At 51.7% G+C, this 113784-nt stretch carries 122 protein-coding genes and 3 tRNA genes (2 of these 125 running past the window's edge); 62 read left to right on the top strand and 63 right to left on the bottom strand.

Annotated elements, in window-relative coordinates; genetic code table 11:
- The 13 genes in view from fliP to ACO6S1_RS15975 are tightly spaced (at most 31 nt apart) and all read right to left on the bottom strand, a layout consistent with a single transcriptional unit that may run on beyond the window.
- Positions 1–635, bottom strand: the 5' portion of a protein-coding gene (gene fliP / locus ACO6S1_RS16035; RefSeq protein WP_422343570.1) for a flagellar type III secretion system pore protein FliP. It extends 127 nt beyond the left edge of the window; only the first 635 of its 762 coding nucleotides appear in the window; it begins with the start codon at positions 633–635; its stop codon lies off the left edge, out of view.
- Positions 632–892 (bottom strand): FliO/MopB family protein, encoded by a 261-nt coding sequence (locus ACO6S1_RS16030; protein ID WP_422343569.1) that lies wholly within the window; start codon positions 890–892, stop codon positions 632–634. Before ACO6S1_RS16030 ends, fliP begins: the two co-directional genes overlap by 4 nt.
- Positions 889–1227: a flagellar motor switch protein FliN gene (gene fliN, locus ACO6S1_RS16025; protein ID WP_422346214.1), complete on the bottom strand. Its 339-nt coding sequence runs from the start codon at positions 1225–1227 to the stop codon at positions 889–891. The genes ACO6S1_RS16030 and fliN overlap by 4 nt, the downstream gene beginning before the upstream one ends.
- Complete coding sequence (locus tag ACO6S1_RS16020; protein WP_422343568.1) at positions 1227–2111, bottom strand: FliM/FliN family flagellar motor switch protein; 885 nt, start codon at positions 2109–2111, stop codon at positions 1227–1229. The genes fliN and ACO6S1_RS16020 overlap by 1 nt, the downstream gene beginning before the upstream one ends.
- Entirely contained in the window at positions 2111–2674 is a 564-nt protein-coding gene (locus ACO6S1_RS16015; RefSeq protein ID WP_422343567.1) for a flagellar basal body-associated FliL family protein, read from the bottom strand. Before ACO6S1_RS16015 ends, ACO6S1_RS16020 begins: the two co-directional genes overlap by 1 nt.
- Positions 2675–2705: 31 nt before the next feature.
- Positions 2706–3893 carry a flagellar hook-length control protein FliK gene (locus tag ACO6S1_RS16010; RefSeq protein ID WP_422343566.1) on the bottom strand — a complete coding sequence of 396 codons (1188 nt, stop codon included), beginning with the start codon at positions 3891–3893 and terminating at the stop codon, positions 2706–2708.
- Positions 3890–4333 carry a hypothetical protein gene (locus ACO6S1_RS16005; RefSeq protein ID WP_422343565.1) on the bottom strand — a complete coding sequence of 148 codons (444 nt, stop codon included), beginning with the start codon at positions 4331–4333 and terminating at the stop codon, positions 3890–3892. The genes ACO6S1_RS16010 and ACO6S1_RS16005 overlap by 4 nt, the downstream gene beginning before the upstream one ends.
- Positions 4330–5658, bottom strand: coding sequence for a FliI/YscN family ATPase (locus ACO6S1_RS16000; protein WP_422343564.1), 1329 nt, complete (start codon positions 5656–5658; stop codon positions 4330–4332). The genes ACO6S1_RS16005 and ACO6S1_RS16000 overlap by 4 nt, the downstream gene beginning before the upstream one ends.
- Positions 5652–6305 carry a hypothetical protein gene (locus tag ACO6S1_RS15995; RefSeq protein ID WP_422343563.1) on the bottom strand — a complete coding sequence of 218 codons (654 nt, stop codon included), beginning with the start codon at positions 6303–6305 and terminating at the stop codon, positions 5652–5654. The genes ACO6S1_RS16000 and ACO6S1_RS15995 overlap by 7 nt, the downstream gene beginning before the upstream one ends.
- Positions 6292–7365, bottom strand: a complete 1074-nt coding sequence (gene fliG / locus ACO6S1_RS15990) for a flagellar motor switch protein FliG (protein WP_422343562.1) — start codon at positions 7363–7365, stop codon at positions 6292–6294. The genes ACO6S1_RS15995 and fliG overlap by 14 nt, the downstream gene beginning before the upstream one ends.
- Positions 7358–9085, bottom strand: coding sequence for a flagellar basal-body MS-ring/collar protein FliF (gene fliF, locus ACO6S1_RS15985; protein ID WP_422343561.1), 1728 nt, complete (start codon positions 9083–9085; stop codon positions 7358–7360). The genes fliG and fliF overlap by 8 nt, the downstream gene beginning before the upstream one ends.
- Before the next feature lies 1 nt (position 9086).
- On the bottom strand, positions 9087–9422 hold the full coding sequence (gene fliE, locus ACO6S1_RS15980) for a flagellar hook-basal body complex protein FliE (RefSeq protein ID WP_422343560.1): 336 nt from the start codon (positions 9420–9422) through the stop codon (positions 9087–9089).
- Positions 9419–9667, bottom strand: coding sequence for a hypothetical protein (locus tag ACO6S1_RS15975; RefSeq protein WP_422343559.1), 249 nt, complete (start codon positions 9665–9667; stop codon positions 9419–9421). Before ACO6S1_RS15975 ends, fliE begins: the two co-directional genes overlap by 4 nt.
- A 295-nt stretch (positions 9668–9962) precedes the next feature.
- On the opposite strand from ACO6S1_RS15975, the gene ACO6S1_RS15970 reads away from it, so the two are divergent.
- A complete protein-coding gene (locus ACO6S1_RS15970; RefSeq protein ID WP_422343558.1) occupies positions 9963–10778 on the top strand; it encodes a flagellin in 816 nt (271 codons plus the stop codon).
- A 75-nt stretch (positions 10779–10853) separates the two neighbouring features.
- Here ACO6S1_RS15970 and ACO6S1_RS15965 read toward each other — a convergent pair whose 3' ends face one another.
- The 7 genes from ACO6S1_RS15965 to ACO6S1_RS15935 form a co-directional block, all read right to left on the bottom strand.
- Positions 10854–11534, bottom strand: a complete 681-nt coding sequence (locus tag ACO6S1_RS15965; protein ID WP_422346213.1) for a sigma-70 family RNA polymerase sigma factor — start codon at positions 11532–11534, stop codon at positions 10854–10856.
- A 65-nt stretch (positions 11535–11599) separates the two neighbouring features.
- Positions 11600–13738, bottom strand: a complete 2139-nt coding sequence (gene flhA, locus ACO6S1_RS15960; protein ID WP_422343557.1) for a flagellar biosynthesis protein FlhA — start codon at positions 13736–13738, stop codon at positions 11600–11602.
- Positions 13739–13881: 143 nt separating this feature from the next.
- Positions 13882–14142: a hypothetical protein gene (locus tag ACO6S1_RS15955; RefSeq protein ID WP_422343556.1), complete on the bottom strand. Its 261-nt coding sequence runs from the start codon at positions 14140–14142 to the stop codon at positions 13882–13884.
- A gap of 44 nt (positions 14143–14186) precedes the next feature.
- On the bottom strand, positions 14187–14474 hold the full coding sequence (flgM, locus tag ACO6S1_RS15950) for a flagellar biosynthesis anti-sigma factor FlgM (protein ID WP_422343555.1): 288 nt from the start codon (positions 14472–14474) through the stop codon (positions 14187–14189).
- A 54-nt stretch (positions 14475–14528) separates the two neighbouring features.
- The gene (locus ACO6S1_RS15945; RefSeq protein WP_422343554.1) at positions 14529–15047 is read right to left on the bottom strand and encodes a flagella basal body P-ring formation protein FlgA; all 519 of its coding nucleotides are present in this window, start codon (positions 15045–15047) and stop codon (positions 14529–14531) included.
- Positions 15048–15070: 23 nt separating this feature from the next.
- A complete protein-coding gene (locus ACO6S1_RS15940) occupies positions 15071–15562 on the bottom strand; it encodes a hypothetical protein (protein ID WP_422343553.1) in 492 nt (163 codons plus the stop codon).
- The gene (locus ACO6S1_RS15935; RefSeq protein WP_422343552.1) at positions 15559–16197 is read right to left on the bottom strand and encodes a MotA/TolQ/ExbB proton channel family protein; all 639 of its coding nucleotides are present in this window, start codon (positions 16195–16197) and stop codon (positions 15559–15561) included. Before ACO6S1_RS15935 ends, ACO6S1_RS15940 begins: the two co-directional genes overlap by 4 nt.
- Positions 16198–16434: 237 nt before the next feature.
- On the opposite strand from ACO6S1_RS15935, the gene flgB reads away from it, so the two are divergent.
- From flgB to ACO6S1_RS15870, 13 genes are all read left to right on the top strand, one after another.
- On the top strand, positions 16435–16779 hold the full coding sequence (gene flgB / locus ACO6S1_RS15930) for a flagellar basal body rod protein FlgB (protein WP_422343551.1): 345 nt from the start codon (positions 16435–16437) through the stop codon (positions 16777–16779).
- Positions 16780–17187, top strand: coding sequence for a flagellar basal body rod protein FlgC (gene flgC, locus ACO6S1_RS15925; protein WP_422343550.1), 408 nt, complete (start codon positions 16780–16782; stop codon positions 17185–17187).
- The gene (locus tag ACO6S1_RS15920) at positions 17184–17822 is read left to right on the top strand and encodes a flagellar hook assembly protein FlgD (RefSeq protein WP_422343549.1); all 639 of its coding nucleotides are present in this window, start codon (positions 17184–17186) and stop codon (positions 17820–17822) included. Before flgC ends, ACO6S1_RS15920 begins: the two co-directional genes overlap by 4 nt.
- A gap of 30 nt (positions 17823–17852) precedes the next feature.
- Entirely contained in the window at positions 17853–18683 is an 831-nt protein-coding gene (locus tag ACO6S1_RS15915; protein ID WP_422343548.1) for a flagellar hook-basal body complex protein, read from the top strand.
- A 22-nt stretch (positions 18684–18705) separates the two neighbouring features.
- The gene (locus tag ACO6S1_RS15910; RefSeq protein WP_422343547.1) at positions 18706–19452 is read left to right on the top strand and encodes a flagellar basal body rod protein FlgF; all 747 of its coding nucleotides are present in this window, start codon (positions 18706–18708) and stop codon (positions 19450–19452) included.
- Between the two features lie 13 nt (positions 19453–19465).
- The gene (flgG, locus tag ACO6S1_RS15905; RefSeq protein ID WP_422343546.1) at positions 19466–20254 is read left to right on the top strand and encodes a flagellar basal-body rod protein FlgG; all 789 of its coding nucleotides are present in this window, start codon (positions 19466–19468) and stop codon (positions 20252–20254) included.
- A gap of 11 nt (positions 20255–20265) precedes the next feature.
- Positions 20266–20925, top strand: a complete 660-nt coding sequence (locus ACO6S1_RS15900; RefSeq protein WP_422343545.1) for a flagellar basal body L-ring protein FlgH — start codon at positions 20266–20268, stop codon at positions 20923–20925.
- The gene (locus ACO6S1_RS15895; protein ID WP_422343544.1) at positions 20886–22064 is read left to right on the top strand and encodes a flagellar basal body P-ring protein FlgI; all 1179 of its coding nucleotides are present in this window, start codon (positions 20886–20888) and stop codon (positions 22062–22064) included. Before ACO6S1_RS15900 ends, ACO6S1_RS15895 begins: the two co-directional genes overlap by 40 nt.
- On the top strand, positions 22061–22339 hold the full coding sequence (locus ACO6S1_RS15890; protein ID WP_422343543.1) for a rod-binding protein: 279 nt from the start codon (positions 22061–22063) through the stop codon (positions 22337–22339). Before ACO6S1_RS15895 ends, ACO6S1_RS15890 begins: the two co-directional genes overlap by 4 nt.
- Positions 22336–23667, top strand: coding sequence for a flagellar hook-associated protein FlgK (gene flgK, locus ACO6S1_RS15885; protein ID WP_422343542.1), 1332 nt, complete (start codon positions 22336–22338; stop codon positions 23665–23667). The genes ACO6S1_RS15890 and flgK overlap by 4 nt, the downstream gene beginning before the upstream one ends.
- 18 nt (positions 23668–23685) lie before the next feature.
- Positions 23686–24501, top strand: coding sequence for a flagellin (locus ACO6S1_RS15880; protein WP_422343541.1), 816 nt, complete (start codon positions 23686–23688; stop codon positions 24499–24501).
- 88 nt (positions 24502–24589) lie between these two features.
- The gene (gene motA, locus ACO6S1_RS15875; RefSeq protein WP_422343540.1) at positions 24590–25453 is read left to right on the top strand and encodes a flagellar motor stator protein MotA; all 864 of its coding nucleotides are present in this window, start codon (positions 24590–24592) and stop codon (positions 25451–25453) included.
- Positions 25454–25455: 2 nt separating this feature from the next.
- Positions 25456–26328: a flagellar motor protein MotB gene (locus ACO6S1_RS15870; protein ID WP_422343539.1), complete on the top strand. Its 873-nt coding sequence runs from the start codon at positions 25456–25458 to the stop codon at positions 26326–26328.
- Here ACO6S1_RS15870 and ACO6S1_RS15865 read toward each other — a convergent pair.
- The 3 genes from ACO6S1_RS15865 to ACO6S1_RS15855 all read right to left on the bottom strand — a co-directional run bounded on the left by ACO6S1_RS15865 (position 26315) and on the right by ACO6S1_RS15855 (position 29148).
- Positions 26315–27715, bottom strand: a complete 1401-nt coding sequence (locus tag ACO6S1_RS15865; protein ID WP_422343538.1) for an ATP-binding protein — start codon at positions 27713–27715, stop codon at positions 26315–26317. The two genes, ACO6S1_RS15870 and ACO6S1_RS15865, sit on opposite strands and share 14 nt — an antisense overlap.
- Positions 27712–28428 (bottom strand): response regulator, encoded by a 717-nt coding sequence (locus ACO6S1_RS15860; protein ID WP_422343537.1) that lies wholly within the window; start codon positions 28426–28428, stop codon positions 27712–27714. The genes ACO6S1_RS15865 and ACO6S1_RS15860 overlap by 4 nt, the downstream gene beginning before the upstream one ends.
- Positions 28429–28530: 102 nt before the next feature.
- On the bottom strand, positions 28531–29148 hold the full coding sequence (locus ACO6S1_RS15855) for a hypothetical protein (protein WP_422343536.1): 618 nt from the start codon (positions 29146–29148) through the stop codon (positions 28531–28533).
- 1040 nt (positions 29149–30188) lie between these two features.
- On the opposite strand from ACO6S1_RS15855, the gene ACO6S1_RS15850 reads away from it, so the two are divergent.
- A complete protein-coding gene (locus tag ACO6S1_RS15850) occupies positions 30189–31436 on the top strand; it encodes a hypothetical protein (protein WP_422343535.1) in 1248 nt (415 codons plus the stop codon).
- A gap of 445 nt (positions 31437–31881) precedes the next feature.
- Positions 31882–32967, top strand: coding sequence for a hypothetical protein (locus tag ACO6S1_RS15845; protein ID WP_422343534.1), 1086 nt, complete (start codon positions 31882–31884; stop codon positions 32965–32967).
- A 183-nt stretch (positions 32968–33150) separates the two neighbouring features.
- On the opposite strand, the gene ACO6S1_RS15840 is transcribed toward ACO6S1_RS15845, so the two are convergent.
- Positions 33151–33224: transfer RNA gene (locus ACO6S1_RS15840), tRNA-Gly, on the bottom strand.
- Between the two features lie 45 nt (positions 33225–33269).
- The gene (gene glpD, locus ACO6S1_RS15835; protein WP_422343533.1) at positions 33270–34778 is read right to left on the bottom strand and encodes a glycerol-3-phosphate dehydrogenase; all 1509 of its coding nucleotides are present in this window, start codon (positions 34776–34778) and stop codon (positions 33270–33272) included.
- A gap of 258 nt (positions 34779–35036) precedes the next feature.
- Here glpD and ACO6S1_RS15830 point away from each other — a divergent pair, with 258 nt between their 5' ends.
- A complete protein-coding gene (locus tag ACO6S1_RS15830; RefSeq protein ID WP_422343532.1) occupies positions 35037–36509 on the top strand; it encodes a glycerol kinase in 1473 nt (490 codons plus the stop codon).
- Positions 36510–36520: 11 nt separating this feature from the next.
- On the opposite strand, the gene ACO6S1_RS15825 is transcribed toward ACO6S1_RS15830, so the two are convergent.
- From ACO6S1_RS15825 to petA, 4 genes are all read right to left on the bottom strand, one after another.
- A complete protein-coding gene (locus tag ACO6S1_RS15825) occupies positions 36521–36934 on the bottom strand; it encodes a PilZ domain-containing protein (RefSeq protein WP_422343531.1) in 414 nt (137 codons plus the stop codon).
- A 637-nt stretch (positions 36935–37571) separates the two neighbouring features.
- A complete protein-coding gene (locus ACO6S1_RS15820) occupies positions 37572–38426 on the bottom strand; it encodes a cytochrome c1 (RefSeq protein ID WP_422343530.1) in 855 nt (284 codons plus the stop codon).
- Positions 38427–38445: 19 nt separating this feature from the next.
- Positions 38446–39717: a cytochrome b gene (locus ACO6S1_RS15815; RefSeq protein WP_422343529.1), complete on the bottom strand. Its 1272-nt coding sequence runs from the start codon at positions 39715–39717 to the stop codon at positions 38446–38448.
- A gap of 11 nt (positions 39718–39728) precedes the next feature.
- A complete protein-coding gene (gene petA / locus ACO6S1_RS15810) occupies positions 39729–40310 on the bottom strand; it encodes a ubiquinol-cytochrome c reductase iron-sulfur subunit (protein WP_422343528.1) in 582 nt (193 codons plus the stop codon).
- Between the two features lie 172 nt (positions 40311–40482).
- Between petA and ACO6S1_RS15805 the strand changes: the two genes are divergently transcribed.
- The 3 genes from ACO6S1_RS15805 to ACO6S1_RS15795 are packed head-to-tail and all read left to right on the top strand — an operon-like array spanning position 40483 to position 42474.
- Complete coding sequence (locus tag ACO6S1_RS15805; protein WP_422343527.1) at positions 40483–40941, top strand: tRNA (cytidine(34)-2'-O)-methyltransferase; 459 nt, start codon at positions 40483–40485, stop codon at positions 40939–40941.
- Positions 40938–41822 (top strand): oxygen-dependent coproporphyrinogen oxidase, encoded by an 885-nt coding sequence (gene hemF / locus ACO6S1_RS15800; protein ID WP_422343526.1) that lies wholly within the window; start codon positions 40938–40940, stop codon positions 41820–41822. The genes ACO6S1_RS15805 and hemF overlap by 4 nt, the downstream gene beginning before the upstream one ends.
- Positions 41823–41829: 7 nt before the next feature.
- Positions 41830–42474 carry a GNAT family N-acetyltransferase gene (locus ACO6S1_RS15795; RefSeq protein ID WP_422343525.1) on the top strand — a complete coding sequence of 215 codons (645 nt, stop codon included), beginning with the start codon at positions 41830–41832 and terminating at the stop codon, positions 42472–42474.
- On the opposite strand, the gene ACO6S1_RS15790 is transcribed toward ACO6S1_RS15795, so the two are convergent.
- On the bottom strand, positions 42410–43162 hold the full coding sequence (locus ACO6S1_RS15790; protein ID WP_422343524.1) for a glycerophosphoryl diester phosphodiesterase membrane domain-containing protein: 753 nt from the start codon (positions 43160–43162) through the stop codon (positions 42410–42412). The genes ACO6S1_RS15795 and ACO6S1_RS15790 overlap by 65 nt on opposite strands.
- Positions 43163–43235: 73 nt before the next feature.
- Here ACO6S1_RS15790 and lipB point away from each other — a divergent pair, with 73 nt between their 5' ends.
- Together lipB and ACO6S1_RS15780 are read left to right on the top strand one after the other, a co-directional pair.
- Positions 43236–43883, top strand: coding sequence for a lipoyl(octanoyl) transferase LipB (gene lipB / locus ACO6S1_RS15785; RefSeq protein WP_422343523.1), 648 nt, complete (start codon positions 43236–43238; stop codon positions 43881–43883).
- 43 nt (positions 43884–43926) lie between these two features.
- Positions 43927–44178 carry a hypothetical protein gene (locus tag ACO6S1_RS15780; RefSeq protein ID WP_422343522.1) on the top strand — a complete coding sequence of 84 codons (252 nt, stop codon included), beginning with the start codon at positions 43927–43929 and terminating at the stop codon, positions 44176–44178.
- 2 nt (positions 44179–44180) lie between these two features.
- On the opposite strand, the gene queE is transcribed toward ACO6S1_RS15780, so the two are convergent.
- The 6 genes from queE to ACO6S1_RS15750 all read right to left on the bottom strand — a co-directional run bounded on the left by queE (position 44181) and on the right by ACO6S1_RS15750 (position 49304).
- Positions 44181–44825 (bottom strand): 7-carboxy-7-deazaguanine synthase, encoded by a 645-nt coding sequence (gene queE, locus ACO6S1_RS15775; protein ID WP_422343521.1) that lies wholly within the window; start codon positions 44823–44825, stop codon positions 44181–44183.
- Positions 44822–45511 (bottom strand): 7-cyano-7-deazaguanine synthase QueC, encoded by a 690-nt coding sequence (queC, locus tag ACO6S1_RS15770; protein ID WP_422343520.1) that lies wholly within the window; start codon positions 45509–45511, stop codon positions 44822–44824. The genes queE and queC overlap by 4 nt, the downstream gene beginning before the upstream one ends.
- Positions 45512–45723: 212 nt before the next feature.
- A complete protein-coding gene (locus ACO6S1_RS15765) occupies positions 45724–46131 on the bottom strand; it encodes a hypothetical protein (protein ID WP_422343519.1) in 408 nt (135 codons plus the stop codon).
- A gap of 151 nt (positions 46132–46282) precedes the next feature.
- The gene (locus ACO6S1_RS15760; RefSeq protein ID WP_422343518.1) at positions 46283–47170 is read right to left on the bottom strand and encodes an Hsp33 family molecular chaperone HslO; all 888 of its coding nucleotides are present in this window, start codon (positions 47168–47170) and stop codon (positions 46283–46285) included.
- Positions 47171–47196: 26 nt separating this feature from the next.
- Entirely contained in the window at positions 47197–48123 is a 927-nt protein-coding gene (gene argF / locus ACO6S1_RS15755; RefSeq protein WP_422343517.1) for an ornithine carbamoyltransferase, read from the bottom strand.
- Positions 48120–49304 (bottom strand): aspartate aminotransferase family protein, encoded by a 1185-nt coding sequence (locus tag ACO6S1_RS15750; protein WP_422346212.1) that lies wholly within the window; start codon positions 49302–49304, stop codon positions 48120–48122. Before ACO6S1_RS15750 ends, argF begins: the two co-directional genes overlap by 4 nt.
- 264 nt (positions 49305–49568) lie before the next feature.
- Here ACO6S1_RS15750 and katG point away from each other — a divergent pair, with 264 nt between their 5' ends.
- Positions 49569–51767 (top strand): catalase/peroxidase HPI, encoded by a 2199-nt coding sequence (katG, locus tag ACO6S1_RS15745; protein WP_422343516.1) that lies wholly within the window; start codon positions 49569–49571, stop codon positions 51765–51767.
- Between the two features lie 62 nt (positions 51768–51829).
- On the opposite strand, the gene ACO6S1_RS15740 is transcribed toward katG, so the two are convergent.
- From ACO6S1_RS15740 to glmU, 7 genes are read right to left on the bottom strand one after another with little or no spacing between them, the layout of a single operon-like run.
- Positions 51830–52198, bottom strand: coding sequence for a GFA family protein (locus ACO6S1_RS15740; RefSeq protein WP_422343515.1), 369 nt, complete (start codon positions 52196–52198; stop codon positions 51830–51832).
- Positions 52195–52632, bottom strand: coding sequence for an OsmC family protein (locus tag ACO6S1_RS15735; RefSeq protein ID WP_422343514.1), 438 nt, complete (start codon positions 52630–52632; stop codon positions 52195–52197). Before ACO6S1_RS15735 ends, ACO6S1_RS15740 begins: the two co-directional genes overlap by 4 nt.
- Before the next feature lie 3 nt (positions 52633–52635).
- Positions 52636–54459, bottom strand: a complete 1824-nt coding sequence (gene glmS / locus ACO6S1_RS15730; protein WP_422343513.1) for a glutamine--fructose-6-phosphate transaminase (isomerizing) — start codon at positions 54457–54459, stop codon at positions 52636–52638.
- 18 nt (positions 54460–54477) lie between these two features.
- Positions 54478–54846 carry a type II toxin-antitoxin system VapC family toxin gene (locus ACO6S1_RS15725; RefSeq protein ID WP_422343512.1) on the bottom strand — a complete coding sequence of 123 codons (369 nt, stop codon included), beginning with the start codon at positions 54844–54846 and terminating at the stop codon, positions 54478–54480.
- Positions 54843–55175 (bottom strand): CopG family transcriptional regulator, encoded by a 333-nt coding sequence (locus ACO6S1_RS15720; RefSeq protein ID WP_422343511.1) that lies wholly within the window; start codon positions 55173–55175, stop codon positions 54843–54845. The genes ACO6S1_RS15725 and ACO6S1_RS15720 overlap by 4 nt, the downstream gene beginning before the upstream one ends.
- A 41-nt stretch (positions 55176–55216) precedes the next feature.
- Complete coding sequence (locus ACO6S1_RS15715) at positions 55217–55459, bottom strand: hypothetical protein (RefSeq protein WP_422343510.1); 243 nt, start codon at positions 55457–55459, stop codon at positions 55217–55219.
- A gap of 6 nt (positions 55460–55465) precedes the next feature.
- Positions 55466–56815, bottom strand: coding sequence for a bifunctional UDP-N-acetylglucosamine diphosphorylase/glucosamine-1-phosphate N-acetyltransferase GlmU (glmU, locus tag ACO6S1_RS15710; RefSeq protein WP_422343509.1), 1350 nt, complete (start codon positions 56813–56815; stop codon positions 55466–55468).
- A gap of 97 nt (positions 56816–56912) precedes the next feature.
- Here glmU and ACO6S1_RS15705 point away from each other — a divergent pair, with 97 nt between their 5' ends.
- On the top strand, positions 56913–57599 hold the full coding sequence (locus ACO6S1_RS15705) for an HAD hydrolase-like protein (protein WP_422343508.1): 687 nt from the start codon (positions 56913–56915) through the stop codon (positions 57597–57599).
- A 1-nt stretch (position 57600) separates the two neighbouring features.
- Here the strand turns inward: ACO6S1_RS15705 and ACO6S1_RS15700 are convergent, their stop codons facing one another.
- From ACO6S1_RS15700 to ACO6S1_RS15685, 4 genes are all read right to left on the bottom strand, one after another.
- Entirely contained in the window at positions 57601–58617 is a 1017-nt protein-coding gene (locus ACO6S1_RS15700; RefSeq protein ID WP_422346211.1) for a nucleotidyltransferase domain-containing protein, read from the bottom strand.
- Complete coding sequence (locus ACO6S1_RS15695; protein WP_422343507.1) at positions 58617–59486, bottom strand: HprK-related kinase A; 870 nt, start codon at positions 59484–59486, stop codon at positions 58617–58619. Before ACO6S1_RS15695 ends, ACO6S1_RS15700 begins: the two co-directional genes overlap by 1 nt.
- A 5-nt stretch (positions 59487–59491) precedes the next feature.
- The gene (locus ACO6S1_RS15690) at positions 59492–59770 is read right to left on the bottom strand and encodes an HPr-rel-A system PqqD family peptide chaperone (RefSeq protein ID WP_422343506.1); all 279 of its coding nucleotides are present in this window, start codon (positions 59768–59770) and stop codon (positions 59492–59494) included.
- 107 nt (positions 59771–59877) lie between these two features.
- Positions 59878–60306, bottom strand: coding sequence for a hypothetical protein (locus tag ACO6S1_RS15685; RefSeq protein WP_422343505.1), 429 nt, complete (start codon positions 60304–60306; stop codon positions 59878–59880).
- Positions 60307–60544: 238 nt separating this feature from the next.
- On the opposite strand from ACO6S1_RS15685, the gene ACO6S1_RS15680 reads away from it, so the two are divergent.
- The 7 genes from ACO6S1_RS15680 (at position 60545) to phoB (ending at position 68010) form a co-directional block, all read left to right on the top strand.
- A complete protein-coding gene (locus tag ACO6S1_RS15680; RefSeq protein ID WP_422343504.1) occupies positions 60545–61780 on the top strand; it encodes a sensor histidine kinase in 1236 nt (411 codons plus the stop codon).
- Positions 61781–61934: 154 nt separating this feature from the next.
- Positions 61935–62978 carry a substrate-binding domain-containing protein gene (locus ACO6S1_RS15675; RefSeq protein WP_422343503.1) on the top strand — a complete coding sequence of 348 codons (1044 nt, stop codon included), beginning with the start codon at positions 61935–61937 and terminating at the stop codon, positions 62976–62978.
- Positions 62979–63060: 82 nt separating this feature from the next.
- Positions 63061–64443 carry a phosphate ABC transporter permease subunit PstC gene (gene pstC, locus ACO6S1_RS15670; RefSeq protein ID WP_422343502.1) on the top strand — a complete coding sequence of 461 codons (1383 nt, stop codon included), beginning with the start codon at positions 63061–63063 and terminating at the stop codon, positions 64441–64443.
- Complete coding sequence (gene pstA, locus ACO6S1_RS15665; protein ID WP_422343501.1) at positions 64436–65704, top strand: phosphate ABC transporter permease PstA; 1269 nt, start codon at positions 64436–64438, stop codon at positions 65702–65704. Before pstC ends, pstA begins: the two co-directional genes overlap by 8 nt.
- Before the next feature lie 53 nt (positions 65705–65757).
- On the top strand, positions 65758–66555 hold the full coding sequence (gene pstB / locus ACO6S1_RS15660) for a phosphate ABC transporter ATP-binding protein PstB (protein WP_422346210.1): 798 nt from the start codon (positions 65758–65760) through the stop codon (positions 66553–66555).
- Between the two features lie 29 nt (positions 66556–66584).
- Positions 66585–67295 (top strand): phosphate signaling complex protein PhoU, encoded by a 711-nt coding sequence (gene phoU, locus ACO6S1_RS15655; RefSeq protein WP_422343500.1) that lies wholly within the window; start codon positions 66585–66587, stop codon positions 67293–67295.
- Between the two features lie 19 nt (positions 67296–67314).
- On the top strand, positions 67315–68010 hold the full coding sequence (gene phoB, locus ACO6S1_RS15650; protein WP_422343499.1) for a phosphate regulon transcriptional regulator PhoB: 696 nt from the start codon (positions 67315–67317) through the stop codon (positions 68008–68010).
- Positions 68011–68086: 76 nt separating this feature from the next.
- Here phoB and ACO6S1_RS15645 read toward each other — a convergent pair whose 3' ends face one another.
- The 3 genes from ACO6S1_RS15645 to epsC form a co-directional block, all read right to left on the bottom strand.
- Complete coding sequence (locus ACO6S1_RS15645) at positions 68087–69442, bottom strand: porin (protein WP_422343498.1); 1356 nt, start codon at positions 69440–69442, stop codon at positions 68087–68089.
- A 132-nt stretch (positions 69443–69574) separates the two neighbouring features.
- Entirely contained in the window at positions 69575–69931 is a 357-nt protein-coding gene (locus ACO6S1_RS15640; RefSeq protein WP_422343497.1) for a DUF2794 domain-containing protein, read from the bottom strand.
- A complete protein-coding gene (gene epsC / locus ACO6S1_RS15635) occupies positions 69931–70635 on the bottom strand; it encodes a serine O-acetyltransferase EpsC (RefSeq protein ID WP_422343496.1) in 705 nt (234 codons plus the stop codon). Before epsC ends, ACO6S1_RS15640 begins: the two co-directional genes overlap by 1 nt.
- 152 nt (positions 70636–70787) lie before the next feature.
- Here epsC and ACO6S1_RS15630 point away from each other — a divergent pair, with 152 nt between their 5' ends.
- Complete coding sequence (locus ACO6S1_RS15630; protein ID WP_422346209.1) at positions 70788–71711, top strand: hydrogen peroxide-inducible genes activator; 924 nt, start codon at positions 70788–70790, stop codon at positions 71709–71711.
- Here the strand turns inward: ACO6S1_RS15630 and ACO6S1_RS15625 are convergent.
- Genes ACO6S1_RS15625 through pgsA form a run of 3 tightly spaced genes read right to left on the bottom strand, consistent with a single transcriptional unit; the run spans position 71708 to position 72975 of the window.
- Positions 71708–72151, bottom strand: coding sequence for a molybdenum cofactor biosynthesis protein MoaE (locus ACO6S1_RS15625; protein WP_422343495.1), 444 nt, complete (start codon positions 72149–72151; stop codon positions 71708–71710). The genes ACO6S1_RS15630 and ACO6S1_RS15625 overlap by 4 nt on opposite strands.
- Positions 72148–72411: a molybdopterin converting factor subunit 1 gene (gene moaD / locus ACO6S1_RS15620; RefSeq protein WP_422343494.1), complete on the bottom strand. Its 264-nt coding sequence runs from the start codon at positions 72409–72411 to the stop codon at positions 72148–72150. The genes ACO6S1_RS15625 and moaD overlap by 4 nt, the downstream gene beginning before the upstream one ends.
- A 12-nt stretch (positions 72412–72423) precedes the next feature.
- Positions 72424–72975: a CDP-diacylglycerol--glycerol-3-phosphate 3-phosphatidyltransferase gene (gene pgsA / locus ACO6S1_RS15615; protein WP_422343493.1), complete on the bottom strand. Its 552-nt coding sequence runs from the start codon at positions 72973–72975 to the stop codon at positions 72424–72426.
- A gap of 173 nt (positions 72976–73148) precedes the next feature.
- Here pgsA and ACO6S1_RS15610 point away from each other — a divergent pair, with 173 nt between their 5' ends.
- The 6 genes from ACO6S1_RS15610 (at position 73149) to ACO6S1_RS15585 (ending at position 78369) form a co-directional block, all read left to right on the top strand.
- Positions 73149–74435, top strand: a complete 1287-nt coding sequence (locus ACO6S1_RS15610; protein ID WP_422343492.1) for an MFS transporter — start codon at positions 73149–73151, stop codon at positions 74433–74435.
- A gap of 499 nt (positions 74436–74934) precedes the next feature.
- Positions 74935–75183, top strand: a complete 249-nt coding sequence (locus tag ACO6S1_RS15605; protein ID WP_422343491.1) for a hypothetical protein — start codon at positions 74935–74937, stop codon at positions 75181–75183.
- A 159-nt stretch (positions 75184–75342) separates the two neighbouring features.
- Positions 75343–75885, top strand: coding sequence for an ATP-dependent protease subunit HslV (gene hslV, locus ACO6S1_RS15600; protein WP_422343490.1), 543 nt, complete (start codon positions 75343–75345; stop codon positions 75883–75885).
- A 53-nt stretch (positions 75886–75938) separates the two neighbouring features.
- Positions 75939–77240: an ATP-dependent protease ATPase subunit HslU gene (gene hslU, locus ACO6S1_RS15595; RefSeq protein ID WP_422343489.1), complete on the top strand. Its 1302-nt coding sequence runs from the start codon at positions 75939–75941 to the stop codon at positions 77238–77240.
- Between the two features lie 31 nt (positions 77241–77271).
- Entirely contained in the window at positions 77272–77673 is a 402-nt protein-coding gene (locus tag ACO6S1_RS15590; protein WP_422343488.1) for a GFA family protein, read from the top strand.
- Between the two features lie 66 nt (positions 77674–77739).
- Positions 77740–78369 (top strand): peroxiredoxin family protein, encoded by a 630-nt coding sequence (locus ACO6S1_RS15585; protein ID WP_422343487.1) that lies wholly within the window; start codon positions 77740–77742, stop codon positions 78367–78369.
- A gap of 18 nt (positions 78370–78387) precedes the next feature.
- On the opposite strand, the gene ACO6S1_RS15580 is transcribed toward ACO6S1_RS15585, so the two are convergent.
- Entirely contained in the window at positions 78388–81306 is a 2919-nt protein-coding gene (locus tag ACO6S1_RS15580; protein ID WP_422343486.1) for a M16 family metallopeptidase, read from the bottom strand.
- 149 nt (positions 81307–81455) lie between these two features.
- Here ACO6S1_RS15580 and ACO6S1_RS15575 point away from each other — a divergent pair, with 149 nt between their 5' ends.
- The 11 genes from ACO6S1_RS15575 to ACO6S1_RS15525 all read left to right on the top strand — a co-directional run bounded on the left by ACO6S1_RS15575 (position 81456) and on the right by ACO6S1_RS15525 (position 89501).
- The gene (locus ACO6S1_RS15575) at positions 81456–82028 is read left to right on the top strand and encodes a NifU family protein (RefSeq protein WP_422343485.1); all 573 of its coding nucleotides are present in this window, start codon (positions 81456–81458) and stop codon (positions 82026–82028) included.
- Positions 82029–82062: 34 nt separating this feature from the next.
- Positions 82063–82656, top strand: a complete 594-nt coding sequence (locus ACO6S1_RS15570; RefSeq protein ID WP_422343484.1) for a malonic semialdehyde reductase — start codon at positions 82063–82065, stop codon at positions 82654–82656.
- A 17-nt stretch (positions 82657–82673) separates the two neighbouring features.
- A complete protein-coding gene (tsaB, locus tag ACO6S1_RS15565) occupies positions 82674–83303 on the top strand; it encodes a tRNA (adenosine(37)-N6)-threonylcarbamoyltransferase complex dimerization subunit type 1 TsaB (RefSeq protein ID WP_422343483.1) in 630 nt (209 codons plus the stop codon).
- Positions 83303–83815, top strand: a complete 513-nt coding sequence (gene rimI / locus ACO6S1_RS15560) for a ribosomal protein S18-alanine N-acetyltransferase (RefSeq protein WP_422343482.1) — start codon at positions 83303–83305, stop codon at positions 83813–83815. Before tsaB ends, rimI begins: the two co-directional genes overlap by 1 nt.
- 125 nt (positions 83816–83940) lie before the next feature.
- Positions 83941–84351 carry a MucR family transcriptional regulator gene (locus ACO6S1_RS15555; RefSeq protein WP_422343481.1) on the top strand — a complete coding sequence of 137 codons (411 nt, stop codon included), beginning with the start codon at positions 83941–83943 and terminating at the stop codon, positions 84349–84351.
- Between the two features lie 118 nt (positions 84352–84469).
- Positions 84470–84892, top strand: coding sequence for a Fur family transcriptional regulator (locus ACO6S1_RS15550; protein WP_109357225.1), 423 nt, complete (start codon positions 84470–84472; stop codon positions 84890–84892).
- Complete coding sequence (locus ACO6S1_RS15545) at positions 84864–85664, top strand: lysophospholipid acyltransferase family protein (protein ID WP_422343480.1); 801 nt, start codon at positions 84864–84866, stop codon at positions 85662–85664. Before ACO6S1_RS15550 ends, ACO6S1_RS15545 begins: the two co-directional genes overlap by 29 nt.
- A 9-nt stretch (positions 85665–85673) precedes the next feature.
- On the top strand, positions 85674–87011 hold the full coding sequence (gene miaB, locus ACO6S1_RS15540) for a tRNA (N6-isopentenyl adenosine(37)-C2)-methylthiotransferase MiaB (protein ID WP_422343479.1): 1338 nt from the start codon (positions 85674–85676) through the stop codon (positions 87009–87011).
- On the top strand, positions 87011–88039 hold the full coding sequence (locus tag ACO6S1_RS15535) for a PhoH family protein (protein WP_422343478.1): 1029 nt from the start codon (positions 87011–87013) through the stop codon (positions 88037–88039). The genes miaB and ACO6S1_RS15535 overlap by 1 nt, the downstream gene beginning before the upstream one ends.
- Positions 88026–88535, top strand: coding sequence for an rRNA maturation RNase YbeY (gene ybeY / locus ACO6S1_RS15530; protein WP_422343477.1), 510 nt, complete (start codon positions 88026–88028; stop codon positions 88533–88535). The genes ACO6S1_RS15535 and ybeY overlap by 14 nt, the downstream gene beginning before the upstream one ends.
- A gap of 21 nt (positions 88536–88556) precedes the next feature.
- Positions 88557–89501 (top strand): hemolysin family protein, encoded by a 945-nt coding sequence (locus ACO6S1_RS15525; protein ID WP_422343476.1) that lies wholly within the window; start codon positions 88557–88559, stop codon positions 89499–89501.
- 4 nt (positions 89502–89505) lie between these two features.
- Here the strand turns inward: ACO6S1_RS15525 and ACO6S1_RS15520 are convergent, their stop codons facing one another.
- Positions 89506–90159: an MOSC domain-containing protein gene (locus ACO6S1_RS15520; protein WP_422343475.1), complete on the bottom strand. Its 654-nt coding sequence runs from the start codon at positions 90157–90159 to the stop codon at positions 89506–89508.
- 64 nt (positions 90160–90223) lie between these two features.
- Here ACO6S1_RS15520 and ACO6S1_RS15515 point away from each other — a divergent pair, with 64 nt between their 5' ends.
- The gene (locus ACO6S1_RS15515; protein WP_422343474.1) at positions 90224–91405 is read left to right on the top strand and encodes a glycosyltransferase family 4 protein; all 1182 of its coding nucleotides are present in this window, start codon (positions 90224–90226) and stop codon (positions 91403–91405) included.
- A gap of 6 nt (positions 91406–91411) precedes the next feature.
- On the opposite strand, the gene ACO6S1_RS15510 is transcribed toward ACO6S1_RS15515, so the two are convergent.
- Positions 91412–91873 carry a hypothetical protein gene (locus ACO6S1_RS15510; RefSeq protein WP_422343473.1) on the bottom strand — a complete coding sequence of 154 codons (462 nt, stop codon included), beginning with the start codon at positions 91871–91873 and terminating at the stop codon, positions 91412–91414.
- Positions 91874–91990: 117 nt separating this feature from the next.
- Here ACO6S1_RS15510 and ACO6S1_RS15505 point away from each other — a divergent pair, with 117 nt between their 5' ends.
- The 6 genes from ACO6S1_RS15505 (at position 91991) to ACO6S1_RS15480 (ending at position 98070) form a co-directional block, all read left to right on the top strand.
- Complete coding sequence (locus ACO6S1_RS15505; RefSeq protein WP_422343472.1) at positions 91991–93310, top strand: replication-associated recombination protein A; 1320 nt, start codon at positions 91991–91993, stop codon at positions 93308–93310.
- Positions 93294–94658, top strand: coding sequence for a serine hydrolase domain-containing protein (locus ACO6S1_RS15500; protein ID WP_422343471.1), 1365 nt, complete (start codon positions 93294–93296; stop codon positions 94656–94658). Before ACO6S1_RS15505 ends, ACO6S1_RS15500 begins: the two co-directional genes overlap by 17 nt.
- Positions 94655–95647, top strand: coding sequence for an NADPH:quinone oxidoreductase family protein (locus ACO6S1_RS15495; protein WP_422343470.1), 993 nt, complete (start codon positions 94655–94657; stop codon positions 95645–95647). The genes ACO6S1_RS15500 and ACO6S1_RS15495 overlap by 4 nt, the downstream gene beginning before the upstream one ends.
- A gap of 122 nt (positions 95648–95769) precedes the next feature.
- Positions 95770–96996, top strand: coding sequence for a mechanosensitive ion channel (locus ACO6S1_RS15490; protein ID WP_422343469.1), 1227 nt, complete (start codon positions 95770–95772; stop codon positions 96994–96996).
- An 84-nt stretch (positions 96997–97080) separates the two neighbouring features.
- Entirely contained in the window at positions 97081–97953 is an 873-nt protein-coding gene (locus ACO6S1_RS15485) for a hypothetical protein (protein ID WP_422343468.1), read from the top strand.
- A gap of 41 nt (positions 97954–97994) precedes the next feature.
- Positions 97995–98070: transfer RNA gene (locus tag ACO6S1_RS15480), tRNA-Thr, on the top strand.
- A gap of 248 nt (positions 98071–98318) precedes the next feature.
- On the opposite strand, the gene ACO6S1_RS15475 is transcribed toward ACO6S1_RS15480, so the two are convergent.
- From ACO6S1_RS15475 to ACO6S1_RS15465, 3 genes are all read right to left on the bottom strand, one after another.
- Complete coding sequence (locus ACO6S1_RS15475; protein WP_422343467.1) at positions 98319–101180, bottom strand: TonB-dependent receptor; 2862 nt, start codon at positions 101178–101180, stop codon at positions 98319–98321.
- 226 nt (positions 101181–101406) lie between these two features.
- A complete protein-coding gene (locus ACO6S1_RS15470; RefSeq protein ID WP_422343466.1) occupies positions 101407–103950 on the bottom strand; it encodes a TonB-dependent receptor in 2544 nt (847 codons plus the stop codon).
- Between the two features lie 757 nt (positions 103951–104707).
- Positions 104708–105139: a hypothetical protein gene (locus ACO6S1_RS15465; protein WP_422343465.1), complete on the bottom strand. Its 432-nt coding sequence runs from the start codon at positions 105137–105139 to the stop codon at positions 104708–104710.
- A gap of 6 nt (positions 105140–105145) precedes the next feature.
- On the opposite strand from ACO6S1_RS15465, the gene ACO6S1_RS15460 reads away from it, so the two are divergent.
- From ACO6S1_RS15460 to ACO6S1_RS15450, 3 genes are read left to right on the top strand one after another with little or no spacing between them, the layout of a single operon-like run.
- Entirely contained in the window at positions 105146–106717 is a 1572-nt protein-coding gene (locus tag ACO6S1_RS15460) for a recombinase family protein (protein ID WP_422343464.1), read from the top strand.
- Complete coding sequence (locus ACO6S1_RS15455; protein WP_422343463.1) at positions 106717–107604, top strand: plasmid partitioning protein RepB C-terminal domain-containing protein; 888 nt, start codon at positions 106717–106719, stop codon at positions 107602–107604. The genes ACO6S1_RS15460 and ACO6S1_RS15455 overlap by 1 nt, the downstream gene beginning before the upstream one ends.
- Positions 107601–108497 (top strand): plasmid partitioning protein RepB C-terminal domain-containing protein, encoded by an 897-nt coding sequence (locus ACO6S1_RS15450; protein ID WP_422343462.1) that lies wholly within the window; start codon positions 107601–107603, stop codon positions 108495–108497. Before ACO6S1_RS15455 ends, ACO6S1_RS15450 begins: the two co-directional genes overlap by 4 nt.
- Before the next feature lie 7 nt (positions 108498–108504).
- On the opposite strand, the gene ACO6S1_RS15445 is transcribed toward ACO6S1_RS15450, so the two are convergent.
- From ACO6S1_RS15445 to ACO6S1_RS15435, 3 genes are all read right to left on the bottom strand, one after another.
- Positions 108505–109557: a Fic family protein gene (locus tag ACO6S1_RS15445; protein WP_422343461.1), complete on the bottom strand. Its 1053-nt coding sequence runs from the start codon at positions 109555–109557 to the stop codon at positions 108505–108507.
- A gap of 193 nt (positions 109558–109750) precedes the next feature.
- Positions 109751–109835: transfer RNA gene (locus tag ACO6S1_RS15440), tRNA-Leu, on the bottom strand.
- A 563-nt stretch (positions 109836–110398) separates the two neighbouring features.
- Complete coding sequence (locus ACO6S1_RS15435; protein ID WP_422343460.1) at positions 110399–110875, bottom strand: winged helix-turn-helix transcriptional regulator; 477 nt, start codon at positions 110873–110875, stop codon at positions 110399–110401.
- A gap of 88 nt (positions 110876–110963) precedes the next feature.
- On the opposite strand from ACO6S1_RS15435, the gene ACO6S1_RS15430 reads away from it, so the two are divergent.
- The 3 genes from ACO6S1_RS15430 to ACO6S1_RS15420 are packed head-to-tail and all read left to right on the top strand — an operon-like array spanning position 110964 to position 112767.
- Entirely contained in the window at positions 110964–111830 is an 867-nt protein-coding gene (locus ACO6S1_RS15430) for an enoyl-CoA hydratase/isomerase family protein (RefSeq protein ID WP_422343459.1), read from the top strand.
- Between the two features lie 56 nt (positions 111831–111886).
- Entirely contained in the window at positions 111887–112369 is a 483-nt protein-coding gene (locus ACO6S1_RS15425; protein WP_422343458.1) for a nuclear transport factor 2 family protein, read from the top strand.
- A complete protein-coding gene (locus ACO6S1_RS15420; RefSeq protein WP_422343457.1) occupies positions 112366–112767 on the top strand; it encodes a DoxX family protein in 402 nt (133 codons plus the stop codon). Before ACO6S1_RS15425 ends, ACO6S1_RS15420 begins: the two co-directional genes overlap by 4 nt.
- Before the next feature lie 352 nt (positions 112768–113119).
- Here the strand turns inward: ACO6S1_RS15420 and ACO6S1_RS15415 are convergent, their stop codons facing one another.
- Positions 113120–113784, bottom strand: partial view of a hypothetical protein gene (locus tag ACO6S1_RS15415; RefSeq protein ID WP_422343456.1) — the 3' portion only. It continues 127 nt past the right edge of the window; 665 of the gene's 792 nt are visible here — the last part of the coding sequence; its start codon lies off the right edge, out of view; the stop codon is at positions 113120–113122.

The raw sequence follows: 113784 nt of genomic DNA, 5'->3' as shown, positions 1-113784 counted from the left end.
AAAGTGGAGGCGACCAACAGGTCGATGATCAGAAACGGCAAGAATATGAGAAAGCCAATTTGAAATGCGGTCTTCAGCTCACTGGTGACAAAGGCCGGTAACAATATCGAAAACGGAATATCGTCAGGCTCCGCGACCGGCGGTGTGTCGGCCAGTTCCATAAAAAGTTTCAAATCAGACTGCCGCGTCTGTTTGATCATGAAACCGTGCAGCACATCACCCGATCGGCTTATCGCCTCTTCGATCGGGATTTCGCCCTCGCCATAAGGGGAATAGGCATCGACGTTAATCGTATCGATGACCGGGCGCATGACAAACAGGGACAAGAACAACGCCAATCCAACCAGGACCTGATTGGGCGGCGTTTGCTGCAATCCCAATGCCTGGCGCAGGATCGACAGGACAATGATGATCCGGGTAAAACTGCTCATCATCAACACAATCGACGGCAATACTGTGAGCAAACTCATCAGCAGCAAGATTTGCAGCGACAGTGTCAATGGCCTCCCATCGCCAGAAATATCGTCGAGTGCCCGCCCCAGGCCACCGGAGATATCCTCTTGCGCAATTGCAGGATCGGCAAAGGCGATTAGCGATGCCGCAACGAACAGCGCAAAGGACCATGGTCTTTTCATGTCTCGTCGGCACCCCATGCAAGCCGATCAATCCGGTTGCGCGTAACGGATATCAAAAGGGACTGTCCGTTAAATTCAATCACTGCCAGTTTTGCAAAACCGCCCAACGGAAGCGTCTCGACAATCTTGATCTGGCGGTCTTTCTGCGCCCGCATCAAGGCGGGTTGATATCTGCGATAGAGCCATAGAGCCGCAAATATCAGCCCGCCCATGACCGGCAACAGGACAAGCAACTTGATGATATAGGCAGTTATCATTTGCGTCGCTCGACCGCCGGAAAGCCCAGACCTTCGTTCGCCAGTTCGGCAATTCGAACGCCAAAGCGGCCGTCAATCGTCACTACTTCGCCTTTTGCCACCAAAGTCCCGTTGACCATGATGTCGAGCAGGTCATCCGATTGCCGATCCAGTTCCACAACCTCGCCGTCCCGAAAAGCGATAATCTCCGCGAGCCGTTTCGATATGGACCCGACTTCGACCGATAACCGAACTGGAATATCAGACAGTATCCGGAAATTCTCATTCTCGGCCCAAGCTGTTTTCTCCGGCTCCTTTTGCTTTTTTGCAGTGGACGCAGCTTTGGGATCATTCATCATGTGTCTCCTTGTTCCAGACGTTCGATCTTGAAGGCGGCACAGCCGTTTTTCTCGCCCAATGTGCCGGTTGCAAATTTATGATTGGCCACAAATAGTGGCGGCCTGACACGCGGTGCTATCGGGATAACATCGCCCGGCTTGATCTCGAAAAGCTCTGGCAGCCGCAGCTCCGGCTGCGCCAAAATCATGCGCAGTGGCAGGCGGATATTTTTCAGTCCATCCAACCATTGCCGTTGCCAGTCAGGGTCGGACTCTTCCGAACTATCGTTCTGGCTGTTCCGGACCAGCTCGATTGCACTTTCGGCCGCCTCTGCGGAATAGGCGATCGCAATCGTCCAAACGACATCTTGCGCGATCGCAACCTGAAATGTCTGACAGAGTATCTGTTCATCGGGCTTGCAGATGGTGACATGCAATGGGTTCGTTTCATGATTGATGAGCGCAGGTTTGATAATCCCATGGTCGGCAAAGCAATCGCCTAGCCGTTGGATAAGCGCTTCTTGCAGCCGCGCGATCAACTGCATTTCCGCATCCCGAAAACAATCCTTTTGACGCGCCACGGCCGGCCCCAGTGTGCCTCCAAAATAGAGCTCGACCAGATTGTTGATCATCATTTCCTCAAAAAATAGGATCAGCGACCCGCGCAGCGGCAGCAACCGGAACACCGAAAGGCTCGACAGGTTTTCAAGCCCGCTGGACCATTCGCCATAGGAAAGGAAACGGCCATCTTGTGCGGTGACTTCGGTCTTGATCCCGGCAATCTGTTCGATGGCCGTTGCCATTCCGGCCGCATATTTGTCAGAAACCCGTCGCAGCAAAGATGTGTCTGCAGAAACCTGATGCGATTTTTCAGCAAATTTATGACGGACGACCGCAGCCATTATTGCACCACAAAGCTGGTAAAATAGATGTTGTTGACACCGCCGAAACCAGTCTTCTCTTTCAGCACTTTGTTGATGACTTTCGTCAAAATACCTTGCAACTGTTTCTTGCCGTTCTGGGTATTGAGAGATTCAGTATCCTGTTCCGCAAGCGCCATCAAAATCGCTGACCGGATAGGTGTTTCATGCGCCTTGATATTTTCCAGCACCCGTTCGTCATAATAGGTCGCGATCGAAATAGACACTTGCACAAAATCATTGCTGTTTTTGAGATTGGAAGTGAACGGCCCATCAATCGGATAGTAGGTTATCTTGAACGCATTTTCCGCAAATTTGGGTGGTTGCTTGTTCCCTTTTACCAGGGTCATGCCTCCCGCATCTTTGGCTACCAATTCCGGTTGACCCGTGCCTGCTGACCTGCCGACTTTACCACCGGCCAGATAATATCCAGCCGTCATCGCGATACTCCCAGGCAACAGAACCAGCAGCAGACCTGTCATCATCTTTTTGAAACGCCCGCGCCTGTTTCGAACATCCAACCCCATTTCCATTGCATCCGCCATTATTATTCTCCGCTACAATCTGTTGAAGGGTTCAGGCGTATCGGGCGCCATCAAGGGAAGCGGGCACGTCGCCGACGCCACTGGCGCTCCTTCCTGATTCAGCATGCGGTTCAGCAAGCCAATGATATTCGCCATGCTTGGCGCCGGATTCATAGCCACGTGCGGGGGCATCTTGGTCACCCGATGTCAATCCGGAATGTTCATGTTCGGTCACATCTACGCGCAACAGTTTAGAACCAGCCAATCGGATGTCCTGTTCCAAGCGCCCCTGTGCGCCGAGGATCAACATTTTTGCGCTTTCGTTATCGGTATCAACGCGCACAATATTTCCCGCAGCGTCTGACATGATTTCCACATGCAACCTACCAAGATGTTGCGGCTTCAATTGAAAGCTGAGTTTGCTACGATCACCAGTCAGTTTCGCAATTTCCTGACCCAATCGACCAATCCAATGATCATCCATCAGGGTATCAAAAACAGGTAAGGACGATGGTGTAGTCGCCGCAGTGCCCGTTGCCATCGGTACGTTCGCAGCGACATCGGTCACCGGTAAAGATACGCTGGCACTCGCAGTCTGGTTTATTGGCACCGGCGTAGAAATCAAAAATTTAGCGGATCTGTCATTCGTGACAATTTTCGGCTCCGAATTCTCGGCAGACGAGGCTACCAGACGATTGTCCAACAACAGTGCCTGATCTTTTGGAACGCCCAGCACTTCAATCGGAAGATTTGATTGTGAGTTTACGTTGTCCGATCTCACCGCGCTATCAGGCAGCTTTTGCAAGAGCAGAATATCGGCACCCAGCCCAGCACGCATCGAATCAGGCGCGAATTGCGACCTGATCTCTTTTGTCGGATAACCGGCTTCTTGCAGCTCAAGCTCTGCAGAACGAGCGATTACATCAATTCTGTTCGCACCCGTAATTGACGATGGAGCAGAATCACCATTGTCATGCATCAATGGCATTGTTGTCGACTCATATGGAAGCACAACAGGCGATGACGGCGGCCAGCTCTCCATCCCATCGCCGGGACTATCTTGCTCGATTTCGGCCATTGTCGTCGGCGAAACATCCTGTCCTTCACCGTCTATTTCCGCGAAGGCATCAACAAACCGAAGGGCAAATTCTTCTCTGCCACCTGGGTCGTTCGTTTCCTGCAAGAGGGCTGGCGCTGAATTGAAATCGAAATTTGCTATCAGGCGAAATACACTATTCATGAGAACAAGCCTTTCTTCCACCCCGCCGAGGTGATGCCATTAGTTCTGATCGGATGCGGCAACGCGTCCTGCAACCTCTGGTCGATTGATTTTCTGGCACGGCGAAAATTCAGGTCGGCGCGTTCTTCACGGAGCATTGAAACATGGGCGGCCGACCGCTTCGCTGCCGCAATCGTTTCTGCCTCGGCTAATTTGCCTTGCTGAGCCCGGCTGAGCGCTATCAAGCGATGTCCGAATTCCAGTCGGTTTGCGAGCTGTGCCGCATGGTTGCCGTCTCTCGCGCGCAACATGTCATCCGCGATCGCCATCAGCTGTTCGCGCGACTTTTCCAAACGGTGGGCCTGATGCTCCGCTTGCGCCAGATCGCGCTGGGTCAACCTGGCTTGCAGCCGGCACATACCAAGCAAACGCCGCTTGAGATGCAAGTCGCATTTCATCATCCGAAACACTCCACCAATCGGCTGATCGCGTGGGTGAGATCAATGTTCACATCATGGGGCTGTTGAAGAAATGCAAGTTGATCAGACCGCCGAGCAATGGCTTCATCGAGCAAACTGTCGCTTCCAGCACGATATCCGCCCATCGTAATCAGATCACGATTTTCGGTATAACGACTCCACAAGGACCGAAATTTGTGAAGCGCCGCAGCATGATCGTCAGCGATAATATCCTGCGCCACTCTGCTAATTGATTTACCGATATCAATGGCCGGAAATATATTCTGCTCGGCAAGTTCACGGGACAGGATTACATGTCCGTCAGCGATGGCCCGTGCGGCATCGACGATCGGATCGTCGAGATCATCACCATCCGCCAAAACGGTATAAAAGGCCGTTACAAATCCACCGGTTTTGGCGTCACAACCCGCCCTTTCGAGGAGTTGCGGGATGAGAGCGATGGCACTCGGCGGATAGCCTTTCATGGTTGGCGGTTCGCCGGCTGCCAATCCGATTTCCCGTTGGGCATGGGCAATCCGCGTCAGGCTATCGATCACCAGTAAAACACTTTTGCCCTCTGCCCGAAAATATTCGGCAATAGCAGCTGCACGCTGGGCAGCTTTGATCCGGAGGATCGGGGAATGATCCGCCGGCACAGCAATCATGATTGTTTTATCGGCGATCCCGCTATCCTTGCTCGCCGCAACAAAATCACTCACCTCGCGGGCACGCTCGCCAATAAGCCCAACCACAATTACATTCGCTTGCGTGCCGGAAGTAAGCTGCCGCATCAGCATGGTTTTTCCCACGCCAGAACCGGCAATGAGGGCCAGTCGCTGCCCGCACCCGACAGGCAAAAGCGCATTGATTGCCTGCACCCCGACATCCAGTGGACGGATGACACTACCCCGGCTCAATATGTTGGAGGCCTTTCCCATCAAAGGCCATTGCGCCTCCATCGGGATCGGTCCCATCCCGTCGAGCGGGCGGCCCAGGGGATCGATGATACGACCCAAAAGCGCAGAGCCAACCGCTACTTGCGCGGCTTGTGGCGTCGGCCTCACATGCGCATCAACGTGGATATCGACATGCTGATCAAAGGGTGCCAGTGTCGTCGTGTCGCCGCCAAAGCCGACTATTTCAGCACCTATCTCCCGGCCATTTTCCGAGGCAATCCGGGCGCCAAATCCGATCGGATAATCAAAACCACTGGCTTGTACCAAGCCGCCGGAGCAGGCCTTTACCTTACCCCATTTTACCGGTGCAGGTGTGATAACACCCGCGTCCAAAAGCATCCTGGAAAGACGATCATAATCAAGATCTAACATATAGCACCGTCCGCAGCTTTGATGCGCGTTTCGATCTCCTGCTTGATCGCAATGCTGCCGGCAAAAACCTGTCCAGCGGCATGATCCAGTCTCACCGATCCCGGCAACAGGTCTGCGTCCACGGTGATCGGAATTTGGCAATCATATTCCCGCAATAGCTGGGCGTCACTTGGCGCAAGGTGGAGACTTGGTTCTCCCACGCTGCCGTTGATCAGCGCAATGGCCTCATCGCAACGACGTTGCATCAAAGCCGGATCGGTTTTTGCATGACCCACGGCTTGCTCAAACAACGATAACAGGACTTCCCAGAATTGTTTTGCCAGCACCTTTTCATCGCCGGCCTTCAGCCGATCAAGCGCCATCGCCAAAATGTCTTTTTGTTGCTCAAGCTGATCTTGAGCAACCAACGCGGCTTGCTGACCATTAAGATATCCTTGCTGATAAGCCTCTTCGATCTCCTGATTCAATAGGTCATGCGACGGTTCCGGCTGCTCTTCCGGTTCATCATCTGCCGGAATTTCTTTTGCAGCACAAAGTGTCCAGTCATATGTCGACTGAAAGTGGGTTTCCTGATTTGGCAGAGAAGTGGAAACGACAAAATCCTGCTCCCGCGATGCCGGTGAAAACTGGTTATCAGACAAATTCACGGCTTTGCCCCCCCAACAAAATCACTCCCTCGTCGGCCAAGGCGCGGGCCTGATCCACGACTTGCTTCTGTGCGGCAGCAACTTCATCCTTTGAAACTGGTCCCATTTCCGCGATGTCATCTTCTATCGATTGGGCAGCACGCTTTGACATACAGCCGAACATTCGTGCCGCCAGCGCCGCGTCTGCCCCTTTGATTGCCAAGACCAGGACAGCATTGTTGATCGATCGAAGCACGGTGCCCAATGCCTTGTCATCAAGCTCGATCAAGTCGGCGAAAACAAACATTTGCTCTTCAATTTTGCGGGCAAGCGTTTTGTCTCGTTTGAGTAACGCCTTGATGATCCTTAGCTCTGCTGGTTTCTCGACATTGTTCATAATCGCGGCGGCCTCATTGGTGCCGCCAGTTTTCTGGGCGATGCTTGCAGCCGGCTTTTGAGTGTGTCGAGAAATCAGCGCTTCAATATCGGCAATGGCCTGTGCTCCGATGTCACCCATAGTCGCGATGCGAAAAATTACATCCTCCTGCAAATCTTCGGGCAATTGTTGGAGGACATCACCTGCCGTTTCCGGTTCCAGAAAGGACAGAATGACAGCCATCATCTGGGGGTGTTCATCGGCAATCATGCGCGCGATTTCATCGGCGGACATCCAATCCAGCAGCCGGTGCAGATGATTGAGATCCGACCGGGATTGATGTGGGGCGATGCGAGTCAGCATATTGGCCGCGCGACCTGGGCCCAATGCCTTGTCCATAATAGCCGTTATCTGATGATGGGCGCGATAGCCGATCGGCGTCCGGCTGCGGGCTTGCTGGACAAAGCGATCGAAAACGAAATTTACGTCCTCTTCGCTGACATTGCTGATCGCAAGCATTGCTGCGCCCAGCGATTGCACCTCGCCGGGCCGCAGACGTGACAATATATCAGCCGCCTCGTCCTCGCCAAAGATCATCAGCAATATTGCGGCGATCTCGCTGCCCGACCATGACCGTTCAGCCTCTTCATCGATTGCGGACGAATTAGCCAATTCAATCGCATTGCCCTTTGCAAGTTCAGCCATTGACCGCCCCCTTACGAGCCGTCATGTCCGTTGCCGTTTCAGCCAACAGATCACGAACCGTCAGCGCTGCATGATCGGGGTTCTGCCGGACAAAATTCTGGATCAATGCAGCTCGCGCCGCATAGCCATCAGCAGAGCTGATCATATCCAGTGACACTGGATCAGCGACTGCTTCCGCAGCCTTTGCCTCCTGCGCCAGACCCTCGTCAATATCGGTTGCCAGTTGCAAACGCTGGGGTCCCGACAAGACCGAACGGTTCGCGCGAATTTTCCTCATCAAGGGCCAACCAATGCCGAAGATCAAAGCCAATGCCACCAACAGCGCGGAAACATTGCGGGCAAGCAGAGAAACCCAACTGGCTTCCCACCAGTTTTCCACATTTTTCTCCACAGGCAGAAAGGCCCGCGCCTCAATCGCCACCACATCGCCGCGCTCTTCTTGGAAACCGATAGCGCCTTTGACCAAGGCCTCTACAGCAGCCAGTTCTTGCTCGGAACGCTGGCTTCTGCCGGTTGGCGAGCGCAGCGCAACGGCGACAGACAAGCGCTTCACCGAACCGACGGCCTGTTTGGTCACAGACACCTCCCGGCCCAATTCAAACTGGCGCGCAAATTTTTCGGACGTGCGGCTTGTTTCTTCTTCCTCAGCAGTGCCTTCATCGCCCTGAAAGTCATCGGTCAGCTCAGGTTCCTCGGGCGGGCGATTGGCCAAGGCGCCGGGAATACCATAGCTTGCGCGTTCGCCCGGTTCATTCGACCAGCTCCCCTGCTCTGTCCGAACGCGGGCATCTTCTGCCGGAAAGCTCTCGCGTGTCGCCTGATTTTCGGAGAAATCCATTTCCGCCGTCACTTCAGCGGTAAAGTTTTCGGCACCAATGATCGGCGTAAGCAGCGAGGTAATCGTACGACGATATCGGTCTTCAACCTGCGCTTGCACCATCAGATGCTGCTCGGCCTCGTCCGATGCGCTGCTTGATCCATGGCCCGACACAAGGCGGCCATTTTGATCGACCACGCTCACGGCATCTGCTGACAGTCCTGGTACAGAACTTGCCACAAGATGGATGATCGACTGCACTTGTGCCTCGGTCAAGCGGTTGCCGCCAACGAGGGTCAGCATCACGGACGCAGATGGTTCGGAGCGATCGCGGATAAAAATGCTTGGCGCTTCCATCGCGAGCAGCACCCGCGCCGAGACGACGCTATCCATCGCCTCTATTGTTCGCGCCAGATCAAGCTCTCGGGCAGCCCGCAGCTTGTCATTCTCGACAGCGCGGCTTGCACCCATCGGCATGGAAGATACCAGACTGTCTCCATCGGGAGCAGATTTAGGCAGGTTTTGAGCAGCCAGCGCTAACCTGGCACGATGATAATCAACCTCTGACACGGTCAGTGTTCCGGTCGACTGATCAATACTATAGCCGATGTCGGATTGCTTTAGAGCTTCAACGACGGCAGCCTTGTCGGATTCTGGTAGACCCCGAAACAGGTCCCGCTGCGGCGGCTCCCGTAGCGCCAGCCATAAGGTGACCGCTATCAAAACCACCGCCAGCAATCCCAGCCAAGGCCATGCCCGCACGACGGCTGGCTGTTTGATCAATGCCTCCAATCGATCCCGCCAGCTGACATCATTTGCCGCGCCATTTGATGACCATATAGGTGCCAGATCCTGAGCCGGTTTTTCGACTTGTTGGTCGCTGGTAAGACTGAGTTCGTTCATATCACACCGGCATGCTCATGATGTCTTGATAGGCTTTCATCAATTTGTTGCGGACCTGAAGGGTAAGCTCGAAACCCAGCGACGACTTTTGTCGCGCCATCATCACGCCCGCGATGTCGGTTGTCTTGCCCATGGTGTAATCCTGGGTCAGATCACCAGCGGTGTGTTGCAGAACATTGATTTGATTAAAAGCTGCAGTCATTGCTTCGCCAAAAGCGGGTTGCGCCGGACCACTTCCCTGGGCAACCGCTGCAGAGGCTGCTTTTTTTAAGGCATCATTTTCAGCCAGAATATCTCTGCGCAGAGCCATGATGGCAGTGGTGTCAATTGTCTTCATGATCTCAAACCTTGCGCCCGTACCGCTGCGTAACGAGAGGGCTTCAGGAGAGATTTTAACGGTTGCCAATCGATACGCAGCGGTGGACCAAAGTTCACCCGGACCAGATCGGGTGAACACCAGTTAAGTAACGCGAAGCAGGCATTGCGAGTGTTTAAATGCAAACCACTGAACTTGCTTGAGATCGGCAAAGTGTCTGCAAAACCATCTTCATTTCCATTTTTCCCAATCATCGATTTTCCCATTATCTGGTCCTGAGGAACCGCCTTTGGATTCCAAAGATGCGATCGATGAGGACTTCGCAAACGCTATGCCAGTTTATCGCAGGGCAAATTTCCTCGGCTTTTCAAATGCTTTTGCTGCGTAGAAACTGGCGCAGCCAATTTTCTGACTCGACATCGTCAAACTACTGACAAACCGCCATTTTCGTGACGCCCTGTCAGACGATTAAACCTATTCCGGCGCTATCCGTTCTTTGTGCATGAGGCCGCCAATCATCCTTACCGTTGGCGGCTCTCACCCATCTGAAAGGAAAATATTATGACGATTATTGGAACCAATGTTGCGGCTCTTCGCACAAACTACGCCGCGAACAATGCGGAAATGAGCCTAGCAAAATCCATCGAACGCCTGTCCACCGGTCGCCGCATTAACAGCGCGAGCGACGATGCCGCTGGTCTAGCTGTTGCGACACGTATGACTTCTGAAATCCGTGGTCTGAACATGGCTGTGCGCAACGCCAATGACGGTATCTCGCTGACCCAGACCGCAGAGGGTGGCATGAACGAAATCAACACTATGCTGCAACGTATGCGTGAACTGTCGGTGCAGTCTGCCAACGGTACCTTGGCCAATACCGACCGGGTCAATTTGCAGGTTGAGGTTGCAGCTCTGATTGCACAAATTAATGATGTGGCCTCGCGCACGACGTTCAACAATGTCGAACTTCTCGACGGCACCAACGCCTCTATCGATATTCAAACCGGATCCAATGCCGGTGAGATAGTTACCGTCAACCTGGCTGACGTTACCGCAACGACTCTGGCGGTGGACGCACTTGATATTAGCACCATAGCCGGTGCGAATGCTGCACTGACCGCGATCACCGCAGCCATGGACACGGTGACGACTGCACAGGCGTCACTGGGTGCTTCGCAAAACCGTTTGCAGGCAACCGTTTCCAACTTGAATGATCGACTGGCCAACTTGACCGAGTCCCGGTCCCGGATCGAGGATGTCGACTTTTCCGGTGAAACCACTGCTCTCGCTAAGGCCCAGATTTTGAGCCAGGCTTCCACGGCCATGCTTGCCCAGGCCAATCAATCGCAACAGGGTGTGCTGAGTTTGATCCGTTAAGTCGCTGGTCCGCTTAACTGGTCTTACGGTCCCCGGCGTCGATTAAACCCCACTATTGGCGTCGGGGACTTTTTTTCAATCATTCACTTTCCCAAGAATTTTGTGCAGCTTTTCGAGTGCTGCTTTCTTAAGCTGGCAAACACGGGAAGCGCCGATATCCAGTGTGCGCCCAATCTCTTCCAAATTCATTTCTTCGATAAAATAGAGCTGCAGGATCAAGCCATCCCGTTCTGGCAGAGACGCAATTGCATCTGCGACTAATTGCTGTTTCTGATGACGCTCGACTCTGTCATCGGCACGCTCTGATGTATCGGAAAACCATATATTCTGATCAGAATAAATCTCGTCCATGGATTGCAGGTCGACAGCTTCGGCGTTGTCGACCGCAACGCGATAGCTTTCCTGATCCATACCCATAGCATCAGCCAATGCCTCTTCACTTGGCGCGTGACCCAATTGCTGCGCGAGCTGTTCTTCTGCAATCCGTAACTGCTTTTGGAACTGCATCGCCGATCTGCTCATATTGCTTTGCTTGCGCAGCTGATCAATCATCGCACCGCGCACACGCAGCTTCGCATAGTTGGTGAAGCCCAGGCCCCGGTCTTCATATCCTTGCGCAGCCTCCACCAAAGCAACCAATCCAATTTGCAACAGATCCTCGACATCGATGATGGTGGAGAGATGGGAATGCACGTGCCAGGCAAGTTTGCGCACCAATGGCAAATGGCTGCTGATAAGCTGCTCCTGACTTTGCATGGCAGGGCTTGATCCATAGGTCAGATCGGCAATCTGGGATTCTTGATATGTCACGCTATATCCTCTCAATGATCGCTATTTTCCGCATCAGTTTGATTTGCTACCGGCAATGGGCCCGCGCGGCCGCCAACGACTGCGACAACTTCGACAGCCTTGTCGTCAGGCAATTCGTCGAAGGACAAAACCGGCGTCGTCGGAAAATTCGGCTTGAGCAATCGCAACAGAGTTCTGCGTGCAATCGGCGATGTTACGATCGCAAAACGTTTTGCTTCTGCCATTATCGGGCTTGCCGCATTCTCAACCGATGCAATTATTCTCCGCGCCAATCCCGGTTCAATCGGATGCGATGCCATACCCCGCGTTTCTATCGCCTGCGCCAGAAGGCTCTCCAGTTCGGCATCGAGGGTTATGACCGGCAAGGGCATGTTGATCGGTACCAGCGATTGAATGATCAACGGCCCGATACGCTTGCGGACACCATCGACGATGTTATCAAGCGATGGCGTCTCGCTGACCGCATCATCAGCCGCGGCCGCAATCATGGCTTCGCTAATCCGCCGAAAATCTTTGATCGCAACACCCTCGCTCAGAAGGGCGCGACAAATAGCGGCAATCTGAAAGAGACTGAGCGGTTTGGGCGTCAATCCTTCGATCAACTGCGGATTGGTATCCTTTAGATTATCAAGCAAGCCCTGCGCTTCATCCATCCCGAATAGTTCGGCCGCATGGAGTCCGATCAGATGATTGAAATGGGTAGCGATAACCGTCGATGCGTCGACAACAGTATAGCCCGATACCACTGCTTCACTGCGTTTGTCTGGCGATATCCATAAGGATTCCAAACCAAAGGTTGGATCCGTGCAAGCAATACCTTCGACCTTGTCTTCAATATCTCCGCTATCGAGTGCGAGCAGATCATCGGGCCAAGCCTGATCCTCACCTAGTGTCACACCGCTGATCTGAATGCGGTAGGCATTGGGCGACAGCGCCATATTGTCTTTCACCCGGACCAGCGGCACCACGAAACCCAGCTCGCGGGATAATTGCCGCCTGATCCCCGTCAGCCGCTGCATCAGAGGCGCACCCTTGCGATCATCCACCAGCGGGACCAGCGCATAACCAATCTCTATGCTCAAAACCGCACCATCTGTGACATCGCTCCAGGCGATATGGTTGGTCTGTTCAGGCGACTGGAGCTGTGGCGGCGGCGCTTGTGTCGCTTTCGCCCTGACTGTCATCCGCAAGGCGCAAAATCCGGCGATCACAGCGATGGGCAAAATGATGTAATGTGGCATGCCAGGCAACAAACCGATCACCAACAAGATTGCAGTCACCGGTATCCACGCTTTGGGATTACCAAACTGGCTGCCGATCTGTCCCGGCAAATCCATCGGGGATGCTACTCTGGTGACAATTGCAGCTGCGGCTATCGACAAGAGTAGTGCCGGCACCTGAGCCACCAGCGCGTCGCCGACGGCCAGCAGCACGAATGTCTCCGCCGCATCACCAACAGCCATATCGTGGCTGAAAACGCCCAATATCATTCCGCCGATAATATTAATTATAAGGATCAACACGCCGGCAACTGCATCGCCCTTTACGAATTTTGATGCGCCATCCATAGATCCGTAAAAGTCGGATTCTGTCGCTACTTCCTGACGTCGCTCTTTGGCTTCCTCTGGAGACAACAGGCCAGCATTCAGATCCGCATCAATCGCCATTTGCTTGCCGGGCAAAGCGTCTAAGGTGAAGCGCGCGGTCACTTCCGACACGCGCCCTGCCCCTTTTGTGATCACCACCAAATTGATGATCATGAGAATGGTGAAAACAAAAATACCGACAATGTAATCGCCACCGATCAAAAAGTTTCCGAACGCCTCTATCACTTGGCCGGCGGCATGAGGCCCGGCATGCCCCTCGACCAGCACAACGCGGGTCGATGCAACATTCAAAGCGAGACGCAGCAATGTCGCGAACAAAAGCACCGTCGGAAAACTGGAAAAATCGAGTGGCTTGGCGACATTTAGCGCAACCATCAAAACAGCAAGCGCAATAGTGATATTCGCAATAAAGCCAATATCAAGAACCGTAACCGGAACCGGCAGAACCATGAAAATTACCAGCAAAAGCGTTGCGACAGGCAATATTCCCGCTTTCGCCATATCGCCTGCCCATTTCTGGCGGGATGACAAAAACGCTAGCATGCTATCGTTTCAACAGCGGGAAATAAGGATCGGAAGGACTGCATGAATTTTCCCAAATTTTGTACAATCTGGGTTCAGCAAGGCCTGTGCCAATCAGCGATTAAACAGGGTAGTTCTGATATTAAATGCTTTGAATCATATGGTTATGGATGCTTTTTGTAGATGTGAGAAATACCCATGCCCAAAGCGTATGACAAATTATTGGCGCGCTGTTTGTTCAAATTCGTCAATTTGTTGACCCGGAAGCGCGCCGCATCAATAAGATTCGACAGTGCGATCAGTTGCGCCTTCAGCGCATGATTATCGTGCCAGACACCGGTCTTTTCTATTTCGGAAACCAGCGGCCGGATTGCTTCGGCAGCGATGATAATCCGTTCGGGATCTTGACCGTCAAGAGCATTCACCAACTCCCTGAAACCCGCTTCGAGGTGATCAAGCAATTCCATTGCTATGACAAATCAGTGCCAGCATCATAAAAAGCTATCATCTTGCTCGCGATTGCCAAGGGATCAACAGGATATTGCCCCTCGGCAATTGCGGACTGAATATATTGAACCCGTGCCATATCGATTGGCATGCCTTGTTCTATCATCGGTTTTATAACACTGGCCAAAGAGCCTTCTGCATTGCTTGTGCTAACATTGCCGCTGGTTTGCAACCTCCCTGAATTAGCCACCTGATCAGCGCGTCCGGGATTTATCCCATAGGGCTGCAACGCTCCTATTTTATCGATCATGATATTCTCCTGTCTAGATGCTCGCCTACTAATACGGGCACGCAGCGATCAGCTTTAGCGGTTGCTTTGGGATGGGAGGCTCACGCGTCCTTCACCGGTTATTTCCGCCAATATGGGTGAAGATCTTCGTGCGGCACGCACCGGAATAATGTCGCCGACGCCGCCATTGCGATCAGCCTGCATCTGACGCGATATCAAGAACCCGTTTTTCTCGATAACCAGCAGCACCGGTTCTCCACGCTTTACGATCAACGGCTTTCGAGATGTATTTCGGCGATCCGTTTCTGACCGGATGAGTGGAACAGGAATGCGCCAGTTCTGGGATATGCAGCGGATAATCACTAGGTCCTTGCCGCGCCTGTCAAAAACCACTGGTTCCTGGCATTTCTTCAACCGCAGCCGTGGATCGATACCGCCACGGGGTCCTCCGACTTTTCCTTTTTCTTTCCCTAAAAATTGAGCCAACTGCTGTTCCAGAGTTGAAACAGATTCCAAAGCCTTGCCATAAACCGGTGTACCGATCAGCATGGCCAAAGCACTCCCCACTCCAATTACCGTTTTCAAAAACGCCATGATCGCTCCTCTATCTTGCGGAACTATGGAGAAGCAAAGCCCGTGCCATGACCGGTCTTTATATTGTCCGTCCACGGCCAGATGGAGATGATCAGTCGTTGCGGAGCATCATTTCCGCCTGCGTCCTGCCCCCCAAATCTAATTGCTGTATCTGCAACACCCTCGACTTTTAAACCCCGTGCGAAGGATGCCATTCGTGCCGAGGACAATTCCCATTGATCCAGTCTTGCCGATGCTGGTGCATGACCACTTATTGACAATTCAACCCGGGCAGATCGCTCGCGAATAACGAGGGCCACCGATCTCGCCCTTTGCCTTCCGCTCTCGGAAAGCATTGCCTCGTTTGATTCAAAAAGCGATGCCGTGGGCCATTCAAATATCTCCAACGGTATCGACGCCTCGGCCGCGTCCGTAAATGTTTCCGGACGAACAAAAGACAAAACCACAAAGCCCATCATCAACAGGCTAAGGTCGGCAAATGCCAGCGACCATCGATTGGTCCTCTTTACCGTCATGGTGACTTTTCATAACGGGATATCACCGCAACCAGCTTGTCGGTCAACGCTCTTTGCCACTTCAGCTCTTCGGCCGAAAGGCGCAGAAAACGTTGTGATATCGGCGCCGCCACGACATTGGAGAGAACCAATCCATATAAGGTCGTCAGCAATGCCAAAGCCATGGCCGAACCCATATTGTCCGAGCTTTCAAGGTCTGTGAAAAGGCGAACAAGACCAATGATCGTGCCGACCATACCTATGGCGGGTGCCACGTCCGCCATGGTCATCCAGAAGCGAATAACGCTGTTGTGACGCATTTCGCGATCCTCTAGATTGGCCTTTGCCCACGCGGAAAATCGTTCGGCATCGGGATCATTTGCGAGATAACCGACCGCATGTCCGACAAAGCCGGTTTGCGCTTTGATGCGGTCGATGCATTGCAGACCTTTCAAATCGATGACGGTCTCCACCCGGCGCACCGCCCTCTGTGCCACCTGAGCATCACGAGCTGGATTTGCAAGCAACAAAGTTTTGCATGCCACCAGACTGCTTACCAGTCCGCGCCGCCCCTCCTGTGCACCTACAACGGCAATCGCCCCCAACCAAACCAACGCAAAAGCCAACGGATCAAAAAGATCAAGAACCGATTGCATGTCGACCTCCTTGTTCTGCTGCGAGTGCCAAGGTGACAAAAAAATGTCGCAAACCGACAATTATCTGGCGCGTTATTTTGACGCTTCGAACCGAGCGAGGAGGGAAAAGAGCGGAATTGCAGGGCATTGGGACTTTGGCACACCATTTGCTGAGGGAAGGAGACTGGTTCTCTGCCTTTCAAAACGGATGGCAAAGACCGGCGTTTAACCTTCGATAAGGGAGCATCGGTTCCGGCTATGGACAGAATTTTCGGTATTTATGGAGATGCCCTTTCGCTGCGATCACAGCGGCTCAATATGCTAGCATCCAATATTGCCAACGCAGCGACGCCGCATTTCAAGGCGCGTGATCTGGACTATGAAAAAGCCATCGCTTCCATTGCTGACGGCACAACGCTTAGTGACAGTGCGGCAAGCCACAGCGGCTACCGCGTCCCTCTGCAACCCGCCATGGATGGCAACACCGTTGAACTGTCCACAGAGCAAACCCTCTTTGCCGAAAACGCTGTTCAGTATCGCACCACATTATCGTTTCTCGACGGGCGCATCGGCACATTGCGCCGCGCGATGAAGGGGGAATAGGTGACCAATCCCATCAACATATTTGATATCTCCGGACGGGCAATGGCGGCACAGCTGACCCGGCTGAATACCACTGCATCGAATATGGCCAATGCCCGTTCGGTGGCGAGCAGCGAAGCGGAAGCGTTTCGCGCACTGAAACCAGTTTTCCGCACATATGTTGACAGTCCGGAGTTTGCGACCGTCGATGTCGAGCGAATAGTCCAATCAGATACGCAACCGAAGAAACGCCATGACCCGACAAATCCCAAGGCAGATGCCGAAGGTTATGTTTGGGAAGCTGGCGTCGACGAAGCCACCGAAATGATCGAGATGATCGAAACCGCGCGCCAGTACCAGAATAACGTGCAGGTGTTGCAAACCGCGAAATCACTAATCTTGGAAACCATAAGGATGGGTAATTCATGACCACGATAACTGACATAGCATCCGCAACCGCCGACGCTTCCCGGACCAGATCTCTGTCCGGTGGCAATCTCGATCAGGCCGCCTTTCTTCGCCTGATGACTGCACAGTTGAAAATGCAGGACCCTTTCAAGCCGCTGGATAGCAACGGCATGGTAGCGCAGATGGCACAGTTCTCGACCGTCGCCGGTATCGAGGAAATGAACGATTCACTGAAGAAGCTTTACGAAAATAACCGCATCGGCGATGCCTCAAGCTGGCTGGGAAGAAATGTTCTGTTGCCTGGAAATGTCGCGATTCCGAACGAGGCCGGACAATATGCCGGAGAGTTCACCCTCACCGCACCCGCAAAAGACCTTTCCATCGATTTTCTGAATGATCGCGGCGAAATTGTTCAGTCCATAGAATTGGGCAAGCAAGAGGCCGGACCCATTATATTCGAATGGGATGCTCTGGATGAAAACGGCAAGCCACTGGACCTTGGTGCGCTTAAAGTCAGAGTGAATGGCGGCGTCATATCCGGACTTTCGTCCTGGTCTAAAGTGAATGCTGTTCAGTCGCCAACAGATGGCGCAAATGCCCGTCTGATCACCTCGCGCGGAGAGTTCTGGCTCTCAGACGCAATCCGCCTCCGTTAACAAACGCTGTCAAATCAAGGAGATTAACCTATGTCTTTTTACACGTCTCTATCCGGACTCAAAGCATCACAAACCGACCTGTCGACCATATCCAACAATGTCTCGAACGCCGGTTCGGTTGGCTTCAAACGCAGCCGTGCAGTATTTGGCGATCTCTTCGCAGCCTCGCCAACGCAATCAACAAAAACTGTTGCCGGCCAAGGTGTAAGGCTCAACGGCATTACCCAACAATTTGCACAAGGCACACTGGAATCAACCGGAAAAACATTGGATGTTGCGATTGCGGGTGAAGGATTTTTCGTCGTTCGCGGTCAACCGCCCCGCTCCGATGTCAGCTTCACTCGCAATGGTGTTTTCGGACTAAATTCCAACCGCGAAGTCATCGATACTTTGGGAAGCAAGGTGCAGCTATTGCCCGTTGATGCCAATGGCAATATCACCTCCACCGCCATCGGCAGCATGCTTGATTTTCAGGTCCCCGCGTTTGATCCAGCTAATCCGACAGCTGTTCTCGCCAATATCTCCATTGCCAATAGCGGTCTGGTGACGGCAACTTTTGCGAATGGCAACACGCTCAATCTCGGGTCGATGGCGATGGCGTCTTTCACCAATAACGAAGGACTGCGGCCGATTGGTGACGCGCATTGGCAAGCCACAGGCGATAGCGGTAACCCGCAAATTAATGGTGCTGGCCAGGGGCCAATGGGTGAAGTGCGTTCAGGCCTTCTGGAGCGCGCGAATGTGGATCTCACGGAAGAGCTTGTCTCTCTGATCGGTGCCCAGCGGAATTTTCAGGCCAACGCACAAGCCATTGAAACAGCCAATACACTGACTCAAACCATCATCAACCTTCAGGTCTGATAACGTCCGGAGTATATGAGCAATGGACAAAATGATCCACAGCAGCTTGAGCGCCATGCAAGGCATAATGGCACGCCAAACGGCTATCGCCAACAACATGGCCAACGCGTCAACAACCGGTTTTCGGGCAGAGGTGATCAACGCCAAGGCACGGCATCTCAGCAGTGCTGCGTTTGATAGCCGGGCGATTGCTTATGAAAGAGTGCTCACCGCTGATCTCACCGCAGCATCGGTGACCAAAACCGGTCGCGCGCTTGATGTCGCCCTTAACGGTGATGCGATGCTCACGGTTCAAGGCAGCGATGGTGAACCAGCCTATACCAGGCGTGGCGATCTGCAGCTTAGCGAAACCGGTTTGTTGACGACCGGTGCTGGCGATCCGGTCTGGGGTGAAGCCGGTCCGCTTATCATTCCGCCTGCTGACAGGATCAATATTGCACAAGACGGCGGTGTTTGGATTTTGCCACAGAATGATCCCGATGGCGAGATGCAGCAGATCGACCGGCTGGCTCTGGTTTCCTTTACCGGTAGCGACATTGTCAAAGGACATGACAACCTGTTCCGGGTTCGAGGTGGCGGCATATTGCCGAATGATCCCGATGCCGGAATTACCGAAGGATCTCTCGAAGGTTCCAATGTCAACATGACCACCGCATTGGTGGATATGATCGAAGCCAGTCGCGCATGGGAAATCCAGGTCAAGTTTCTCTCCACCGCGAAAGATATCGACAGCAGCGGCGCGAGCCTGATGCAATTGCCCAACGGTTAGGAAGGAATCGAATATGAGTAACGGAGCCTTGCAAGTCGCACGTACCGGACTGGATGCCCAGAATGTAAAGATGCGGGTCATTGCCAATAATCTGGCCAATGTGAATACCAACGGTTTCAAACGGCAGCGCGCCAGTTTTGAAACGCTGGTCTATCAGCATGATGTAACGCCAGGTGCTCCAGCTGACGAACAGAACCGATATGCTATTGGACTGTCTCTCGGCACCGGCGTTGCTGTCCAAGGCACCGCCCGGATAGAAACACAAGGCACCCTGCAGACAACAGGCAACGCTCTTGATATCGCCATTGAAGGGCCGGGCTATTTCCAGGTGGAAATGCGAGACGGACAAATTGGCTATACCAGAGCCGGTAATTTCAGCCGAACGTCAGAGGGCATTGTGGTAACCGCCAGCGGCCTTCCGCTTGTCCCTGAAATCCAGATACCGGAAGGAGCGACGGGCATTACCATCGGCAAAGACGGTATCGTCTCTGTCGCTTTGGCTGGCGAGACGGAAATAACAGAACTGGGTCAGATCGAAACGGCCTCTTTCGTAAACCCTGCAGGCCTTAAGCCGGTTGGCGACAATTTGCTGACCGAAAGTGAAGCCAGCGGCGAACCGCAGATAGGTCCAGCCAGCGAAGATGGCCGCGGTAGTTTGCGGGCCGGTTTTCTGGAGCAATCCAACGTCAATATTGTCGAGGAGCTGGTCGATATGATCGAGACGCAGCGCGCTTATGAAGTGAACAGCAAAATGATCTCCGCCACGGATGAAATGCTGCAATTTGTGAACCAGCAATTGTGACCGGAACGGATATGAAGAGCCTTTTGCTTCCCCTCTGCGTAATCGCTTTGTCCGGTTGCTTTGCTGGATCCAGCGATGGCCCCCGCCCCGGGTTTGCGCCGACAATCGCACCGGCAGCCGCCAGCTTATCGCAAGGCAATGGCGCGATATTTCAGGCAGCAAATGGCTATGCAGCCTTAACCAGCGGCGCACGGGCGTCCCGGATCGGCGATGTCCTTACTATCCAGCTGGTCGAGCGCACATCGGCGGTCAAAAGCAACAGCGCAGCCACAAACAGAAGCGGTGAATTCGGGCTTACGCCACCAACAACTGGCCCATTGGCTTTGTTCGACCCGAGCGATGTAAACATTGGTGGCGATCAGTCGTTTTCAGGTTCAGGACGGGCAGCGCAAGCGAACAGCCTGATCGGTGAAATCAGTGTCACCATTGCGGAAATCTATCCCAACGGCACGATGAAAGTGAAGGGCGAAAAGTTGTTAAACCTCAACCGCGGCGAAGAATATATCCAGATGACGGGCATTGTGCGCGCAGCGGATATCAGCACTGACAACCGGATTTTATCGTCGCGCGTTGCCGATGCGCGTATCGCTTATTCCGGTTCGGGAGAAATCGCGCGTGCAAGCAAACAGGGATGGTTGCAGAAATTCTTTTCCGCAATCTCGCCCTTTTAGGTTCATCCATGCCCGCTGCAACCCTTCTCCGATTATGCGATATCAAACATGTTTTTGGACTTGTGATTGGTGTTGCGCTGCTCTGGTGTGCGCCGGTTCACGCAACCCGCATCAAGGATATTGGCAGTTTTGAAGGCCTGCGAACCAACCAGCTGACCGGATATGGTATCGTAGTGGGATTGGCTGGCACAGGTGATGACAATCTGGAATATGCTACTCAAGGGATGAAGGGTACCGTCTCGCGCTTTGGCCTCAACTTGCCGCCGAACGTCAATCCGTCCTTGAGAAATGCCGCAGCGGTAATTGTCACCGCCGATCTGCCGCCGTTCGCCAAGCCGGGGCAACGACTGGATGTAACCGTATCGGCGATCGGCAGAGCCAAGTCACTGCGTGGCGGGACGTTGATCATGATGCCTTTGCTTGGTGCCGATGGTCAAATCTATGCGATGGCACAGGGTAGTCTGGCGGTGGGCGGGCTAGGCGTGGATGCCGATGATGGATCGCGAACCTTGGTGAATATACCCAGCGCGGGACGCATTCCCGGCGGTGCCACGGTCGAGCGCAGCGTTATGACCGGTTTCGCTGACGCGCCCTATCTGACATTCAATCTTGGCGAACCTGATCTAACCACGGCGCTTCGCGTTGCCGATGCCATCAACCGTAAAACGGGTAATCAGATGGCGAAGGCGATCGATGCCGTATCAATCCAAATACAAACCGAGCCAGGCGCAACCCAGCGCATCATGCAAATGGGTTTGATCGAGAATATCGAAGTCAATCCGGCAAAGTCAGCCGCGCGCGTGATTGTGAATGCACGGACAGGAACCGTGGTTATAAACGAGATGGTGCGCATCACTCCCGCAGCTGTCAGTCATGGCAAGTTGACGGTCAAAATTAAGGAGCGCCCGCTCGTCGTGCAACCAGCCCCGTTTAGTCGCGGCCAGACAGCCATCGAACCGGATAGCGAGATTGAGATCGAAGAGGAAGACGTTCCGATGTTTGCCTTTGATCGCGGTGCCTCGCTCGCGGAAATCGTCGAAACGATAAATGCAATCGGCGCGACACCGGGGGATCTTGTCGCCATTCTGGAAGCACTGAAACAGGCAGGCGCAATGAAGGCGGAGCTTTTGATCCAATGATCCCGACAATAACACCCTATCAAAACCCCGTGCGTTCCGAAACGCAATCGGATCAGCAAAAACTCCAACAGGCCGCTCAAGGATTTGAAGCGATTTTTGTGCGCAACATGATCGGTGCCATGCGTGCAGCAAGTCTGGGCGAAGACCTGCTGGCGAATAACGGCAGCGACCAATTTCGTACCCTGATGGATGACCGGATCGCTGATCAGATGGTGCAGCAAAATGGTCTGGGGATTGCGGACATGCTGGTTTCACAATGGAAGGATAAGATATGACGGATATGTATTCCATCGGTACGTCAGGCATCCGCGCCTATCAACGTGCCCTTTCGACAATTTCAATCAATATCAGCAATGCGGAAAACCCGAACTATGTGCGCCGAAATATGCGCCTTGGCGAATTGACCGCTACGGCCGGGTTCAATCCTTATTACCTCAATCAGTTCGGTCTTGGCGGCGTTGAAACCAATGGCTTAGTCAGATCATCCGACCCCTTTTTGGAAGCCAATGTGCGTTTGACGGGCGCGGCGCTCTATGGTGCAGAAACCCGGTCTCGCTGGATGGGCAATGCAGAAACAGCGCTTGGTGATAACGACCATGGTGTCGGTACAAAGCTGACCCAAGTCTTTGCGGTTGCGGAACAGCTTGCCAGCACGCCTTTCAGCACTGTCCTACGCAATCAATTCATCAGTGATATTGACGAGGCGGTTTCGGCAATCAATCGCGCTGCCAATGATCTTGCGACATTGTCGGGCCAGATCAGTGGCACCGCACAAAAGGAAGTCACCACCTTTAACCAGGCCGCCGAAAATCTCGCCAAAATAAATCTGTCGCTACGCACAGCGACAGATGGATCAGCAAAACAGGCGGCCTTGCTGGATCAACGCGATACAGCGCTTGCCGTGCTTAGCGAGCGCATGGATGTGACGATCAGTTTTGCCGACAAAGGTGTCGCCAACATCAGCTATGATGGCCAATCAATAGTCGATATTGGTCAGACAAACAGTCTGTCGGTCGCGACCCAGGCAAATGGCAGCCTTGATTTTAGCGTGAATGGCACGGCCGTGTCGGCGCCTGCACGCGGTTCACTGGCGGCCCTTGCCTCCAGCGCCAATACGACTGTTCAGAGACGAGCGGAACTGGACAGTCTGGCCAGTCAGTTCGCAGCGGACGTCAACGCCTGGCAAGCCGCAGGCGAAACAAATGCCGGAACCGCCGGTACGCCATTGCTCAATGCAACTGGCGGTGCTTCCAGTCTAGCAATGGTAACGCGCGATCCGGCAGACCTTGCATTGGCAACGCCCGGTGGTGCAGCCAATGGCAACATTGTCAATTTTTCTGCGTTGCGTGGGCCAAATGGCGTTGAACAGGTCTGGACCAATATTGTCGGCGCACAAGCAATTGTAACCGCCGCTGCGCAAAGCGAAAATGCCGCAGCAAAGGCGCAATATGAAGCGGCGCGGGAAGCGCGTGATAATCTTTCTTCTGTCGATCTTGATCGCGAGGCGGCTGATCTGCTGCGCTTTCAGGAAGCTTACAATGCGTCTTCCCGTGTCATTCAGGTCGCGCGAGAAAATATGCAGAGCATTCTTGCCTTATTCTAAATCCGAAAGGAGTTTCCGATGCAATCCGTCAACCGCAATCGTCCGTCCAACGCTGTAATATTACAAAATGATCTGGCCCAGAAAATCGCTGATCGTCAGGAACAAATTTCAACCCGTCGCCGGATAAATAGGGCTTCGGAAGACCCGGCGGCATGGTCACAAATTTCCAACATCGCCAAGGTGCAGGCCAATATGGGTGCGTGGCTCAAAAATATCGATCGCGGTGTTTCCATTGCCGGGCAGGCCGATGGTGCAATCACCGGGATAAATGACCAACTGATCCGTGCAAAAGAGCTTTTGGTGCAGGCCAGCAGCCAAACAATTTCGCAGGCAGATCTGGTAACCATTGCACAGGAGATTGAAAGCATTGGTGATACGATCTCGGATTTGTTGGCGCAGGAAAATGCCTTTGGCCAACCATTGTTCAGCATTGGCCCTCCACTTGAGATTCCGATTGACGACAACGCCGTGGTTATTGCTGCACCTTCCCGCACCGATTTCAATGCACTCGCACCCTTAATCACCACCATGGCCGCCACCATCCGCACGGGCAATGCCAGCCAGCGCAGTGCATTGCTGGCACCGCTTGATGCACAAATTTCCACTACGGCGAATATTCAAGGCAAGCATGGCATTGAAAGCGACAGGCTGGAACAAGGGGCAGCCCGCCTGAAAGACCGGCAGATAGATGTCAGCGAGTATCGCAAGACTTTAGAGGAAACCGACCTCACAGTGGCAATAACAGAAGTCCAGAAAATGCTGATCAGTCTGGAAGCCGCCCAGGCCGCCTATGCCCGGATTGAACAAACCAGTCTGTTTGATCAACTCCGCTAAAAGCGGCTGCTGCTTATCCGTTTTACGGACAGGGATGGCTGGCCGCATGTCGTAAATCTCCACCCATTCTAGATGGCAGGAAACGTTTATGTTCGCAGCGATTGGTATCGTCATATTATTGGTCATGGTCTTTGGTATATTCACGCTTTCCGGCGGGAATATCGGCGCCGTTGTACAGGCCCTGCCTATCGAGATGGGCATTATTGGCGGCGCCGCTATCGGCGGTCTGGTGCTCGGCAATAATGTGGCGGGTTTGAAGCAATTGGCTGGCGGTGTCGCCCGCGTCTTCAAGGGACCCAAATATGGCAAGAGCGACTTTCTCGATTGCATTTTTCTGGTCTCAAAGCTGATGAAAATAATGCGATCCGATAGCCCGCTGGTGCTGGAGAAGCATATCGAAGACCCTGCAAACTCGATTGTTTTTGCCGAATATCCCCGGCTGCTCGAAGACGAAAATCTGATTGCCCTGATCTGTGATACGCTGCGTCTGGTCGTTGTTTCTTCAGGTATTATCGATCCTTATGCCGTTGAGGAGGTTATGGATAACAGCCTCAAAACTGCACATGATGAAGCCATTGCGCCTGCCGACAAACTTCAGACTCTTGCTGATGCACTGCCTGCACTGGGGATTGTCGCAGCGGTGCTGGGCGTTGTCAAAACCATGGGTGCGATCGACCAACCACCAGAAATTCTAGGCGGGATGATCGGATCCGCGCTGGTCGGAACATTTTTGGGTGTATTGCTGTCCTACGGTTTTGTTGGCCCCATGGCTGGACGGGCGAGACAGGTGATCGAAAGTGACAATGCCATATATCATATCGTCAAGCAGATCATCGTTGCTTCCCTGCATGGCCACCCCCAACCCCTGGTGATCGAAGCTGCGCGATCGGGCCTGATAAGAACGAACCAGCCTGCCTTTACCGATGTGTTTGACGGTATCCGTGGAAATTGATCATGGCCCGTGGCAGAAATATCGAGAAACAGCGCCCGATAATTGTCAAAAAGGTCTTCGCACAAGCGAGCAATTCTCGTCCGGGTGGCACATGGAAAGTCGCCTATGCCGATTTCGTGACCGCGATGATGGCTTTCTTTCTGCTTCTATGGTTGCTTAGCGCAACCGAAGACACCGAGCGCGAAGCCTTGGCCGAATATTTCACCCCAACACTGATCCAGATGCGTGATCATAGCGCCGGTGCCGAGGGCATTTTTGGCGGCGATACCATCCTGTCCGATGAAGATTATCGCAATCTCGCAGGGCAAATCGGCCTGCGTTCGCTTAATATGCCACAGAACAATATCAATGCGGATGATTCCCGCAGCGGTGATCCAAAACAGCAAGATCGCGAGCAGTTTGACAATGTGAAACAGCGCATTGAAGAGCGTCTAAAAGGGGACGAAAATCTCAAGGAATTATATCATAATATTCGTTTTACCGAGACGCGTGAAGGGTTGCGCATAGAACTGATTGACGAAGCGGATTTTTCAATGTTCGCGCTGGCCACCGATACCCTATTACCGCGCGCGCGGGAGTTGCTGCGCGAGGTTGCGCGGGCAATCGAACCGGCACCAAACCCTCTGATGATCAGAGGCCATACTGACGCCCTGCCCTTTTCCTCTGGCAAGACTATGAACAACTGGATGCTCTCCACAGCACGGGCTGAGGCAACCCGCAAAGAGCTTCAGAAAAACGGGATAGCGCCCGATGCTTTTTTCCGAATAGAGGGTGTATCGGATCGCGAGCCCTATACGCCGGATGATATTTACGATCCCCGCAATCGCCGGATTTCGATCACGTTGGGCTGGCGAACACCGCCTAATTCAGATTGAGGATCACAGACGCGCGCAAGCCGCCCTGCTCGCGATTTTGCAATATGACATCCCCGCCATGATCACGGACAATCGCTCGGGCTAAAGTCAGGCCCAGTCCAGATCCGCCGGTTGCCCGGTTGCGTGACATTTCTTTGCGGACGAACGGTTCAAACATCGCGTCAATTTGATCTTCGGGAATGCCGGGGCCTTCATCATCAACATGAATCAACAACTTGTCATCGGTTTTATCCACAGTGATCATCGCCCGATTGCCATATTTCACCGCATTACCGATCAGGTTTCGCAATGCCCTTCGGATCAGCGTCGCCTGAATATTGGCGATCGCACGATCCCCGCGCGTGAACGAGACCTCTGCGCCCATATCGCTAAACTCGTCAGCCACGGTTTCTATCAGGGCGCTGATATCGGTCTGTTCGGCAGTTTCGTTAGACCGCCCCAGGCGTGCCAGAGACAGGATATCATCCAGCGTCCGGTCCATATCATCGATGCCGGCAATCATTCTCTCGCGTTCATCATCGTCATCCACGCTCTCAACCCGCACGCGCAGCGCGGCCAATGGCGTTCGCAAATCATGCCCGATGGCGCCCAGCATCAAATCCTTTTCATCCAGCATCGCACCGACACGCTTGTTCATATCGTTGAACGCTGCGATGAGCTGTTTCGTATCGGGTGGCCCACTCTCGTCAATCGGAGCGCTTACACCGGGCTTGAAATTTTCCGCACCCTTGGTCAGCGCCTTCAAGGGACGCGATATATATCGGCCCAACCAGATCAAGGGGATCAGCAGTATGAGGTAGATGACGGCTGTTTGGAACAGCAGCGTGCGGATCAGTCTGGGATTGCGATCCCGCACGACCGAAGCGACATTCAACCATCGCCCTTCCTCAATTTTTGCGGACATCAGGATGAAGCCTTCGATCCGGTGGTCCATGCGGCGAGAGCCTGCAACTCTCATCCTCTCACGATCCCGGCGCAAGCCTATGACGCTATTGGCCATGTTTGCGGGAAGGCTATCCACACGCGCGACTTTTATCGCCAATATGTTTATGCCCAAATTGTCGAACGCGCGGATTGCGCGATCTTCGACATCGTGCAACCGGTTTTGCGCATCTGTAACAGTACTTTCGCCAGTGACGCTGGGTCGGTTTCTACGATTGCGCAAGCTGCCATCGGACCGATAGCGATGTGGGCGAAAGCCACGCTCGTCGATACGCTCAATCTCGCCGGCGATGCGGGCCACAGCAGATGCCGAAGATTCCACTATTTTCTGATTTTGCACACCGCGATAGAGCAGGACACTATTTATGGCCTGCGCTATCAACAAGGTAATCGCGACCAATGCCAAAAGCTGCCCAATCAGACTTTTCGGGAGCAATCGCCTCATAATGTTTTGACGTCTCCGGCGAGCACATAGCCGCCGCCCCAGACGGTCTTGATGATTTCCGGATTTTTGGGATCGGATTCTATTTTCCGGCGCAGACGGCTGATCTGATTATCAACTGCGCGATCAAAAGCATGTGCTTCGCGCCCCTGGGTGATGTCGAGCAGCTGATCACGATTCAACACTTGCCCTGCGCGCGAAAGCAATGCGAGCAGCATCTGATATTCTCCGCTGGAAAGGGGCACGAGAACGCCTTCCACATCGACCAGGTTGCGCTGATCCGTTTTCAGTGTCCAACCGGAAAACTGATAGATGGATCCGCTGCCCGGATTGATACCATTGCCATTATTGGTCCGCCGCAACACGACCTTGATACGTGCAACCAGTTCCCGCGGGCTAAACGGTTTGGTGACATAATCATCGGCGCCCAGTTCCAGACCGACAATCCGCTCCAGCTCCTCGCCTTTGGCACTGATGAAGATCACCGGTGTTTCGGTTTTCTCGCGCACATGACGACAAAAGCTGAGGCCGTCTTCCCCAGGCATCATGATGTCGAGCAATATGATGTCGAAATTAAACGCATTCATCACCGAACGCGCCTGGCTGGCGTCGCTGGCCTGTTGAACGCGGAAGCCCTGCTTGGTTAGATATTCGGCCAGGGGCTCGCGCAACGAGGCTTCATCATCAACCAATAATATGTGCGTTTGTCCCGACATCTGCTTCACCTAACACAGGAATGGAAAAAAGGAACGGATCACCGGCGCTGTTACGGGAGGGAGATTGCCGGTGACCCGTTCACAAAAAGAGTGGTTCAGGGATTAACCGCCTCTTTTATTCCGTTCGCCGCGGCGTGTTTCGCGCGCTGCCTGCCGCTCTTCGGCGGTCACTATGCCATCACCATTGGCATCCGCCTTTTCAAAGCGAGCCATCGCGGCTGCTTCAAATTCGGCTTTGCTGATCATCTGATCACCATTGGTATCGGCACTTTTCATCATACCGCCGCGCTTGCCTTTGCCGCCGCGTATTCCCATGCCTTTGCCACCACGCTTGCCGCGCATGCTTTGCATTTCTTCCTGGCTTAGCGTGCCGTTGCCATCGGCATCAGCTTTGGCAAAGCGTTCGGCTTTGCGGGTTGCGCGATAGGCTTCCATTTCCTCTTGTGAAACACCGCCGTCACCATTGGTGTCCATTTCCGCGAAACGCTGTGCCTTGCGCGCATCGCGGTCAGCCTGCGAAATCTGACCGTCCTGATTGACGTCCATTTTCGCCCAGCGCTCTTCCAGTGCATTGGTCATTTCGGCGCGGGTGATCTGATTGTCATTATTGGCATCAGCCCGCATCCAGCCTTTTCCGCCACCACCACCGGGGGCTGCGATGGCAACACCGCTTGCAATCAAAAGAGCCGCAGCACTCGAAACCAAAATTGTCTTTTTCATATTGTTCATCCTTATCTACTCATTCAGGGAGGCGATCCTTGGTGGCCGCCATGAACATGTTTCTAAGGGTGATATGTCCCGCAAGTTTGTCAGAACAGGATAAAATTGTCGCAAATTGTATCAATTGCAGCAACTCATTCATTTTGCGGACAGTTTGCGGCAGTGTTGTGTCACAAAATAGATTGGCGCGAGGTACCGCAACATGCGGCTGCGTTTGTCTGAGCGATCCGATTGACCTGTTTCCGGGTGAAGCTTTGTAACCCTGTGCTCAGACTATTCCGGCTTTCCTACAACCCCAGATATGTGATAATTCCTAAACTCGCTGTTTCTCACCTTTGAATAGGAACAGACACCCTTCTTCACGAAGCTGCGCAAGTTTTTTTAGGTCGATTCTGTGTCGAAGCTGTATAATCTCATTCAGCTTTGACGCCCCTGAACTGAACATACACCGTGGGATCTTAAGCTTATCAATAAGATAGCGAAAATTTGATTCTGTTGCCAATAGGAACAGGAATCTGAATCGCTTCACACCAACGAGAAATGACAGCAAATTGCCGGTCCACTGACTCCGCTACGTCCCGAAACCGGAAATCAGAAAAATGATTCCAAAGACTGGAGCGGGTGGAAAGAGTGGTTATTATTGTCCTTTGCAGAACACATTCGTTCAATGAGATATCTGACATGTTTTTTATGCCCGCTTTGGGCGCGAAAGCGGACGTTGGGATTGAGCCCCAACCGGGCTTTTGGTGAACCGCTTCATGGTCTGCTTCGCGTCGTTAAGACGAGTTCCGGCGGCGTTAAGTTACTTTGGAGCTCTGCAGCACCGGATCAGAATAGCCAACTCTGTTAGCCTTGAACTCTCAAATCTGGTACACAGTTTCCCCTTGGAGTCGTACACAATTATGCGTTTCAGCCTTCCTAGAGCGCTAGGTTATTTAGTCGGTGGGCTCTGGACAAGCTGGGGCGGACGGAAGCGTATCGAGGCAAAGCAGCTCCACAATCTGCGGCGTCTCGTAGAAAAGGCGCGGCGCGACTCCCCCATGTTTTACAAACTCTACGCGGATCTGCCACCATCAAGCGAGATCGAACTGCACGACTTGCCGGTGACCCGCAAACCCGATCTCATGCGGGACTTCGACGACTGGCTCACAATTCGCTCTCTTCCCCTCGAAACTGCCCGCGAACATCTCCGCGATATCCGGAAGGTTGGTATGCCTATCAACGGTGTCGCCGTCTTCCAGACGTCGGGTACATCAGGCGAACCTGCGGTCATCGTCTTGTCCTCATCTTTCGTGGAATACGCCTATGGAATTATGATGGCGCGCTTCGAACGATACCATTGGAAGCTCATCCGGGAAGTCCGCAAGCTCGGTGTGAGGGTGTCGATCACCGGCGGGAATGGTCACTTCGCTGGAAATGGGTTCAACAAATTGGTGCAAAGACTGAATCCTGCACTGGCGAGGGGTTTTGGTTTGACCTTCATTGAGGCCGAGCAACCAATTGATCAGCTCGTTGACAGACTTAATGCGATCTCGAATGTCTCCTGGATCGTGACCTACCCAAGCATGCTGGCGATACTCGTAAAGGAAAAGGAGGCCGGTCGGCTACAGATCGCGCCTGCGCTCTTCACCACCGGGGGAGAAACGCTTACGGAGGATCTTAGAGCGCGGGTTGCGCGGGCCTTCCCCTCGCTGAAATACGATATTGCCGACCCCTATGGGTGCACCGAGTGTCTTGTGCTTTCGTTCGAATGCAGCCGCGGGCGGAAACATGTGAACGAAGACTGGGTCATCCTTGAAGCGGTCGACGAGTCGATGCAGCCCGTTCCCGATGGCACGTTGTCGGCGACAGTACTGCTGACGGTGCTGGCCAACGAGGTTCAGCCTTTCATCCGATACGATCTCGGTGACTGTGTTCGATTCCACGAGGACTCCTGCTCTTGCGGATCTCCGTTCCGCAGTTTTCAGGTGGAAGGACGTCAGGCGACGCTCGTTCGTGTGGGCGAGGTTAGCCTGTCGCCGCTCGTTTTCGATCTGGAGCACGAGCGCGCCCGGCGCATCCAGCTCGTCCAGAACAGCGAGAGAGATTTCGAGGTGCGCATAGAACCGACCGACGAGGCGGCGGTAGCAACTGTCTTTCAAGAGGTCATCCCGTCGGTGAAACGCGTGTTTCGCGATAACGGCCTGGAGGACGTGACGGTGCGAGAAAGCCAGTCACCACCCAAATTTACCGCGAGCGGTAAGTTCCACCAAGTATTGCCGATACGAAGCGCCGACCCGCGAGCATGACATGATTCCAGCACAGCCCGTGGAAAGATTAGAATTGTCATTTGCCCCGTCGGCTGAATGAGCGGCCTCTGGCGGAATCCAAGTAGCTCGAAGAGGGCAATGTCTTATCAAGTATCACGAATTGGATCAGGGCTTGGTGGCCAGCCAGCACTCTTTGGAGAATAGGATGACTCTTTGTGGCGACCCTGCAGTTTTGAATTGGTATTGATAGTATTTTCAATTTTGAGGTTAGCCAACGTTCGCTTTGGGAATAAAGCTACCATCACGCCGCACCCCCAATTAAGCACTAAGGAAATATTGGAGAACCCTTGCGGCGCAGCGCAAAAAACTCGTACATGATATGGGTAGCGCTGATCTTTACGGTTCGAAATCTGTCAGCAAGATATAAAATCCTGGGAGTTTGACTTTGCGAAACCTATCAAATTGTCTCGTCGCCGCAGTTTGTATGCTTGCCATTGCCCCAACCAGTTTCGCTCAGCAACCCGCTGATATCAACGCCCAGGCAAAGGCTGGCAATGTAACAGGATCATATCGTCTTACCGGCGTGATGGAAACGGCTTCGCGGCTCCAGCTTGAGGCAGACGGTACGTATAAGTGGATGATGGCGGTTGGTGGTCTTGATCTCTATAGCGAAGGCAAATGGACGCAAACCAATGGACAGGTGATACTGGGCCGACATCAATTTGACAGTGATACAGCGGTGTTTACCTTAGGTAGCAGCTACGTTTGGGGCCGAGAAGAATCTACTGCTGCTTATGAAATGGAGCATATCCGGCTTAAAAATCGTGCAAAGTGGAATTGTGCCTTTCTTGCGGCAGGTGGTTACTTTTCGTCGTCTGGTGAATCAATCTTTCCCAAAGACCTGCCACCTTTGGAAAAACATCAGGCTGCTGTAAAAATCGAGCGCGAAATGTATGATGCTTATGAAAAGGCGATTGGAGCTTATTTTGATCGTGACATGAGCAGTACAGACGACAACCCGGAACTTGCTGCGCGGACGGCGCGGCAGAATTGGGAACATGCAGTTGCATTTCTTGCCGAAAGTGGACGTGCGGTCGGCAAGACCGGATATTATCAACCTCCGCCCCTGCCCGCTGAGTGTCTCTTCCTGTCAGATTACACGCCGGATTACGCGGAGAATCAAAGCAGCGAAAACGTGAACTGGAACTGGGGTGTGGGAATATGGGTAAACCGGCGCGACCGGCCCAATGCACGTTTGGATATCGATGCCGAATTCTCCTTCACTGATGGCAGCGTAGAAACGGCGAACAGTTATGAACTTGGCTTTGCCTTTGCTCCTGCAAGCAATGGCCGGCAGTTGCAGTCGATCAAGCTGACATTGCGTCATGAGGAGAAAGAATATTCTTCTAGGTTCGATGTCCCGACCGATAGGAGGGCGCGCGTGTACGAGGTCAAACTAGACAATCGCGTTTTCGTAAAGCCGCCTTTTGAAGAGCTTAGACTTGCCATTTCTGGCGATAGGCTCAAATCGGTAGATGGAAGTCGCGGGTATTACATCAAAACCAACTAGTTTGGTGATCGGCAAGTTCGGTCAGCCGTTAGATTTTCATGAGCCTCTTATGTCCGCTATCGGGTTAACGCGGGTAGCGGTTGAGTGATTCAAGAGGCTTTTTCGGGAGATTGCAACGCCCTTTTGTCGTCTCGCTAACCTTAACAGGCGCAAATTGAACTACATAGTTTGTTTTCAATAAATTGGAGCGGGTGAAGGGAATCGAACCCTCGTCGTAAGCTTGGAAGGCTTCTGCTCTACCATTGAGCTACACCCGCCTGTTTCCAAGCGGGCCTATTGCCATCGTGATGGCGGCGCGTCAATCAGGAAACGGTGGTTGCTGTCTTTGTTTTTGCGGCACGGTCGGCAAACCATTCGGCTACCACTGCTTTCTCGGCTTCTGACATATGCAGCCCAAGCTTTGACCGGCGCCACAGGACATCTTCGGCGGTACTCGCAAATTCGTGCGTGATCAACCAATGCAGCTCAGTCTCATAAAGGCCAGCGCCGAAATAGCGTCCCAGTGCGGCCACGTTTTCGGCATCGCCCAGCATGGTTGTCACATCCGTGCCATAAGCACGGACCAACCGGACCATTGCATCTTTGTCGATAAACGCCCATCGCTGTGCGTATTCCGTTACAAGAGCATCGAAACCATCCGCCGGGAAATCACCACCGGGCAAAGCCGCAGCCCTGGTCCAGTCATCCGTTTCGACATCCAGAACCCTTTTCAAGGTTTTCATCGCTTGCCGCGCAAGCACGCGGTAGGTGGTTATTTTTCCGCCAAAGACCGACAATACCGGCGCACCACCGTCTTCATCATAATCAAACACATAATCGCGAGTTACGGTCGATGCCGATTGACTATGGTCGTCAAAAAGCGGCCGGACACCAGAATAGGTCCACTGAACGTCATCACGGGTAACGGGATCCGCAAAATATTCGCTTGCCGCTGAGCACAGATAGTCGATTTCGTTATCACTGATCTTCGCTGGGCCTTCGTCATAGCTCCATGGTTGATCAGTCGTACCTATCAGGGTGTGCTCGCCTTCATAAGGGATAGCGAAGATGATCCGTCCATCCTTGTTCTGGAAAATATAACTATGTTCGCCATCAAATTTGCGCGCAATGACAATATGGCTGCCTTTGACGAGCCGCAGTTTTGCAGCATTACTGCTTTGATCATAAAGTGCTGTAACGGGATCAACCCATGGGCCGGCAGCATTGATCAGAACTTTGGCCCGTTCTGTCGCGTCGCCATCTCGGCCGCTTAACTGCAATGTCCAGTGATCCGCTCCGCGCTCAATCCCGACACATTCGGTTTGCACCCGAATATCCGCCCCTCGTTCTTTTGCATCGCGGGCAGTCAGCGATACCAGTCGAGCATCCTCAACCCAGCAATCGGAATAGGCAAATCCCTTTTTCAATCGCTTGTGGAGGGGTTCCCCGCGCGGGTCTTTCAGCAGGTTCAGGCTTTTCGTCCCCGGCAGCAAAGACCGTGTTCCCAGATGATCGTACAAAAACAAACCCAGCCTCAGAAACCATGCCGGGCGCATACCTTCATCCACTGGCAAAACAAACCGCATTGGCCAGATGATATGGGGTGCATTGCGCAACAATATTTCGCGTTCCTGCAAAGCTTTACGCACCAAACTAAATTCGTAATGCTCCAGATAACGCAATCCGCCGTGGACCAGCTTGGTACTCGCCGAGGAAGTATGCGCGGCGAGATCATCCCGTTCAACCAATAGGACTTTCAACCCCCTGCCCACTGCATCGCGTGCAATGCCGACACCATTTATGCCGCCGCCAATAATTGCTAGATCATACATAAAGCGCCTCATAAAGCTTCTGGCCAGATGATCAATGTTGCAGTGCAATATATTTGTTTTGGATCTTTTGTAAAAACCATGACTTCGATGCGTTTCGTTCTGAAACAAGCCGGGTGGTGGCTCTATCGCTGGCCGAAGTTGCGCTCAAATAGCCGATCTAGCATTGATAAATCGTCCATATCTTGCTCCATCGCGCTTTTGCTTGCCTTTTGAAGGCGACAAATTAGCGTGCCATCCAGATAAAAGGAGCGGGGTTCGATGGCAGCACAGCAGATTTTGGTAATTGATGAAGGTACAACATCCACGCGTGCCATGCTCTTCGGTGCTGATGGAAAACTTCATGGATCCCAACAGGAGGAATTGCAGCAATATTATCCCGCCGCCGGACTGGTTGAACATGATGCCGCAGAAATCTGGGAAAAGACGCTACGTTGCTGCCAGAAAATGGTTGAGCAAGCCGGTGGTGCCGAAAAAATTGCTGCCATTGGTATTACCAACCAAAGAGAAACAATTGTAGCTTGGGACAAGCGTACCGGAGAACCCCTCAGCAAGGCGATTGTCTGGCAAGATCGGCGAACCGCAAGTATTTGTGATCAAATGAAAGCCCAAGGTTTGGAACCGATGATTCAGGCCAAAACAGGATTGCTGCTCGATCCCTATTTTTCCGGCAGCAAAATGAGCTGGATGTTAAAAAACTGGCCAGATGTTCCGGCAGCTGGTGACAATCTTGCATTTGGGACGATCGAATCCTATCTCATTTTTCGACTTACTGACGGGCTTCATATTACCGATGCCAGTAATGCCAGCCGAACCATGCTTATGGCGCTGGATGACGACGATTGGGATGATGAACTCCTGGGCCTTTTCGATGTGCCCCGTCACACATTACCTGACATAGTGGATTGCGCTGGTGAGTTGGGAAGAACATCGGTCAAATTATTTGGTGCCCCGATTGCGATATGCGGATCTGCCGGCGATCAACAGGCGGCAACGATCGGACAGGCCTGTCTGGAGGTCGGCCAAACCAAAGCTACATTTGGCACCGGCGCATTCATCCTAACAAATAGCGGCGAAAGCGCGCCCAAATCCGAAAACCGCCTGTTGTCGACGGTGCTTTACCAGTTGAACGGCAAGCGCATCTATGCGCTCGAGGGGTCTGTATTTGTTGCCGGTAGCCTGATGCAGTGGCTGCGCGATGACATCGGCCTGCTGAAATTTGCAGGGGAAAGCGAAGAATTGGCGAGATCCGTTCAGGATAACGGAGGAGTTTATCTGATACCGGCGCTTTCCGGTCTCGGTGCACCGCATTGGAAAGCCGGTGCCACAGCAACAATTTCAGGCCTGAGCTTTTCGGCAACCAAGGCCCATATTGTCCGAGCTGCGCTCGAAGCAATGGCTTATCAGTGTCACGATCTGAAAACCGCTTACTCGGCTGATGGCGCAGATTGGCAGAGATTGCGTATTGACGGCGGAATGGTAGCCAATGACTGGATGGTTCAGGACTTGGCCGATATTTTGGGGATCACAGTCGAGCGACCGGAATTTTTTGAAACCACAGCATTGGGCGCCGCCATGCTTGCGGCCGTTGGGTGCGGGATTTATGAATCTCTGGAGGATGCTTCAGCAATGATATCGGGTGTGGAAACGTATCAATCAGCTATTCAGCCATCGGAACGCAACGCGCGGCTATTGGGTTGGAAAAAAGCAATGGCAAGCGTTCTCGAAATGTGAACAGAGCACTCTCAGCTTTTACTAAACCCGGGTCTTTTGTTGGATGTTGCGGTATGAAAGCCGCGCCAAACATGCCCATTATCGATTTTCTTCACGAAATGCCCTTGATCATTGTCCGAGCTGAAATTGAACAGATCGACATCAATTGATTGGTCAAATTGCATGCCAAACTCCCCTTCACTGACCCAACGTACGGTTCCGGATACCTTGCCAAAACCGGTTTTTTTTATTTCTACCAATTGTCCGGGGTGCAAATCAATGGGTGACGTCGCCCGGACGCCAAAGGCCGAAAGATTACGGATGATGGAATTGTACGGCCCAGAATTTCCGGCAAATAATTCGATTTTGACAAGCTTCCGGACCCTCGGTTCGCGAGTGATCCCTTGCTTGTGGGTAGTTTCTTTATTTCCCAATCTCTTAACCATGTTAACGATCCGATAGTCTAGGCTCGCCAATATTTACGGTAATGTACACAGATCCTTAAGTTTCGCTCGCCCGACGGACCAAATCAAATTGTGTCCCGAACCGGTTAAGACTGTGGTCACGTCCACCAGGTTGCAAAAGAAATAAAGGCAACAACGAACCATATGAGGTTTACATTATCGTACATGATATCTTGCCTATCAGGCTATTTTGCGCCTCTTTTTCGCTAACCCTTATGGACTCTATCAGTATTTTGGGTAAAAAAGATCCAGGGTAGCGTTCACACGTTCGGGTAAATTAAAGTGGGCGAAATGATTAGGGGTGGCTTTAGCCAAGTTGGACAAATAATTCTAATAGTCGGCAGTGTAGCGGCTATTTGGACGCTTTTATGGTTTGCCGCGATCGACCAGATCGCAGGGCACCAGCAGCCTTTGGTCGTGCCCACTGCTGGAATGGAGGGTTCGGCTGATTCAGTTGAGCAGCCAACGGAAGATTAAACAGCATAACAATCATGCCCGGGCGGAGTTTGCACAGCGACAATTCATGCTTTGCAAAAGAGTGATCCTTGAAATAAAACACAAAAAAGGGCTCACCGATTGGTGAGCCCTTTTTGTTTTCAAAGACTGATGCTTAAAGCAGTTAAGCGTCCTTTTTCTTTTTCTCGGCTTTCACATCCGCCCAGATTGTCTTGTATGACAGGAAGGCCAGGATAGTTGCGATCAAAAGAAATGCGATAACGGCCCAACCCGTTTGCTTTTGCTTGATCAGCGAAGGCTCAGCCGTCCAGATCAGGAAAGCGGATACGTCCTCTGCCATCTGCGAAACAGTCGCGCTGGTCCCATCTGCGTAGGTCACCTGATCATCTCCGGTGATCGGCGGTGCCATCGCGATGTTCAGGTTCGCGAAATAGGCATTATAATGGAGACCTGCTCCAGGGCGATTAGCTTCCGGCAACGCCGCTGGCGGATCAGAATAGCCCGTAAGCAATGAGTATATATAAGGGGCGCCGCCATTCCGTGCTTTGGTGATCAGCGAAAGATCTGGCGGAATAGCATTGTTATTGGCCGCCGCAGCCGCGACATCATTGGCGAATGGCTTGGGGAAATTGTCCGCTGGAATGGACGGACGTGACGAAGCTTCACCCGTATCCGGATCAATAGCTGGCGTTTCAATTGGCCAATTTGCCGCGATAGCTTTCACTTCATCTTCATTATAACCAAGTTCAGCCAAATTACGGAAGGCTACCAAGCGAATGCCATGGCATGCTGCACAGACTTCCTTGTACACTTGAAAACCGCGTTGCAGCTGCTGCTTGTCGAATTTCCCAAAAGGGCCATCGCTTGCAAAGGAGATCTTTTTAGGATCTTCGTGAAACTGATATTCCACGGCTTTAACCGGCGGATTGGAGATGTATTCCACCGCTCCGCGCCCAAACGAATAGATCAGCATTCCAGCAAAGAACAAACCGATCAATATCCCGAAAAATCTTACCATTACTTCAGATCCCTGTTTCTTAGCTGGCTTGTTCTAGTGGCTTTCCGGTCACTGCCTCGGTAATCGAATTGGGCAGCGGTTCCGGTTTCTCGATGCGAGAAAGCAGCGGCAATATTATCAGGAAGTGCGCAAAATAGTAGGCACTCGCAAGCTGACTCAGCATCACATAAGGCTCTTCGGCTGGCGCACCGCCGCAGATGCCGAGTACGACAATGCAGGGGATAAGGCCGAACCAGAAGAACTTCTTGAACCGTGGACGATAGTCCCCAGACCTTACAGGCGACTTGTCCAGCCATGGCAGAAAGAACCAAACCAATATGGCAGAGAACATCGCCAGTACGCCGAGCAGCTTCGCTGGAACAAACAGGAAGTCGAAGGTAAAGGCGCGCAAAATTGCGTACCACGGCCAGAAATACCATTCCGGAACAATATGCGCCGGAGTAGATAGCGGGTTAGCCGGGATATAGTTATCAGCATGACCCAACGCGTTCGGCATGAAGAACATCATCCATGTGAAGAAAATCAGCGCGAGCCCAATGAACCAACCATCTTTCGCAGTATAGAAGGGATGGAAAGGCACCGTGTCCTGAGGCCCTTTGACATTGACTCCCGTTGGATTGCTCGAACCTGGAATATGAAGCGCCCAGATATGCATGATGATTACACCAGCAATCACAAATGGCAGGAGATAATGGAGTGAGAAAAACCGGTTTAAAGCCGCATTATCCGGGGCAAAACCGCCCAAAAGCAATTCCTGGATTGGTTTTCCTACCAACGGAATCGCCTCGAACAGTCCGGTAATGACTTTTGCTCCCCAGAAGCTCATCTGACCCCATGGCAAAACGTAACCCATGAAGGCTGTCGCCATCGCGAGCAGATAAATAACCACACCAAGCAGCCAAATCATCTCCCGTGGAGCCTTGTAGGATCCGTAATAGAGGCCGCGGCCAATATGCAGATAGATTGCGATGAAGAAGAAGCTCGCGCCATTGGCATGAGCATAACGGATCATCCAGCCACTGTTGACGTTGCGCATGATGTGCTCGACCGAGTCAAACGCAATGCTCGCATTAGCCGCATAGTGCATCGCCAAAATAATTCCGGTAACAATCTGCACGACCAGGAATAACCCGGCAAGCGATCCGAAATTCCACATATAATTAAGGTTGCGCGGCGTCGGATAGCCTGCACCGAGGCTGTTGTAGATCAACCTGCCAATTGGCAGTCTATCATCCATCCACTGACCAAATTCGGTAGCTGGTTTATATTGCTGTGCCCAAGGAAAACTCATTTTTCTTGCCCCTAGCCGATTTTCACGACGGTATCTGATAGGAAACTATATTCCGGTACTTCCAAATTGGTTGGCGCGGGCCCTTTGCGGGTCCGACCAGCTGTATCGTAATGCGAGCCATGACACGGACAGAAATAGCCGTTATACTCGCCTTTGACTTCACCTTGTGCCGCTCCTAACGGGACACAACCCAAATGGGTGCAAACGCCGAGAGTGATCAACCAGTTTTCTTTTCCTGGCTGTGTACGGTCGGCTAGCGATTCCGGATCGCGAAGGCCTGACAGATCAACATCATTTGCGGCTTCAATCTCTGCGGCGGTTAGGTTGCGAATAAAAATGGGCTGCTTGCGCCAGCTTGTCTTGATCGCTTGTCCCTCTTCAATCGCGGAGATATCCACTTCGATCGATGATAGTGCCAGAACGTCTGCGCTGGGATTCATCTGATTCACCAGCGGAAAAACGGTTGCGACAACGCCGACACCACCAAAACTCACCGCCGCAATATTGATGAAGTCACGACGACGAACGCCGCCAATTTCAGGTTCCGAAACAGCCGAATCATTGGGTTCAACCGCGGTATCAACACTAGCCATGCAAACATGCCCTTACGTTTGTTATAATCCCTGTCTGCCAGATCGAGGCCGAACCCTCAATAAGTTTCATGTGGCAGGTATTGGCGCGCCTGATAGCCGCGAAGACTATGGTTTGCCAACAGTCAATTTTTGATTGACCAAACATAATGAACAACCCCATGCTGGGTAGCTTATGAGAGTAGCTCTTTACCAGCCCGATATTGCGGGAAATTTAGGAACGATTTTAAGGACATGCGCTTGTTTGGATGTCCCCGTTGATATCATTGAACCTTGTGGGTTTCCGTTCAGCGATCGCAGCCTGAAACGGGCTGGAATGGACTATTTTGACCATGTCGATTTTACACGCCACACGGATTGGGATGCGTTTCTTGCATTTGTCGATTCACAATCAACAAGAATCATTTTGCTGACCAGCAAGGCCGAAGCCGCCTATCATGAATTCTCATTCCGACCAGACGACATATTGTTATTTGGGTCAGAAAGTTCAGGTGTACCCATTGACGTAAATCATCGGGCGGACGAACGAATCACCATAAAGATGAAAAATGGCATGCGATCATTGAACCTTGCCGTTTCTGCAGGCATGGCGCTTGGCGAAGCGCTCAAACAGACGGGACAATTTTCCAAATGACGGCACGGCCTCCAATTCCTAAGAACGACAAATCGCTCGATGATCAACAGCTAAAGGCGCAAACTTGGTTTGCAAAATTGCGCGATAGTATTTGCGCCGAATTTGAAGCGATCGAATCCGAAGCGGGCAGAGATAGTCATTTTGAATATCTGCCATGGGATCGCAAAAACCCCGACGGCAGCCCCGGTGGCGGTGGTGTCCGTGGTGTCATCAAGGGAAAGGTTTTTGAAAAAGCTGGTGTCAACATCTCCACCGTTGACGGCACCTTCAGCGACGAATTTGCGAAATCAATCCATGGAGCTGCTGAAAATCCGCATTTCTTTGCGACCGGTATCAGCCTTGTAGCGCACATGACGAATCCGCATGTTCCAGCTGTGCATATGAACACGCGCTTCTTGTGCACGACCAAGCGCTGGTTCGGCGGTGGCGCTGATCTTAATCCACCCATTCCCTATGATGAGGACACTGCCGACTTTCACACCCGGCTGAAACAGGCCTGTGATACCCATGATCCGAACTATCATGCGAAATATAAAAAATGGGCAGATGACTATTTCTATATCCCACACCGGCAGGTGCATCGCGGGGTTGGCGGGATATTCTATGATCATTTGGAACTCGAATCGGATGATGAATTTGACCGGCATTTTGCCTTCACGCAGGACGTTGGTCTCGCCTTTCTGGATATCTTCCCGAAGCTGGTGCGTCGTCGGATGGGTTTGCCTTGGACCGAGGAAGAAAAAGAGCAGCAACTGATCTGGCGCGGCCGCTATGCAGAATTTAATCTGGTTTATGACCGCGGCACGACATTCGGCTTGAAAACAGGTGGAAATGTTGATGCTATATTGATGAGCCTTCCACCCGAAGCCAAATGGAGCTGATACAAAGATGAATTCGATCGAAGTTCCTCGCGATCATCTTGCGGCCGTTGTCACCTATTTTGAAATGACAGAAAAACCGGCGGATTTGGAACATCAAACCAGCCTCGCCCTGGCCGTTTGGGATCGTCCGGATTTGTCTGAATATCGACAGTTGTTTCAGAAAATCGGCAATGAATGGCTTTGGTTCGGGCAACTATTGAAATCTGATGAGGAGCTAGAAGCGGATTTATATTCTGACACTCTGGAAATTTTTCGGGTCATTATGGACGATGTCATAATTGGCTTGGTGGAGCTTGACTTCAGTGAGGCAGATGAGTGCGAAATTGTCTATTTTGGATTGGTGCCAGAAGCCAATGGCAAAAGACTGGGTCGAGCTATGATGGCGGAAACACTAAGACATGCCTGGAAACCTGGCCTAAAAAGAGTTTGGCTTCACACTTGTACAAGCGATTCACCAAATGCCCCGAGGTTTTACAAGCGCGTCGGCTTTGAGGCTTACAAGCGAGAAGTTGAAATTCATCCAGACCCACGATTGACCGGACATCTCCCGAAAAATGCCGGGGCACATGTCCCGGTCATTCAGTCTGTCAGCAAAAAATTTCACCCACATCCGACTCCTGGCCAGTCAATTGATAATAAATCGATCCGATAACCACAGTGAAAAGCACCTGCAGTGCAGAGCCGCCAAGCGATGACACCAGATTCTCGATCAAAGGCCAGCCGGCACCTCCTGTAGCCAAACCCGTGATCAGGCCGATTATCATCTGAATGACCCCGACCGTTATTGCTCCAACGATAGCAATAATCAGGATCAGCAATAGAATAGAGAAGCCATTATCCTTGGTACGATCCCAACTTTTCTTGAGCGCTTCGAGGGGGTTTCTTTCACCATGGTCAGCAATGATCATTGGCACCAGAATTAGACGGCAGGCGACGTATAAACCTGGAATTACGAGCAGCAGAAACCCAGCAAATGTTGCTAGTCCGGTCAAGATATTGGCCAAAAGGAATATCAAAAATAGCCGCAATGCCTTACCCAAATCTTCTGCCACCGTGCCGCTATGCGAAGGGGCAATAGTAAAAAATATCACAAAGCCGCCAAAACTGATCAACAGGTTGGACAAAATGATCGAGACCGCATTTTCACCAAAAAATGCAGAATAGGCTGCGGTAATTCCGTTGAAATCTTCCGTACCATCCAAAGCTGGTTGCCCAACAAACTGGGCCATTAAAAGTGTTGGAAGGAACACAAATACGCCAGCTAACGCTATGATCGCTTCTTTGTGATCGCGTAAAATGGCCATCGCACCATTCCAGCATTGCATATAATTGAGCTTCATTGCTTAACCTTCAGGTTTAAATTTTAGTGACCGCACTCTTGCCACCGGCGCGCCAATTGTGCACGGAATTTTTATGACCGACTTATCCAGCATTGAATGGCGAAAGAGCAAGAAGCAGATCGCCTATCCCGATGCGTTGGCAGAGATGGAGCAGCGCAATGCTGCCATTTACATTGGAGAACAGCCTGAACTCATCTGGTTGCTGGAACACCCACCGCTATATACGGCGGGCACAAGCGCAGATCCCGCTGAATTATTGAGCCAGGAATTTCCGGTTTACCAGACTGGTCGTGGTGGTCGTCACACTTATCATGGGCCCGGACAGAGAGTCGGCTATGTGCTATTGAACCTTAAGAAACGCCAGGCCGATGTCCGGAATTTCGTTCATGCATTGGAAGACTGGGTAATCCGAGCCCTGCTTGAATTCGGGATTGACGCCAGGGCCGTCGAAGGCCGGGTCGGCATCTGGTGCGATACTCCAAACGGAGAGGAAGCGAAAATTGGAGCAATTGGAATCCGGATTCGCAAATGGGTTACCATGCATGGCTTTTCAGTAAACATTGATCCCGACCTCAACCATTTTAACGGTATCATACCCTGCGGGATCAGCGAGTTTCCTGTAACCAGCCTGAACCAGCTTGGCGTTGCGGCTACAATGGATGATTTTGATGTCGCCTTGAAAAAAACTGCGCCCGATTTTCTAAGGGCAATTGAAAAATAAACACGAACCGATATTTTGCAGCCGAGATAGGATTAAAAAAAATATGACACAGTTAAGCAAGGTTGCCGCGATATCACTTCTCACATTTTCTGTCGCTGCTTGCTCAGGTGATCCCGAAGTTCCAGAGGCGGACACGGTCACAGAGACCCGGATGGATGAAGTCGATGTGATTGATGGTACGATCAGCGACGACATGGTCGATGTCGATACCCAGACAACAACTGATCAACCCGCTGATGCAGAAAATGACGAGACAGATAACGAGGGCGAAGAAAACTCTGAAGCAGAAGAATGATTCTAGGCCAAACCCAGTATCTTATGAGTCTGCAACGATAAACGCCATTTGGGATGAGCCAGCACGAATGCTATAGCCGCAGCCAAATTTTCTTCATCCGCCGCTTGACCCAAACGCGAATCCATAGGTTGCACCAAGTAATTGGCGAAGTGCCAGTCTTGCATCGATTTCCAATCGCTTCCGGATTGCGGCCAGACCAGTTTAAGTTCGTCGCCAGATCGCTGCACGATTTGACTTCCTGCTTTCGGGCTAATGCAAATCCAGTCAATGGATCGCGGCACGGCCAGCGTTCCATTGGATTCAATCGCGATCTCAAATCCGGCATCGTGCAGAGCATCAATCAGCGCATCATCCACCTGCAGCATTGGCTCACCGCCGGTCAGCACAACAAAGCGGGCACGGCTCTCGTCACCCCATAGTTTTGAAACCGCATCGGCAAATGCTCGGGCGTGCTTGAACCGACCGCCACCCTCACCATCCATTCCTACAAAATCTGTATCGCAAAATTGGCAGACCGCGCTAGCGCGATCCTTTTCCAGACCAGACCAGAGATTACATCCTGCAAACCGCGCAAAAACGGCGCGGCGTCCTGCATGTACGCCCTCTCCTTGCAAAGTGAGGAACATTTCTTTGACGGCATAGCTCATGACGTCAATGCATAGCGGGTGGGATCGATGATCCCTGCTTCCTCAAAACCCTTTTGACGCAACCGGCAACTGTCACAATAGCCGCAATGCAGATTGCCTTCTGCAGGATCATAGCAAGACCAGCTTAGTGCTGGATCCATTTCCAGCCTGCTCGCTTCTTTTGCGATGTCCGCTTTGGTCATGTATTGCAGCGGTGTCTGAATCGTGAATCCGTTGCCCTGATCACCGGCCTTGGTTGCAATATCCGCCAGTTTCTCAAAACCTTGGATAAATTCAGGACGACAATCCGGATAACCAGAATAATCTAGCGCATTGACACCGATAAAAATATCACGCGCATCACGCGCCTCGGCCAATCCAAGAGTAAGCGAGAGGAAAATCAAATTGCGCGCAGGAACGTAGGTCACGGGGATATCGTTAGTTACACCGGATTTGGGGACATCAATATCATCGGTCAAAGCCGACCCACCAAAGCGGCTCAAGTCCAGCGGCAGAACGATATGCTCGCGCACATTCAGTTTTGTCGCGATTTGCACCGCAGATTGCAATTCAATCTTGTGACGCTGATTGTAATCAATCGTCAATGCGACAATATCATAGCCCTGCTCTCGCGCTATGGCGGCAGATACCATGGAGTCGAGTCCTCCGGACAGCAGGACGATGGCCTTTTTAACAGTCTGAGACATGGTCCGTCCCGCTAATACCCTTCTCAGCGACAAGCAAGCATTTGCACGGCACTAACCCAAAATTTGGACAAAAAAATGGGCCGTAGTTCGATTTGAACACGGCCCAGTGTGGTTTTTATAACCAAAAGGGAGGTTACCATGTAAAAACATGATTTTATCTGATTACTCAAAGATGGTAAATATTCTGTTAACCGGAATCTCTTTTTTCGCGCCTAGCAACTGCCGGTACGGCGCCCCTCCATGGTGAAGGAGAATGGCGCATTTGCTTCAATCCCTTGCGATTGAACCTGGATCAGCCCGCTCGACTCGCGTTTTATCGTGGTTACACCATGATCGGTACTGCTGCATTTATAGCTGACACGGAGATTATTCGGCGTATCTTGAATGACATAACGAGAGCAGGAAGACCCACTATGCTGAATCTGCAACAAAACCGTCGGATCACCTATGCAGACTTTTTTGCTTCCATCTGCGGCACCTCGCGGTTTCAAGGTCCATTCACCTTTTTGCAGGCTTTCAAGCAATCCCATTTGTGGAGCCTGAGCCGGAATAGACACCGAAAATGCCAGCAATGTCACAGCCGAAATGCTGATGGATTTTAACAGTATGCTCGTTTTCATTCCCTGTCCCTCGTCTTTCATCATTAAACGGCGAACCCTGCTAATCTTCGTTAAGATAGTTTCGAAATGTGGCCATTATTGCACCCAATTGCGGCGATCCATTCAAGTTTCTGGCCAAATAGTCCGCAAACCAAAATGTTCTTTATATGAATCAGTTATTTAAACTCGCCCCTGAAATAATGAACTTCTTGCTACAGAACGCACAATCAATCGAGATCGTTCCATCCTCGCTGACCATATCCTCCTTATCTTCTTTCGGGAATCGCGCGATAACGTCCCGGATATGCTCTTCATTACATCGGCAACCCTTAATGAGCGGTTTACCGCTCAAAACCCTCACTTCGTCGCTCTCGCTAAATAGCCGCCAAAGCAAATCTTCCAGCGGCAGGCCCGGGTCAACCAGCTCTTCGCCTTGAGCACTGCCCCCCATGATTGCGACATGCTCCCATTCTGGATGTTTCATCCGGACGTGGAGTCGCTCTTTGCCTTCCTCTCCATCAGGCAGATGTTGAACAAGCAACCCTCCAACCATTGCGTGCTCACCATCCAAGTCCAGCGCAACACGGATTACGGTCGGTATCTGCTCGGATTGCATGAAATAGTTCTGCACCGCCTCGGCAAGACTCCCCCCTTCCAACGGAACGATGCCTTGTGACCGTCCACGTGGTTCAGGATGGTCGAAGGTGATTGCCAGATACCCCTTTCCAAAAAGAGCCATCAAGCTTGGGGCCAAAGGCTCTCTAACAAGCCGCTCAGCATCAAATTGAACATAGCCGCGTACGTCACCATTTCGATAGTCACAGGCAAGCAAGTTAATCACACCGTTTTCTGTTTGTGCCTGCAGAGTTAACTGGGACTCTTCCTCTTTCAACAAAGCGCCCAGCATTGCGGTTAAGCAAACAGCTTCTGCCAACAAAGACTTGATCTGCATGGGATAATTGTGCGCTGACAATATATCATCCAGCACAGGCCCAATACGCACCGCTCGCCCGCGACAGTGCTTGGCAGGGATCGAAAAAGACAGGTTCTTGTCAACCAATGTCGGCGTTTTCGGAATTGCCGCCATCAGATTTGACCAAAGGCCCAGCGCAAAATCGATTTTTGCGCATGAATCCGGTTTTCGGCTTCATCCCATACCAGAGACTGCGGACCATCAATAACCGAAGGCATAACTTCTTCGCCGCGATGGGCCGGAAGACAGTGCAGGAACACAGCGTCAGATTTTGCCTGCTCCATCATGACGTCATTGACCTGGAATGGCATCATTGCCTCCATCTTGGCATCGGCATGCGCTTGTCCCATAGATACCCAGGTATCGGCGACCACCACATCAGCACCGGCAACTGCTTCCAAGGCATCGCGATATACAGTTACCGTTGCGCCTGCCTGCTGCGCTGTTGTCACAAAGCTCTGATCAGGATCATAGCCATGGGGACAACCGATCCGAACGTTGAACTTCATCAGTCCCGCCGCCTCGACAATGCTGTTGAGAACATTGTTCGTATCGCCGAGCCAAGCGATCTCCATCCCCGGCAGCGCCTTGTCATGTTCAATCAATGTCAGAAGATCTGCCACAATCTGGCAAGGGTGCGACAAGTCGGTTAAGCCGTTTATTACGGGGACACTGGCATTGGCTGCCAATTCCTCGATTTTGGTATGATCGTCGGTTCTGATCATAATCGCATCACACATACGCGACAGAACCTTGGCAGTATCCGCTACAGTCTCACCGCGGCCGAGCTGCATCGAACCGCTATCCATAACGATACTCGTACCGCCCAATTGGCGGATCGCGATATCAAATGACACACGTGTTCTTGTGCTGCTCTTTTCAAAGATCATCGCAAGAACATGGCCCGCAAGCGGCGCATCGCCGTCCGCTATACCTTTCGGCCAGGTCTTGCGCGCCTCTTTCCGATCAAGCGCATCATTAAGCATCGCAGCGATGGCATCGCCACCGGCATCGGACAGGTTCAAGAAATGTCGGATCATGATTCCGGTGCCTGATAGTCAGCCGCACCGGCTGAGAGCTTTTCGATGAAGGTTGCAATATGGCTTTCGTCAATGTTCAGCGGTGGCAATATCCGTAAAGTATTGTCGCCCGCAGCAACCGTCAGCAGCCCATGATGATCACGCAAATGGGCCACAAATGAACGCGTCTCCTGCGTCATCGTGATACCAAGCATCAAGCCATGTCCCCGAACACCGGTAAACAGAGCCGGATAGTTGCCGATAAACTGTTCAATCGCTGCACGAAGCTTTGCGCCGATGTTGCGGACATGTTCGAGGAACTCATCATTCGCGACCACGTCCCAAACCGCATTGCCTGCAGCCATCGCGAGCGGGTTGCCGCCATAGGTGGAGCCATGGGTACCGGGCACCATGCCGCGCGCTGCATCCTCGGTTGCCAGACAGGCACCAAATGGAAAACCGCCGCCTATACCCTTTGCGCTTGCCAAGATGTCAGGCTTTATATCGTATAGCTCATGGGCGTAAAGCTTCCCGGTACGCGCAACGCCGCATTGCACCTCGTCGAGGATCAGCAATATGCCGTGCTTGTCGGCCAAAGCGCGCAGTCCCTTCATAAATGCATCTGATGCCGGACGTATTCCGCCCTCACCCTGAATCGGCTCCACCAAGAAACCGGCAGTTTTGGGACCTATCGCAGCCTCTGCTCCCTCCAGATCATCAAACTCGACATATTTAAAGCCATGGAGAAGCGGCGAGAACCCGTGGTGCATCTTCTCTTGATTGGAAGCGGAAATCGTGGCCATCGTCCGGCCATGGAAAGCGTTTTTGAAGGTTATTATTTCAAACCGATCATCACCTTGTGACTGGTGATAAACACGCGTGGTTTTGATCGCGCATTCAACTGCTTCGGCCCCACTATTTGTGAAGAAAACCGTATCCGCAAAGGTTGTATCGACTATTCTTTGCGCCAGCTTTTCACCCTGAGGGCTGCCGTAAAGATTGGACACATGCATCAGCGTTGCCGCTTGCTCCTGTATCGCTTTGGTAAGATGCGGATGACCATGCCCCAAAAGATTCACGGCAATGCCAGTAGCAAAGTCCAGTGCGCGGCTACCATCTTCGGAAATCAGCCAGGCACCCTCGCCTCGCACAGGACGAAAACCACACCGAGGATAGACTGGCATGAGCGGGGTAATCGTCATCATAATTTCCTTTGTTTTTATTCATGGACAAACAGAAAAGGCGGCCCGAGTGGCCGCCTCTGTCTAACGCGTCATCTTATATGCGTGAACAGGATGCCGGTCAATCATTGCGAACGGCCTGTCACTTCCAACAAAAGCGCCATCATTAATCGACTGAAGCAATCAAACAGAATGTTTTAATTGATTTAGCAAACCGGCCAATCTGTATTATAAGAGCGTAGTGTTCAAAGAAATGCCCCCTGCATTTTTAAAGGAGAGACCCAAATGGATATGAAAACACCCGGAGCCAAAATCGAAGGTTGCCCTATGGGCTTTGGCGGCGGCGTTCGCGAGTTACTCGGTCGGCAAAATCGAGACTGGTGGCCCAATCAGATACCTCTAGATATTCTCACCCAAGGCGGTACATCCCCGGACCCGATGGGCAAAGACTTCAACTATGTCGAAGCGTTTAAGTCTATCGACTATCAGGGTCTTAAGGATGATTTGACCGCTTTGATGACCGACAGCCAGCCCTGGTGGCCTGCTGACTATGGGCATTATGGTCCGTTCTTTATTCGCATGGCCTGGCATGCCGCAGGTACATACCGGACGGCAGATGGTCGCGGTGGTGCTGGCGAAGGACAACAGCGTTTTGCTCCGCTCAACTCATGGCCTGACAATGGTAATCTCGACAAGGCCCGCCGTCTGCTTTGGCCGATCAAACAGAAATATGGCGAAAAAATCAGTTGGGCAGATCTGTTCATTCTGGCCGGCAATGTTGCCATCGAATCGATGGGCGGACCCGTCTTCGGTTTCGGTGGCGGTCGTGCCGATACCTTTGAGCCTCAACGTGATATTTATTGGGGCAATGAAGACAAGATGGTCAATGAAGGCGTACAGACGCGCATTGACCCCGATAAAGACCTGGATCTGGAAAACCCGCTTGCGGCAATTCAGATGGGACTGATCTATGTCAATCCAGAGGGCCCAGGCGGCAATCCTGATCCTGCGCTCTCCGCTCGCGACATGCGCGAGACCTTTGCCCGGATGGCGATGAATGACGAAGAAACCGTCGCTCTCACCGCCGGCGGCCATGCCTTCGGCAAAGCCCACGGCGCAGGCGATGCAAACCTCGTCGGTGTGGAACCAGAAGGCGGTGATATCACGGCTCAGGGTTTTGGCTGGCTCAGCAGCCATGGAACGGGTGTAGGCGGAGATGCGATCACCTCCGGCCTTGAAGGTTCCTGGTCTTCCACTCCGACCGAGTGGAACGGAAACTACTTCCGGCTGCTCCTCGACTACGAGTATGAGCTGGTGAAGAGCCCCGCCGGTGCACAACAATGGCAACCGATTGACCAGAAGGAAGAAGACATGGCGCCGCATGCCGCTGATCCTTCCAAAAAGGTTCCAACCATGATGACCACGGCCGACATGGCACTGAAAGTGGATCCGGAATATCGCAAGATTTCTGAGCGTTTCCGCAATGATCTTGGTGCGCTGGAAGACGCATTTTCCCGCGCTTGGTTTAAATTATGCCACCGCGATATGGGACCCAAAGCCCGTTATCATGGCCCTGAAGTGCCAGCAGAAGATTTAATCTGGCAGGATCCCGTTCCGGCTGGCCAAACGATCAGCGACGGTGATGTTGCAAGCCTGAAAACGGCGATTTTGGGCAGCGGTCTTACGGTCAGTGAGCTGGTCAAAGCGGCGTGGGCTTCGGCTTCCACCTATCGCTGTTCCGACCATCGCGGCGGTGCCAACGGCGCACGTGTTCGTCTCGCTCCGCAAAAAGACTGGGCGGCCAATGACCCTGCTGAACTCGGCAAGGTTATTTCCAAGCTGGAGGAAATTAAAGGCGATCACAATGTCAGTATCGCCGACCTTATCGTGCTTGGCGGAACAGCTGCCGTGGAAAAAGCGGCCAAGGATGCTGGCTTTAACGTCAATGTGCCGTTCACCAGTGGACGCGGCGATGCGACCGACGAGATGACCGATGCCGAGAGCTTTGAGCCGCTTGAGCCCAAAGCCGATGCATTCCGTAACTATCTCTCGGCCAAGCATAGCGTACCAACAGAGGAACTGATGCTGGACCGCGCGTCTCTGCTAAACCTCAGCGTACCGGAAATGACCGTGTTGGTAGGCGGTCTGCGGGCACTGGGTGCCAATAGCGGTAACACCACGCACGGTGTCTTGACGGAGCGACCTGGCCAACTGACCAACGATTTCTTTGTGAATATGCTCGACATGAACACCGTCTGGGAAGCCGTCGATGGCAGTGACGAAGAAGAATTTGCCGGCAAAGATCGTAACACTGGTGAGCAGCGCTGGACCGGAACCCGCGCGGATCTGATCTTCGGCTCCAACTCGCAGCTGCGTGCGGTTGCCGAAGTCTATGCGGAAAATGGCCATGAAGAGAAGTTCGTAAATGACTTCATCGCAGCATGGACCAAGGTCATGAACGCGGATCGTTTCGACCTCGCGTAAACAGGCCTTAGGACTGCAGACTTAAAGACGGCTCGCCGGGAAACTGGCGAGCCGTTTTGCATTTACAGACTGGCTTTGGATGCTTCCCAATTCTGTCCGTCAAATTTTCTAATATTGGGCTGCAAAGCATGTCCCGCCTCCAGACAGTTATAATTGACGCTCCAGCATTCAGGGTGTGATCGCGGCTGATAAAAGCTTTTGATTCCGCAATGCCGGCAAAACAGATGGTCTGCTTGCCCGCTGCCAAATTTATAGCTGGTCAGATCATCCTCGCCTTGCAGCAGATCAAACTGATCATGCGGAATGAACAAATGAAGAAAGCCCGTGCGTGCACAAATCGAGCAATTGCAATCGAGCATCTCCGGCTGTGCCTTGGTTTGCGCAGCGAACCGCACGGCCCCGCAATGGCATCCACCAGCAATGTCAATCATGGCCCGACCAGTATCTCATGAATGTCGATGCGGTTTTCCAGCGTTCGATGCACGGGGCATTTTCCTGCAATTTCCATCAGCTTTTGCCGTTGCTCATCGGTCAGATCTCCGTGCAATGTTATGGACCGATCAATCACATCGATGCGATTGTCATCATTGTTGCAGGTCGCGCAATCGTCAACATGATCGCGGCTATGCTCCAGCTCGATATGCACGCCTTCCAAGGGAATACCTTTGCGGTCGGCATACATTTTCATCGTCATCGAGGTGCAGGTGCCCAAAGCCGCGAGCAACAGATCATAAGGTGACGGACCTGTATCATCACCGCCGAATGATTCAGGTTCATCAGCAAGAAAGACATGTTTCCCTACCCGAACTGACTGCTGAAACTTGCCGCTGGCGCTCTCTACAGAGACGATAGAAGGATTGGCCATATTCTACTCCACAGTTACCGATTTCGCGAGATTGCGGGGCTGATCAACATCCGTACCTTTTGCAACCGCCACATGATAGGCAAGCAACTGTACGGGCACGGCATAAACGAGCGGTGCGATAAGTGGATGAACCTTTGGCATCTCGATAGTCGCCATACATCCCTCACCGGCTTCGGCCAAACCGGCGGCATCGGATATCAGCACGACCTTGCCACCCCGCGCCATCACTTCCTGCATATTGCTAACCGTTTTTTCGAATAACGGCCCTGAAGGCGCCAGCACAATCACTGGCACCGCTTCATCAATCAGCGCAATAGGCCCATGCTTCATTTCGCCCGATGCGTAGCCTTCGGCATGGATATAACTTATTTCCTTTAGCTTCAGCGCTCCTTCCAGTGCCAGCGGGTAATCCGGACCACGGCCCAGATAGAGCACGTCCCGTGCCGGCGCGATGAGATGCGCCATATCGGCTATGTCCTCGTCATGGGCGAGCGCTGCGTTTAATGCAGCTGGTGCTTCGGTCAGATGCTCGACAACTTCATGCTCTTCATCACGGGTCATCTTGCCTTTGACCACGGCGAGATGTGCGGCCAGCGCGGCCAGTACGGCGAGCTGACAAGAAAAGGCCTTGGTCGAAGCCACACCTATTTCCGGACCAGCGTGCGTGGGTAGCAAGAGGTCAGCCTCTCGTGCCATCGAACTGGTCGGGACGTTCACCACCACCGCAATTTTCTGCCCTTGCTCCTTGCTATGGCGCAGCGCAGCGAGCGTATCGGCCGTCTCTCCCGACTGGGAAATGAAAAGCGCCAAACCGCCGGGTTCCAACACCGGATCGCGGTAGCGGAATTCTGATGCGACATCCAAATCCACCGGAACGCGCGCAAAAGTCTCGAACCAATATTTGGCAACCATCCCGGCATAATAGCTGGTCCCGCAAGCGACGATGGTAATCCGTTTAATATCCTTCAGATCAAAATCCATCTGCGGCAGAGCCACTTGCTGTTCGAGCGGCCGGATGTAGCTTTGCAGGGTTTGCGCAACCACTGTGGGTTGTTCAAAAATCTCTTTCTGCATGTAGTGGCGATATTGCCCCTTCTCGATCGTCGCAGCGGATACGCCCGATGTGGTAACCTCTCGGTCGACTGGCTGATTGGCGTTGTCAAAAATCTGCGCGCCACCGCTGGTGATAACGACCCAATCACCTTCTTCGAGATAGGCGATTTTCTGGGTCAATGGTGCCAAAGCCAGCGCGTCAGAGCCAAGATAGGTTTCGCCCTCACCATAGCCAACAACCAGTGGCGAGCCGAGCCGTGCGCCGATCAAAAGATCAGGATTGGACTTGAAAGCAATGGCCAGCGCGAAAGCCCCGCGCAATTGCGGGAGAACCGACTGCACCGCTTCCTGCGGAGACCTGCCCGCTTCGACTAGTTCACTGACGAGATGGGCAACCACTTCGGTATCGGTCTCGCTCTCAAAGCTTCGACCCCGCGCCGATAATTCTTCCCGTAGTGACTTGAAATTCTCGATAATGCCGTTGTGGACCAATGCAACTTCGCTGGTCGCATGCGGATGGGCGTTGTTTGTTGTCGGCGCGCCATGGGTGGCCCAGCGGGTATGGGCAATGCCAATCATGCCCGGTGCATCGTCTTTTTTCAGCACCTCGACCAGATTGATCAGCTTGCCCTCAGCGCGGCGGCGGATCAGTTGGCCATCATGAACCGTACAGACGCCAGCGCTATCATAGCCGCGATATTCCATCCGCTTCAGGCCATCAACGAGACGATCCGAGACCGCATCCTTGCCAACAATTCCGATAATTCCGCACATAGTTCTGAAGCTTTCTTCTTAAAGAGTATAGGGAACGCGTATGCCCGGCATTTCCGCCGGAAAATCGCGCGTGTTTCGTGTGATCAGGATGCGCCCGGTAAGCTGGGCAGAGGCAAGAATGACAGCGTCCATGGTTTTCAGCCGCCGCCGGTCGCTGCGCAGCAAGGCAGCGCGCCGACCGATTTCTTCATTGACCTCAATGACATTGAAAAAGGAGAGAAACGCCTCCGCCCGGTCGCCATCATCCGGCAATGCACGGGTCAGCACTTCAACCCAGGTCAGACGGCTGACATAGCGGCGGTCATAACGCTGCAGCTCGACATTGGCACGGCCAACATCATTAAGCGCGTCAAACAGGATGTTGCTGTCGAATACCGCTTCGTTCACGAGGCGCCCTTCTTGCGATAGCGCTCGGCCTCGCGGTCATCATTAGCGTCGAAAAGGTCGGGAAATTCCTTGCGCACATCCCAGTAATCAGGGTCCCAGGGCCGCGTCCACGAAGCGCGCTCGCGCCGCTGCCAGGCAACCGGATCGCCGACATCGCGGCGGTCGCGCCAGATACCGAAATATTTCTCGATTCCCTGTTTGGAGGCATCCGCCCGAAACGCCGCTACCGCGTCACGAAGCAATTGCGCCCGCGACGTCCCCTGCGCCGCCGCTTGAGCGTCGAGCCACAGGACATCTTCTTCAGATAAATCGGCGAGTATGCGAGTCATGATATAGTGATATCATATCATGATATCATGTCAATGCCCGGTTAAATATCTACTTGGAATTCAGCCTCTACTCCATCGTCATAAAACTCTAAAACAGCTTCACAAAACCAAAAATCCCGATCCAAATCTTCAAAAAACACATTCACGGCCAAATCATCATCGGTCGCGCCAATCACCGATACCTGCGTAACAGAAGGGGTAGTCCAACCAAAAACTAGACCGTGCCGGCCCGCTAATCCTTTAGCTTCTGTCTCAGCGGTATTTTTGACAATTGCCTTCTCCACAAGCCGTCACTTCCCAGCCTTCTTCTTCGCACTCACCGCATTAAACCGATCCGCCCAGCCCTTTTTCGCGGTCTGTTCCGCCCGCACCAGCGCCAGATCGCCAGCCTCAACATCCTTGGTCAGCGCCGCGCCAGCGCCGACTATCGCGCCGTCACCAATCGTCACCGGTGCCACCAACGCGCTATTCGATCCAATAAACGCGCCCTTGCCGATCTTCGTCTTATATTTAAAATAGCCGTCATAATTGCAGGTGATTGTGCCCGCGCCGATATTGGCGCCCTCGCCCACTTCGGCATCGCCCAGATAGGTTAGATGATTGGCCTTGGCGCCCTTGCCCAGCACCGCCTTTTTCATTTCTACAAAATTACCGACCTTGGAGCCTTCTTCCAGTACTGCACCCGGGCGCAAACGCGCGAAGGGGCCGACATTGGTATCGGGACCTATTGTTGCCCCTTCAATATGACTATGGCCATAAATTTTTGCGCCACTCGCGATCGTAACACCAGGGCCAAAAATGACATTGGGTTCTACGACAACATCTGAAGATATTTCTGTATCATATGAAAACCAAACGGTTTCTGGTGCAATCAGGCTAACGCCATCTGCCATTGCCTTTGCTCTGCGACGCCCTTGCCATTCACTTTCAACCGCAGCCAGTTCCGACCGGCTGTTTACACCGGCTACCTCTGCTGGATCATCCACTTCGATCACAGCGCTTTGCTGACCCGGCAACATGACAATGTCCGGCAGATAATATTCGCCAGCCGCGTTATCATTGCTGATCTGGTCGAGCAAAATGAACAAATCGGTCGAGCGCGCCGCCATCAGGCCGCTATTGCACAGATTGACCGCTCGTTCCTGCTCATTGGCATCTTTAAACTCTACCATTTTTTCGATTTCGCCCTGATCATCGGCGATGATCCGGCCATAGGCGCCGGCGTCATCGGGGCGGAAACCCAGCACAACCGCGCGCGGATCGGACCCGTTATTCAGGCGAAAAATCATCTCCTGCATCGTCGCGGCGCTAACCATCGGAACATCACCGTAAAGGATGAGCACATCACCAGCGAAGCCTTTCAGCGCATCATGGGCCTGCGCGACCGCATGGCCCGTGCCCAATTGATCGTCCTGCACGGCAATGGCGACATTGCGCCCTTCAACGCTCGCCTCAATCTGCTCGCGCCGCGCACCAACGACCACAACCGTGCGTTCGACGCCGATTGAATCAACCGTATCGAGCAGATGATGAAGCATGGGCTTGCCGGCAATCGGGTGCAGCACCTTGTGCGTCTCCGATTTCATCCGCGTGCCTTGACCGGCGGCTAATATAATGGCTGCTAAAGGACGGTCACTCATGCCAAAAACTCCGAATATCCTGTTCCAAACGCTGAATTTGCGCCCCATGCCATGATGCGGTTGCTTATGCCAGCAAGATCGGTTCTATGCAGAGGCTATGACAGAAATTTCTTTCGATATCATTGGCTTTGATCTGGACGGCACCCTGCTCGACACCAGCATGGAGCTGGCCGCCTCGCTCAATCACGCGCTCGACGGTGCCGGCCGTCCGCAAGTGGACGATCAATCCATCCGGTCGTTGGTGGGTATGGGCGCACGTCATATGCTGGAAATGGCGCTCGAACAGTCGGGCGGCAGTGACAAGGAGCAAGTGAAAAGCCTGATGCCCGTCCTGATCGATCATTATGAAGCCAATCTGGGCAATAATGCGCCGGCTTTTGCGGGACTGGCCGAAGCCATGGATGCGTTGCAAGATCAGGGCGTCAAACTGGCGGTGGTCACCAATAAATTTGAAAACCTCGCAGTGAAGCTGCTCACAAACGTCGGTATGATCGACCGGTTCGTCACCGTCATTGGCGGTGATACAATGGGCAAAGGACGCAGCAAGCCCAAGCGCGATCCGATTGACGAAATGATCCGGCGCTGCGGCGGAGAGGTGGACCAAACGCCAGCGGCCTTTATTGGCGACAGTATATTTGACATTAAAGCAGCACAAAATGCCGGTATTGCAAACGTTGCGGTAAGTTTCGGCTTTTTGCATCAGCCTGTCGAAGAACTCGGCGCCGATGCGATTATCGATCATTATGACGAGCTTGTACCGACCTTGGTCAAGCTAGGCTCTTAGGCTAAGTATTACGCCACTTTGTCCATAAATGGCCCGCCAGCATGAGCGGCGGCATTCTGAGCCAATGAGAGCGAATATAGAAGGCTTGCCGTGTGAACTTTCGGGTTTCTCGCCCCCAGCCATCACGCGCCAACAGACGGCGGATGTAAATATTGTCAGCAAAGATCGCAGGGCCAGCATGTGTTTTGTCGACGGGTGTATCATAAAGCTGCGCTGCCAGTCGCATGGCCCGTGCGAGGTGCCGTTCCAACCCGTGCAATTTGGCCCGCTTGCCCAATTCCATCCAGAACTCGCCATCGGCCTGAGAAAATTGTCGGACCAGCCGGTCAATATCCCACAAGTTCCGAAGCCCCCCGGCTAGGTCACCATCGGCAAACAGATGCGCGATTGAATGAAGCAGCATATCGGCCGGAGCCATAACATAGAGGCCCGAATCCAGTTTTATTGCGGCATCAAGCATCGCTTGCGCATTTGGCGTGGGTTTGGCGGTTAACGGCAAGGTCGTATGATGCACATCAATCATCCGGTCGCGTTCGCGGTGAATTAGCGGTGGCAACTCGTGCATATGCTCGCGATAATATTGATCATCATAAGGATCAGGCTTTACCCATCCCCATCCGGCATCGAGCAAAGCCTCTTCAACCGCGGGTAACTGCGCGCGATCAACCATGATATCCAGATCACCAATGCTCCGTCCGATCCCGGCATCACAATCGGCCGCAACATAGGCTGTGCCTTTCATCAAGATGGTCTTGCAATTGAGCGGAGCAAGCGCTCGCCGCGCGCAATCTGCCTCCCAAAGCGCTTGTAACCGCGCAAGATCGGTGGCTTGAATCGCATCCTCCAAAACGGGTTTAACCTCTTTCGGCACAGAAACATTTGCCAAACGGTGGGCCAGACTGCCGATGAGAGACTCTGCCCGGGCAATGCTGATCAGGTCAGTCCACCCTGCCCCGTCAAGCGAGAAGACAGTTTCGGGTTCGCGCAACGCATCGACCAACGGCTGAGCATTTCGCATCATGGGAGCTTACTCCACAAACTGTCGATCATTTCTTCGGCCTGCTCACCCGATTGATAGTCCATGGCCTTGGTTGGAACCGTATCGACAAATCTTGTCAGCGCCCGAAAGCCTGTCTCGCCAATTGCGACATAATTGGTTGAAGCCTGCGTCAAGCGGACGAAAATCTCGCTCTTCCCCATATCGCGCAGAACCGGGTCATAACCGAAGCGGGGAAACAGCAACAAGGCGGGTTTGGCAGTTTCCTTCATCCTGTTCACTGCGTTCAACGGCGGAATGATATGACGAATATCGCCTTTAGGCGTCCCCTTCATCATGGGACCGAAACGGTTTATTGGCAGAATCGCTTGCATCGCCGCGATTGCCTCATTTTTAAGGCTGATCAGGCGCGGAAAGCTATGGAACATGCCGGTGTCCGGATTGAGCAAAGCAAACTCATCACCCATGAAGCGCCAGCCTTTTTCGGCGAGCATGGCGGAAAGCGTCGATTTTCCGGAACCGGACAACCCGGTCATTAGCAAAGCCTTACCGTCTTTTTCGACACTGCTGGCATGTAACAACAAGTGCCGTCGCCACCCCAGAGCCATTTGCAGATTCATACCCATTTCAGCCGCTAACAGACTTTGGCTGAGCGGCAGTGGTGCTGCATCGGGCAGCCAATAGTCACCCGAGATATGCACCGATGGACGGATATAGCGTCGCCACGGTTTTTCCGGCTCTAGTCGAACAGTAAAATCCGCATAACCGTCTTGTGACGCCGGGTAATCCCTATAAAGCTGCGCTAATTGGTCTAAAGGTTCCGACCATGCCGAAACTAGCCTGAAGCGAGCCGGACCAACAGTCAGGTAAAGTTTATGGAGTCTGTTCACTTACGCTAAACCTGCTCAACCAAACCAAGGGCGAGCAGCTCAATCAAACGCGCAAGCACGATATCTATCGTATCCCCGCTATCTTCGAGATCGTAATTAGTGGCCAATCGTACAGCGATAGCGTCGGCCGATAGAACATCTTGCGCCATAACTTCAAGAATGGCGGGTACAGGATCTGCAACCATATGCGTAATCCCCGATGACTTCTGAAAAATCAGGGTCATACTGTCGAGCGGATGCAGGATCACGTCCTGAGAGGCGATGGCACGATAAGACTGGTTCATGGTTGCGATACTATTCCTGATCACGACAAGTCATTCAAAACAAGCCATGCCGATAGCAGGAATTTCTTAATAAGCCTTGGCCTTCCAGCCGAGAAAATTGCCTTTGGCTATCGCGGCATTTGCAAAGAGGCATAGCATGTAAAGCCGCTTTGTCCTGATTGCAGTCGGCGAATGTAATTTACATAGGCCTTTGACTGGTCATAAGAGGTTCCTGGCAGAGAGCGGCCATTCATTGCTCGTTTCACCTCTTCACCGGTAAAATTGCGGCCCGCCGGAGGAAATGCTCCCGGCGTATCCGGGGAGACAATTTTACCGTCAGAACCAATATAACCACCCGCCGCATGATTTCCCGGCACGGGAATTTCGCAATTCAGAACTGATCCAGCCGTTTGCGCCAATGCCGGCTTGATGCTTACGACAGCAGAGGCAGTAACAGCGCCCATCATCAATGCGCGGCGACGTGTTACAATTGCAGGATTTATAGAATCATCTTGTGATCCCAAACTGTTACCTTGCTCTTTCTGGTTATCCGTCATCGCACAATTCTTCCTCTATTTCTCGCCCTTAGAGGGAAAAACGATTAAATGCGAGTAAACAGTCCGGACATAAATTTGACGTCCATAATCGGGACAAAACAAACAAAATGTTTAAGGAGTTGTGCGCACGTATCGACAATGTACATGCAGTTTGAAATATGCTCCACACCATTATCATTGCTGTTTTTCAGCAATCTGGCGTAAACACCGCTGACTGGAAAACGATACCACCGCTATTATGAACCCTATTTCGCCATTTCGACTGATCTTCGCGATCCTCTTCATTATTGGCGGAGCTGTTGTTGCTGCACAAGCTTCGGAAGCTTTGACCAAAATTATCATTATGTCGGCATTTGGGGTTGCCGCTCTCGCCATCATGGCGCTGGAAAACCGCACACCACCGCAACCGGATATCAACGCGCTGGAAAGGCAGAAAAAGCGGCTGTTGTACGAGGGACGTGCAGAAGCTTATCAAGATGTTATCGACCCTATAACAGATCCAATATTATTGATCCGCAACGCGAAAGTCGCTGCGGCAAATCCTGCTGCCAAGAATTTTCTCGGCCATCATATAATCGACGAAGATGTGCGAGTTGCCATTCGTCATCCCGCCGCAGCAGACCGCCTTGCTAATCCGAATGCAGAACATACCGGTGAGCCCATTTTGCTGGTTGGAGTAGGTAGCGCAGATCAACGTTGGGAACTGCGCATTCATGCACTGAATGACGGATTGAAGCTTGTACAGCTCTCCGATCAAAGCAGTCGATATGCAGCAGAGCGGATGCGTACTGATTTTGTTGCCAACGCAAGTCATGAATTGCGCACACCATTGGCAGCAATAAAAGGCTTCATCGAAACACTAGAAAATCCGGATGCCGGTGCGGATGAAAAAACCCGCACCCGGTTCTTGCAGATCATGTATCAAGAAGCCGATCGCATGCAGCGGCTCGTCGAAGACCTCATGTCGTTGTCTCGGATCGAGGCTGAAAAATATCAACTGCCTTCAGAGCCCGTTGATCTTGCCGAGTTAGTTTCGGACGTTAAAAACGTCTTTCTCAACGGGCGATCAAAAAAGGATCATGATTTTCAGGTTTTGTTACCAGATAACATCCCGATGATTCAGGGTGACTATGCGCAGCTTTCACAATTGCTCCATAATCTGGTGAGCAACGCCTATAAATATGGGCATCGCGGGAAGCCGGTTTCCGTAAGTGTAGAGCCCAATCGAAACAGCTCGATGCTACGGTTATCTGTCACAGATCAAGGCGATGGAATAGCGCCCGAACATATTCCGCGGCTAACGGAACGTTTTTATCGTGTCGATAAAGGCCGTAGCAAGTCCATCGGCGGCACCGGACTTGGCCTTGCCATTGTCAAACATATATCGGAACGGCATGGCGGACGATTGGAAATAAACAGTGAGTTGGGCGTAGGCACGACCGTCTCGGTTTTACTGCCAACAATTAAATCATGACTGACAGCACCTGATTGGGCGCTTGTCACATATATGTAACAAAATTGTAACTATTAGGACACTGGCCACTTTTAAACCGTGCTCAGCCGGCCCGAGATCAAAACCGATTCTTGGCTGATACCTGAACATTCCATAGAAAACGGGGATATTAAAAATGTTTAAGAAAATCGCTCTTTTGGCGGTATCCACACTAGCGCTGGCTGCTTGTCAGGACCAAGCATCAGGCGGACAAGGAGGAAACCGAGGTGAAATCAGAATCGTCGGGTCTTCAACTGTGTTCCCTTTTGCCAAAGCAGTCGCAGAGCAATTTAGTGCAGGCGGTGCCAACACCTCTCCAATTTTGGAATCAACCGGAACTGGTGGCGGAATGAAGCTATTCTGCGCCGGAATTGGTGCGAATACACCGGACATCGTCAACGCTTCTCGGCGGATGAAGGCGACCGAGTTTGAAATGTGCAAGGAAAATGGTGTCACCGATGTGGTCGAAATACAGATTGGCATTGATGGCATCGCAATCGCCCAAGCCAATGAAGGTCCGGCCATCAAGCTGACCCCGACGCAGATTTATGAAGCAATTGCCGAGCGCCCATTTGGTAAAAAGAATGAAACCAAAAATTGGTCTGATATTGATCCTTCCCTGCCAAATATTGCGATTAGCGTTTATGGCCCTCCATCAACATCAGGCACACGCGATGCGCTGACCGAGCTGATCATGGAAGTGGGTTGCAAGACAGATCCTGAGACCAAGGCGCTGAAAGACACCAATGAAGACGAATATGACGCTATTTGTCACGATGTGCGTGCCGACGGTGCTTATATTGATGCTGGTGAGAATGACAATTTGATCGTTCAAAAGCTTAAAGCCAATCCAAATAGCCTCGGCATTTTTGGTTATAGTTTTCTTGAAGAGAATACAGATGCCGTTCGCGGTGTTGCCGTATCCGGTGTCGAGCCTGTTTATGACGCGATTGCTTCTGGAGAATATCCTGGCGCACGCCCACTCTACATTTATGCCAAGAAACAGCATATTAATGTTATTCCTGGACTCCAAGAATATGTGACCGAGTTTGTAAATGCCGGCGGAAAAGACGGTTATCTCGTGAAGGCGGGTCTGATTGCATCACCAGATGATGTACGTTCACAGATGGTTTCGGCAGCAAAAGACATGCCCACTTTGACCGGTACTGAATTGAAATAAAATCTATCGGAACGCGGGTTGCTGCTTTAAGCGATTCGCGTTCCACTATTTTCAACTCCGAACCAAGGATCTGTAATTTACTGTGACAGGCTCTATTCTCTTTCTCCTGATCATTATTCTTGGCGGTGTTGCTTGGTTTTTTGGGCGTGTAAAAGCAAACCGCTTTTCCGCAACCGTTACCAAGAGGGGAGCCATTCATTCGCTCCCCACCTATCATGGCTGGTATGTTGCGCTTTGGGCAATCGGGCCGGCTCTTTTGTTCCTTGTCATCTGGAGTATTGCAAGCCCTGCCCTTGTTACCGATGCCGCTCTTGCCAGTCCGGCGGCAGAACAACTGCCACAAGATCAATTCGCACGTGGCGCAATTCTGGCAGAAGCAAGATCCATAGCATCCGGACAGCAAGCCCAAGCATTTAATCCCCTGTCACAAGGCATGGTAGCCCCTTACAAAACAGCCATTTCCTATTATCAAACGATCGGGATGGTGGCAGCATTGCTGTTGGTCTTTGCATGCGGTGCATTTGCTTGGCTGCGGATCAAGCCAGATCTGAGAGCACGTACAAAAATCGAACGTGTCACAATGATGACGCTGCTTCTCGCATCGCTTATCGCAACGATAACTACGGTCGGTATATTTGCATCTCTTATTTTCGAGTCAGCGCGATTCTTTTCAATGGTATCGCCGATTGATTTCTTGTTTGGAACCGAATGGAACCCGAAAGCAGTTGCCGGTCCTCGCGGTGAAACAGGTTTCGGCGCAATCCCGTTGTTCTGGGGCACCGTTTTTATTGGTGCAATCATTGCGATGATCGTCGCGATTCCATTGGGGCTGATGAGCGCTATCTACCTAACCCAATATGCTCCGCCCAATTTCCGTGCCTGGATGAAACCGATACTGGAAGTGCTAGCGGGTGTTCCTACTGTTGTTTATGGCTATTTCGCAGCACTGACCGTGGCCCCTGCCTTACGTGACTTTGCGGTTTCGATTGGGATTTCCGGCGCCTCTTCGGAATCAGCGCTAGCGGCGGGGGTCGTCATGGGCATCATGATCATCCCCTTTGTCTCGTCTATGGCAGATGACAGTATTGCTGCAGTACCCAGCGCCATGCGTGATGGTTCCCTCGCAATGGGAGCAACAAAAAGCGAAACCATCAAAAAAGTGCTCATTCCAGCAGCCCTGCCGGGTGTTGTCGGCGGAGTTTTACTCGCTGTCAGCCGGGCTATTGGCGAGACGATGATCGTCGTTATGGCAGCAGGTCTGGCAGCGAATATGACAGCAAATCCCTTTTCCAGTGTAACGACAGTAACAACCCAGATCGTCCAGCTGCTGACCGGCGATCAAGAATTTGACAGCCCGAAAACTCTGGCAGCTTTCGCATTGGGTCTGGTATTGTTCATCGTTACTTTGCTCCTCAACTTGATCGCACTTCGGGTCGTCAAAAAATATCGGGAAGCTTATGAATAGCACCGTTGCATATGTCGAAGAGCGCAACCCGACCGATTGGCAAGGCGATGCGATGCAAAAGCGCATTCGCAAGCGTTATGCGTCAGAGCGCCGGTTCAAAGCACTCGGCCTTGGCGCGATTGTCTTGTCGGCCGGTTTTCTTGCCTTTTTGCTGATCGTTATGGTTGGCAACGGACTGCGTGGTTTTACTCAGACCGAACTGCCAGTTGAAATTGACTTTCCGGCAATGACTGGCGGTGCTTCTGCCAGTCAGTTCGAAGGAAATAATGGCGTCGCGAATCTGCAAACGCTGGGCTTGCGAGACATTGTCGATGCGAGTGTTCAAATTCAGTATGGCGAACAAGGAACGGAGTTATTCTCAAATAGCGGTTGGCAAGCCGTTCAGTCCAAAATCCTCGATAATCCAGAAATTATTGAGTCAAAAAGCATAATTTATCTTCCCGTTGAGTCGGAAATTGACGTGGCTTACAAAGGCGACGGCAACGCGACCGCTGAGAAGAAGGTAGCCAAGTTACAAGATCAGTTAACCACCGGGTTTAACACCAATTTCTTAACCAACTCCGATGCAACAGATCCGATGCAAGTGGGCATTTGGGGGGCGTTAAAGGGATCATTGATCACAATGTTCATAACATTGTTAATCGCCTTTCCCATTGGTGTTTTATCGGCGCTGTATTTGGAAGAATATGCACCTAAAAACCGGTTTACCGACTTGATTGAAGTTTCGATAAACAATCTCGCCGCTGTCCCTTCGATCATCTTTGGCCTGCTTGGTCTTGCAGTATTCCTTAATCTATTTGGATTGCCGCGATCCGCTGCTCTGGTTGGGGGTCTAACTCTGGCCCTGATGACGATGCCGGTTATTGTCATCTCAGGTCGCAATGCCGTGAAAGCCGTGCCACCATCCATTCGCGAGGCAGCTTTAGGTATCGGGGCCAGCCAAATGCAAGTCGTGTTCCATCATGTTTTGCCTCTGGCATTACCCGGCATCCTGACAGGTACGATTATCGGTATGGCACGGGCTTTGGGCGAGACGGCACCATTACTGATGATCGGTATGCGTGCTTTTATAGCGACACCGCCCGGCGGCATTACCGAGCCAGCTACGGTTCTGCCGGTGCAGATCTTCCTTTGGTCAGACGAAGTCAATCGCGGCTTTGTTGAGAAAACTTCTGCGGCTATTATCGTATTGTTGGTGTTCCTGCTCACTATGAACGCTCTGGCAATTTATCTCCGCAATCGTTTTGAAACACGCTGGTAAAAGATGATATGACTGAACTAATTGATGAAACCCGCTCAAGCGAAAGCCCGATTATGACCGCATCTGCTGTGTCCGCCATCCCCGCCGGCGAAGGTCCGTTGAAAATGACAACTCGTAATGTCGATGTCTTTTACGGCGATAAACAAGCCATAAAGGACGTCTCAATTGACGTTACCATGGACAATGTAACAGCATTTATTGGTCCTTCTGGCTGTGGTAAGTCCACATTTTTGCGCTGCCTCAACCGGATGAATGATACAATTCCGATAGCGAAAGTTACCGGTGATATCACACTTGAAGGCGAAGATATCTATGCTCCAAGCATGGACGTCGTACAGTTGCGCGCACGCGTGGGTATGGTGTTTCAAAAACCAAATCCGTTCCCCAAGTCAATTTACGACAATATCGCCTACGGACCTCGCATTCACGGACTCGCCAGCAGTAGTGACGAACTAGATCATATCGTTGAATCCTCCTTGCAAAGGGCAGGCCTTTGGGGCGAGGTAGCTGATCGGTTGCAGGACAGTGGGACAGCTCTATCTGGCGGTCAGCAACAGAGGCTTTGCATCGCTCGCGCGATCGCCGTCGACCCAGAAGTAATTCTGATGGATGAACCCTGTTCGGCGCTCGACCCTATTGCAACGGCAAAGATCGAAGAACTGATCCACGAGTTGCGCGGAAAATATGCTATTGTTATCGTGACACACAATATGCAGCAAGCGGCCCGTGTGTCACAACGTACCGCCTTTTTCCATTTGGGGACTCTGGTGGAATATGGCGTAACGTCGGACATATTCACCAACCCAACCGAGGAAAAAACGCGGGATTATATTACCGGACGTTACGGCTAAGCTGATCACAAGGGGAAGGAACCCGAAAGATGCCAAATAGCGGCACAGAACATACCGTCAAAGCTTTTGATACCGATATTAACGAACTACGGGGCATGGTTGCTGAAATCGGCGGTCGCAGCGAACAGGCGATCGCCAAAGCTATGCGCGCGCTGGAAAAACATGATCTGAAACTCGCTGCAGAAGTGGTGGAAGACGACAGGCTGATCGATGATCTCGAAAAACGGATTGATGAACTAACCTTTCAGACTATTGCACTGCGAGCTCCGATGGCAGACGATTTGCGCGAACTAATCGCGACGTTCAAAATATCAGGCGTCGTCGAGCGTATTGGCGATTATGCAAAAAATATTGCGAAGCGTGTGCCGGTTATCGCCAGCACGCATAAGTTGGGGCCGGCATCATTGCTGCCATCCATGTCAAATGTAGCTTCTGAGCTCGTACGAGATTCGCTGGAGGCGTTCGCTCGCCGCGATGCGGATCTTGCGCTGGAAGTCAGTGAGCGCGACCAGATCGTGGATGATTTCTACACCAGCATTTTTCGCTCTGTCATAACCTACATGATCGAAAACCCGAAAGATATTGGCGAAGCTGCTCATTTGCTTTTCATTGCCAAAAATCTCGAACGTATAGGTGATCACGCAACCAATGTTGCAGAAATGGTTTATTTTGCCGCGAAAGGTGAACCCATGCCTGAACGTGACCGCGGTGAGAACCCTACCGATTTGATGGAAGAGTGAACCGAGAGGAGATAGAAATATGTCCAACGCAAAACTGTTACTGGTAGAAGATGACGCAGCTCTAGCCGAACTCTTGTCATGGAACTTCAAGAAAGAAGAATATGACGTCATTCATACCGCTGATGGCGAAGAGGCGCTTTTGTTGGTCAAAGAGAACCGGCCTGATGTGATACTTCTGGATTGGATGATTGAAAACCTGTCGGGTATAGAAGTGTGCCGACGCCTCCGCCGGTCTCCTGAAACCGCCAATATTCCCATCATAATGCTTACTGCACGCGGTGAAGAAGAGGACAAGATTCGCGGCCTGGAGACCGGCGCGGATGATTATATCACCAAACCGTTTAGCCCACGCGAGCTAATCGCGCGAGTAAAGGCAGTCTTAAGGCGGGTGCGCCCTGCTCTGGCTGGCGAGAAGCTGGCTTTTGGTGATCTGGAAATGGACACTGTCGGCCATAAAGTGAAACGCGATGGTGACACCATACCTTTGGGTCCCACAGAGTTTCGACTATTGCGCCATTTTCTGGAGCACCCCAATTGGGTATTCTCACGTGAGCGTTTGCTGGATAGCGTCTGGGGCCAGGATAGCGACATCGAGCTGAGGACCGTCGATGTTCACATCCGGCGCCTACGGAAAGCCTTAAACGCGAACCAGCGCCCGGACATCATCCGGACAGTCCGTTCTGCGGGATATGCTCTGGATACCGAAGCCGCATAATGTAGCTTTTCCCATTATCGATAACACAAAAAGGCCGGTCACAACCGGCCTTTTCCATGTTCTCTGTTGGCGGTTGCTAGAAAGCGATTTGAGCCCGCGCTCCGATAACATCGACAGAATAGTCATCTGGTGCTCCGGTTACGATACCCAGAGCATTGCCATAAGACAGGTGGCCATAGTTGACGAGGAAACGAACATAATCGACGGGCGTCCAGATCAAGGAAGCCATGTAACCGTCTTGCGTGCCGCCGATAATCCCAGCATCCGTTAGATCAAGCCGGTCATAACGCACATTTACCTGCCAAGCACCCGAACCGCCGGAACCAACTGGATTATTGACTTTCACGCCCTTGAATGCACCGCCCTTATATTCGCGACTGTCATCGGTCAGGAACATGCCCGCTTCAATAGAACCTCCAAAGAAGGTGGGATTGGCTAAACCTGGCCCACTGACCTTTGCCCAATGCGTTTCGGCAGCGGCGTGGAAACGGCCAGAGATAACCGCTGCTTCAAGACCATAGGTTAGCTGTTCTTCAGCATCAATGTTACCCGTGTTGATGAAACGTGTATCTACGCTGTGGATGAGCGGACGTTGGCGATAGCGTAGTGAATCTATTTCATCGCCCAGATCTTTCCAATGGATCGAACCGCCAAGGTGAAGCTGTGCATCGCCAAGTTTCGGCGCGAATACAAAGCGGCCATCCAGCCCTATACTGTCGTTACCATCACCCAAATCATCAATATTATCGGTGAACACACCGCCTTGGAGTAGCAGATCGCCTGTTTGATACGCTGCCGAAATCCCGACTTGTCGCTCAAAACCGAAGGCATCGGTAAATGCCGATCGCTCGATGAAGCTGGTGTCGTTGCTGCTGGATATTTCTTCCAGTGACTGAAAATTGTTATGCTGTCCGACCGTGACCGTTAACCCACCGGTTTTATAATCCAGATAGGCGTCTGTTAACTCAACACCGTCCAAGAGATCGGCTTCAAGCTTATACCCGAACCCCCCTGGAATTTTGCCTTGCACGCCCAAACGAACACGGCGCGCTTCGTTTGAGAAACCTTCGCCAGGAATAGCGATAGTCGATGGTACCGATGAAAGATTGTTGAAATCGTAGAGAATACGTCCACGCGGTTTGAAACTCCAGCCATCGTCGGTTTTGATTTCTGGAGCACCCTTGAACTGGATGCTGGTCTTTTCTTTAGCCTGCGCTACTTTCTCGACTTCAGCCACCTGCTTGCTTTGCTGTTGTTGCAAGGTTTCAACATTACCAAGCTGCGCGCGCAGGTTTACAACTTCCTGTTCGAGCTGATTGAGGCGCTCCAAAAGCGCTGCAGCTTCTTCGTTAGAAATGGGAGCTGCAAATGCTTGAGCAGGAACCAGCGCAGCCATAGCAGCACCGCTGATGAGAATATTTTTGAATGTCATGTGTCGAGGACCCCTAACCAATAGAAAATCTGTTGGTGACGGCTCTATGATGGATTCGTTTCGTTAAAACGTCAGTTTTATTGCAGTTTTTTTACGAAAGCACTTTCGCTCAAATTATGGGGTCAATGCGCTTCATTCTGAGACCAGTTTCATTAGCTGGCGCTCCATTGGCGCCAGCACCCCGGCAAGCTCGTGACCCCGCTTCAATATTTGCCCGTGCTCGCCATGTAGCGTCCACATGCCTTGCTTGTTGCGATCAGCCGGGCGCTTCTCGATCCGCATTTGAGGCCTTTCCGATGTACGGCGAAAAGCTGCAAAAATGGCCGCATCCTTACCCATGTCCATTGCATAATCACGCCAATGGCCAGCTGCAACCATACGCCCGTAAAGATTGAAAATACGTTCCATTTCTTTTCGTTCAAAGCCTACCTGAACAGAAGATCCATTCCGATTGGGAAAAGATGAAACGTTGGAATTTTCAGAGCGCATCAGGCGCTATCTCGTTTGCTTTCCGAATCGTCATCATCTGTCTTATCGCGTCCCTCTGCATAGGCGGATATGCGCTTTTGCAGTTGCTCCATTTCACATTGCAAGATTTCGAGCTTTTGCGTCGCGGGATCAAATACTTCGCTACATGGGGTTCCATAAGGGGTGAATTCTTCCTGATACTGCTCCACTTGAACAAGTGTCGGACGCGCGCGAACGCCAACCATGGTTGCGCCTTCCGGTACATTCTGTGTCACCACCGCATTGGCACCGATACGCGATCGTTTGCCAACTGTAATCGGACCCAGTATCTGAGCGCCAGATCCCAAAATCGCATCATCCTCAATTGTGGGGTGCCTTTTTCCGCCTACACCATTGGTAGGATTAGTTCCGCCGAGTGTTACGCATTGATAGATAGTTACATTATCTCCAATTTGAGCCGTTTCACCTATAACCGAAAAGCCGTGATCAATAAATAAATGACGGCCAATCTTGGCGCCCGGATGAATATCAATTGCTGTGAAAAGTCGGGAAAAATGATTCACGAAACGGGCAAAGAAATAGAGCTCACCTTTATATAACCAGTGAGCCACTCGGTGCAATCCTAACGCCAGTACTCCCGGGTAAAGCAGCACCTCCCAACGAGAACGGGGGGCGGGATCACGCGCCTTTATTGAGTCCAGATATTCACCTAATTCCCGAAACATATTCTTCTCCGGCGATTTTACAAATGATAAACTAAGACTGGGGAAGCAATAATTCCAGTCCTTTCTTGCAACTCATTCAAACCAGACCATTTTGCATTCGTAATTATTACCATATTGAATTATTGCGCGGTCATTCATCGAAGGATTAAATGGTGTCAAATTACCTCCCTACTCTCAAGCAGTTGCAATATCTTGTTGCACTGGAAGAACATGGTCATTTCGGCAGGGCTGCAGAAGCGTGTTATGTCACTCAATCAACGCTTTCCGCCGGCATTAAAGAGCTAGAAACGCTGCTCGATGTCATGCTGGTCGAGCGCACCCGCCGTGTTGTGCGCTTTACCGAACTTGGTAAACAGATGGTCGAGAAAGCGCACCGAATCCTCCGCGAAGCCGAAGAACTTTCCGATATGGCCCGATCCGCGGGTCAGCCATTGGTTGGTGATATCAGGATGAGCGTTATTCCAACAATTGCGCCTTTTCTGCTACCCAAACTGTTGCCTCGCCTGCGCAAAGAACGGCCCGAGCTAAAGCTATATTTGAAGGAGGAAACCAGCCAGGCTGCGTGCGATTCGCTAAGCCACGGTCAAGTAGACTGTGTACTGTTAGCTCAACCTTTTTCATGTGGCGATGTCGAGTCAGAAACTTTGTTCAGTGATGAAATATTTATCGCATTTCCGAAGGACGATCCCCGAGACCCGCCCAAGATGGTGGATCCAGCCTTAATCGACGAAAACCAGTTGCTGTTGTTAGAAGACGGCCACTGCTTGAAAGACCATGCTCTAGCCGCCTGTAACCGTCCTGAGCTTCGTGCCTCTGCTCGCATGATGGGAACTTCGCTCCATACCCTGGTACAGATGGTCGACAACGGGCTCGGCGTCACATTGCTACCCAAAATGGCAATCGATAGCGGTATTTTGATGCACACCGATATTATTGCACGACCAATAAAGTCTGATCGCGCGTATCGAGATATTGCCTTGGTCTGGCGTAAAAACAGCCCGCGAAAAGAGGAGTTTGAGCTGTTGGCAGAGATTATGCGCCAGGGACGAAGCTGGGTTAGCGATAAAGCGGCTTAATCTTCCCAGTTCTGCGCAGCTTCCAGATCGGACTGGCGCTCTTCAACCCAGCTTTCGCTGCCGTCTTGCATTATCTCTTTTTTCCAAAATGGGGCCACTGTTTTCAACTGGTCCATTATATACGAGCACGCTTCGATCGCAGCTTGTCTGTGATCTGAACTCGCACAGGCTAAAACAATCTGTTCACCGACAGCAAGTCGCCCGACGCGGTGCACAATGACAATAGCATGAAGGTCCCATTTTTGAGCGGCTATATTGGCAATTTGGCGCAAAGCTTTCTTGGTCATCGCCGGATAATGCTCAAGCTCCAGCGCAGAAAGCCTATCATCACCGCGCACCTGTCCCACAAAACTGGCCACTGCACCGCCGCCGAGTGCCGAAACTTTCCTGATCTCAGCGCCAGCATCGAAATCATCTTCGAGTATTTCTATTTTGATCATCCGCCAGTCACCGGAGGAAAAATCGCCAATTCACTGGCTTTGTTTAACTTGGCATCCAATCCGGCGAATTCCTGATCCAGCGCAAAGCGCAGCCGTTTCAAGTTGGCAAACACATCCCCATAAACCGCGTCCTTGCTCTGCAAATATTCTATCAGCTGACCGATCGTTTCCACATTTTCGGGATAGCTTATAATATCCTGATCACGGCCCAAACCCTCCTTGACCCAGGCAAAATAAGCGATGTTGATCTGATGCGGCATGATCGTGGCTGCCTAATCCATGTGCTTGAGGCCGACGCGAAGATAGTCCCAGCCCGTAATCAGCGTTAATATAGCAGCGGCCCATAGTGTCCAGATGCCGACGATCTGAATAGATTGAAACTGCGGCAAGCCACCAGCCAGAATAAGCGCGCCAAGAGAAATAAGTTGAAATGTGGTTTTCCACTTGGCCAGTTGCGAGACAGGAACACTGACCTGAAGTCCCGCCAAAAACTCCCGCAGGCCCGATACAGCTATCTCCCGGAGCAAAATAATCAGCGCTGCGATCACGTTATAGCCTTCAATATCACCGGTCGCGCATAGGATCAGGATCACTGACGCCACCATGATTTTGTCAGCAATCGGGTCCAGGAAAATACCCAGCTTGGAAACGGTCCCCTGCGACCGGGCCAGATAGCCGTCAAAATAGTCGGTGATCGCCATCAGAGCATATAGGCCAGTGGCAAGCAGATATCCCAGCTTCCAACTGGGCCACCACAAGAGCGCCACCAGAAAGGGCACGGTGAAAATTCGTGAAAGCGTCAAAATATTTGGAAGATTCAACATATTGAGCGCAGCCATAACGAGGTTTGGAGCAAAGTTAAATCCTCTCTTTGTAATCCCGACACTCTCAAGCCTATTTTCGAAATTCAACGCCTTGCGCTCCCCGACAACATCGCTACTGTGCCGTCACGTCCTATCCCCTGTCTGTCAGTATTCAACAACAGGAAATCTCCAGCATGACATCAGCTCTTAGACTTCTGGCTAAACGCCGTTTTTGGCCGATTTTTATCACTCAGATGCTTGGTGCTTTCAACGATAATCTGTTCAAATTTTCTATGGTCATCTTGGTGACTTACGGAATTTACAAAGATCCGGCGCAGGATTTTCAGTTCAATGCACTGGCGTCAGGGATTTTTATCCTACCCTTTTTTCTTTTTTCTTCACTCGCCGGTCAATTGGCAGACAATTATGACAAGGCGCGAATAACCCGGTTGGTCAAGACACTTGAGATTGTCATTGCAATTATCGGTGGCGTTGGACTTTGGATACAATCCGTGCCGATCATGTTAACAGCCCTGTTTCTGCTTGGCCTCCAGTCCACATTCTTCGGCCCCATCAAATATGCAATTCTGCCACAGCATTTGCAAAAAGACGAAGTACTGGCAGGAACCGGACTGGTTGAGGCTGGCACATATATCGCCATTCTGGCGGGGACCATCCTGGGTGGCATCATCATCGATAGAAATGGGAATGGCGTAGAACTGGCCGTTATTTCAGTGTTTTTCGTGGCACTCATTGGCCGGGTTGGCGCACAGTTTCTCCCTAGCGCGCCACCACAAAAAGAAGTGGAGAAGATCGATTTCAATTTCATTCGATCCTCAATCAAACTTATTTCAGCAACCTTACATATCCGGCGACTCTATCTTGCTATTGTTGCAATAAGCTTTTTCTGGACGATAGGGTCGGTGCTAATCATCCAGTTTCCGCCCCTGGTAGAAAATGTCCTGACTTCAACACCTGCTGTCGCCAGCCTTTTTCTGGGAGTGTTTTCCATTGGCATCGCGGTCGGTTCTATCCTGATAAACCGCTTGTTGAAAAGCCAGGTATCAGCCCGCTATGCACCATTTAGCGTTCTTGCCATGGGCGCTTTCGTCTTGGTTCTATTTTTTATCGCTCGTGGATGGGAAGGCCTGCCCAACGGGGAGCTTTATACATTTAGCACCTTCATGATGCATGACGGGGCTTGGGCGCTTTTGGGAACATTGGCTGGCGTCGCAATATTTGGGGGTATGTTTGTAGTCCCGCTTTATGCGTTCCTCACGACAACCGTTGACATCAGTGAAACAGCGCGGACGATCGCTGCCAATAATGTAGTCAATTCTGGCTGTATGGTGCTGGGTGCGTTGGCAGCATTGGGGCTAAGCCTGTTAGGCGTTTCGACCACTGAACAGCTTTTACTGGTCGCGGCAATGTGTTTGGTAGCCGCCTGGCTTGGGCAACAACTTCACCTCGCATGCGACTGAGCAACCAGATTGCACCAGACTAAAATATGAATAGATAAAAGGCAGTGAAAAATGCCGAAAAGCTTAGAACGAACAAACTCGTGTCTTCATTCAGCCATTTTCTGGGCGACGCTGCAGCCTGCTTTGGCGCGACTTGCACTTCGCCCAAGGCCAGCGCTTCCAAGGGTAAACTAAGACGGAAAGGGTGCTTAGCCCCCTCATTGCGTAATACCAGCGGTCGTGTTCTCATTTTTTTCATACTCACTGGTTAACAATTTATTACCGTCCAAATCTATCGATAATTTATCGCTCAATCAGATTGTCATAGTATGGGACAGTTCTTTATCGAAAGACGAGCCTTGGCGAATCATCCAAAATGGACTGAAAATGATATTGTGTGATCTTTGCAACAGCCGCTCAAATTCGATGCCAGGAGCATAAATGCGGTTGATTTCAATCGATTGTTATGGCAGTGCGCGGTTCGTATTGAGTGAGATGCGAAACCCTGAAGGAGCAAATTATGCGTTTCGGTAAAATTGGTATGGCTGCAGTTGCAGCCTCGGCTCTGGTTGCTACACCTGTGTTCGCACAGGCTGCTCAGCCAGTTGCTAAAGTTTCTCAACCTGTTCGTGCTGATGCATCTGCAGGCGAAGAAAGCAAACTTGAAGGCGGATCAGGCATTATCATTGCTGTTCTCGCTGCTGCTGCAGTCATCGGTGGTATCATCATCGCTGCTGACGGAAGCGACGACGATCCAACAAGCCCCTGATTATTAGGTGCTAACTGAATTTGAAATGGCGGCCTTTTGGTCGCCATTTTTTTTGCTACGGAAACGAACAGACTAATTGGCAGTCACGCACCACAAGCGGTTGCACTTGTTCACCACATTTCCCATATCCGGTTTATGACAGAAAATCAGCAGCATGGCATGCAACAATGGCATGGCACCACAATCCTATCCGTCCGCAAAAATGGCAAGGTTATCGTGATTGGCGATGGCCAGGTATCGATGGGGCAGACGGTAATGAAACCCAATGCCCGCAAGGTTCGGCAGCTTCACGACGGGTCGGTAATCGGAGGCTTTGCCGGTGCCACTGCCGACGCCTTCACCCTGTTCGAGCGTTTGGAAGCAAAACTGGAGCGGCATAATGGGCAATTGATGCGCGCGGCCGTGGAACTGGCTAAGGACTGGCGCACCGACAAATATCTCCGAAATCTCGAAGCCATGATGATCGTCGCGGACAAGGAAGTAACACTTATCCTGACCGGCAATGGTGATGTGCTGGAGCCAACTCAAGGCATCGCGGCCATCGGATCGGGTGGCAACTTCGCGCTCGCCGCTGCCCGGGCGTTAGTCGATTATGAAAAAGATGCCGAGACATTGTCACGAAAAGCGATGGCAATTGCGGCAGACGTCTGTGTCTACACAAATGATCAAGTCACTGTGGAAGTGCTGGACAGCAGCACATAGTCACTGGAACCATTGGTCTAAACAGAAAAATTTGACTCCATCAAAGGTTAAAAATGCTAGATAATCTTACTCCCAAGGCCATTGTAAAGGCGCTTGATGAACATATTGTAGGGCAGAAAGATGCCAAACGCGCGGTGGCGGTCGCTTTGCGCAATCGCTGGCGGCGGCAGAAACTGCCTGCCGAATTGCGTGAAGAGGTGACACCCAAAAATATCCTGATGATCGGGCCCACCGGCTGCGGTAAGACAGAGATATCGCGTCGCCTTGCCAAGCTCGCCGATGCGCCGTTCATCAAGATCGAAGCGACCAAGTTCACAGAAGTCGGCTATGTCGGCCGCGACGTTGAACAGATTGCCCGCGATCTTGCCGAGGAAGCCGTGCGCCTGGAACGTGAACGCCGCCGGTCCGCTGTGCGTGATGCTGCTACGGATGCTGCGATGAAACGCTTGCTCGACGTGTTATGCGGCGAGAATGCCAGTGAAGCGACGCGGGAAAGCTTCCGTCAGCGGGTCGTCGATAATCATATGAACGACACCGAGATTGAAATCGAGGTTGAAGACGCACCCAGTGCGCCAATGGATATTCCCGGCATGTCTGGCCAGGTAGGGATGATCAATTTGTCCGATATGATGGGCAAAGCCTTTGGTCAAAATCCCATGAAGCGCCGCAAGATGCGGGTTGCAGATGCATGGGACAAACTGATTGAAGAAGAATCTGACAAACGGCTTGATGATGATGATATTGCTCGCGCCGCGATTACCGATGCAGAGTCCAACGGCATAGTCTTTCTGGATGAAATTGACAAAATTGCGGTCAGCGATGTGCGCGGCGGTTCGGTAAGCCGCGAAGGTGTGCAACGCGATCTGCTGCCCCTGATTGAGGGCACCACGGTTGCAACGAAATACGGACCGATGAAGACTGACCACATCCTGTTTATCGCATCCGGCGCTTTTTCGATCTCGAAGCCTAGCGACATGCTTCCGGAGCTTCAAGGCCGCCTTCCCATCCGGGTTGAGTTGCGAGCACTGACCGAGGAAGATTTCGTTCGGATATTAACCGAAACCAAGGCAAATCTTCCCAAGCAATATGTGGCGCTGCTCCAGACTGAAGATGTCACAATTGATATTACACAGGATGCGGTTGAAAAACTGGCCCAAATAGCGGCCAATGTGAACGAGACAGTCGAAAATATCGGTGCGCGGCGGCTTCAGACAGTGATGGAAAAACTGTTGGAAGATATCAGCTTTGATGCAGAGGATCGCAAAGGCGAGACTATCAAAGTCGATGCCGCCTATGTTGACAGTCAACTCTCCGATGTTGCTAAAGACACGGATTTGTCCAAATATGTGTTATAAGAATGCTTAATTTCAGTTGAAGGAGGGACATATGGCTGAGGGTGGCTGCTATTGCGGATCGGTACGTTATGAAATTTCAGGTGAACCAATAAACCATTCCATATGTCATTGTCGCGATTGCCAAAAAAGCAGCGGTGCAGCTTCGGTTGCATGGATAATGCTAAGCCAGGACGAGTTTGTCGTGAGCAAAGGTGAGTTAAAGACAATTAAGGGGCAAAATGGAGCGGAACGCCTGTTTTGCGGTCTTTGCGGGACCGGCATAGCCTATAAGAACCAGAAGATTTTACCAGATCTGCTCGATGTACAGACAGCCACTCTGGACGAACCCGATGCCCACATTCCTGAGATCAATATCCAGCTGGCGGATCAGATCGGTTGGGAGAGCACAGCCCATGACCTGCCAGGCTTTGATCGTTTTCCACCGCAAGAATAGAATTTATCTGTAACCTTTGACGGTCGATTTACGAACAACGCAGACAAACAATCAGGAGTAAAGATTTTGAAACGCATCGCCCCGCTATTTGCAATAGCCCCTGCCTTGGCCATTGCAGCCTGTTCTGAAACAGACAGCCTGCAGGATAATGGCATTGAGACAACTGAAGCATCGGAACCTGTGATGGCCAATGGTGTCGAGGCGTTGGAAACTATTGATGCCGGTCTTTCAGTTGGAGAGATTGCACCGCTGGAAGCAATATTCAATACAGGCGAAGGCGAAACTACGTTAGCCGGAATACTGGAGAAGGGGCCGGCAGTATTGGTTTTTACCCGTTCGGTTGAATGGTGTCCATTCTGCCAGACACAGCTGAAAGGCATTAATGCTGTCGTCGGCGATCTTGCCGCGCGTGGTTTTAAATTATACGGCGTCAGCTATGACAGCATTGAAAGTCAGGATCGCTTCTCGAAAAATCAGATGCTCGAATATCAAATGCTGTCTGACGAAAGCTCAACGGTGATTGATGCCTTTGGTTTGCGCGATCCACAATATACGGAAGGGAAAGCGGTCGGCGTTCCATATGCCTCGGTTGTCGTCATCGACAAAGATGGGAAGATTACTGCCAAATCCGTATCCGGGGACTATAAAAAGCGGCCTACCAACGATCAGCTTTTAGCGATTATCGACGCCATATAGGTCTGGGTTAGATCAAGCTCATCTTGATATTGGAGAAGAAGCCGCATTGTTCGCAACTGCGGCTTTTTTGTTCCCTTCCGGAAGCACCACCAGCTTCCACTTGGTCGTATCTTTCAGATATTTCTGTGCCAGTTGCTGCACTTCTTCGGGTGTTATCACCGTGTAGTCGCTTAGCAATGTCCGTAAAACGGTGAACTTCTTGGGATTGAAACTTGCGCCTTCAAGCTGGCTCATCCAGAAACTGTTGCCGCTGCTTGCACGTGATATCAGCTGACGAAGCGGTTCTACAATTCGCTTCAACTCATCTGGACTCACCGGCTTTTCGCGCAGATCTTTGGCGATGAGTTCGGCAACGCCGTAGAACCGGTCAACATTGGCGGGCGTCAATTGGCTAGACGCGCTAATATAACCTCCGGTTTGGAATGCAACTGGCCAGCTGTTAACGACCTGAGGGCTGTAACTCGCGCCTTCCTTGGACCGCAAAATCTCGAACATGCGATCATTGAAAATCGACACCAAAACCTCTAATTTCCGGCTTTCGCGAATGTTATCCAATCCCCCGCCCGTCGGCCAAGCAATCAACGCAGCCGCACGTTCCGCATCGCCTTTATGGACCAGAATTTCAGGCCCCGGCGTTGATTCTGGAAACATCGGAGACTTCCCGCCATCGGGCATATTGTCCGGCTTGCGTTTACGTAGTGCGCCAAAGGTTTTGAGAACCGCTTCCACCGCTTCATCGCGCTCAAAATCACCAAATAACATCAACTCAATTGGACCACTCGCCAAAATGGGTTTCCAGAATTTCTTGAAATCCTTGGGCGTTAACGAGTTAAAATCATCTTTGTCGGGCGTTTTCCAACGCGGATCCTTGCCTCTCACAAGCCATTCCAGATCCCGTTGCAAAACAGCCTGCGGCGAAGCTGCAAAACTGTCATAGCCGATTAAGGAAGCCGCCCGACCGCGCAATACCGGCGCCTTGTCCCAGCGAGGACGGTGCAATTTGGCGGCAATCAGGTGAAGCTGATCCTCAAGATCGGCGGCCCTTGTATCAGCTTTGATTTCATAGGCATCGTCATCAATTTCAAAGTTTAACCCGATCCTGCGGCCAGTGGTGATTTTATCGAGCTCTTCCTGACCTAGCTTGCCGACACCGCTGGCCATCAATGCCATTGCACCGGTCCACGCCAACCCTTCGTCGTCGGCACTCAAGCCACTATAACCTCTTCCAAACCGCGCGTTCACCATGATCTTGTTGCGCTCTGCCTTGTTGGGAAACAGCAAAACCCGAACGCCGTTGGAAAGGATCAATTTCTCCATTTCAAACCGCTTGATTGTCTCGGATGACTTGATCTTACCTTTGCGACCGATGCTAGGCAGCGCATCAAAGCTTAAATTGGCTTGCCTGATTCGTGCGTCGCTCGCAGCTTTAACTTCCTCGCTCAGAGCTGTCGCTAATTTCTCCTTGCCATTGTCCACCACTGTTGGCGAAGTCAGCAAAGCCCGGGTCGCGACACCACTGAAAAGCTTTTGTGTCGATTCCAACAGCCTTTGCGGGGTGTAAAGATCGCGCATGTCGCGAAATACATCCAGCGCAGTTTGCGGTGTAGCAACGGTTTCTCTAATATCCACGGCATTGACGATATCATCCGCCTGCTTGCGCGCCGCCTCCGTTGCGTAGCCTTCGGCACCGATTGCCAAGGCGGCATCAAATTCAGCTATTTCCCGGGCGATGTCTGCTTCCGACGGCGCATTGGTAGTGGCATCTGCAATTACCGCGCGCACATCCTTTAACGCAGCGGCCCAATCGTCCGTCAGGGGTACAATATTGACAAAAGTTCCATCAACTGAACGACTGACATCCTCCTGATTCACATTGGCTTGCAGGTAACTACCGCCTGCCCTTGCACGCGATTCCAATCGACGATTGATCATTTGCAAAGCCAACAAGTCGATCAGCAACTGTTGATTATAAACAATCGTATCGTCCACCTGCCGCCAGGGGCGCACGGTCACCAGCGATATGTACCGAGGCAAAGTCGGCTCAATGACCAGACGGCTGCTGTCGGTATTGGCATCGGGATCACCAAAGTCGGGAGCAATACCGGGCTCCCCCTTGCCCTGCCAATCGGAAAAATGCTTTTTCAGTAGCGCCTCAAACTCTGCCGGATCGCCATCGCCCGCAATCACAACAACGGTATTTTCGGGGCGATACCAGCGTTGATGAAAAAGTTGCATCATTTGCGGTGTAGCACCGCTTAAGGTTTCCGGCGTGCCAATCGGTGCCCGGCTTGCCAGACGCTGGTTCGCAAAAAACAATTCGCGAGTTGCATCCTGTACTTTGGTCAAAGGCCCCTGCCGCTCTTGCAATTCAGCCAGGACAACAGGGCGCTCGGCATTGATCGCCGTTGCATTCAGGCCAGGTGCGCTAATCATGCCTGAGATTATCTTGATACTCTCATCTAGACTGGTCGGATTTGCGTTAGGCAGGTCCAACTTATAGACGGTTTGGGTTGGCGTGGTTTCTGCATTACTATCACTGCCGAATGTCGCACCCAAGCGTTGCCATACCCGTTTTGCTTCTCCATCGGGTACATATTCTGAACCGCGGAACGAGAGATGCTCCATAAAATGAGCAAAGCCCTGTTCATGATCCTCTTCCATCAACGAACCGACATCGATCCGCACCCGGATAGATACTTGCCCCGGCGGAACGCCATTTTTTTTGACCGCGTAGCGCAGACCATTGTCGAGCACGCCAAACGTCCAACTCGTATCGACAGGAACATCGCTACCTTTATATAACCAGGGTTGCTCCTGGTTAGTTTCAATCCTGCTATCCTGTGCCTGCGCGCTGCTGGCCAGCGATGTCAATCCAAGGCTGGTAGTAATGGCGAAAGCTGTTAAAAAGCGGCTAGCTGCGCGGGCATATTTGATCATGTCCCGGTTATAAGCAGGGCATATCTTACTGGCCAGTGAATAAAACCGCTCAGGCTGATGCAAGATTTAGATTGCCTGAGTTGAATAATTCGACTGCCTGGTAACAATTTGGCCTTGATAGCCCGCCCAAATGGTCCCACATTACGGTTATGCTTATAGAAACTGAAAAAACACCCAATCCATCCACGCTCAAATTCCTGATGGGCCAAGCCGTTATGACGGACGGCACAAGAGATTTTGCATCCCCGGAAGATGCTGAAATCTCGCCACTTGCCGAGGCGTTGTTTACGTTGGGCGATGTAACCGGTGTGTTTTTCGGTTCGGATTTCGTCTCCGTATCCGCTGGCCCGGGATCGGAATGGTCTGAGGTAAAGCCCCAGGTACTCAGCATATTGCTTGATCATTTTTCGGCCGGGTTACCGCTGTTCAAACCTGGCTCTGCTGGTGAGATTCACATCCCCCCCGAAGAGGAAGTCCATGATGATCCAGAAGACGCAGATATTGTTGCCCAGATAAAAGAACTCATCGAAACCCGTGTTCGACCTGCTGTTGCCAATGATGGTGGTGACATCATCTATCGCGGCTTTAACCGGGGCACAGTGTTCCTGAAAATGCAGGGCGCCTGTGCCGGCTGCCCTTCGTCTACCGCTACTTTGAAACATGGAATTGAGTCATTGCTCAAACATTACGTACCCGAAGTGGTCGAAGTCAGAGCAGCTTAGCCCGCTACAGCCAGAACAAATATAAGGGGGACATATGAATCAGCCGCTTAATGATGCTGCGCTAGATCAGCTTTTTCGTGAGGCGCGAACTTATAACGGCTATCATGATAAACCCGTTAGTAGAGAGCAACTCCACGCCATCTGGGATCTCATGAAAATGGGGCCAACGAGCGCGAATATGCTTCCTGCGCGAATGGTCTGGTGCCACAGTCAAGACGCAAAGCAGCGCCTTGCCGACTGTGCGGGTGAAGGCAATAAAGACAAAATTGTCAAAGCACCCGCCGCCGCCGTCATCGGCATGGATCAGGATTTTCACGAATATCTTCCAGAACTTTTCCCTCATACAGATGCTAAAAGCTGGTTTGACGGTGACCCTGAAGGCCGCGCTGTGGGAGCCATGCGTAACAGTTCGCTGCAAGGCGCTTATCTGATTCTGGCCGCACGCGCATTGGGTCTCGACACGGGACCGATGTCAGGATTCGACAATGACGCCGTAGATAAAGCATTTTTCAGTGATCAACCCAGTGTAAAGTCAAACTTTATCTCCACGCTCGGTTACGGCGATCCTTCGACAATTTTTGATCGCAGTCCCCGGCCTGCCTTCGACAAATTTAACGTTATAATCTGACGGCCGGTCAGCGCCCCATGGCACACCGTATTCTTTCGATTGACACAGCGACAACGGCCTGCTCGGTCGCCCTATTCGAAGATCACGCGGTTTTCGCCAGTTACTATGAAGAAATCGGCCGCGGTCATGCCGAAAAATTGATACCAATGATCGCACGACTGCCAAACAAGGGTCGTGCGGATCAAATCAAGGTCAACTGCGGCCCCGGAAGTTTCACTGGCGTCCGCATCGGCCTGTCTGCCGCAAAAGCACTTGGTATGGCTTGGCATGCTAAAATATCAGGTTATCAATGTTTGGATCTTGTTGCAGCACAGGCGCTAGCTGAAATGGAACACCCTGCCCCCGTATATGTCGTTATGATTGGCGGGCATGGTGAATATTTTGTCCAGAATTTTGCGGCTGATGGTCATTCTGTCGACGGTTTAATGTCTTTGCCTCCTGAACAGGCCTTGCAGCGGGCAAAAGCAGATCATTTTGCGGGGTCGGGTGCCGAGATATTGGCAAAACTCAGCGACTCGACCAGCTTTCAAACCCTCTTGCCGAGTGCGGAAAAATCCGCATTGTTGCGGAACGACTATAGATATGTGGAGGCGTCGCCGGTTTACGGCCGAGAGCCAGATGCACAACCGGCTCAACAGGTGCGATAATGGCCCAATTCCATCTCCATACTGATGATCATGCGTCGTCTACAGTCCCTTCGCTCAGTATCCAATTGGAACATGGCGGGGTCGACAAGTTGCGCATGGTAATGCGGATTATGGGCAAAGCTTTTTCAAGTCTTTACGGAGAATCTTGGAACGAGCATCAGTGCCGGTCGATGCTGTCTCTGCCAGGTACATGTCTGATGATCGCTTATTGCGAACAGCAACCTTGCGGATTTGCAATTACCAGGAACGCATCGGACGAGGAAGAACTGCTAATGATAGCCGTTTCCCCCCGATATCAAAAAAAAGGTGTCGGGTCTGTAATGTTAAGGCGCCTAATTGACGACGCGGTTGAAAATGATATCAGCGCCATCTTCTTGGAAGTACGGTCCAACAATCCCGCACAAGGACTTTACCAAAAACTCGGTTTCCAGAAAATCGGGCAGCGCGTGAATTATTATACCGGCGATAATAATGAAAAGTTCGATGCGATTACCTACAAGAAATCTTTGTAAGCGTTAAAGCAACGCAAATTCAACACATTATATGGTTTGTTTATTGATCATCCAATGTACCCGTGCGAGTTGATAGCAAGCAAAAAAATTGCTCAAAAATAATATAGTCGCAAAAAGAGGTATATATGACAGAGGAAGACATTGCTCTAAATGAGACGTTAATTACACTCACTTCGGATATAGTTGCCGCGCATGTGAGTAATAACAGCGTCGCCGTTTCTGACTTGCCGCTTATTATCAACAACGTGCATAGCGCATTATCCGGTCTGTCGGGAAAAGCAGCCGAACAAGCCCGCCCGGAACCAGCCGTACCCATTAAATCTTCGATCAAGCCGGATTATGTTGTCTGTTTGGAAGATGGCAAAAAACTGAAGATGCTGAAACGACATCTGATGACCCATTATGGGATGACACCAGACGAATATCGTGTGAAGTGGGGGCTCCCGAGCAATTATCCTATGGTTGCTCCCAATTACGCGGAACAGCGCCGCAAGCTGGCCAAGGCCATTGGACTGGGCAAGAAAAGAAACAAATAGAAAACCGCACTATTTCGTCATTTAAATCGTCTGAAACCTGCTAACCGGTTTCACAATTTTCCCCTTTGCTTTATAGTCGTCCGCGAATAGGATAAAAGACTATCTGAGGACGGAGCGAATGCCGGATAAAATTGATCTTGAGAAGTTATGTGCTGAAAAAGGTTTGCGAATAACCGATCAGCGCCGCGTAATCGCTCGCGTCATTTCTGATGCTGACGATCACCCTGATGTGGAAACATTGCATGAGCGTGCCTCTGCGGTTGATTCACGGATTTCCATAGCCACGGTTTATCGGACTGTTCGACTGTTTGAAGAAGCAGGTATTCTTGATCGCCACGACTTCGGCGACGGACGGGCACGCTATGAAGCCGTTCCGGAGGCGCATCATGACCATCTCATAGATGTTGAGACTGGCAAGGTTATCGAATTTGTCGACCCCGAACTTGAAGCTTTGCAGAAAGTAATCGCTGAAAAGCTTGGTTACCGTCTGGTTGATCATCGCATGGAACTTTATGGCGTATCCTCTGACCGAAAGAGCTGACGCCGGTCAGCCGTCGATTTCATTGGTCGGGACACTGCTCATCGGCCTTCGCCTGTTGGCTATTATTTTAAGTTTGGCAATCTGCTTACCCCTTCATTATCTCTGGAGGCTATTTCGTCTCCCCTCGCCGTGGCCACGTTTTTTCCTGTGGCTTGTTGCCGCCAATTGCGGCGCGGTTATCAAGACCAACGGCCGGCGATTGAAGCAAGATGTCTTCTATGTCGCCAATCACGTTAGTTGGTTTGATATTCCCGTCATCGCCGGCATGACCGGTTGCACCTTTGTAGCCCAAGACGGTATCGCAAGTTGGCCCATCATCGGATGGTTGTGCCGAATCAACAAGACGATCTTCGTATCACGAACTGACCGTATGCAGGTTGGCGATCAAATTGGTATAATCCGGGAAGCCATTGAGGAAAAATATCCGATAACCGTATTTCCCGAAGGAACGACAACGGACGGACATAGCTTACTCCCGTTCAAACCCTCGCTCTTTCAGGCCATGGCACCGCCGCCAAAGCCGACAATGGTGCAACCGATGTTGCTGGATTTCGGAAAAGCCAGCAAAGACATAGCATGGGTTGGCGATGAACCGGCTGCCGACAATGCCAAGCGGCTTTTTGCGCGTGTCGGCATCATTCGCACAACCCTCCATTTTCTGGAGCCCTTTGACCCTGCCGATTATGGCGATCGCAAGGCCATATGCGCTGAGGCAGAACGACGGATTGCCAAAGCGCTTTCCGCTTCCCTGTCGGGAGAGCCGGTTGTATAGGCGGCGATTATGAATCGAACTGATCCCAAGAAATTTCGCGTTAAATCCTTTGGTTGCCAAATGAACGTCTATGACGGTGAACGCATGTCCGAAATGCTCACTGATCAGGGCATGTCGAGTGCTGCCGATGGTGAAGAAGCAGATCTGGTTGTTCTCAACACCTGTCATATCCGTGAAAAAGCAGCTGAAAAAGTCTATTCGGACATTGGTCGGCTGCGCGGGAAGGACGGCAAAAGTCCAATGATTGCGGTCGCTGGTTGTGTCGCTCAAGCAGAAGGCAAAGAGATTTCAAGGCGTGCACCGAGCGTCGATATTGTTGTTGGTCCTCAAGCTTATCACCGGTTGCCCGAATTGATCGAGCGCGCAAAAACCGGCAAAAAAGCGCTGGACACCGATATGCCCGCAGCTTCGAAATTTGATGCTCTGCCAACGCGTAAAAAACAAGCGCGGCCAACCGCCTTTTTAACGGTGCAAGAGGGATGCGACAAGTTTTGCACTTATTGTGTGGTCCCCTATACTCGCGGCGCTGAAATTTCGCGTCCCTGGATGGATCTGATCAATGAAGCAAAGGCATTGGTCGATGGCGGAGCTAAAGAAATAACGCTTCTCGGCCAGAATGTGAACGCGTGGACCAGTGAAGATGAGGACGGTAAGCGGCAAGGCCTCGACGGTTTAATCCGTGCACTTGACAGAATCGACGGTTTGGAACGTATCAGATACACAACCAGCCATCCGAACGACATGACCGACGCATTGATCGAGGCCCATGGCGAGATTCCTGCATTAATGCCCTATTTGCACCTTCCCGTTCAGTCAGGCAGCAATCGTATCCTCAAGGCGATGAACCGTTCACACACTACCGACAGTTATCTCGATATCCTCGCACGGATGCGCAAAGCCAGACCAGATATTGCCATATCCGGTGACTTTATCGTTGGTTTCCCGGGCGAGACGGATGCTGATTTCGAAGAAACCTTGGCTGTTGTGCGCGAAGCCAACTACGCGCAGGCCTATTCCTTCAAATATTCCCCGCGCCCAGGCACCCCGGCGGCTGTGATGGACGATCAAATAGCGCCTGAAATCATGGACGAACGCCTACAGCGGCTCCAGGCGTTATTAAACGAACAACAACATGAATTTAATAGACAGGCGCTTGGTCGACAAACGGATATTTTGTTGGAACGCAATGGCAAACTTGATGGGCAGCTTGTTGGAAAAACGCCGTGGCTCCAGTCTGTCCACATTATCGCACCAGAATTGGTGATCGGAGACATGGTTGACGTAATCATTGAAAGCGCCGGTCCCAACAGTCTGCAAGGCAAATTAAACCGGAGAGAAGCAGCTTAATGGCCAAAAAAAATAGCGCTGAAGATCGAATTAAACTCGTGACGCTGGATGTTGAGTTTGACGATCCTCAGATATTGGGCGAGCTGTTTGGCGAATATGATCGCAATATCGTTGCGATTGAAAATCGTCTCGGCGTGTATATCGCTGCCAGAGGAACCAAGCTGAAGATCGAAGGGGAAGAGGAACCGGCAAACCAAGCCCGAGATGTCCTGACCGGTATATATAATCGCCTGGAAGAAGGCCAAGAAATCGATGCGGCGGCTGTCGAAGCCATAATCGGCATGGTTGCCGACCCTCGCGTTTCAAAAACTGCAAAACCAGATAGTGCCAAAAAATCAACTAAAACAGATATTTCCGCGCCGCCAAAAGTCATGATTAAGACTCGGAAAAAAACCATTTTCCCGCGCTCCGTTCGTCAGGCCGACTATATGGAAAAACTGGCACGCGATGATATGATATTTGCTCTTGGCCCCGCCGGGACCGGTAAAACATATCTCGCTGTGGCACAGGCGGTTTCCCAGCTAATTACCGGCTCTGTCGATCGTCTTATCTTGTCCCGTCCCGCTGTCGAAGCAGGCGAGAAAATCGGTTTTCTACCCGGTGATATGAAAGAGAAGGTCGATCCTTTCCTGCGCCCGCTTTACGATGCGCTTTATGACACGCTTCCCGCCGAACAGGTCGAGCGGCGGATCGAAAGCGGCGAGATTGAAATTGCCCCCATCGCATTTATGCGGGGCCGCACTTTGGCGGACGCATTTGTGATCTTGGATGAAGCGCAAAACACCACAACCGCACAAATGAAGATGTTTCTCACACGCTTTGGGATGAACAGCCGGATGGTGATTTGTGGCGACCCAAAACAGGTCGATTTGCCCAGCGGAGCCACCTCTGGCCTTGCAGATGCTGTACAGAAGTTGGCAGATGTTGATAGTGTGAGCATGGTTCAATTCGGGGCTGCAGACGTGGTTCGTCATCCGCTGGTTGGCAAAATCGTCGAAGCCTATGAAGGTAAAGATGCTGCAGATTGAACTCAGCACCGGCCCGGAATGGCAAGATGGCATCGATTGGCAGAAAAGAAGTGAAAACGCAGCCAATGCAGCGTTCTCGGTTTCGCCCTTTGGCCCGTTAACTCAAAAAAATTTCGCGCTGGAGATTAGTATAAAACTGTCTAACAATGCCGAAGTACGGCAGCTTAATGCAGCCTATCGCGGCAAAGACAAGGCGACCAACGTGCTCTCCTTTCCGCTGGTGCCGCACGACTTGCTATCATCCTTGTCCAACAGTGATGACGGCGAGGTGCTGCTTGGAGATATCATCATGGCGCATGAAATCTGCGCGCATGAAGCGGAAGAAAAATGCATTGCAATGGAAGACCATGCATCCCACCTTTTGGTTCATGGCGTTTTACATTTATTAGGCTATGATCATGAAACAGAAACAGATGCTCTTTTAATGGAAGCTTTGGAAATCAAGGCGTTGCAAAATTTAGGCATTGCCAATCCCTATACCGATCAACATATATAAAAAGTGACCAAAAATACCAAAATGTCAGACGATAGTAACAGCAGTAACGGGAGCGGCGGACGATCTTCGATTGCTCGCAATGAAGACGAGGAACCGGGGCGATTATGGCGCAGCCTGAAAGCCATGGTTTTCGGGGAGGCGGAAGATAACTCGCTACGCGCCCAACTTGAAGAAGTCATAGACGAGCATGAGAATGACGGCGAAGTCGACAGGAATGGTGACCCCGATATATCTCCTGTCGAGCTCGAAATGCTTCGCAACCTGCTGCAATTTAGTGATCACCGAGTCGATGATATTGCGGTTCCCCGCGCTGATATCATTGCGATTGAAGAAAGTGCGCCATTTAGCGAATATGTCGAGATATTCTCCGAACATGGCCACAGCCGTATTCCGGTCTATCGGGACAATCTTGATACAATCATCGGCATGATCCACATTAAGGATATATTCGCACTTGTAGCGAAGGGCGGTACGCCACCGACAGATATTACACCCTATTTGCGCCAGCCCCGATTTGTACCGGAATCAATGGGAGTTCTGGATTTGCTGGCAGAAATGCGGGCGACCCGGACCCATCTGGCGATCATCTTTGATGAATATAATGGTACAGAAGGGCTCGTAACGATTGAAGATATTGTCGAGGAAATTGTAGGCGATATTGAAGACGAGCATGATGATGAGCCCGTACCCATGCTAAAGCGATTTGATGGCGGCATTTGGGAAGCAGATGCCCGCGCTGAACTAGACGATGTTGGCGAAGAAATTGACCCGGTGCTCGCCGAAATAGATGAAGATGTCGATACTATTGGCGGTCTGTCATTCGTTTTAGCGGGCCATATTCCGAAAACCGGTGAAGTACTTGACCATCCCAGCGGATGGAAGTTGGAAATACTGGAGGCCGATGACCGGCGCGTCACCAGACTCAGGCTGTTGCCGCCAAGCGCTAAGATTGCAGCGCCACATTAAAAGCTTATCCTGCTGCAAGCTGCGCCGCGCGTTTGCGCCAGGTTTCAGCTAAAACAGGCATCTCAGACAAGGCTGACAATGCGGCTTGCTGGCCCTTATAATGCCCGCCGATAATCAGCCCAAATACCCGGTCCAATGGCCAATCGGGATTGGTTCGATCCTGCTGGATAATCTTGTCCCCCGCCTGCACCATTCCGGGCTCCAGCACTCTGAAATAGCTTCCGGATTTCGTCGTCTTGACCACGGTTGTCAAAACATCAGCCTTACCGAAATAGTGGTTCAATTTCCAGCACGGCTGGCGGGCGTGACTGCATTCTATCAATGCCTCTCCGAACCGAAAAACATCGCCCAGGCACAGATTGTCTTCCGTCAATCCGGAACAGCTTAGATTCTCACCAAAAGCGCCAAAGCGTCTCAAAACGTCCACGTCGGGATATTTTTCTCGCCAGAATGAATAATGCTCGACGGGATAGAGATGCAATGCTTTGTCTCGACCACCATGATGCAATGGATCAGCAACCTGATTGCCCTCCAGCCCCAGAAAGCCGAGGTGGGCGGGTTCAGAAATGCTACGTTTTTCTATAGCACTTAACTCACCATCCGCGCGAAATGGCTGTGGCGTGCCGATCAGTAGTTTATCAAGCGTGGTTTCAATCATTTACCGTGCCTAACGTGACAAGTTCATATTGGCAATTTCAGGCTTAATATGCTTGAAGGCGCAGATGGAAATTAGCGACCTTCGCATTGCGCTGTATAGCGGCAATTATAATTTTGTGCGCGATGGCGCCAATCAAGCCTTGAACCGGCTGGCAGAATATCTTCTGCGTCAGGGCGCGGCAGTTCGGGTTTATTCACCGACCACAGATACCCCGGCGTTCGAACCAACTGGCGATTTGATAAGTGTCCCGTCTTTTGCTTTTCCAGGGCGCGGCGAATATCGTTTTCCTACCCATATTTCGGCGAGCGCCAAAAGGGACCTTGCCGCTTTTAATCCCAATATCATGCAGATTTCCAGCCCTGACCCAGTTGGGCACAGGATGGTCAGTTGGGCACAGCGAAATGATATTCCTGTGCTCGCATCTGTGCACACAAGATTTGAAACCTATCCACGCTACTATAATCTGGCCTTTCTGGAGCCGGTTATCGAGGCAATTTTGCGCCGTCTGTACCGGCGCTGCGATGCACTGGTCGCACCGTCTGAATCCATGGCTCAAGTGCTTCGCCAACAACGAATGAACTACGATGTTGGAATTTGGTCGCGCGGCGTTGATAAGCATGTGTTCAACCCATCAAAACGTGATCTGGCTTGGCGCCAATCTTTCGGAATCGCTGATGATGAACCAGTTATTGGCTTTCTCGGGCGGTTGGTTATGGAAAAAGGCCTGGATGTCTTTTCCGATACGATTGACGAATTAAAGCGGCGGCAGATCAAGCATCGTGTTTTGATAATCGGAGAAGGGCCTGCACAGCAATGGTTTCAAGAACGGATTGACGATGCTATTTTTGCAGGGTTTCAACAGGGTCATGATCTTGGCCGCGCGGTTGCAAGCATGGACATTTTCTTCAATCCGTCCGTTACGGAAACGTTTGGCAATGTGACGCTGGAGGCCATGGCCTGCGGTCTGCCGGTTGTAGCCGCCAAGGCGACCGGCAGTGAGAGCCTTGTCAAAGACAAGCAATCTGGGCGGCTTGCAACGCCCGGCGCCATTCGTGACTTTGCAGATTTTCTCGAACTCTATTGTCAGGACGAGGCTCTGAGAAGCGCCCATGGAACGGCCGGGGAAAAGCGTGCCGACGAGTTTAGCTGGGACCAGATTAATCAAACTGTGGCAGAAACCTACATAAGGCTTATCCGGCAACGACAATCCGGCCAAAGCCCAATTAAACAGTCGGCGATCCGTTAGCTCCGTTTATCGCAATACACGCTTTGCAATCATGTTCCGTGCGTACCAAATCAGCAAAATGACCGACAACCAGATAGCTGCGGTAAAAAGCCAAATGCCCGGTGTGTTTAGACTGGGCGGCATGTCCGCGATCATTTGATGAATCGTCGAACCGATTAGCCCCACCAAGGATATTCCAAAAGCGATGATTGCATAGCGGCTACGCAGCAACAGAAGTAATGAGCCAATAAACGCACCCCATACACCCATTGCCCAGACCGCATCGGCCCAAGCCGGAAAAGAATAGAAATATTCCAGATGTTCCGGGGTAAAACCGCTCATGTAGGCTTCGTTGCGCGTCTGGGTCATTGTATAATCCACCGCACCGCCGGAATTCCAGATTGTCGCGAGGATCCCGACCACCCATAAATGCCATGGTGTGGCTGGCTTGCCTCCGCTTTCGGCTACGGAATCCGTTGATGTAGACATGATTTTCCTCCCTATTTTCCCAAGACACTCTATCACACACGCCGCTCAGTACAAAATTTGGGCACAAACCAACGAACACGCTGGTTTTCGATTGAGAAAATGCCATAAACATCGGCAATGGATGATTTCTTCAACACAGATGACGGGATTCAAGGACAGAGCGGGCCTCCTGCCAATGCGCCGCTTGCCGAACAATTGAGACCGAAAAATCTCGAAGACGTGGTAGGTCAGGATCATCTGGTCGGAGAGGATGGCGCCCTTAAACGGATGATCATGGCAGGCAAATTGTCCTCCATCATATTCTGGGGGCCACCGGGCACCGGAAAGACAAGTCTGGCGCGATTGCTCGCCAATGAGACGGATTTGCATTTTAGAGCAATATCGGCGGTTTTCTCTGGTGTCGCAGACCTGAAAAAAGTCTTCGCCGAGGCCGAACAACGGCAGAAAACTGGCCAACAAACACTGTTATTTGTGGATGAAATCCATCGCTTTAATCGCTCCCAACAGGACAGTTTTTTGCCTTATGTCGAAAAAGGCACGGTAATCCTGGTGGGTGCCACCACCGAAAACCCGTCATTTGAACTCAATGCGGCGCTGCTCAGCCGGGCGCAGGTGCTGATACTCAATCGTCTGGATAGCGGCGCGCTTGGCGAACTGCTGACCAAGGCCGAAGCACTGACCGGCAGCGCCCTGCCCCTGACCGACAATGCGCGACAGGCCTTATTGGCGAGCGCAGATGGAGACGGACGTTTTCTTCTCAATCAGGCCGAGACCCTGTTTTCTCTCGATATTGAGGAACCGCTGACCCCAGAGGCATTGGCCAAGCTGCTCCACCGGCGGATGGCCGTTTATGATAAAGACCGGGAGGGCCATTATAATCTGATATCAGCCCTGCATAAGGCATTGCGCGGTTCAGATCCCCAGGCCGCACTTTATTATCTCGCACGCATGCTCGTCGCCGGCGAAGAACCGCTTTATGTACTGCGACGCATTGTCCGTTTTGCGAGCGAAGATATAGGCCTGGCCGATCCGCAAGCATTGGTACAAGCCCTTGCCGCCAAAGATGCCTATGACTTTCTGGGTAGCCCGGAAGGCGAATTGGCTATTGTGCAAGCCTGCCTCTATTGTGCCACCGCGCCCAAATCCAATGCGGCGTATAAAGCCCAAAAATCAGCCTGGAAATCGGCGAAACAAACCGGTTCGCTGATGCCGCCGCAAAATATCCTGAACGCGCCCACAAAGCTGATGAAGGAAATCGGTTATGGCCAAGGCTATGCCTATGATCACGAGAGCGACCAGGGCTTTTCCGGTGATAATTATTGGCCGGAAGAAATGAAGCCAGAGCAGTTTTACGAACCAGTCGATCGCGGCTTTGAGCACAAGATCCGCGAACGACTGGAATTTTGGGAGAATTTGAGACGTGAAAAAGCTCGCTAAATTTTTGATGCTCGGCTTGTTTGTGAGTGCGCCGGTCTCTGCGCAAACGAACGAAGAGTCGACCGAATATGATCGCGCCTTGGCGGCTGGCTACAAAGCGCAGTTTATCTGTTCCGGACTGTGGAACGGAGGCAAGTCGCTTTCCGATATCGAGGCGGACGAATTGTCGGGCATTTACGACCGTATCGCCACAATAGTTCCGACATTAACAGCGGATGTTGATCAAGAACAACGTCAGGTGCGAGTTACCTATAATGAACTCATGCCCCCTCGGATTGCCATCTGGAATTCGCGGACCGGTTGTACAGGAATGGCTATTGGATTTGCGGGAATGAAGCGAGACGGAACACCCGTCCTGCGCAATTTTCGTGATCATCTCCCATGGCCGATGGGCGATCGCGGTGCCGTGGTGACCAACCCTGAAATCTTTGAAGAGCTGCAGCAAGTCGTAACCAATGCTGCTGCAAATAAACTATATGGCGGCAAAACAAGCGCAGTAGTGATTATCAAAAATGGCAAGATTATCAGCGAAAAATATAAAAAGGGTCATGACCTTCATACCGCGCAACGTACATGGTCGGTTGCCAAGTCGATTGCCGGGACACTGGTTGGACATAGCGTTCAGCAGGGTTTTTCCGACGTCAATGCACCAGCAAAAATTATCGAATGGCAAAGCGCTTTTGATCCTCGCAGCACCATTACTCTCGACAATCTGTTGCGAATGTCGAGCGGCCTGGTGAGTGATACAGCCGGCAATCGAACCGATCCTGTCTACATGGGCGGTGCAACAGTCACCGAGCGCGCATTAAACTGGCCTTTGCTTTATCCGCCGGGCAGTCGGTTTCGCTATGCTAACAACGATACACTGCTCGCTGTCTATGCCGCAGGTTCAGGTCCTTTTGATCCCTATGAATTTTTCCAGAAAATCGGCATGAGCCGCACTTATGCCGAAACCGACTGGAACGAAAACTATATCCTGTCCAGCCAGGTATGGACGACCGCCCGCGATCTCGGGCGAATGGGAATGCTATACCTAAACAATGGCCTTTGGCCTTACAGAGAGGGCGAACCAGAGCGCCTACTTCCGGAAAACTGGCGTAACTATGTCAGCACGCCATCCGGCCCGCAACCAGACCGCGAATTTGGTTATGGTGCGACATTCTGGTTGATGAACAAAACCGATGGCGTCCCGCAGGATACATTCGCTGGCTTTGGCAACCGCGGCCAATATCTCGTTATCATCCCTTCCCGTAACATGGTGATCGTAAGGCGCGGCTATGACACGCGCGACAATCGTTTCGATATAGCAACCTTCACGCGGGACGTAATGGAGGCCACAGCATCATGAGCGACACCTATCGCGCCGCCATATGCACCGCGCTCACCGGACCGGCTTCCCTTCACGTGGAAGAGATGGTGGCAAAACCGTTGCAGGCAGGAGAAGTTCGTATCGATGTGAAAGCAGCGGGCCTCAACTTCCCCGACTTGCTGATGACTTATGGCAAATACCAGTTTCGCCCTGAACCCCCATTTACTCCAGGACTGGAAATTGCTGGCATCGTCAGCGAAATATCACCCGATGTCACAGCTTATTCCATCGGAGATCGCGTGATGGGAGGGAGCAAGGGCAACGGCTTTGCCGAACAGGCTGTCCTACCCGAAACAGCGATCAGACCGTTACCCGCAGCCTTGTCCTTTGCCGAAGGGGCATGTTGGCATGGCGCTGCGATAACAGCATGGCATGCGCTTAATGACAAAGCTATGTTGCAGCAGGGTGAGAGCATTCTCATCCTCGGCGCCAGCGGCGGCGTGGGTATGGCAGCGGTGAAGCTAGCCAAGCATAAAGGAGCAACCGTGATTGCCACGGGCTCCAATGACCAAAAGCGCAACTCCATAAAACAGGCAGGTGCCGATCACAGCTTGGATCCGGCAGATCCGGAGCTTGCTGCCAAGGTAAAAGTGCTGACCGATGGCAATGGCGTCGATGTTGTGTTTGATCCAGTCGGTGGCGATCTTGCAATGAAAGCAACCCGCTCGATCAGCTGGGGAGGACGCTATCTCATAGTCGGTTTTGCAAGCGGCGACATCCCGTCCTTCCCCGCCAATCACGCTTTGATCAAGGGCTATAGCCTCATTGGACTTCGCGCAGGCGAGAGCGCCAGACGCGATCCAGAGCTGGCGAGAAACAGCGAAGTAGCGCTCCGCAAACTGGCAGAGCAAGGCGTCATGCGTCCGCATATCTCCCATAGATTCTCATTGGAAGACGCAGCCGACGCTCTTCGAATATTGGAAGACAGGAAGGTAATCGGCAGAGTTGTCATTGATATGACCCTGTGATCAGCGGCGTTACAGATGATTACATCCTGAGCGCAAATAAGGACTTCTCCCCACTATATCTCATCTAGGGAACGTGTTAACCTTTCAGTGGACTGCTAAATATTCACTATAGGGGAATAAAAATGGATGGATTGAGAATAGGCAATTATGCGCTCGATACTGAGCTCATGATGGAGTGGGGTGAGAAACTCGGTATAGCGATAATCATCCTTGGGTTGACTTGGTTTGTTGCAAAAGGCGCAAAATGGGCTTTTGCAAAACTGGTCGATAACATCACCTTCCTGCAGCGTGACACCGGTTCCGGGGATTCCATCGGAATGTCGCTCGGTAAGATTGTATCGTTACTCATTTGGCTCTTCGGTCTGATTGCCGTGCTTTCCACCTTCGGCCTAAACAGCGTTATTGAACCGTTGCAGACATTGCTGGACGACGTGATGGGCTTCATCCCTAACATCATCGGCGCAGGCATTATCTTCTTTGTCGGGTCAATTGTTGCCAATATCGTCAAGCAGATTGTCGAAACCGCCATGATGACCGTGAATCTTGACAAATGGGCCAATAAAGCTGGCGCAGAAGAAGTCACCGGCAACAGCACAATCAGCAAGACAATTGGCACGATTGTCTATGTTCTGATCATCATTCCGATCGCCATATTGGCTTTGGATGCGCTGAATATGTCTTCCATTACCAGCCCAGCAACTGCTTTGCTGGACACCATCTTCACATCGATCCCTCTGGTTATCGGCGCTGCCATTCTGCTTGGCATTGCCTATTTGATCGCACGCTGGGTCGGCGGCCTCATTGAAGAGGTACTGCCAGGCTTGGGTGTAGATCGGTCGGTTAACGCACTGGGAATATTGCCAGAAAAAACTACGGTTTCATCTGTCGTCTCAAAAGTTGTGATCATTGCGATCATGCTTTTCGCAGCAATCGCGGCGACACGGATGCTGCAATTCCCAGAACTGACCAATATCTTGAATGAGGTATTGGCACTGGGCGGCAAAGTCATATTTGGCGGCGTCATTATCGGTCTTGGCTTCATGATCGCCAACATTTTGGCGAGAATCGTCGGCGGTGCATCCGAAGGCAGCATGGGCAGCCAGATTGTCAAATATGCCACGATCGTTTTGTTCGTTGCCATGGGCCTCAAATATATGGGTCTCGCCGATAGCATCATCAACATGGCGTTCGGGGCACTAGTCATTGGTGGCGGCGTTGCCGCGGCTCTGGCGTTCGGACTTGGCGGACGCGACGCAGCAGCCAAAACACTGGAAGATTTGCGATCCAGCAAACCAAAAACAACAGCGACACGAAAAACCGAAGCACGCAAACCAGCTGCCGAAAAATAAACTGATACAGATCATAAGGAACAAGGGCAGGTCCGGATGGGCCTGCCCTTTTCTTTTGTCCTTATAATCGGCTAAAGACCACCGATGCGCCGTTTCACTCAATTTACCTGTGTTGACTGGTCCGGAGCTAAGACGGAGCGCCCCGATGGAATTGCGGTGGCAACGATTGGTCCCGATGGACCACCAATCCTTATCTCCCCAGACCCCAGATGGTCCCGAGCAGATGTGCGCGACTGGTTGTTGCAGGTTGCCGCGACGAAGCAGAATATGCTGATCGGCTTTGACCTGTCCATGGCCCTGCCCTTTTATGATGCCGCAAGCTATTTCCCGCTATGGGATGACAGCCCTTCAGATGCATCAAGTCTGTGGCAATTAGTGGAAGGCTTATCCTCTGCCGACCCGCATCTGAACGTTCTCTCCTTTCTTGATCACCCACAAGCAAGCCGCCATTTTCGTCATAGCCGCGATCATGTCGGAGACCTGTTCACTGGCGGCACAGGCCGTTTGCGAGTGGTCGAGCAATATCAGCGTGAAACCGGTCAGGCCAATAGCGCCAGCTGTTTCAATCTGGTGGGAGCCGCCCAAGTCGGCAAATCAAGCCTGACCGGCATGCGGATGCTGCATCAACTAAACGGCGCCATCCCGATTTGGCCTTTCGATCCGATTCCCGACAGCGGGCCGATGATTGTCGAAATCTATACAACTATCGCCGCCCTTGCCGCCGGATTACCGAAGGGCAAAAGCAAGATCAGGGACCGTGACGGACTGGAAACGGCCCTTCGAGCACTCGACACGGCGCTACCCGGCAAGTTGCTGCAATATGATGACCACAGCACAGATGCACTGATCACAGCCGCATGGATGAAGAATGCCAGCGCAGACAAGCGCTTGTGGCACCCGCCCATGCTGACAGAGGAAATAGCGCAAAAAGAGGGCTGGACCTTTGGTGTTTTTTGAAGCAAAGAGCGCTCGTTATTGGCTAACGCCATAAAACCAGCGCCGAATTAGCTCAGCTGGTAGAGCAACCGCCTTGTAAGCGGTAGGTCATCCGTTCGAGTCGGATATTCGGCACCATTTTTTGCAGATTCAGAAATCATCCTGGGGATGTTTTCCTGCAAAAATCCCGACTGAAAAGGAGGGTGGCTGCAAATAACAGCGACGATCGCCAGCAATCCCCCGAGCCGCGCTGCCCAAATCCCCAAAATCCTTCGATAAACTCAGGATAGCCGCCGTTCCCCACCTTTGCCATCTGCCCCATATCTCCCAACAAAAAAGCCCCGCCAGTCTCCTGGCAGGGCTCCTTTCCCACGTGACGATCTCTTTTAGAACTTGATGCCAGCCCCAATGCCGTAACGGCGTGGATCCAGCGTAAAGATATTCGTGAACAGACCCGAAGACGCATCTGTCAGATACTGACCGGTGATAGAGTTGCTATCGAAGATGTTCTGGACAAACAGTTTCACAAACCATTTATCGTCCGTGCCGTTGAGCTGCAAAGATGCATTTGCTTGCGTAAAGCCCTGGATCTTGTTGACATTGCCATTAAAAATGCTGGCCGTCTGATCTCCCGTGTAGGCGATATCAACACGAGGTACCAAGGTCCAACCGCTGTCAAAGTTCTGAGTGTACTGGATACCGGCAGAGACTTTCACATTCGGTGCCTGCGGAAGGTCGTTGCCCTTCAAGTTAACTTGTACGCCTGGGCTAATCACTTGAATACCAGCTGCATCAAAGCCCGCACCAATGGCAGCGGCCTGCGCTTCTAGAACACCGCAAATGCCGAAGGCACCTGTGGAGGCAATATTGCCATCGGCAGGAAATGCCGTTGTTCCTTGCAGCCCCAGCCCACCGTTAATAGCGTTTACGAAGGCGTTGGTGCCAGCTGCATTGCCAGCTGTCCCCGGCACAACCGCACAGTTTGCACCATTGGTGATGTCCTTGATGATCACGGCATCGGCCCGTCCGCCACCTGGATCCCGCGGGTTGCTGAAGAATTGATCGCCGGTAACTTTCGTTTTCAGATAACTGAAGCCGAGGTTGATAATCCAATCCGGATCGGGGCGGATAAACGCTTCGATTTCGGCGCCGTAAATCTCTGCGTCGACGGTATCGTTAACCGCAGTTCTGGCGATAATACGGCTGAGCTGAAGATCTTTGTACTTGTAGAAAAATGCTGTTGCATTCAGTTGCAATGCACCGCCGGCAAAGGTGTTTTTGGAACCTATTTCAAAGGCATCAATCTGTTCAGAACCAAAGGATTCAGGAACCGCGAAAATTGGTTGCAGCGGCGGATTGATACCGCCTGACTTATATCCACGCGAATAGGACGCGTAGAGCAAATTGTCATCGGTGAACTGCCAATCAATCACGGCACGGCCGGTGATTTCATCAAAGGCAACATTGCGCTGTTGAACGATTTGATTGCCCGGTGTGCCGGGATCCGCGTCGAATGCTCCAACAAATGGTGAGGTAAACGCATCCGTGGTTTGTCCGAATGGCACCAGGAAGCTCGCCAAAGTGGAGCGCGCTTCAACAAACTTTTTGTCGTTATTGTAGCGCAAACCGCCTGTGAACTTCAGGTTGTCACTGATGTCAAAATAGACTTCGCCGAAAATACCGTAGGATTCGAGTTCGAATTCCCTTGTATTGTTGCGGAAATACGGAGTCCCTAAGAAACCGCCATTTGAGGCTCCCAATATACCAACGATATAATCAATCGCAAAGGCGTTCACATAGTAGCTATTCTGACCAAGATTATTTTCGGCATAAATACCGCCCAACAAAAAGTTGAAGGGTCCGTCAAAATCACTCGAAACGATACCCTCAATCGACCAGCTGGTGTTGTCTTGATTGGAACGATCCAGAGAAATCGGGCTATCCGCACATATCCGGTTTCCACCGTATGAACCCAATCCGATTGTGTCGGTATCTGATGTACATAGTTGCGTGCCAGATGTCACAGCGTCGAGTACAGGTGCAAAGGCAGCCAAAGGCCCGCCGGGGCCCGAGAGAGCAGCCAAGGTGCCGATTCCGGCATCAAAGGTGGTTCTATCCAAAACAGACAGGTTGTAGTCTTGCCGCGAATCAACCGAAGTTTCCTGATAAAGACCAGTCAAAGAAACCTGAATTGGACCAAAGTCATGCTCAATATGGGCCTGAAGCTGGAGTTCGTCGGTAAAATATTCAGGAGTGAAATCCGTGTTAACAACTCGAACATCATCAGGTTCATCAAAATTGGCATGGCCATCTGGACCGTATAGGCTGTTCAGGCCGATTGCTCCCGGCAAACCGTTGATGGCAAAAAACTCGCTTGATCCAAGAACACCCGTAAAGTTTGCGTTGGTATTATTCTTGTCGAAGTCGAGGCGGTTGTTCAAACAACCCAAAACACCGGTCGGATCACGCTGACACAGCTGTTTTTGAATACGCAGACGGTCATCATCCTCGCGGAAATAATATGCCATCAGGTTAACCGTGGTGTCTGGCGTTGGCTCCCATTTGATGGAACCACGAACAGCATACATGTCACGACCATCTATCCGGGAATCGTCAAACAGGTTTTTGGTATAACCATCGCGCTTCTGGTAAAAACCCGCAGCACGAAATGCCAACGTATCGCCAACAGGCACGTTGATCATGGCTTTGACCTGATAGGATTCGAAATTGCCAACCTGTCCTTCGACTGATCCCTTGAATTCGCCTAGTTCCGGCTTGGCTGTCACAACGTTTACCACACCGGACGTTGCATTCCGACCGAACAGAGTGCCCTGCGGACCGCGCAGAACCTCGACTCGTTCCAGATCAAAATATTCGGTTTCAAACAGACGTGTGTTGAACAACGGGGCATCGTTCAAGTGGATCGCAGTCGCCGAATCGCACGTCACGCCGACGCAAAGATCGCCGATGCCGCGGATGGTAAAACTCGATGCGGTAAAGTTACTTTTTGTAAAAGATACGTTGGGCAACGTGAGTTGCAGATCCGAAGCATTCTCGATCTGCTGTGCTTCGAGCGCTTTTGAATCAAAGGCCGAAACGGCAATCGGCACTTCCTGAAGACTCTGTGCCTGGCGCTGTGCGGTCACGATGATCACATTGTCATCGAGGTCATTGTCTGCTTGCGCCCATGCGGGTGTAGCCACTGCGGATATAGCTGTGGCGGCTAATAGTAACGATTTACGCATCATTCTCTCCCAATCCCGAACCATCATCCTGGAGAGTGAAGCTTTTGCTCATCCCTCCAGATGTTCTGATCTTCAACTAATCAATCGATTAAGTCCAGAATGAAATGATAAAAATGCACCAGCGCGTTACATTTTTGCACCTTTATTGCGTGAATCGCGGCAAATATAACACAAAAAAGCCCCGCCAGTTTCCCGGCGGGGCTCAATTGTTATTGGAACTTGGCTTGCTTTAGAATTTATAGCGCGCCGACACACCATAGGTCCGTGGCTGGTTGGGATAGCCGGTAAAGCTTCCTGCCTGACCAACGGAAGGAAACGCCGTGGTCAGATATTCCGCACCCGTTAGGTTACGTCCCCAAATGGTGAATTTGAGATCTTCGTTATAGGTCAACGTTGCCGAAGCGTTCAGCGCGTTTACTTCACGCGTGAAGTTGATAGCTGCCGGGTCGTTCGGGTTATCATCGAACAAATTGACCTTTGATTCATAGTGATAATCAGCCCGAAGGTTCAGACCAAGGCTGTCGCTGAGAAAGATGTCATAATCCACACCCAGAGTGGTAGACAATGCCGGGATGGTCGACGGAGTCGTTCCCGAGATATCGCCATTGATGCTATTCGGGAAACTGTCATAAACAGGATCAAGATAGACCATCGCAACACTCAGCGTCAGTCCGTCAATAGGTTTCACGTTTCCGTCAAACTCAATACCTTTGGTGCTTTGCTCGCCGGCATTAGCCAATTCGAAGCCCGTGCCATTAAAGACATTCGATTGAAAGCCTTTGATAGATTGTTCGAAGAATGTCAGGTTGAAAGCAGCAACGTCCCATTGGCCTTTGATACCAATTTCATAGACCGTGGCATTTTCCGGAGCCGCAAAGCGTGAACCAAATGTCTGGTTTGGTTGCAACAACCCGGCAGCACCCAATGCGGTAGCATCAGTTGCAAAAGGACGGCTGTCACGAGACAGGTTGATCGAGCTTGCTTTGAAGCCGGTTGCATAGCTTACATATACGTTCAGGCTTGGCGCAACTTCATAGGCCAGCCGTGCTGTATATGTTAGTTTGTCATCCTTTGTGCGCCCATCTTCAACCGAGTTTGGCAGATTGACCAAAGGCGGCTGGAATTGGAATGCACGCAGCCCATCAAGCGGGTTTGCGCTGGAACCATCTGGCAATGTTACCGTAGGGTTAGCCGCCAGGAATGCAGCTGTGCCGGCATCGACACCTGCGCCAAGCAATAGTTGCTCGCGAAAGGCGGTATATTGCGGCGCGTCAAAATCAATGGCTGCAAAAGCGTCTGAAGCGAGAACGTCGCTCGAGAAATTCTTGCGGTCATTGGTATAGTTCAGACCACCGGTCAGCACCAAACCGTCTGTGATTTCGAAGTCAACCGTACCAAAGATCGAAAAAGCTTCGTTTTTGAACGTGTAAACTTCGTCATAACCCGTGCCGCTAGCGAAAAACTGATTTGCATAAACAGCAGGCGATGCTGCCAGGCCGGCTGCAAAATCACTGCCGCCAAAAGCGCCTTCCAAGGTGGCAAAGTTCAAAGCACCACCGGTTGCAGCGCCAAGCAAGGCATTACCATAGGCACGGAAATCGTCGCCATATTCGATATCATTTACAATATCGATATTCTCGTTGAAATAATAACCACCCAACAGGAAGTTGATCGGGCCATCGAAATCGGACGCAATACGCAGTTCCTGGGTAAAGGTACGAATTTCCGTATCGTTGATGTTCTGGCCAAGCAGATCTGCTGACGTGAAGTCGGAGTCCTGATTACTGAAACTATCAACACCGCGATAGGCAGTGATGGACGTCAAACTAAAAGCACCTAGATCATAGTCGATCTGTGCAGAAATGCCGTAGTTTTCAATCTCGTTTTCAGATGGCAAGTTGGTGTAAACATCATAAGAAAACGGGTTTTCGGCATCAAAACCGACGCCGCCGGCCAGAGCATTAACAATGGCTCCGGTTGGTCCGTTGATAAGGTTGGCTGCAACACAGCAATCTTCATCAATTTTGTCATAGTCGGCGATCAATCGAACAGACAGATCGTCAGAGGGCTCAGCCAGCAACTGACCACGGAAGCCATAACGATTGCGCTCGTTAACTTCGGTCCCGAGGTTCAAGTCATCCGCGTAACCATCACGCTTGTTCAAATTTCCGGCCAGGCTGAATGCGATCGTGTCGCTAATCGGGCCCGTAATATCAGCCTTTGCGATAATGGCGTTAAAGTTGCCGTAGCTCAGTTCAGCAGACCCGCCGAAATCAAACTGCGGTTTTTGCGTCACGATGCTGATCACACCAGCAGATGCGTTTTTACCAAATAGTGTCGATTGTGGTCCACGCAGAACTTCAACGCGCTGCAAGTTTGGAAGATCGCCAATGGCCGCTGCTGACCGCGAACGATATACGCCGTCAATAAACACACCAACTGAAGGCTCGATACCAGCGTTATTCGCGCCGTTACCAAAACCACGGATAATGAAGTTCGTGTTGGCCGAGCTCTGCAGCTGATTAACGCGAAGCGTCGGAGCAATGGTTTGAAGGTCGTTCAAATCGCGGACCTGTGCTTTGGCAATATCTTCCGCGCTGGTCACTGACACAGCTACGGGAATCTCTTGCAGCGTCTGCTCACGTTTGGTGGCGGTCACGATGATCACATTGTCATCGATACTTTCTTCGTCCTGGACGTCCTGCGCATATGCCGGGACAGCTGAAATCAAGCCACCCACAGCGGTAGCGGTCAAAAACTTTGTAATATTCATTATTTACTCCTGAAACTTTTTTGCGGAGATCTAGCGAACTAGAACGACCCTCCAACTGCCGCCCGCATTGATCGAAACCGTCATAATAGTCCACAGCTTCTCATAGTTTACAGTACCGTAACTATTATTATTGCGAGGAAAGCCCCTAAAGCGTTGCAGCAAAGCAACATAAGGGTCGAATATCTTTGGAATGGTGCCCCTGGCCCGACTCGAACGGGCACTCCTTGCGGAACTGCATTTTGAGTGGGACGAGACAACCGTAACCATTTGATAACAAATTACAAATTTTCGGTCAAGCCAATTTTGTGTAAGGTTTTGTGTAAGTATTCAAGACATGTGTAAGGGAATCTCGCAAAAAGTGGGATGCGCCTATGATGGCCAGTCCTTCCCTTACAGCACTCTGCTCGGCTCTTAGATTGAAGGTTGATATATCACGATGGCCGGATTTGGGATTGGCTGATCGTTATAGCAAAAGCGGAACGACGGGTTTGAGGTGATCTCTGCCAATCAAGAGCTAGCGAACAGTCCGCAATGGGCGTGGCGTGACTACCAGCTTTCCCCAGCTGGAATTAGGGCTGACACGCTTTGTGCGTATGAGCGAGATTGAGGCCTTCTACGTAGCCGTTCTGCATTGGCCTGTCTGGGGCTATGTATTGGCACCCCATGCTGTGCTCACGTCAGAGCTGTGCCGAGTTCAGTTTCACGCAAATTGCTCGATGGGTCACACAGATAGAAATCGTGTCCCTCCCCTCCCAGCTTAGTCAGACGATTTGATTGCTTCATCAATTGCTTCAATTGCGCCGATAAGATCAGACCGCAATGCACTCAGCGACAATGCGGACACATTTAGCTCTCTGCCCGCCGTCATCAGCATGACAGCCATCACGGAGTCTGATTGTTTTCCAAGCATAATCAAATGCCAGCCACTTGGGCTGTGCGTTCCTGCAAGCCAATTCTTTGCGCTTCGTTCGCTAGCTCCAGTCCATTTCATGATCGTCTTGGCTGCTCGGCGAGACGTGCCCAGCTCACCTTTCAGTGCCTGGCCTATTGCGACTGCAAAATCAGCGCTGTTTGGATTGCTCGATATATTTGGAAAATTGTTGCCCGTTTTAGGAAACATATTGCCGATCCTTTCAGTGTAAGGCGGCAGGGCAATTACGTTGACTATTTTCCTTAGAAGGAACTGCATGGCATCATGGTTATTGAGTGGACGCAACCTGGAGAAGGAACGAAGGCGGACGGAAAGCCTGTCCGCGCCGCGAAATATGTCCGCATGTCCACCGAGCATCAAGAGCATTCAACGGACAATCAAACCGCTGCAATAGAGCTATACGCAGCGCAGCGCGGGTTCGAGATTGTTAAAACTTATGCCGATGAAGGCAAAAGCGGCCTGCAATTGTCAGGACGCGATGCTCTTAAATTACTGCTTGCGGATATTTCGGAAGGCCGTGCCGATTTTTCAGCTTTGCTGGTTTACGATGTAAGCCGCTTTGGCCGGTTCCAAGACCCCGACGAAGCCGCATCCTATGAACTCCTATGCAAACGGGCTGGCATTGCTGTTCATTATTGCGCCGAGCAATTTGAAAATGATGGCACGATAGGCTCGTCGATCATAAAAACTGTGAAGCGCGCAATGGCCGGTGAATATAGCCGCGAGCTCTCAGTCAAAGTCTTTGCTGGCCAATCCCATTTAATCAGCCTCGGTTTCCGCCAAGGTGGAGCCGCTGGTTTCGGTCTCCGGCGTATGCTTGTGGATCAGGCCGGAATGTCCAAGACTGAATTGGCACAGGGCGAGCACAAGAGCATTGCCACCGACCGAGTTATTCTGGTTCCCGGCCCCGAGGCGGAAATTGAAATCGTCCGGGAAATATATGACCGGTTTTGCCGTGATGGTTCGACCGAACTTGAGATTGCCCAATTCCTCAACAATCGAGGCATCCTCTCTGACTTAGGCAGGAAGTGGACACGCGGTTCCATCCACCAGATTCTCGTTAATGAAAAATATATTGGCAATAACGTCTGGGGTCGAACAGCTTTCAAGCTCAAGCAGCACCATGAAGATGTTCCGCAAGAAGACTGGGTTAGAGCCGACAAGGTTTTTGAACCGATTGTCGATCAGCATATTTTTGATCAGGCACAAGTCATTATTCAATCGCGATCCCAGCGGCTTTCCGACGACGAGATGTTGGAATTACTACGAAGTATCTATGAGAAAAATGGTCGATTGACTGGCCTCATTATTGATGAAGCCAATGACAGCCCTTCGAGCAGCGCATTTCAGTCGCGTTTTGGCAGCTTGCTCCGGGCCTACACACTGGTCGGATATGCGCCTGATCATGACTACCGCTATATCGAAATCAACAGGTCGCTGCGCCGTCTTCACCCGGTTATTTTGCAAGATATTGTTGCCGGAATTGCGGATAGCGGAGCAACTGTCAGTCAGAATTCTGAAACTGATTTACTGCGCATCAATGCTGAATTCACAGCCGCCGTTGTCATTTCAAGGTGCAAGTTGACTATCGGAGGTTCTGCGCGCTGGAAGATACGCCTCGATGAAGCATTGAAGCCGGATATTACCATTGCTGTTCGGATGGATGAGGAAAACCACAAGCCACATGATTATTATCTGCTTCCGCGTCTCGATATGCGCGAAGCCATATTGCGGATGGCAGAACATAATGGCCGTTCGCTTGATGCATATCGCTGCGAAACGCTTGAGCGGTTCTACAGTTTAACGGCGCGGGCGCGTCTGATGCGGGCCGCATAGTGTCTGAGGTTGCCGCCCAGAAAGTCGAAATGATCCCCATAGACAGCATTACGGTTGTCAATCCGCGCCTTCGAAACAGGAAGGTTTTCAAAGAGATTGTCGCGAATATAGCCCAAATAGGTCTGAAGCGCCCCATTACCGTTACGAGGCGGGATGATGACCCGCCTGCCTATGACCTGATTTGCGGGCAAGGGCGTCTGGAAGCATTTCGCGAGCTGGGACAAAACGATGTCCCGGCTCTTGTCGTTAAGGCCGACCCGGAAGATTGTCTCGTCGCCAGTCTTGTGGAAAATTGTGCAAGACGGCAACATCAGGCCATTGATCTGCTGCAAGACATAGGCGGCATGAGAAAGCGCGGCTATTCCGATACAGAAATCGCCCAGAAAACCGGGCTATCCTATGACTATGTTCACGCCGTGGGTCGATTGTTGGAACGCGGCGAAAAGCGCCTGCTGCGCGCGGTCGAGGCCGGTTATCTTCCGATCAGCGTGGCCATGCAGATATGTGAAGCTGATGACCACGGTGTGCAAGCTGCGCTGCACGAAGCCTATGAGAACAAGCTTTTGCGCGGCAAGAATCTACTCGCTGCGCGGAAGTTGGTTGAACTTCGCCAGCGCACCGGAAAAGGCCGCTCTGCATCGTCAGATCGTAAACGATCCGACCTTTCGTCAAATGGCATCGTGAAAGTTTTCGAGGAAGATACCGCGCGCAAACGGCTCATGATCAAACGGTCGCAGGCCACACGAAACAAACTCCTCTTTATCACAGAAGCCCTGCGGCAGCTTAATAGCGACGATACATTCATGGCTTTGGCAGAGGATGAAGAATTGACCGACATGCCAGCCCGCATTGCCGAGCGCGTTGCAGATAAACCGAATTCAGAGTGACCCGCGAACGTCGATCAAAAAAGCTGGTTCAGCTTGGTTTCGAGTCTGTAAGTCTCAAAATTTCTATTTCTGATATTGAACCGCTGCGAACGGTAGCGCCGCTAACCAAAAAGTCGGTAAAATATGGACAGATTGTCGCTTCGATTGTCGAAGTCGGTATTATTGAGCCGCCTGTTGTCGTTCGGAAGTCAGGCGAAGGTAAGCCATATCAATTATTGGACGGGCATATCCGTATCGAAATATTGAAAGAGCGCGGTGAAACCGAAGTGGTTTGCCTGATCGCCAAAGATGATGAGGCCTTTACATATAACAAGCGGATCAGCCGCATGGCGACCGTTCAGGAACACAAAATGATTCTGACCGCGATTCAGAAGGGCGTTCCTGAAGAAAGGCTCGCCCGAGCGCTCAACGTCAACATTTCGAGCATCCGAAACAAACGGCGACTCTTGGACGGAATTTGTGATGAGGTCGTGCAATTATTGCAGGACAGACATGTGCCGCTCAATACGTTTACCGAGTTGAAGCGCTTGAAACCGATGCGTCAGATCGAGGTCTCGGATATGATGATTGCCATGAACCGCTTCTCAATGACCTATGCCAAATCGTTGGTAGCATCGACACCGCAGCACATGCTGGTCAAGGACGAGCGAAAATCCATGAAAGGAATAAGCCCGGAACAATTGGAGAAAATGGAACGGGAATCTGCCAATCTCGAACGTGAATTCAAACTGATCGAGAATGAGTATGGAACGGACCATTTGGACTTAGTTTTGGCTACAGGATATTTGTGCCGTATGCTGGAAAATGCCCGAATGGTTGGGCATTTGGCGAAGTTTTTCCCCGAAATTCTAACTGAATTCCAAAACATCGCGCAAACGCGGACAGCGCCGTAGATGCCAGTCAGATGCGACTATAATATGTAGCTTTGCCGCTGCCGTGCTGAGCAAGATGGTTCGCCGATACCAGCATCTGCAAGTGCTTTTTGACTGTGTTGCGGTTTGCACAGGTTATCTCGACAATCTGACTGTTGGTGATCCGCCCATGTGCTTTTGCAAGTTCAAGGATCTGCACCGAAAGCTCGGGCAGCCGCTCGACCATCAATCGCTCGCGGGCGATCTTTGTTTCAAGCCGCGATTTCTGCTGCTGGAGCGACTGGAGGAAATAGATGATCCACGGGCCCCATTCGGGTGCGTCGCTGCGGATTGTCCCCTGCGTCCGACGAAGACCCAGATAATAGCCTTCCTTGCTCGCTTCTATCACACTTTCGAGCGAGGAATAGGGCACATAGGCATAGCCGCTGCGCAGCAAGAGCAAGGTAGTTAGCACCCGCGACAGACGACCATTGCCATCTTGAAACGGATGGATTTCGAGAAAGACGACGATGAAGATCGCAGTCACAAGCAAGGGGTGAAGCTGCTTCTGGTTGAGCGTTTCGTTCACCCATTCGATCAACTCCACCATCAATCGCGGTGTGTCGAACGGCGTCGCCGTCTCGAACACAACGCCGATTTCTTTACCCTCACCGTCGAAGGCGCTGACATGATTGGTGTTGGTTTTATAACTGCCGCGATGCCGCGTATCCTTGCTGCTGTAAGCCAGCAAGTCGCGGTGTAATTGCTTGATGTGGTTCTCGGTCAGAGCAATCTTATCGAACGATGAGAAGATGGTCTCCATAACTTCGGCATATCCCGCCACCTCCTGCTCGTCGCGTGTAGCAAAGTGCTGGACTTCAATGTTGGACAAAAGCCGCTCAACATCGCTGTCAGACAGTTTGCTTCCCTCAATCCGTGTTGAAGAGCCGATACTTTCAATCGTTGCCACACGCCGCAGCGCCAATAGGCGATCGGGCGCAAGCGTCCCCAAGGCGCGCCAGGCGCCTTTGAACTCATCGATCTCGGCAATCAGCGAAAGCATTTGCGGCGTGATCGCGAGCGAGGTTATATTGATAGGCACATCCATATTCTTACCCATAAATACCCATAAATGCAAGTATATCCGTAAATCGACCCACAAATATCCATACCTCTCCGCTCAACGGCGCAGCAGCTACAGGCCGACGCGCCAATTTAGGCCGGATGCCGACACAGTGGGCCCTGGCCCGTCCAATAGAGACTGACTGAACTCTGTCGAAATTGTTACTGTTTGATGGTGCGGGCGGCGGGAATCGAACCCGCACTCCTCTCGGAACGGGATTTTGAATCCCGCGCGTCTACCAATTCCACCACGCCCGCGCACCATAACGCGGTCGTCTTAGCCGCGCCTAACTTCTATTTACACATTGTTGGACGCGTCTATCTCAAATCGCCCAGCATGGTTCATGAAGTTGTTGTTTTTAAATGCAATCCGGAAATTCTTTCGTCTCGTTTCTCCCTAAATACTCAACCTTTTGAGTGGGACGAGACAACCGTAACATTCTGATAACAAGTTATAATTTTTTCGTCAAGCCAAATTTGTGTAAGGTTTTGTGTAAGTGTGTAAGGGCAACCCACAAAAAGAGGACGTGCCTGAGATGGACAGAACGCCCCTTGCAGTCCCCTGCTCCGCTATTGGATAGAAAATTGATGTATCACGATGACTGCGTTTGGATTTGGCTGATCGTTGCGCCAAAAGCGGACAGACCGCTTTTAGACGATCTCTACCAATCAACCGTTTGCGAATGACCGCAACTGGGTGGAAAGAGGACTGGTAGCATCCAAATTGGAGCCCTTGGAAGTGGACAGTCATCCGCTGCAATAGTGACTGCCAAGTTGTTGTTCCTGATTTGTGGCAATGATTGACGGCCCAATGGCTCGAATCAATCCTTTGTGCTCCAGTCCATCTCGCGCACCAAAATTGGCTGGTCGCACTGATCGCAGATGAGTTTTGGGTTGCTGGGCTGACCGCAGGCTGTGTGGATCAAGATAAGCGGCGCCTCCTCTGAGGACGCGCCACCGTCTCCATCGGTGACCCCTGCCCAGGCATCACCCCATTTCATCAGGAGCACGATCGCGGGATAGAGGTCGCGACCCTTCTGGGTCAGCCGATATTCAAAGCGCATCGGGCGCTCTTGATAGGCTTGTTTCTTTAGAATCCCGTATCGCACTAATTTCTTCAATCGGTCGCTTAGGATATTCGGTGAAACCTTGATGCTATTCAACAGCGCGTCGAAACGCCGAACGCCAAAAAACGTATCACGCAGGATCAAAAAGCTCCAGCTGTCTCCGACCTCGGCAATTGCGCGCTCTACAGAATCGCTCTCAGGCCGGATCTTCTCATCGGTCAATTTAGTCACTTGCAAAACAATATCCACTAAGTTACTACGATTCTCATAGTGACCTTGCAGCCTGCAAGTTTCAAGCACAAACTGGAGATTTTTACTCATGAATGAAGCCAAGACCCTCCCGAACTTTAAGGATCTACTGTTCCAACAAGATGGCCCGGTGGTGCGTATCACTCTTAATCGGCCAAAGGTTACGAATGCGCTGTCGATTAATCTTTCTGCTGAGTTCACAAGAGCTATGGAATATCTTCGCGACGATTCGGAAGCGAAAATCGTGGTCATTGATGGAGCGGGAGGTAATTTCTGCGCTGGCGACGACCTTACCGAGATGGGTTCTGGTGCGTGGGGCGATGCCAACCAGATCATGCGCCGGGTCCGTTTCTATCAGCACATGGCCAACACGCTGGAAGAGCTGGACAAGATAACCGTAGGCTCAGTTGATGGCTATTGCGTCGGCGGCGGCCTAGAGATCACCATGGCCTGCGATTTCGTCATCTGCACGGAGAGCTCTAAGTGGGGTATGCCCGAGGTTGACTGGGGCATTACGCCGGGTTGGGGCGGCACGACTAGGATGGCGCGGCTGATCGGGCGCAGGATGACCAAAGAAATCAATCTTCTCGGCGCCCTTCATCCCGCGAAACGCGGGGTCGAGCTCGGTCTGTTCAACCGCACTGTAGCAGATGATGCCTTGCAGAACGAAACGCAGGGTCTTGTCGACCTGCTTCTCATGAAAAATCAGCAGGGACTGCGGCAACTCAAGTTTATGATCAACAAGAACGTTGAGGCTGATCTCTACACGGCACAGGGGTTTGAGGCGATGGGCGCGGCGCTGACCGGGGCGATCAATGGCTCGTGGCAAGTGCCAGAGGCGGACGGATCGCATGGCTGGGCATCCTATGCCGCAAACGATCCGGAAAGCCCGATCCGCAAGCGGCGCGAAGCGTCAAAAGATTTCTGGACGAATTAGGTGCGAGCACCTGCTCGAAAATTGTAGCTATTGCAAAAAACTAAGGAGACTTTCCCATGCGCAACCCCATTCCTATAATCGTCGCAACATTTCTGGCAATCGCAGCCCCGGTTGCGGCCCATGATTCCAGGGATCCAGTCAAAACTGTTGTCAAGCCGCTCTTTGATGCGGTTCTGGCCGAAGACCTCGCTAAAGTTCGCGAGATACTTGCACCGGAGGCAACCCTTTTTGCGATGTTCAATCCTAATGGAACAACAGACGAAGCCTCGATTCGCCAGTTTCCGGCTCTGGCTTACTTCGATATCGTCACAAAGAATTACGAGAATATCGAATTCCGTGATCGCACATATAGCGTCACCGACGATGGTCGCACGGTCTGGATGGAAGCGAGCGGCAATTTGCTGGTCGCTGCGACCGGTGAACCTTACCGCAACCGCTATGTCTTTAAGATCACGATCGATGAAGATGGCAAAGTTACGAACATTAGCGAATGGGTGAACACGGCGACACTGGCAAGTCAGGGTCTTACCGCTCGATGAAAGCGGCGGAGATCGTCTACGCTTCTGGTCGGATCGGCCTGGCGTCTCTATTCATTCTGGGCGCGCTGAACAAGTTGGCGAATTACGACGCGACGGGTGCGAAGATGGCAGAGGTTGGACTTGTTCCCGCCGCTGTACTTCTCCCGGTGACAGTTATGCTGGAAGCTGTCGGCGGTCTGATGGTTGCGTTCGGAATTCGCAAAGCCTGGATTGCAGCGGTCGCTCTTTCGATTTTCACTTTGGCGACTAACGTCTATTTTCACCGCTTTTGGGCTTTGGATGGTAACATTGCCGCACTCGAACTCTCCCTGTTCTTTAAAAATGTGGCAATCGCGGGCGGCTTGATTGCCATCGCGGCAATCGAATATGACCGCAAACAGGAAATAGTGTCCTGCTAATTCCGACCTTCGAGCGAGAATGTTCCGAGTTTAGACTATTTTCTCGATCGCCAATGACTGCTTTGCTGCGGCCATTAACAACAAATCGGCACCGGTAACTGGGTCGCTTCTTGAATGCCTACTTACCTCGCCAAATGCGGGTCAATGCATCTTGCCTAATTGCGGGTCATGCCGGAGGCGGGGGTCGAACTATTTACAACTTGGGGAGTCGTCGGACGATTGTTGAAGATTGAATTATGGTTGTGTCAGCCGATGAGGATGGCAGGAAGCGATCAACCACGGTTTCTAGCCTGTGTAAATCGCTGAGCATGCATTGGATATTTCTCCGTTGTCATGAGGTCTGGCGATAAAGTTAGCGAAAGATACTGGTTTGATAACTTGTGGCCAGAAGCAGCCCATCGCTTCTAAAAATACGGACTTCCTGATTTGCGGTGTTATTTCGGATAGCAGCACTGTTAGTCTCCACGGTCATGAAATCCTGGCCAGAGTCAGATATTTGGACATCGGAACCGTAAATGTGGGTCGCTAACGAAATAGTCGAAGCAAACCTAAGTTTCTCGGATGCAAAAAAGGTTCGCGGCATCGGGGTGTCGCATATCATCGCAAGAACCGATGAGTCGAGATTGCTCCATTGTTTGGTGCGGAGCAAAACTATGGACTTAGGTTGATTGTTTATTGAGCCCGGGCTTCCTTTCACCATATATTGTTCAAAGCTGCTGAACCAACTCGGCGTCATCATTGATGCCTCGAGAGGCGTATAATTGTCCGCAGCATCCGTTTTAGGAGCTACCGCATTATAAGATAGGTCTGTGTCGCTTCTCTCGCCCGCAACGATGTCGGCCGTCACTAACATCTTCTCTTCAGTATCAGATACCGTCACCCGCCAAAAGTCGATTTTGCTTCGCCGCGCCTGCAAACTGATAGTGACATTTATCTGTTCTCCCTTCACGGGGGCCATAAACTGCATTTGTTTAGTGATTATTTCACCGCGAAACTCTCCATCTATCTTCACGGCAG

This window comes from Parasphingorhabdus sp. (assembly GCF_965233695.1).
Lineage (GTDB): Bacteria > Pseudomonadota > Alphaproteobacteria > Sphingomonadales > Sphingomonadaceae > Parasphingorhabdus.
This window is presented reverse-complemented; position numbering and strand designations above follow the sequence as displayed.

Coding starts and splice junctions, on each gene's coding strand:
- hslU (WP_422343489.1), top strand. CDS start 75,939: ATGCTAGATAATCTTACTCCCAAGGCCATTGTAAAGGCGCTTGATGAA.
- ACO6S1_RS15705 (WP_422343508.1), top strand. CDS start 56,913: ATGACAGAAATTTCTTTCGATATCATTGGCTTTGATCTGGACGGCACC.
- ACO6S1_RS15555 (WP_422343481.1), top strand. CDS start 83,941: ATGACAGAGGAAGACATTGCTCTAAATGAGACGTTAATTACACTCACT.
- ACO6S1_RS16020 (WP_422343568.1), bottom strand. CDS start 2,111: ATGGCTGCGGTCGTCCGTCATAAATTTGCTGAAAAATCGCATCAGGTT.
- ACO6S1_RS15690 (WP_422343506.1), bottom strand. CDS start 59,770: ATGAACCAGTCTTATCGTGCCATCGCCTCTCAGGACGTGATCCTGCAT.
- ACO6S1_RS15545 (WP_422343480.1), top strand. CDS start 84,864: ATGGCGTATCCTCTGACCGAAAGAGCTGACGCCGGTCAGCCGTCGATT.
- ACO6S1_RS15510 (WP_422343473.1), bottom strand. CDS start 91,873: ATGTCTACATCAACGGATTCCGTAGCCGAAAGCGGAGGCAAGCCAGCC.
- ACO6S1_RS15865 (WP_422343538.1), bottom strand. CDS start 27,715: ATGAGGCGATTGCTCCCGAAAAGTCTGATTGGGCAGCTTTTGGCATTG.
- rimI (WP_422343482.1), top strand. CDS start 83,303: ATGGCCCAATTCCATCTCCATACTGATGATCATGCGTCGTCTACAGTC.
- ACO6S1_RS15965 (WP_422346213.1), bottom strand. CDS start 11,534: ATGCAAAGTCAGGAGCAGCTTATCAGCAGCCATTTGCCATTGGTGCGC.
- ACO6S1_RS15425 (WP_422343458.1), top strand. CDS start 111,887: ATGCGCAACCCCATTCCTATAATCGTCGCAACATTTCTGGCAATCGCA.
- ACO6S1_RS15420 (WP_422343457.1), top strand. CDS start 112,366: ATGAAAGCGGCGGAGATCGTCTACGCTTCTGGTCGGATCGGCCTGGCG.
- flgM (WP_422343555.1), bottom strand. CDS start 14,474: ATGATCGATAAAATAGGAGCGTTGCAGCCCTATGGGATAAATCCCGGA.
- ACO6S1_RS15850 (WP_422343535.1), top strand. CDS start 30,189: ATGTTTTACAAACTCTACGCGGATCTGCCACCATCAAGCGAGATCGAA.
- ACO6S1_RS15675 (WP_422343503.1), top strand. CDS start 61,935: ATGTTTAAGAAAATCGCTCTTTTGGCGGTATCCACACTAGCGCTGGCT.
- ACO6S1_RS15920 (WP_422343549.1), top strand. CDS start 17,184: ATGACCACGATAACTGACATAGCATCCGCAACCGCCGACGCTTCCCGG.
- ACO6S1_RS15575 (WP_422343485.1), top strand. CDS start 81,456: ATGCTTATAGAAACTGAAAAAACACCCAATCCATCCACGCTCAAATTC.
- ACO6S1_RS16030 (WP_422343569.1), bottom strand. CDS start 892: ATGATAACTGCCTATATCATCAAGTTGCTTGTCCTGTTGCCGGTCATG.
- epsC (WP_422343496.1), bottom strand. CDS start 70,635: ATGTTTCGGGAATTAGGTGAATATCTGGACTCAATAAAGGCGCGTGAT.
- ACO6S1_RS15780 (WP_422343522.1), top strand. CDS start 43,927: ATGACACAGTTAAGCAAGGTTGCCGCGATATCACTTCTCACATTTTCT.
- katG (WP_422343516.1), top strand. CDS start 49,569: ATGGATATGAAAACACCCGGAGCCAAAATCGAAGGTTGCCCTATGGGC.
- ACO6S1_RS15970 (WP_422343558.1), top strand. CDS start 9,963: ATGACGATTATTGGAACCAATGTTGCGGCTCTTCGCACAAACTACGCC.
- ACO6S1_RS15870 (WP_422343539.1), top strand. CDS start 25,456: ATGGCCCGTGGCAGAAATATCGAGAAACAGCGCCCGATAATTGTCAAA.
- ACO6S1_RS15465 (WP_422343465.1), bottom strand. CDS start 105,139: ATGCAGTTCCTTCTAAGGAAAATAGTCAACGTAATTGCCCTGCCGCCT.
- queC (WP_422343520.1), bottom strand. CDS start 45,511: ATGTCTCAGACTGTTAAAAAGGCCATCGTCCTGCTGTCCGGAGGACTC.
- flgB (WP_422343551.1), top strand. CDS start 16,435: ATGGACAGAATTTTCGGTATTTATGGAGATGCCCTTTCGCTGCGATCA.
- ACO6S1_RS15590 (WP_422343488.1), top strand. CDS start 77,272: ATGGCTGAGGGTGGCTGCTATTGCGGATCGGTACGTTATGAAATTTCA.
- ACO6S1_RS15735 (WP_422343514.1), bottom strand. CDS start 52,632: ATGGCCAATCCTTCTATCGTCTCTGTAGAGAGCGCCAGCGGCAAGTTT.
- glmU (WP_422343509.1), bottom strand. CDS start 56,815: ATGAGTGACCGTCCTTTAGCAGCCATTATATTAGCCGCCGGTCAAGGC.
- ACO6S1_RS15550 (WP_109357225.1), top strand. CDS start 84,470: ATGCCGGATAAAATTGATCTTGAGAAGTTATGTGCTGAAAAAGGTTTG.
- ACO6S1_RS15495 (WP_422343470.1), top strand. CDS start 94,655: ATGAGCGACACCTATCGCGCCGCCATATGCACCGCGCTCACCGGACCG.
- argF (WP_422343517.1), bottom strand. CDS start 48,123: ATGATCCGACATTTCTTGAACCTGTCCGATGCCGGTGGCGATGCCATC.
- ACO6S1_RS15700 (WP_422346211.1), bottom strand. CDS start 58,617: ATGCGAAATGCTCAGCCGTTGGTCGATGCGTTGCGCGAACCCGAAACT.
- pstB (WP_422346210.1), top strand. CDS start 65,758: ATGACCGCATCTGCTGTGTCCGCCATCCCCGCCGGCGAAGGTCCGTTG.
- flhA (WP_422343557.1), bottom strand. CDS start 13,738: ATGCTAGCGTTTTTGTCATCCCGCCAGAAATGGGCAGGCGATATGGCG.
- ACO6S1_RS15915 (WP_422343548.1), top strand. CDS start 17,853: ATGTCTTTTTACACGTCTCTATCCGGACTCAAAGCATCACAAACCGAC.
- ACO6S1_RS15935 (WP_422343552.1), bottom strand. CDS start 16,197: ATGCAATCGGTTCTTGATCTTTTTGATCCGTTGGCTTTTGCGTTGGTT.
- ACO6S1_RS15535 (WP_422343478.1), top strand. CDS start 87,011: ATGGCCAAAAAAAATAGCGCTGAAGATCGAATTAAACTCGTGACGCTG.
- ACO6S1_RS15910 (WP_422343547.1), top strand. CDS start 18,706: ATGGACAAAATGATCCACAGCAGCTTGAGCGCCATGCAAGGCATAATG.
- ACO6S1_RS15610 (WP_422343492.1), top strand. CDS start 73,149: ATGACATCAGCTCTTAGACTTCTGGCTAAACGCCGTTTTTGGCCGATT.
- fliG (WP_422343562.1), bottom strand. CDS start 7,365: ATGGCTGAACTTGCAAAGGGCAATGCGATTGAATTGGCTAATTCGTCC.
- ACO6S1_RS15645 (WP_422343498.1), bottom strand. CDS start 69,442: ATGACATTCAAAAATATTCTCATCAGCGGTGCTGCTATGGCTGCGCTG.
- ACO6S1_RS15795 (WP_422343525.1), top strand. CDS start 41,830: ATGAATTCGATCGAAGTTCCTCGCGATCATCTTGCGGCCGTTGTCACC.
- lipB (WP_422343523.1), top strand. CDS start 43,236: ATGACCGACTTATCCAGCATTGAATGGCGAAAGAGCAAGAAGCAGATC.
- phoU (WP_422343500.1), top strand. CDS start 66,585: ATGCCAAATAGCGGCACAGAACATACCGTCAAAGCTTTTGATACCGAT.
- tsaB (WP_422343483.1), top strand. CDS start 82,674: ATGGCACACCGTATTCTTTCGATTGACACAGCGACAACGGCCTGCTCG.
- ACO6S1_RS15890 (WP_422343543.1), top strand. CDS start 22,061: ATGATCCCGACAATAACACCCTATCAAAACCCCGTGCGTTCCGAAACG.
- ACO6S1_RS15805 (WP_422343527.1), top strand. CDS start 40,483: ATGAGAGTAGCTCTTTACCAGCCCGATATTGCGGGAAATTTAGGAACG.
- ACO6S1_RS15460 (WP_422343464.1), top strand. CDS start 105,146: ATGGTTATTGAGTGGACGCAACCTGGAGAAGGAACGAAGGCGGACGGA.
- ACO6S1_RS15605 (WP_422343491.1), top strand. CDS start 74,935: ATGCGTTTCGGTAAAATTGGTATGGCTGCAGTTGCAGCCTCGGCTCTG.
- ACO6S1_RS15520 (WP_422343475.1), bottom strand. CDS start 90,159: ATGATTGAAACCACGCTTGATAAACTACTGATCGGCACGCCACAGCCA.
- miaB (WP_422343479.1), top strand. CDS start 85,674: ATGAATCGAACTGATCCCAAGAAATTTCGCGTTAAATCCTTTGGTTGC.
- flgG (WP_422343546.1), top strand. CDS start 19,466: ATGAGTAACGGAGCCTTGCAAGTCGCACGTACCGGACTGGATGCCCAG.
- ACO6S1_RS15505 (WP_422343472.1), top strand. CDS start 91,991: ATGGATGATTTCTTCAACACAGATGACGGGATTCAAGGACAGAGCGGG.
- ACO6S1_RS15475 (WP_422343467.1), bottom strand. CDS start 101,180: ATGATGCGTAAATCGTTACTATTAGCCGCCACAGCTATATCCGCAGTG.
- fliE (WP_422343560.1), bottom strand. CDS start 9,422: ATGAAGACAATTGACACCACTGCCATCATGGCTCTGCGCAGAGATATT.
- ybeY (WP_422343477.1), top strand. CDS start 88,026: ATGCTGCAGATTGAACTCAGCACCGGCCCGGAATGGCAAGATGGCATC.
- flgK (WP_422343542.1), top strand. CDS start 22,336: ATGACGGATATGTATTCCATCGGTACGTCAGGCATCCGCGCCTATCAA.
- ACO6S1_RS15830 (WP_422343532.1), top strand. CDS start 35,037: ATGGCAGCACAGCAGATTTTGGTAATTGATGAAGGTACAACATCCACG.
- ACO6S1_RS15855 (WP_422343536.1), bottom strand. CDS start 29,148: ATGAAAAAGACAATTTTGGTTTCGAGTGCTGCGGCTCTTTTGATTGCA.
- ACO6S1_RS15750 (WP_422346212.1), bottom strand. CDS start 49,304: ATGACGATTACCCCGCTCATGCCAGTCTATCCTCGGTGTGGTTTTCGT.
- ACO6S1_RS15470 (WP_422343466.1), bottom strand. CDS start 103,950: ATGAATATTACAAAGTTTTTGACCGCTACCGCTGTGGGTGGCTTGATT.
- ACO6S1_RS15525 (WP_422343476.1), top strand. CDS start 88,557: ATGTCAGACGATAGTAACAGCAGTAACGGGAGCGGCGGACGATCTTCG.
- ACO6S1_RS15430 (WP_422343459.1), top strand. CDS start 110,964: ATGAATGAAGCCAAGACCCTCCCGAACTTTAAGGATCTACTGTTCCAA.
- pstA (WP_422343501.1), top strand. CDS start 64,436: ATGAATAGCACCGTTGCATATGTCGAAGAGCGCAACCCGACCGATTGG.
- ACO6S1_RS15815 (WP_422343529.1), bottom strand. CDS start 39,717: ATGAGTTTTCCTTGGGCACAGCAATATAAACCAGCTACCGAATTTGGT.
- glpD (WP_422343533.1), bottom strand. CDS start 34,778: ATGTATGATCTAGCAATTATTGGCGGCGGCATAAATGGTGTCGGCATT.
- ACO6S1_RS15860 (WP_422343537.1), bottom strand. CDS start 28,428: ATGTCGGGACAAACGCACATATTATTGGTTGATGATGAAGCCTCGTTG.
- ACO6S1_RS15625 (WP_422343495.1), bottom strand. CDS start 72,151: ATGATCAAAATAGAAATACTCGAAGATGATTTCGATGCTGGCGCTGAG.
- fliN (WP_422346214.1), bottom strand. CDS start 1,227: ATGAATGATCCCAAAGCTGCGTCCACTGCAAAAAAGCAAAAGGAGCCG.
- glmS (WP_422343513.1), bottom strand. CDS start 54,459: ATGTGCGGAATTATCGGAATTGTTGGCAAGGATGCGGTCTCGGATCGT.
- ACO6S1_RS15490 (WP_422343469.1), top strand. CDS start 95,770: ATGGATGGATTGAGAATAGGCAATTATGCGCTCGATACTGAGCTCATG.
- ACO6S1_RS15765 (WP_422343519.1), bottom strand. CDS start 46,131: ATGAAAACGAGCATACTGTTAAAATCCATCAGCATTTCGGCTGTGACA.
- ACO6S1_RS15685 (WP_422343505.1), bottom strand. CDS start 60,306: ATGACGGATAACCAGAAAGAGCAAGGTAACAGTTTGGGATCACAAGAT.
- ACO6S1_RS15790 (WP_422343524.1), bottom strand. CDS start 43,162: ATGAAGCTCAATTATATGCAATGCTGGAATGGTGCGATGGCCATTTTA.
- ACO6S1_RS15580 (WP_422343486.1), bottom strand. CDS start 81,306: ATGATCAAATATGCCCGCGCAGCTAGCCGCTTTTTAACAGCTTTCGCC.
- ACO6S1_RS15945 (WP_422343554.1), bottom strand. CDS start 15,047: ATGGCGTTTTTGAAAACGGTAATTGGAGTGGGGAGTGCTTTGGCCATG.
- ACO6S1_RS15895 (WP_422343544.1), top strand. CDS start 20,886: ATGGTTGCAGAAATTCTTTTCCGCAATCTCGCCCTTTTAGGTTCATCC.
- pgsA (WP_422343493.1), bottom strand. CDS start 72,975: ATGTTGAATCTTCCAAATATTTTGACGCTTTCACGAATTTTCACCGTG.
- fliF (WP_422343561.1), bottom strand. CDS start 9,085: ATGAACGAACTCAGTCTTACCAGCGACCAACAAGTCGAAAAACCGGCT.
- ACO6S1_RS15880 (WP_422343541.1), top strand. CDS start 23,686: ATGCAATCCGTCAACCGCAATCGTCCGTCCAACGCTGTAATATTACAA.
- phoB (WP_422343499.1), top strand. CDS start 67,315: ATGTCCAACGCAAAACTGTTACTGGTAGAAGATGACGCAGCTCTAGCC.
- ACO6S1_RS15975 (WP_422343559.1), bottom strand. CDS start 9,667: ATGGGAAAATCGATGATTGGGAAAAATGGAAATGAAGATGGTTTTGCA.
- ACO6S1_RS15900 (WP_422343545.1), top strand. CDS start 20,266: ATGAAGAGCCTTTTGCTTCCCCTCTGCGTAATCGCTTTGTCCGGTTGC.
- ACO6S1_RS16015 (WP_422343567.1), bottom strand. CDS start 2,674: ATGGCGGATGCAATGGAAATGGGGTTGGATGTTCGAAACAGGCGCGGG.
- ACO6S1_RS15940 (WP_422343553.1), bottom strand. CDS start 15,562: ATGACGGTAAAGAGGACCAATCGATGGTCGCTGGCATTTGCCGACCTT.
- ACO6S1_RS15825 (WP_422343531.1), bottom strand. CDS start 36,934: ATGGTTAAGAGATTGGGAAATAAAGAAACTACCCACAAGCAAGGGATC.
- ACO6S1_RS15570 (WP_422343484.1), top strand. CDS start 82,063: ATGAATCAGCCGCTTAATGATGCTGCGCTAGATCAGCTTTTTCGTGAG.
- moaD (WP_422343494.1), bottom strand. CDS start 72,411: ATGCCGCATCAGATCAACATCGCTTATTTTGCCTGGGTCAAGGAGGGT.
- motA (WP_422343540.1), top strand. CDS start 24,590: ATGTTCGCAGCGATTGGTATCGTCATATTATTGGTCATGGTCTTTGGT.
- ACO6S1_RS16000 (WP_422343564.1), bottom strand. CDS start 5,658: ATGTTAGATCTTGATTATGATCGTCTTTCCAGGATGCTTTTGGACGCG.
- ACO6S1_RS15515 (WP_422343474.1), top strand. CDS start 90,224: ATGGAAATTAGCGACCTTCGCATTGCGCTGTATAGCGGCAATTATAAT.
- ACO6S1_RS15740 (WP_422343515.1), bottom strand. CDS start 52,198: ATGATTGACATTGCTGGTGGATGCCATTGCGGGGCCGTGCGGTTCGCT.
- ACO6S1_RS16010 (WP_422343566.1), bottom strand. CDS start 3,893: ATGAATAGTGTATTTCGCCTGATAGCAAATTTCGATTTCAATTCAGCG.
- ACO6S1_RS15680 (WP_422343504.1), top strand. CDS start 60,545: ATGAACCCTATTTCGCCATTTCGACTGATCTTCGCGATCCTCTTCATT.
- queE (WP_422343521.1), bottom strand. CDS start 44,825: ATGAGCTATGCCGTCAAAGAAATGTTCCTCACTTTGCAAGGAGAGGGC.
- ACO6S1_RS16005 (WP_422343565.1), bottom strand. CDS start 4,333: ATGATGAAATGCGACTTGCATCTCAAGCGGCGTTTGCTTGGTATGTGC.
- ACO6S1_RS15820 (WP_422343530.1), bottom strand. CDS start 38,426: ATGGTAAGATTTTTCGGGATATTGATCGGTTTGTTCTTTGCTGGAATG.
- ACO6S1_RS15720 (WP_422343511.1), bottom strand. CDS start 55,175: ATGACTCGCATACTCGCCGATTTATCTGAAGAAGATGTCCTGTGGCTC.
- ACO6S1_RS15640 (WP_422343497.1), bottom strand. CDS start 69,931: ATGCGCTCTGAAAATTCCAACGTTTCATCTTTTCCCAATCGGAATGGA.
- petA (WP_422343528.1), bottom strand. CDS start 40,310: ATGGCTAGTGTTGATACCGCGGTTGAACCCAATGATTCGGCTGTTTCG.
- ACO6S1_RS15845 (WP_422343534.1), top strand. CDS start 31,882: ATGCTTGCCATTGCCCCAACCAGTTTCGCTCAGCAACCCGCTGATATC.
- hslV (WP_422343490.1), top strand. CDS start 75,343: ATGCAACAATGGCATGGCACCACAATCCTATCCGTCCGCAAAAATGGC.
- ACO6S1_RS15485 (WP_422343468.1), top strand. CDS start 97,081: ATGCGCCGTTTCACTCAATTTACCTGTGTTGACTGGTCCGGAGCTAAG.
- hemF (WP_422343526.1), top strand. CDS start 40,938: ATGACGGCACGGCCTCCAATTCCTAAGAACGACAAATCGCTCGATGAT.